The following is a 111,160-nucleotide window of genomic DNA, read 5'->3' on the forward strand; positions in this document are numbered from 1 at the left end:
GGAGGTCGGCCATGAAGGTCCTGCCTTTCCTTCCCCTACTGCTGCGCAAGCCGTCTCTACGCCCCGCCTGGCTGTCGTCCACGCTGGTCAGGGCCACCGCACTGGAGCTGGTGATCCTCGCAGGGCACGTGCTCATCTATCCGTCCGGCCTCACCCCGGAGCGCCGACAGCCCGTGCCCACGCCGACACCGACACCGACACCGACACCCGGACGGTTCACCCGTTCGGCGGACACACCGGATGCACTGAACGCACCGGACGCACCGGACGCACCGGATACGGCGGACGCACCAGACACGGCGGATACGGCGGATACGGCGGCGACCGCCCTGCCGGCCCCGAGCGACGACCACCCGCCCGTCGTGCTGCTGCACGGCTTCATCGACAACCGCTCCGTGTTCGTCCTGCTCCGCCGCTCCCTGAGCCGGCACGGCTGGCACCACCTGGAGTCACTCAACTACTCCCCCCTGACCTGCGACATCCGCACAGCGGCCGAACTGCTCGGCCGCCATGTGGAGGAGATCTGCGCCCGTACAGGCCACCGGGAGATCGACATCGTCGGCCACAGCCTCGGCGGCCTGATCGCGCGGTACTACGTGCAGCGGCTCGGCGGTGACCGCCGGGTGCGCACGCTCGTCACCCTCGGCACACCGCACGGCGGCACCGCCGCGGCCCCTCTGGCGGGCGCACACCCCATCGTCCGCCAGATGCGCGGCGGCTCGGATCTGATCGCGGAGCTGCGTCGGCCCGCCCCCGGGTGCCGCACCCGGTTCGTCAGCTTCTGGAGTGAGCTGGACAGGGTGATGCTCCCTGTCGAGACGGCCTGCGTCGATCACCCCGACCTCGACGCGGTGAACGTCCGCGTCACGGGTATCGGTCATCTCGCCCTGCCGGTCCACCCCGCGGTCGCTTCCGCGATCCGTCAGGCACTCGAGTCCGACGGCACGGCGATCGGCGCTCCGGGAGCCGCCTCCGTCGCCTGAATCTCCCACCCCAGGACCACCACACACCCCAGCGGAATAGAACTGACTTCGAACATAGTGCCAAGCCTGTCTCCACGGTCCACCGAAAGGCGGCCGATTGCCCGTTTCCTGAGGGGCAGAAAGCCGCCGAAGATTGTCGTCCTCACCTACCGCCGGGTACAGTCGCGGCCACTGTCACCCTGGGATCCCCCCACCGGACCCCGGAACAGGTCCTGCTGCCGAGGCGAGAGAGAAGTTGGTGAACGACCAGCACCCCCACGCCGGGCCTGCCGGATACGACAGCCATTCCACCGGCAGCTTCGACAGTGACCCGCTCTTCGGCACCCTGCCGGGTCAGCACGACAGCAGCCACGAGACGACGTACGGCGGCGGCTACGCCCCGGCGTACGACGGCGGCTACGGCAGCGGTTACGCCAACGACTCCTGGGACACCGGCGCGCATCAGCAGGCCTCGTACGCCGCCTATGACGCCCAGGTCCACCCGCAGGCACCCCAGGGGTACGACACAGGCGCCCAGGGTTACGACACCGGCGCCACCTGGATGCCCGAGGGCGGAATCCCCGCCCAGGCCGCCCCCCAGGCCCCCGACGCGACGGGCCAGTGGAACACCGCCGGCTGGGACCACACCGGCCAGGCGGACCAGTGGGCGGCGGGCGACACGGGCGCCTTCCCCACCACCACGTTCGACACCACGGTCTACGGGACGGGCACGTACACCGCCCCCACCTTCGAGACCGCGGGGTACGAGAGCTATACGTCCCCCGACACCGGCACCTACGACGCCACCGCCTGGAACACCGGCGCCACGCCCGAGAACGCCGCGTACGCCCCCGAACAGACTTCGTATCCCTCGTACGAACACCAGTCGGTGCCCTACGAGCCGTACGAGACCGCCGAGTTCGCCGCCCACGACGGCGCCCATGACAGTACCCAGGACGGGTTCCACGACCTCCACGGCCACCCGGACCCGGGCCCGGGCCTCGATGAGGCGCCGGACCTTCACGACGGCGCCCCCGGCGAAGCCGGGCCGGTGCAGGATCTCGCCGACGACATGAGCGCCGAATCCGCCTCCGTCGCGGCATCCGCCCGCCCCGTCGGCCGCTCCACCGCCCCGCGTAGCGGCGGCCGTGGCCGGCGCCGCACCCCCGCGAAGCGCTCCGCGCTCCTCACCGTCGCCGTCCCCTCCGCCTGCGTCATGAGCGTCGCGGGCATCGCCGCCGCTTCGGTGAGTGGAGTCGGCGGAGGCGAGGAGACCAAGGACGACACGACGTCCATGGCGGCCGCCGACACGGTCAAGCCGGTCGCGGCCAACAACAAGCTGGACGCCCAGCTCGCCAACCTCAACGCCGACGCCGAGAACTTCGCCGACCGCGCCAGCCGCACCCAGGAGCGCATCGACCTGAAGGAGCGTCAGGCCGCCGACAAGAAGAAGCGCGAGGAGGAGGCGGCGCGCAAAGAAGCAGCGCGCCCCAAGTTCATGCTGCCCGTGAAGCAGCACGGCCTCAGCGCCACCTACGGCCAGGCCGGCGTGAACTGGATGTCCGTGCACACGGGCATCGACTTCCCCGTCACCTACGGCACCTCCGTCATGGCGGCGACCGACGGCACCGTCCGCACCCAGTGGAACAGCGCCTACGGGAACATGGCCATCGTCACCGCGGCCGACGGCACCGAGACCTGGTACTGCCACCTCAGCAGCACCAAGATCCGCTCCGGCCCGGTCAAGGCCGGCGATGTCATCGCCTACTCGGGCAGCTCCGGCAACTCCACCGGCCCGCACCTGCACTTCGAGGTACGGCCCGGCGGCGGCTCGGCGATCGACCCGATGCCCTGGCTCAGCAGCCACGGGATCAACCCGAACTGACGCGGCCGGTCGCCCCAGCTCAGGCCAGGCCAGGCCAGACCGGAACCCGCCGGCCGGAGCTGGGGCTTCGGCCGGAGCTGGGGCTTCGGTCAGAGCGGGGCTTCGGTCAGAGCTTCTCGACCGGCGCGTAACGCAGGAGCAGCTTCTTGGGCCGCTCGTCGCCGAAATCGACCGTGGCCTTCGCCTGGTCGCCGAACCCCTCGACCGCCGTCACCGTGCCCAGACCGAACTGGTCGTGCGTGACCCGGTCCCCTGCCACCAGCGTGACCACCGGCTTGTCGGAGGTGCGCCGGGTCGCGAATCCCGACGGCCCGGACTTCGAGCGCGACGAGGACAACGACGACGTGATGCCGGACGTCGGTCCCGCCGAAGCGGCCATCGGCCCCTTGCGCTTCCACTCCAGGTGCTGGTCCGGGATCTCCTCCAGGAACCGCGACGGCGGGTTGTACGAGGGCTGTCCCCACGCACTCCGCATCGACGCCCGGGTCAGATACAGGCGCTCACGGGCACGCGTGATGCCCACGTAGGCGAGCCTGCGCTCCTCCTCGAGCTCCTTCACCTGGCCCAGCGCCCTCATGTGCGGGAAGACGCCGTCCTCCATGCCGGTCAGGAACACCACCGGGAATTCGAGGCCCTTGGCCGTGTGCAGCGTCATCAGCGTGACGACACCTGAGCCGTCCTCGTCCTCGTCGGGGATCTGGTCGGCGTCGGCGACGAGCGCGACCTTCTCCAGGAACTCGGCGAGCGTCCCGGTGCCTTCCTCCTCCGCACGCTCCTGCTCGAACTCAAGGGCGACGGCGGCGAGTTCCTGGAGGTTCTCGATACGGGTCTCGTCCTGCGGGTCGGTGGAGGCCTGGAGCTCGGCGAGGTAGCCCGTACGCTCCATCACCGCCTCCAGCACGACGGCCGGTCCCGCACCGGACTCCACGATCGTGCGGAGCTCCTCCATGAGCGTGTTGAAGCGCTTCACCGCGTTGGCCGAGCGGGCCGCCATCCCGTACGCCTCGTCGACACGGCGCAGCGCCTGCGGGAAGGAGATCTTCTCGCGCATCGACAGGGCGTCGATCATCGCCTCGGCCCGGTCGCCGATACCGCGCTTGGGGACATTGAGGACGCGGCGCAGCGGGACGGTGTCCTCGGGGTTGGAGAGGACCCTGAGGTAGGCCAGGACGTCCCTGACCTCCTTGCGCTCGTAGAAGCGCACCCCGCCGACGACCTTGTAGGGCAGTCCGACGCGGATGAAGATCTCTTCGAAGACACGGGACTGGGCGTTGGTCCGGTAGAAGACGGCCACATCGCCCGCCTTCGCGTCCCCCGCGTCCGTCAGCCGGTCGATCTCGTCGGCGACGAACTGCGCCTCGTCGTGCTCGGTGTCCGCGACGTAGCCCGTGATCCGGGTGCCGGTGCCCGCGTTCGTCCAGAGGTTCTTGGGGCGACGGCTCTCGTTGCGCTCGATGACGGCGTTGGCCGCGGAGAGGATCGTCTGGGTGGAGCGGTAGTTCTGCTCCAGCATGATCGTGGTCGCGTCCGGATAGTCCTCCTCGAACTGGAGGATGTTGCGGATGGTCGCACCACGGAAGGCGTAGATCGACTGGTCCGCGTCACCGACGACGCACAGCTCGCCCGGGGCGTCGCCCTCGCCGGCCGGACCCACCAGCTCACGCACCAGGGTGTACTGGGCGTGGTTGGTGTCCTGGTACTCGTCGACGAGGACGTGCCGGAAGCGGCGGCGGTAGTGCTCGGCGACGTCCGGGAAGGCCTGGAGCAGGTGCACCGCCGTCATGATGATGTCGTCGAAGTCCAGGGCGTTCGCCTCGCGCAGCCGCGCCTGGTAGAGCGCGTACGCCTGGGCCAGCGTCTTCTCGAAACCGTCAGCCGCCTGACCTGCGAAGGTCTCCTCGTCGATCAGCTCGTTCTTCAGGTTCGAGACCTTCGCCGTGAACGACTTCGGCGGGAAGCGCTTCGGGTCGAGGTCCAGATCGCGGCAGACCAGCGCCATCAGTCGCTTGGAGTCGGCGGCGTCGTAGATCGAGAACGACGAGGTGAAGCCGAGGCGCTTGGACTCGCGGCGCAGGATCCGCACGCAGGCGCTGTGGAACGTCATGACCCACATGGCGTTGGCGCGGGGCCCGACGAGGTCCTCGACGCGCTCCTTCATCTCGCCGGCGGCCTTGTTGGTGAAGGTGATCGCGAGGATCTGCCCCGGGTGCACCCCGCGCTCGGCCAGGAGATGGGCGATCCGGTGCGTGAGCACCCTGGTCTTGCCCGAGCCGGCCCCGGCGACGATGAGCAGCGGCGATCCGGCGTGCACGACGGCGGCGCGCTGCTCGGTGTTCAGCCCGTCGAGCAGCGCGGCGGAGTCGATGACGGGGCGCGGGGCACCGTCGCGGTAGTGGGTGTCGCGCGGGGGCGGAGGCGCGTCGAAGACGTCCTCGAAGAGGCCCTCCGGCACCGCCTCGGGCGCGTGCTCCTCAGGGGGCGGCGGGGGGCCGTCCTGCGCTTGCTGGAGGCCGGTCAGGAAACTGTCGTCAAAGAGGCTGCTCATCGCCTCACGAGTCTAGGCGTCCGCACCGACAACCCGGGGCGGCATTGATGAGACGGTCCCGACACTATGTGCGCTGCGGGACGGTTCGCCCACGTTCCGTGAGATTCCGGTGCCGAATCCGCCGTCGTGGACCGCCGTCCGGAAAAGGTCACGAAAATGTATCGGGCATATCGAACATCAACCTTCACAGGGACACCACGGGTTGGCTAGCGTGCTCCGACGGGTGTCCCGTATCCCCTGAGGCGAACCACGCCCCACGGGCACCCCCGCCGAATCCGTACTCCCCCGAAGGGGACGCGGAACCGGGGACCCACACGCAGCACCGGGGTGAATCGGTCCGTCTCCACCGGACCGTAGGGCAGCCTTCCGTTCCGCCCGAACCCTCCCCCAGTGCCTGAACGGCCTGGGGGTGCCCCCACCGCAAACCCGGTAGGCGGTCCACGGAAGGAGATGCCGGCCTTGGCGTCGCATCGCAAGCCGCGCACCCGCGTGCGCACCACCACGCCCGCCGTCGGTCTCACGACCGCGGCTCTCGCCTCCGTCACCCTGCTCTCCACGCAGAGCGCGACGGCCGCCCCCACCGAGCCCAAGCCCGGCATCGAGGAAGTCCAGAAGAAGGTCGACGCCCTCTACCGGCAGGCCGGCACCTCGACGCAGCAGTACAACAAGGCGAAGACCGCCTCGGCCGAACAGCGCGCCAAGGTCGACGCACTCCTCGACGCCGCGGCGAAGCGGGCCGACAAGCTCAACGACACGCGCCGGGAGCTGGGCAGCTACGCCGCCGCGCAGTACCGCAGCGGCTCGATCGCCCCGACGGCGACGTTCTTCCTCGCGGACGACCCGCAGTCGTATTTCGACCAGGACCAGCTGATGGCCAGGATGACCAGCCAGCAGCAGAAGGCGGTCGCCGACTTCCGTACGCAGCAGAAGGAGGCGGCGGCGAAGCGGGCCGAGGCGACGAAGAGCCTGGAGACGCTCACCGAGTCGCAGGAAACGCTGCGCACCAGCAAGCAGCAGGTGCAGACGAAGCTCACCGAGGCCCGCTCGCTGCTGTCCAAGCTGACCGCCGAGGAGAAGGCGCGGCTCGCGGAGCTGGAGCGCAAGAAGGAAGCCGAGGCCAAGCGCAAGGCCGAGGAGCTCGCCGAGCAGCAGGCCGCTGCGAAGGAGAAGGCCGAGAAGGCAGCCGACAAGGAGGCCGAGAAGGAGGACTCCGGCACGGGGACCGGCGGCACGGGCTCCGACAGCGGCTACGCCACGAAGGCCGAGAAGGTCCTGGCCTTCGCACGCGCCCAGATCGGCAAGCCGTACGTCTGGGGGGCGACGGGCCCGTCCTCGTACGACTGCTCCGGGCTCACCCAGGCCGCCTGGAAGGCGGCGGGCGTCGACCTGCCCCGCACCACCTGGGACCAGGTCGAGGTCGGCACCCGGGTGGCCACGGCGGATCTGCAGCCGGGCGACCTGGTCTTCTTCTACGACGACATCAGCCACGTCGGCATCTACAAGGGCGACGGCATGATGATCCACGCGCCGAAGCCGGGTGCGAACGTCCGCGAGGAGTCCATCTACTACATGCCGATCTACGGCAGCGTGCGCCCGGCGTAACGCGTGTGCGGGCGGGTCGCGGAAGTCCGGGCGGCCCGCTCAGGTCCAGAGCGTGGCGATGAAGATGTTGACGACCGTCAGCCCTCCGACGGCCGCGAACGCGCCCTTGCTCACCTTCTCCTCGTCCCGCTTCACATAGACGAGCGCCAGGACCACTATCAGGACCAGCAGCTTGACGCCGATCTTGATGTTGTTGACGCTCTGGTCGTCGGCCTGGTTCAGCCCGACCAGCGCGACGCCCGTGACGAGCATGGTGAGCGCGCCGTGCAGCATGGCCGGTACGAAGCGGGCCGTGCCCGCCCCCATGGCCTTCATCTGGGTCAGGAAGCCGCCCAGCAGGGAGGCGATACCGATGATGTGCAGGGCCACGAAGACATTGATGAGTACGTCCATGGCCGCAGCCTAACCATGTGTTTTCACCACTCTTCGGCCAGGTAGGACTTACTGATGAGCGCACCCGTAGTGCGCACGAATTGCCGGACTCCGGTTGATTTTTCCAGTCATTCGACATCATTCGCCGTAAACGAAACAACTTATGAGAGCAATACCTGTCATTACACCTCTTACCGGTGTGCCGGGCTTAGCGTCCCTCCCAGGTGACCGGTTCTGCACCACCGCCCCCGTACCGGGCGGCTCCCCGGTCGCCCCGCCAGGAATCCGGTGGCGGGCCACTCCCCCTGTGGTGGCCCTCCGCCGGGCCCGGCGGGCCCGCGGCACCCACCGACGGGCAGTCGAACGGAAGGACGCACCACCCCCGTGGCCGCCGATCGGAAAGCCGCTCATCGCAAACCCAAGCAGCGTCTGTTCACCGGACCTGCTGCACGCACCGCAGCCACCCTCGCCCTCGCGGGGGTCGCCACCGCGACCGCCCTCGACGGCGCCGCCCAGGCCGATCCCCAGCCCACCCCGGCCCAGGTCGAGGCCAAGGCCGACCGGCTCTACCACGACGCCGAGGTCGCCACCGAGAAGTACAACGGCGCGAAGGAGGAGGCGGCCGCCTCCGAGAAGTCCCTCGACACCCTGCGCGACGAGGCCGCCCGCAGGACCGAGCGCCTCAACACCGCGCGCGACGCCCTCGGGTCGTTCGCGACCGCCCAGTACCGCAGCGCCGGCGTCGACCCCGCCGTCCGGCTGGCCCTGTCGTCCGACCCTGACCAGTATCTGGAGCGCGCCGCCTACGAGGACCGGGCGGGCGACCGCCAGGCCGGCGCGGTCAACGGCGTACGCCGGCAGATCAGCGACATCGCCCAGCTGCGGGCCCGGGCGCAGGACGAGCTCGCGGTCCTCGCCTCCCGCCGGGCCGACCTGAAGAAGCACAAGGACGCGGTCCGCACCAAGCTCGCCGACGCCCGCAAGCTCCTGGCCACGCTCACCGCCGAGCAGCGCGCCGACTACGAGCGCTCGGCCGACGCCACGCACGGCGGCAGCGCCCTCCGCGCCGACCGGGGCCTGGCACGCGGTTCGGTGGCCGCCCCCAACCCCCGTGCGGCGCAGGCCGTCGACTTCGCGTACGGGGCGCTCGGCAAGCCGTACGTCTGGGGCGCCACCGGGCCCGCCTCCTTCGACTGCTCCGGCCTCACCCAGGCCGCCTGGCGCGCGGCAGGAATCTCCCTGCCCCGCACGACCTACACCCAGATCAACGCCGGCCGGCGCGTCTCCCAGTCCGAACTCGCCCCTGGGGACCTGGTGTTCTTCTACTCCGGGGTCACCCACGTCGGCCTCTACATCGGCGGCGGCCAGATGATCCACGCCCCGCGCCCCGGCGCCCCGGTCCGCATCGCACCTATCGACGAAATGCCTTTCGCGGGGGCGACCCGCGTCGCATAGGCTCCCGGCCTCATGGACACCGCCATTCAGAACTACGCCCGCACGCTCGCCCTCCGGTCCCCGGACCACTACCGGTCCGGGCCGTTCACGGTGCGCCACAATCCGGACTGGGAGCTGAAGTTCGCCAATTACGCCATCCCCGACCGGGGCGCCGAACCCACCACGCAGGACATCGCGGACCTGGTCACGGCGTTCCGTGAGCACGACCGGCTGCCCCGGCTCGAGTTCCTGCCCGCCTGGGCACCCGCCGTCGAACCGGCCCTGCTGGCAGCCGGTTTCACGGTGGAGGACCGCGCGCCCGTCATGGCCTGCACGGCCGACGGCCTCCTCACACCGAAGCCGGTGGACGGCCTGCGCATCGCCGAGCCCGTCACCGACACGGAGTTCACCGACGCCGCAGCCGTCCAGCACACCGGTTTCGGCTCGGACGGCGGACCCGACGACGGCGAGATCGCCTGGCTGCGCACAGCGGCGGCGGGCGGCGGTGTCGCGGCCCTAGCCACCGTGGACGGCCGGCCCGCGGGCGCGGGCGGCTGCTCGGCCCCGGCCGACGGGATCGGCGAGCTGGCCGGCCTGGCCGTCGCCGCCCCCTTCCGCCGCCGGGGCGTGGGCGCGGCGCTCTCCGCCTGGCTGACCCGTACCGCCTTCGAGCGCGGCTACCGCACCGTGTGGCTGGAGCCGGGCGGCCCCGACGTCGAGCGGATCTACGCGAGCATCGGCTACCGCAGGGCGGGCGAGAAGCTCAACATCTCACTGAGCGCTGTCCCCGCCTGAACACGGGCCGGGCTCAGACCAGCCGCCGTGCCGTCGCCCACCGCGTCAGCTCGTGCCGGTTGGACAGCTGGAGCTTGCGCAGCACGGCCGAGACATGGGACTCGACCGTCTTGACCGAGATGAACAGCTGCTTGGCGATCTCCTTGTACGCGTACCCCCGGGCGATCAGCCGCAGCACCTCACGCTCGCGCTGCGTCAGCCGGTCCAGATCCTCGTCGACCGGCGGGGCGTCCGTCGAGGCGAAGGCGTCCAGGACGAACCCCGCCAGCCTCGGCGAGAACACCGCGTCGCCCTCCTGGACCCGGAAGACGGAGTTGACCAGGTCCGTGCCGGTGATGGTCTTGGTGACGTAGCCACGGGCGCCGCCACGGATGACCCCGATGACGTCCTCGGCGGCATCCGAGACCGACAGCGCCAGGAAGCGCACCGGGTTCTCCACCTGACCCATCATCGGGGCGCAGCGCCGCAGCACCTCGACACCGCCGCCTCCCGGGAGGTGGACATCGAGGAGGACGACCTCGGGGCGGGTCGCGGTGATCACGGTGACCGCCTGGTCGACGTCGGCGGCCTCACCGACGACCTCGACCCCGGTCTCCTCGGTACGGCCGATCTCGGCCTGGACCCCGGTGCGGAACATCCGGTGGTCATCGACGAGCACGACCCGTACCCGGCGCTCCGGGCCCCCGGTCGCTTCGGTGTTCTCGGTCATTCGCTCGTCCTCTCCATCTCCAGCTCGACTTCCGTGCCCCCGCCGGGCACGGAACGCAGCCGCGCCGTGCCGCCGTTGCGCTGCATCCGGCCGATGATTGATTCTCGTACGCCCATCCTGTCGCCCGGAACCGCGTCCAGGTCGAACCCCGGCCCCCGGTCCCGTACGGAGACGAAGACCGTGGTGCCCTCGACCTCCGCGAAGACCTGGACGGCGCCGCCCTCGCCACCGTACTTGGCGGCGTTGACCATCGCCTCGCGTGCGGCCTGCATCTGTGCCGCCAGCCTCTCGTCGAGCGGGCAGTCGCCGACGACGACGACCTCCAACGGGACTCCGTGCTTGTCCTCGACCTCGGCGGCGGCGCGCTTGACCGCCTCGGCGAGAGTCGTCGGCTCCTCGGCCTCCTCCTTGCCGGTGCCCTCCGGGTTGTACAGCCAGTTGCGCAGCTCGCGCTCCTGGGCACGGGCGAGCCTGCGGACCTCGCCGCCGTCGTCCGCGTTGCGCTGGATCAGCGTGAGCGTGTGCAGGACCGAGTCATGGACATGGGCGGCGACCTCGGCGCGCTCCTGGGCCCTGATACGCATCAGGCGTTCCTCGGAGAGGTCCTGTGCCATCCGTACGAGATAGGGGCCCGCGAGCAGCGCGATACCGGTGAACACGGCGATGGCGGCGGTCAGCGCGGTGCCGAGCTGGGCGGCCGAGCCCCGCACCACCAGGAAGGCGGCGAGGCCGAGGCCGACGAGCGCGACTCCGGCCAGGCCGCGGGCCAGGTGCAGCACCCGGCGGCGGCGGCCGACCTCGATCCAGCGGGCGCGGCGCGCGTTGTCCGCCTGGCGCCAGACCAGGATCGAGCCCGCGCCGATCAGCAGCGCCGGCCAGATGTAACGGTCCGCCTTGCTGCCCATGTCGACGTTGCCGACGAAGGTCCCGGCGCCGATGAGCAGCGCGACCAGGGCGAAGACCTGGCCGCGGTCGGGTTTGCGGAGTCTGCGGCGGCCGTCGGGGGCGGTCTCGAACAGGGACCGCTCCCCGCCGCCCGCACCTCCGACACCGCCCACCCCGAGGGGCACGACGATCCAGAACACGGCGTAGAGCAGGGCGCCGAGGCCGTCCGCGAAGAACAGCCCGAGGAAGACGAACCGGACCCAGGCGACCGGCAGCCCCAGATGCCCGGCGAGCCCGCGCGCGACGCCACCGAGCATCCGTCCGTCGGCGCTGCGGTACAGCTTGCGCGGCGCGGGCTCCTCCGGATCCGGGGCGTGGGAGCTCGGAGCTCGGGTCGTGGCTGCTGGCATGCACCGATCGTCACACGTCCCGGGGGCCCGTGGCATCAGGGTCTGCCCGGACTCGACCCTGAGGAGACCCGAGTCCCGGGGCCGGCCACGGGAGTCAGCGGACGGCCCGAGCCCGCGGACAACCTGTGCCCCCAGTCATCTCCGGGACGCAAAATCAGGGATCGGCCAGGGTCGTCACGGTCCCCACGCGGGGGTACGGGCCGTCACCATGGAGTCATGACCGTTCCCCAGGACGCCTCCCCCGGCGTCACGCCGCCCCCCGAGCCGACACCGCGGCTGCAGCGCAGCCCGCGGCAGAAAGTGGTCGCCGGGGTGTGCGGCGGGCTCGGGCGGTACTGCGACGTGGACCCGGTGATCTTCCGGATCGTGCTCGGGGTCCTCTCGGCGACGGGCGGCATCGGCCTGATCTTCTACGGCTTCGCGTGGCTGCTGCTGCCGTTGGAGGGTGAGGACGAGAACGAGGCGCGCCGGCTGCTGTCCGGCCGGGTCGAGGGCCCCTCGCTGGTCGCGCTGCTGCTGGCCCTGGTGGGGTGCGGGCTGCTGCTGACGATGCTGCACAACGGCGGCATGCTCGCCTTCGCCGCGATGCTGTCGCTGACCGTGATCGGCTTCTCGGTCTGGACCCAGCACCGCAGGACGGCCCCGCCCGATGACAAGCCGGGCACGACCGCGCACACCCCTGGAACGGCCGCGCACCCTCCCGGCCACGGGGCGCCGCCCGAGGTGAAGGCACCGCCCACACCGGGCAGCCCGTCCTGGTGGCGGGACCCGATCGTCAAGGACGGTACGACAGGGCCTGCGGGGACCGGCTATCTCTGGGGCCCGGCGAACGCGGCGTTCGAGGCGGCCGGCACCAGCGGGGGCGGGGGCCGGACGGCGGAGGACGCTCCGCACCGCCCGCCCGACCGCACGCCGGGCACCCGGGGGCCCAGGCCGATCGGCGGCCTCGTCTTCCTGCTCGCCCTGGCCGCGGGCAGCCTCGGCACGGGGATGACCTGGGACAGCCATCCGCTGGGGACCAGCCTGCAGACCGGGTTCGCCGCGGCGCTCGGCATGTTCGGCCTCGGCCTGCTGTTCGCCTCCGTCCTCGGCAGGACGGGCTTCGGCACGATCGTGCTGGCCGTGATCACGGCGGGGCTGCTCGCGGGGGCCTCCGCCCTCCCGGACAACATCACCACGGACTGGGTCCGCAAGGAGTGGCGTCCCACGTCGGTGGCCACGGTCCAGCCGAAGTACGAGCTGGGCACCGGGGACGCGAAGCTCGACCTCTCCGGGATCACCGTCCCGAAGGGACAGACACTGCGGACCCGCGTCGAACTCGGGGCGGGCCGCGCGCTCGTCGTCGTACCGGACGGGGTGACGGTCAAGGTGGACGCCGAAGCGGGCCTCGGCGACATCCAGTTCCCGTCCGACGCGCGCCAGGACGTGGACATCGCCCCGGACCGGCGCGCGCACCGGACCATCGAGCCGCCCGAGGGCAGCAAGCCGGCCGGCACCGTTGAGCTGGACCTGGAAATCGCAATCGGACAACTGGAGGTCGCCCGTGCTGCGTCATGAGATCCGCCCGGGCCGCGCGGTGGCGGGCCTCGTCGCACTGACCCTGGCGGCCGGCTACGGGGCGGACGCGGCGGGGGTGTGGAACGCGCCGTGGACGTTCTTCCTCCCCGTGTTCTTCGGCGGCCTGTGGCTGGCGGCCACGGTGACATGGGTGAGCTACGGGGTGCGGCGACGGCGGAACGCCCGGAGGGCGACGGCGGAGGCGGTGCGCGGGGGCTCCGGCGCGCATGTGGGCTGATCAGTAGTGGTCGACGGTTTGGCCTTCGGGGACCTGGTAGCAGGCTGACCTGACGTTGATACCAATGCTTGGGACAGTGTTCTTGCTGTACCCGACAATCCAGACGCTCACCTTCTTGGAGTCGTTGTCCGCGATGAGGTTGAGGTTCCTGTTCGGGCTGTTGTCGATATAGGAGTCCTTGAGGACCCATCCCCCGCCGACCAGCTTCTTCCTGAAGTTCTCCATGGCGATGTCATTGTCGGCTCCGGACTTCGGCATAAAATTCCACGGGTGGTAGACCTGGTAATGCGTGTCCGGGTCCCTTCCCTCGCATTCCGATACGCCCGGCCCCGGTTCGGATGCCTTGCCGGGCACACCCGCAAAGTCGTGGATCTGGCTGGAGACGTTCTTCACCGCGGCGACCACCTCGCTGGTGGGTGCGATCCCCGCGTAGGGAGTCCCCGCAGTCGATTCCTCCGCCGCTCCGCCCTTGGTGCTGGAAGGATCGGTGGTGTCCTTGTCAGCCATTCCACACCCACTGAGGAGAAGTCCGGTCAGTACGAGAGTCAGGGAGAAGCCGCCCCGGCGCCGCTTCCGAGTAGTAAGCCGTGGTACGCAGAGCATGCGAGTCCTATCCTGCAGGTGGAGTTGGCGACTGAGGAGCGGTGACATTGCCGTATTCGCCAACCACGACCAGTGCTTGGTTCTTCAACGCAGTAGTACCTCTGTTCCAATATTCGCTGTGACCTTCTGATCCAGTAGTGGCGTCCGGCCCGCTTCCCTCAGCTTGCGTGTTCATCTGGTTCGCACCGAATTTCTCGTCGCTGGGGAGGATGAACGTGCCACCGCCGAGTTTCCACTGGCTGCCGCCATGACCCCAGCGACCGATTTCCGGAACGGCGTCGCCGTCCGCCTCCTCGTTCCACACATGTCCCCTGGGAACATCCATCTCGTCGGCAGAACCAACCTTGACCCCGGGACTTCCGGCAAGAATCACGTCATCGGCATGGAGATCACCGGTCTCTGCCGCAGCCCCGATGAGAGTCGTCCCGTACGAGTGCCCGATAGCCGTTCGGTGCGGCTCGCCCGGACCGCTGTGTGAGGCGTCGAGCCCGTCCATGAACTGCCGGTACACAGGCGCCCCGTCGTAGGCGTAGTGCTCGAAGGGCGAGTCCTTGACGATGTCCTGCGGGGCGTCGTAACCGAGCCAGGTGACAGTCGACACGGAAGCGTTGGGAGAACCGTGGTTCGTCTGGCGCCACAGCTCGTTCATCCGATTGATGTCGCCTCCGATGCTTCCGAGGTTCGCCGTCGTACCGGGCACGAACACGGCCTGGTGCTGGGCCGTGTCGGGGTTGCCGTTCGCGATGACGGCGCGGCCGGTCCCTTCCGGGCTGAAGCCGAGAAGGTACGCCTCGGGCAGGCCTTCCTTCCCGGTGTCCGCGAAGCGGGTCTCGATGGCTTCCATGCCGTTGAGCGAGGAGGTGAGGTGGCGGTACTCATCGCCGTACTTCTTGTCCCACTCCATCCAGGCGTCCGTGTGGACCTTGGAGACGTGTCCCCCCGCGTTGATCCATGTCCACTCGTCCGCGGGCGGTCCAGGGATCGGGCCGAGCCGGATCTCGTACTCGGCCTTCTTCTCCGCGAGCACGATCCGGTTGGCCTCGTCCCTCGCGTCGGCGGGCAGGCCGTCCAGGCTTCCGACGAGGTCGGGGCGGGTGGAGAGGTACGCCCCCTGCTCCTCCGGCGTGAGCCCGTTCCACCACTCCGCGTTCTGCTGAGGGGTGGCGTCCTTCGGTGGCCCGCCGATGGAGTCGAGATACGCCTTTCCCGCGTCCAGCACACCGCGCATGTCCGACTGGGCGTCCTTCATGTCCTGGTTGGACACCGTGAGATCGTCGTCCGCTGCCAGCGCCCGGATCTTGGGCGCCCATTTCGTGTCGGCCTCCGTCGCCTCCTTGAGGGCGGCAGCAACCCGGTCCGCGATACCGAGTGCTTCCGCATGGTGGGGGTTGGCGTCGAAACCGGCGGACTGACGGCCGATGGCCTGCGCCGTCGGGTCGGTGGTCCCGCCGACCGTGCCGCCCTTGGCCGGTGGCCCGATGGCGTCCTTCGGCGGGCCCTCGGGGTAGGTGACGCTGCCGTCGGCGTTCACCGTGACCTTGAGCGCCGCCGCGTCATCGAGCGCGGACAGGAGCTTGTTCCGGGCCGCGCCCATGTCGTGGGCGAGACCGTTGAGCGCCGTACTGACCAGGCCGCATTCGATCTGCGTGTAATGGAAGTTGGCCGAGAGGAGGCTCAGCTCCTTGATCGCGGAGTCGAGGGCAAGCCCGTCCAACGACTTCCGCATGCCGGCCGCGACGACGTTCTCCACGTGCTCCTTGGCCGTGCCGGCCATGTCACTCGTCGACCGGTAGCCGTCAGCCGCTTGCGTGAACTCGGAGGGCTTCAGCGCCCTGAGGGTGGTGAGGTCCATGCCGGGCCCGTCACCGCCCCGAGTTCCGGCCGCCGATGACGGGCGTGTCGGCGTACCCGGCATCGATGACGGTGAAGGAGGGCCTGGCTGCTTCGTCCGTCGTGAGGAGGTCGCGGCCGGCCTTCTCAAGCGCCTTCTTCACGCCGCCGCAGCGCTCGTTGACCGCCTTGACGTAGCGCACCCAGGATTCGTACACATCCTTCTGGGCTCCTGCCGCCAGGCACCCCGTTTCACCGGCGAGCCCGTGCTGCCCGTCCTCCAGCCGGTTCAGGGCCTTGCCGATTCCCTCCCGCAGGCTGCCGACGCCCTCGCCGGCCCTGTTCCAGGCCTGCCGGCTGGACTTCAGGCCGCCGGTGCCACCGGCGGCCGGTGTGGCGCCCGGCCCCTCACCGGCCGGATGCTGAGCGAGCTGTGTCGGCACCGAACTCTGCCGGCCCGCGCCCTGCTTCAGCTGTTCCCATTCGTCCCACGCCACGCGTACCCCATCCCCGTGACCCGGGCCGCACCCAGGTGAGTACCTTTCCAACGGGTTCGTGGCCAGGGAGGTTGTTCCCACGGACGGGTGGCGACGCGGTCGGCCGATGGACAGCTACCGGCTCAGCGGGTGCGGGTCAGCCGATCTTCGGGGCATCATCGGGCAGCTCCACCGCCGTGCAGTACTCCACCCGGGCGGTCATGAAGCGGGTGAGGTCCGCTGCGAGGGCCGTGACCTCTTCCTGGGCGGCCGGGTCCTTGAGGTGGTCCTCGTCGCCCCCGACGCTGGTGTGCGTCTCCAGCAGGATGGGGCCACCTTTGCTGCCCTTGCATCCGACGTAGAGGGAAACGGTGTTCCCCTCGATGAAGCCCTTCTCGGTCCCCCAGGACAGGGGCGTGTTGCCGGGCTTGGCGGCGTCCTGGGAGACGTCATCGGAGCTGTAGTCGTCTTCGCTCAGGATGAGGAATTTCTCGAAGTGGAGGGAGTGTCCCCCGGCGCTCAGGCTGCACTTCCAGGTCGTGGACACGGAGGTGGCCGAGTAGGAGCCCCACAGATAATCCTCCTTGTAGGCCTCTCCGCGTTCAGGCAGCAGATCTCGCACCGCGCCCCCAGGAAGCGCGTCGGCACAGACGCGGTCCGGGACGGTGACCGTTGGTTCCCCCGGCCACAGGGCCCAGGCACCGAGTCCGATCAGGACAACCGCGCCGACGCTCACCGGGGCGACCAGTCGCTTGCGCACCGCTCGCCCTCAGCCGATCTTCGGCGCACTGTCGGGCAGGTCGGCGTCGCCGGCCGCCGCGCCCGAGGGGACGGAGACGATCGCGCTGCCGCTGCCGTTGATGAGGATGTTGTGCTTGGCGACGTCGTCGATGACGGTCTGCAGCGCTTCCTTGTGCTTCTTGAAGTCGGCGCTCGCGTCCCGCAGGATTCCGTGCACGCTCTTCGCCTGGCCGGCGACGTCCTGGAACTCGGCTGCGATCTTGGTGACGAACTGCTTGGAGACCGTGGCGTTCTCGCCCTTCCAGTCCGCCGCGTTCGCCTGTGTCTCCAGGGCCTTGGCGCTCGTACCGCCACCACCCGTGGCCAGGGTGCTGAGCTTCGTGTGCATGGTCGACCAGTCGGACACCGCGGTGTCCAAGGTGCCCAGACGCAGATCGGTGAGTTCCTGCGCCGTCATCGCTTCTGCTGCCATAACGCTGCCCAGCCCCGTAGCTATCGGTGGTGATCAGTGCGTGCGAGCTATTTGATGTACTCGTCGATCTTCGACGCGGAGATCGAGGTATCGATGTGGACATCGTCCTTGGAGTGCTGTGCGCGCGTGAAGTCGAAGTGGTTCGAGATGTGCGCGCACCCCTCCTTCAGGGTGCTGGTCTGGCTGTTCCACGCGTCGTGCAGTTCGGTCAGCGCGGAGCCCATGTCGAGACCGTCGTTGAAGAGGTCGATCGACGCGGTGAACGTACTGGCGCGGGCGAAGTCGCTGTCCGTGCTGAACTGCTGACGCAGTTCGTACGCCGTGTTGCCCAGCTTCCCCAACTGGTCGTCGTGCACGACCAGGTCACCCGCTGGAGCTGCCGCCCCCGCCTGGCGCGGGGGCCTCGTTGAGCTGCATGCGCGCGGAGTTCCTCTCCGCGACATCGCCCTTGAGCTGTTCCCATTCGTCCCATGCCATGCGCCGGCCCCTTCCCCGTACGTCGGCAGGCCTGTGTGGCCGCCGCCGCTCCGATCACGTTAACAACTTGCGTGTGAGGCACACCCTCCGGCGGCGTACTGATACCAATTACTCACGATCGAAGGGCCTCTCCCACATACGCCAGGCCCGGCAGGCCCTCAGGCCGGTCGTCGCTGCACGGCGTCGGCGATGACCGCTGTCACGAGCTTGCCGACGACATCCGTGGTCGGCGGACCGGGATCACGGTCACGTTCGCGGTCCCGTTCACGGTCACGGTCCGCGAACGCGAGATGCCCGCCACCGACCAGGGAGAGCGTGAGGGAGTCGATGTCGGCGTCGGCCGCGAGGCGCCCCAGCTCGCGCTCGTCGGCCAGATAGGCGGAGATCGCGGCCGTGGCCTCGGCGAGGATCGCGATGCCGCCTCCGGGCCTGGCCTGCCGCAGCCGCGCGCGCAGCTCGTCCCGGAAGGTGATGAGCGGGATGATCGCCACCGGGATCGGTCCGAACAGGGTGGTCAGCGCCTCGGTGAGATTGTCGGCCACCGTGCCGGCGCCCACGGACTCGCGCAGCGCGCCCGCCTGGAGCTCCAGTTGGGCGGCCCGGTCGAGCACGAGGTCGGCGAGGAAGGCGTCGAAGTCGGCGAAGTGCCGGTGGAGGACGCCTTTGGCGCAGCCCGCCTCGTCGGTCACCGCCCGGCTGGTCAGCCCGTTGGGGCCGTCCCGCAGAAGCACGCGTTCGGCAGCGTCGAACAGCTGCTGTCGTGCGTCGCGTAGGTGCACCCCGGTCGGCATCCACAGATCCTCTCCGTATCGGCGCCCATTGCCCAGTGGGCATGTGCCCACTAAAGTGGGCGCATGCCCACACTACCGCGAGAGCAACCGGAACCACCGCCCTCGAAGCCGTACGAGGCCCGGCGGACAGCCGAGTCGTTCGGCGTGGACGCACCACGCTACGACCGGGTCAGGCCCGGCTATCCCGACGCGCTGGTGGCCCGGATCATCGCCGGGAGTCCAGGACCCGACGTGCTCGACATCGGCACCGGCACCGGCATCGCGGCCCGCCAGTTCCAGGCCGCCGGCCGCACCGTGCTGGGCGTCGAGCCCGACGCGCGGATGGCCGGCTTCGCGCGGGCCCGCGGCCTGGAGGTCGAGGTGGCGGCCTTCGAGGACTGGCAGCCCGCCGGCCGGACCTTCGACACGGTCGTCGCCGCCCAGTCGTGGCACTGGGTGGATCCGGTCGTCGGCGCAGCGAAGGCCGCACAGGTGCTGCGCCCAGAGGGACGGCTGGCGATCTTCGGCCATGTGTACGAGCCACCCGCCGAGGTGGCCGAGCCGTTCGCCGCCGCGTACCGGCGGGCGGCACCCGACTCCCTGCTCAGCGGCCAGCCGGCCCGGCGACCGCTCGACCTCTACCGGTCGGGGTACGAGCGGTTCGCCGACACGATCCGCGAGACCGGGCAGTTCGAGGAGCCCGAGCAGTGGCGATTCGACTGGGAGCGGCCCTACACCCGCGACGAGTGGCTGGACCTGCTGCCCAGCACCGGCGGACTCACCCGGCTCCGCCCCGATCAGCTGGCGGAGATCCTGGACGCGGTCGGGGCCGCCATCGACGCGCTGGGCGGCAGCTTCACGATGAGCTACACCACCCTGGCCGCGACCGCGGTACGCGCCGGCTAGCGGCCCCACGCCCCTCGCCGGCGGCGCCCGAACAGCGCGTCCAGTGACCAGTAGGGCGCGCCCGCGAGCAGGAGAGGCACCCAGCAGAACAGATACGGGAGGTCGTTGCCGTAGTAGTACGGCGTGCTCTGCCAGCTCACGGTCAGCCACAGGCTCAGCGAGATCAGCACCCCGCCGAGCGCCGCCACCCGCGCCCGGAGGCCGGCCAGGGTGCCGAGGCCGACGAGGAGTTCGCCGATCGCGATGGCGTAGCCGAAGCCCTCGGGGCTCTTCAGGGCCAGATCGACGAGGCCCGGGATCGCCGCGCTGTCGCGTACGGCGTGCATCATCTCGCCGATGGACCCGGCCCCGCTCGCCGACAGGAACGCGCTGTCGGTCAGCTTGTCGAGGCCCGCGTAGACGAACGTGACGCCGAGGAAGATCCGCAGGGGAAGGAGCGCGTACTGCCCCGCCTGGTCCCGGAGACTTCTCGGCTCGTCCAGCCCGTAGGAACCGCCCCTGTACCCCTGCATCACTGCCCCTCTTTCCGTTGGCCTTTCAACAGACCATACGTACGCCCGTGGGGCCCGGGTCACCAGGAGTACGGCTCGGTCGTGCGGCTCAGTCCGTGACATCGATACGGCAGGAGTTCGTCTCCACTCCCGCCGCCGTGACGACCTGTACCTCCACGACGCCGGGTTCCACCTCGACGGGCACCGGAACGGTGAGCACGGTGTCCGCGGGGTTGGCGAACCCCCCGGTGACCGGGATCAGCGGCACATGCACATGCACCCGCCCGATCCTGACGACCACCCGCGCCAGCCGGTCGGGGGTCCCCGAGCCCGGAGGCACGAATCCGGCGCCGCGGATCTCGATGTCGTCGCCCGTACGGATCGGGGCGTCGAGGTCCCCCGCCTCCCTGGAACGGACGACCGACAGGATGACCGGCCGGCCGCCCTCCGCGTACTTCCCCGCGAAGTACGTCGCCGCCGATACGGCCACCAGGACCGCCAGGCCCCACGGCAGATCCGGCAGTTGCTCGGGGCGGCGCGCCAGGCGGACCACGGCGAACAGCACGGCGACGGTGCTGACCAGCACGTACTGCACGTCCGTGAAGCTGCCGCGCCCGGAGTCGTCGGTCAGCAGATCGGAGGCCCGCGGGCGGTCGGCCCGCAGCTTCTGCAGCCGCTGCCCCAGCACGCGTACGGTGACCACCCGGCGTACGACGACGGCGACCGCACACACCAACGCGAGCACGGCCAGCACACCGGCGGACCGGACCAGGTCCAGGCCCTCGATCAGCGCGTCCCGGTCCGCGTGGGCGGATGCCCCGGCCAGTTGCAGCGCGAGGACGAGGACGGCGAAGACGGCGAGCAGCACCCAGGAGGCGGCGACCGTACGGGAGGTGGAGAGCCGGTTGTCCTCGCCGATCAGCGGGGCAAGGAGGCCGCCGCGGCCCCGGTGCACGCGGGCGGCGCCGGTCAGCAGGCCGGCGGTGACGAGTGCGGCGAGCAGGCCCGCCGTGCGGGCGGTGGACCAGCCGGCGCCGATGGCGGTGGCCGCCTCTCCGATGGCCAGCAGGGCGACGCCGCCCCAGACCACGGCAAGGGTGCGCCGCCAGAGGGCGTGGAGCCAGGCGTCACCGGCCTCACGGCTGCGGTCGGCGACCGTACGGGCCGACTCGGTCAACTCGTCCGACACCCACTGCCGCGACGCGGACACCGACTGGGCGACGCCGCCTGGCAGGCCCTGACCTGCGGCGAGTTCGTCCCGCTTGGTGAGGAAGGCCGCCACGGCCCGCCGGTGGCCTTCGCGTGCTCCGTGCGGGCAGTCGCCGCACGTACAGCCACCGCCGTGCGCACTGTGCGCCCTCGCCTCGTCCAACGCCACGGAGAACGCCGCCCTTTCCCGCCCTGGTAGAACCAACTCGCCTGTGATTACCGCGAATTGTGCCGTACGGAGCGGTCTCGTCCCGCATCGGGGCGGGCCTGGGGCGGGTGTCGTAGAAATGTGCGAATTTCAGGCGCTGAGCACGAGGTAGGCGAGGCCGAGCGTTCCGCGGTATCCCCCGTAGTACCCGGTGCGGCGGGCGTCGACGGCCTCGGTCACCTCGGCGTGCAGCGGGTGCCCGGGATGGGCCAGCGCCCAGCGCTCGCCGCGCCCGATGTTGGCGGCGGACTCGAAGAGGTCCCACTCACGCTGGTCGGCGACAGTCGCCTGGAGCACCCGCAGCCCGGCCGCCTCCGCCTGCCGGACCAGGCCCAGGAGCGATTCGAAGTCGTCCGGCACCGCGTCGAGGCCCTCCAGCGCGGCGGGCGAGGGCTCCCGCTCCCAGAACCCGTCGCCGAACAGCACCCTGCCGCCGGGGCGCACGGCTGCCCGCAGGGCCTTCAGCGCATCGGGGGTGCCGCCGGGCCAGGCGTGCGCGGCGCCGATGGAGACGGCGAGGTCATAGCCGTCCCCCTCCGGGTCGCCCCGGTATTCGGCGGCCGGCACCTCGTGGAACCGCACCCGGTCGGTGAGGCCTCGCTCCTGCGCCAGGCGCAGACCCCGCGCGACGGCGTCCGGGTCGGTCTCGATGCCGTCGCCGGTGGAGCCGGGCGCGGCCTCGACCAGACGCATCAGCAGCTCGCCCCAGCCGCTGCCGAAGTCGGCGATCCGGGCGCCGGGAGCCGGGGCGCAGGCCGAGATCAGCTGGGCGGCGTGCTCCTCGGACAGCGGGGTGTTCCACGTGAGGCGGTGGTTGCCGGGGGCGGACATGAGGGCGCGGACTTCTTCGGCGGACATGGGAATGCACCATGCCACCGGCGGAGGAGCGCTGCCATCGATTTAGCGGGTGCGCCGCCGGTGGACCGCGGTGAGGTCGATGTCGAGGGGAATGGGCACGTCGAGTTTGAGGGTGTTGTGATAGATCCCCGTCGCGGTGTACGCCCTGAGAGTGGGATCGAGTTCGTAGACGTATACGACGGGCAGACCGTCGCTACCCTGCTCGACCCGCCAGAAGTGCACGACACCGGCGGCGGCGTATTTCCGGGGTTTGACATCCCTGTCCCTGACCGCGGACTCCTCCGAGACGACCTCCACCGCCAGAAGGACGTCCTCCGGTCGGAGACACGTCTCCTTGGGGCCCGTATCCGCGTCCAACGAGACCACGAGCACGTCCGGCTCGGGCCGGTTCCGGCTGTCCAGCTTGACGCTGAACTCACGAAATACATCGAGTTCGTCCGGTGCCTGGTCAAGGAGGGAATTCTCCAGCAGACGCATGGTCCGCATGTGAAACCTGGTCTGCGGACTCATGAAGATAAGACCCCCGTCGATCAGCTCCGTGTGCCGCGGCAGGTCCGGAAGCCGATCGAGGTCCTCCGCCACCCAGCCCTGGGGCGGGGGCACGGGGTAGTGGTAGTGCTCGGCCACTTCATCGTCGGGTGCGGCACTCATGATTGCTCCCATGGGGCAGAGTCTCGTCTCCTCGGCCAGCGTACCCACCCGATACGCGGATGCCGCCGCCCAGACGAATGAGCGACGGCATCGGCGTTGACCTCAGAGGGCGGGGATCACTCCCACTCGATCGTCCCCGGCGGCTTGCTCGTCACGTCGAGCACCACGCGGTTGACGTCGGCGACCTCGTTGGTGATGCGGGTGGAGATCTTCGCCAGCGTCTCGTACGGCAGGCGCGACCAGTCGGCCGTCATGGCGTCCTCGGAGGAGACCGGGCGCAGCACGATCGGGTGGCCGTAGGTGCGGCCGTCGCCCTGGACGCCGACGCTGCGGACATCCGCGAGCAGGACCACGGGGCACTGCCAGATGTCACGGTCCAGGCCGGCCGCCGTCAGCTCCTCGCGGGCGATGGCGTCGGCCTCGCGCAGCAGGTCGAGCCGCTCCTTGGTGACGTCGCCGACGATACGGATCCCGAGGCCGGGGCCGGGGAACGGCTGGCGCTGCACGATCTCGTCCGGCAGGCCGAGCTCCTGGCCGACCATCCGGACCTCGTCCTTGAACAGCTGGCGCAGCGGCTCGACGAGCTGGAACTCGATGTCGTCGGGAAGCCCGCCCACGTTGTGGTGGGACTTGATGTTGGCGGTGCCGGTGCCGCCGCCGGACTCGACGACGTCCGGGTAGAGGGTGCCCTGGACGAGGAAGGCGACCTCGGGGCCGTCCTCCTGGAGGATCTCCAGCTGGGCCTGCTCGAAGACGCGGATGAACTCGCGGCCGATGATCTTCCGCTTCTGCTCCGGGTCGGACACATCGGCCAGGGCGTCGAGGAAGCGCTTCTCCGCGTCGACGACCTTCAGCTTCGCGCCGGTCGCGGCGACGAAGTCCTTCTCGACCTGCTCGGTCTCGCCCTTGCGCATCAGACCGTGGTCGACGTACACGCAGGTCAGCTGGGAGCCGATGGCCTTCTGCACGAGGGCGGCGGCGACCGCGGAGTCCACGCCGCCGGAGAGGCCGCAGATGGCGCGCTTGGTGCCGACCTGCTCGCGGATCAGGGCGACCTGCTCCTCCACGACGTTGGTGGTCGTCCAGGTGGGCTCGATGCCCGCGCCCCGGTAGAGGAAGTGCTCCAGGACCTGCTGGCCGTAGGTCGAGTGCATGACCTCCGGGTGGTACTGGACGCCGTAGAGCTTCTTCTCGTCGTTCTCGAAGGCCGCGACCGGGACGACGTCCGTGGACGCGGTCACGGTGAAGCCCTCGGGGGCGGCGGAGCAGGCGTCGCCGTGCGACATCCAGACCGGCTGCTCGGAGGGGGTGCCCTCGAAGAGGGTGGAGCCGGCCTTGGAGACGGCGAGCGAGGTGCGGCCGTACTCACGAGCGCCGTTGTCGTCGACCGTGCCGCCGAGGGTGGTGGCCATGAGCTGGAAGCCGTAGCACATGCCGAAGACCGGGACGCCGGCCTCGAACAGCGCACGGTCGAGGCTGGGCGCGCCCTCCGCGTACACCGAGGACGGTCCGCCGGAGAGGATGATCGCCCGGGGGTTCTTGGCCAGCATCTCGGCCACCGGCATCGTGGACGGGACGATCTCGCTGTAGACCCGGGCCTCACGGACGCGTCGGGCGATGAGCTGGGCGTACTGCGCGCCGAAGTCGACAACCAGGACGACGTCGGTCGTGGTGTCGGGGGCGGCGGGGGGTGCTGCGGGCACGGGGCGGCCTTCCGGCGGTGGAGAGGGGGTCGGTCCTCCCAATTCTACCGGCCGTGGAGCAGCGCCCCGCCGGGCTCCCGTCTCACCATCCGGGCCCGGCGTGGACCCCGCCGGTGAGCGGGTCCATACTTGCCCCATGCATCAGCACACGACCTTCGTCTTTACCTATGGCACCCGGCCCGCCGGCTGCCATGGTCGTGCTGCTTGAGCAACTGACAAGCAACTTTTCCAGGCGCCCCGGGCCACAGGCCCGGGGCGTTCTGGCGTTCCGGACCCGTCGCTCCGGGGGCCTTCGGCCCACCAGGAGTCACAGATGACCAGCACCGCACCCACGAAGACCGCCGCCGAGCGGACCGGCGCGCACACCGACGAGGCCGCGTCCCTGATCGGGGGCGCCCGGGCGCGCATCGACGCGCTGGACGACCGGATCATCGGCCTCGTCCAGGAACGGATGGCCGTATCGGCGGTGATCCAGGAGGCCAGGATCACGTCCGGGGGCCGCCGGGTGAACCTCTCCCGGGAGATGGACGTCCTCAACCACTACAGCGACGCCCTGGGCAAGCCGGGCACGGCACTCGCCATGACGCTGCTGGAGCTGTGCCGCGGCCGGGTGTGACCGTAGGGGCGGGACGGTGCGCTTCCGGCCGGGACGTGCACGGGCGGACGGTTCACGGCCGGGAAGGCTGTACGGCCGCACCCGCGTTCGGGCGCGGTCTCACCCGTACGGCGCGTGACCGCGCCCCGCACGGCTTCGTTGGTCCTGGTGTCCGTGCCAGCCAGGGGCGGCATCGGTTGGGATCCACGCGTGGCTCCGCCGGGACGTGTGACGTACCTCAGGTACGTCGTGGGACCACGGCCCGGCGCGTGTGACCGGTCGGCAGGGGACAGCGGACCGGTCACCCAAGAGCGGCTGGTTCCGGGGACGCCCGGGACCGGCCGCCTACGGACCGGACGTCACACCGGCCGCCTACGGACCGGACGTCGCAGTCGGGCCGGTCACGGTCGGGCCGGTCACGGACCGGCCGCCCACGGGGCGCCAGGACCGGGCTCAGGTGTCCGACGCCGCCGTCCTCGGTGGCACCGCCGGCATCCCCAGGAACGGCAGCTTCAGCGCCCCGAACGCCTCCTCAGGCACTGCGGGCGCCTTCGGCTCCACCGCTGCGAGCCGCTCGTACGCCGCGTCCTGCGCGGGGCGCGGGTCCGCCTCTCCCTTGTTGGGCCAGAAGGACATCGCGCGCTCCGCCTGCGCCGTGATGGTCAGCGACGGGTTGACTCCCAGGTTGGCGGAGACCGCGGCGCCGTCGACCACGGAGATGCCCGGGTGTCCGTACAGCCGGTGGTACGGGTCGATGACGCCCTCGTCCGGGCTCGCCCCGATCGGGCAGCCGCCGAGGAAGTGCGCGGTGAGCGGGGTGCCCATCAGCTCCCCGATGTTCGACCCCGGGAAGCCGTTGATCTCCTCTGCGAGCAGTGTCGCGCCCTGGGTGGCCTCCGCTATCTGCGTCGGGTTGGGCGAGCCGTGGCCCTGCCGGGCGGTGAGCAGGCCCTTGCCCACACCGCCGGGCTTGCGGTACGCGGTCAGCGAGTTGTCCAGCGACTGCATGACGAGCCCGATGATGGTCCGCTCCGACCAGCGCCGGTTGGACAGCGAGCGCACCAGGAGCAGCGGATGCTTGGCCACGTTGCCGAACCAGCTCAGTACTCGGTGGGTGCTGTAGGGCACCTGGAGGATGGTCATCGCGCCCATCGCGTTGGACCCCTTGCCGTAACGCACCGGCTCGATGTGGGTGTTCGCGTCCGGGTGGATCGACGAGGTGATGGCGACGCCCCGGGTGAAGTCGGCCTTGGCGGTGCCGTGCTTCTTGCGGTAGCGGCGGTCGCTGGTCTGCGCCCCCACGAGGCCTTCGGAGTTGGTGCGGGTCAGCTCGCCGAGGCGGGACGACAGCCGGGGCAGCAGCCCTTCGTCCTTCATCGTGTGCAGCAGGGTCTGGGTGCCGTAGGTACCGGCCGCGATGACCACCTTCCGGGCCCGCAGCACGGACGGTGCGGCCTTACGGCGCCGGTGCGTGGGCACGGTCGACACGCGGTAGCCGCCGTCCTGGCCGTCCGTGACCGCGACGACGGACGTCATCGGGTGGATGACGGCACCGGCCTTCTCCGCCAGGTACAGGTAGTTCTCGTTGAGCGTGTTCTTCGCGCCGTGCCGGCAGCCCGTCATGCACTCCCCGCACTGGGAGCAGGCCTTGCGTGCGGGGCCCGCGCCACCGAAGTAGGGGTCGGGGGTCTCGACGCCCGGCTTCGTACGCGCCGTGCCGTCGGCGTCCCGGCCGTCGCCGAAGAACACACCGACCGGGGCGAGGTGGAAGGTGTCACCGACGCCCATGGCCTCGGCCACGGACTTGAGATGGACGTCCGCCGGGGTCTCGGTCGGGTTGAGCCGCACCCCGAGCATCCGCTTCGCCTGGTCGTAGTACGGCGCCAGTTCGTCCTTCCAGTCGGTGATGTCCGCCCACTGGCGGTCCTCGAAGAAGGGGGTGGGCGGCACGTACAGGGTGTTGGCGTAGTTGAGGGAGCCGCCACCGACGCCCGCGCCGGCCAGCACCATCACCTTGCCCAGCAGATGCACCCGCTGGATGCCGAACAGGCCGAGCGCGGGGGCCCACAGGTAGTTCTTGATGTCCCAGGAGTTCTTGGGCAGCGTCGCGCGGGTGAAGCGGCGGCCCGCCTCCAGGACACCGACCCGGTATCCCTTCTCGCTCAGCCGAAGGGCCGAGACCGCGCCACCGAAGCCCGAGCCGACGACGATGACGTCGTAGTCGTACGCGTCGTCGTTCGTGTCGTCGTCCGCCTGAGCGGACAGGTCGGCCTGTTTCTGGGCAGGGCTGTCCTGGGACATGGCTCTCCTCGGTACGAAAAGGGCAGGTAGGGGTGGGGGTGGGGTCAGCGCAGCCGGAAGGCCTTCATCGCCTTGAGACTGCGGTTCATGAAGGCGGCGTACTTCTCGTCGTCCATCCCGAAGGCCGGCGCGAGGGGGATCAGCCGCTGCTGGGCGACCGTCTGGGCCTCGGTGAACTTCAGGATGCCCTCGGAGCCGTGCCGCCGGCCGAGTCCGGAGTCCTTCATGCCGCCCATGGGCGACTGGACGCTGCCGTACGCGGGTGCGTATCCCTCGTTGATGTTGACGGTGCCGGTCCGCAGCCGGGCGGCGACGCGGTGGCCGCGCCCGGCGTTCTTCGTCCAGACGCTGGAGTTGAGACCGTAGGGGGTGGCGTTGGCGAGGGACACGGCCTCGTCGTCGTCGCCGAAGCGGTAGACGGAGACGACCGGGCCGAAGGTCTCCTCGCCGCAGACGGCCATGGGTGCCTCGACGCCGTCGAGGATCGTCGGCTCGTAGAACAGCGGGCCGATGTCGGGGCGGGCGACGCCGCCCGCGACGAGCGTCGCACCCTTCTCGACGGCTTCCGCCACGTGCCGGCTGACGGTCTCCAGCTGCCGCTCGCCGACGAGTGACCCCATGTCGGCGCCGTACGCGAGGGAGTTGCCGAGCCGCATGGCCTTCGTGCGGGCGGCGAAGCGCTCCAGGAAGGCGTCGGCCACCGACTCGTGGACGTACAGCCGCTCGATGGAGATGCAGAGCTGCCCCGCGGAGGAGAAGCAGGCGCGGACGGCGCCCGCCGCGGCCTTCTCCACGTCGGCGTCCTCCAGGACGAGCATGGCGTTCTTGCCGCCGAGTTCGAGGGACACGCCGACGAGCCGGGCGGCAGCTCCTTGGGCGACCTCGCGGCCGGTCCTGGTGGAGCCGGTGAAGGAGACGTAGTCCGCGCGGCTGACGACCTCCGGGCCGACGACGGGGCCCTCGCCGATGACGACCTGGAACACCTCGGCGGGCAGTCCGGCCTCGATGAGGAGGTCACGGGCCCACAGGGCGGTCAGCGCGGTCTCCGTGTCGGGCTTCATCACGACGGCGTTGCCGGAGACGAAGGCGGGGAGCGCGTCGCCGACGGAGAGTTCGAGCGGGTAGTTCCAGGGGGCGATCTGGCCGATGACCCCGCGCGGCTGGCGCAGCTCGGTGACCTTGGTGAGGGTCGGGACGACCCCGGTGTGCCGCTTCGGCTTGAGGTACGAGGTGGCCCTGCGCCCGTAGTGCCTGGCCGCGACGGTGACGGCCTGCACCTCCTCGTGGGCGTGCAGCCGGGCCTTGCCCGTCTCCAGCTGGATGAGGTCGAGGACCTCGGACTGGCGACGCAGGACCAGGTCGTGGAAGCGGAGCAGCACGGCGGCCCTGGCCCGGACGGGGGTCGCGGCCCAGGCGGGCTGGGCCGCACGGGCGCGGTCGAAGGCGGCTGCGACGTCCTCGGGAGTGGACTCGGGCAGGTCGGCCAGCTTCTCCCCCGTGAAGGGGCTGTGGTTGGCCGTGCGGCCGGAGCCGGCGACGTCACGTGTCAGCCGGGCGATCACCTCGGGTGTGACCACATCGGCGGCGGTGCGCGCGCCCGCCGGGGCGGCGGCCACCGGATTGGTGCCGACGCGCGTGCCGGAGGCGGCGGAGGTGGGCGTGGAGGCCTGCGAGTCCGTCATGAGGGCGAGAGTATGTCGGCCCGCCCACTTTGGGTACCCGTGGGTAACAGTTTTCACAGACCCTGCCAAAGACTCCACGCCGCACCCCGCCATACAGCCAGTGATCACTGGCGGCATAACCGCTGATCAGGGGCGATCCCCCGACCCTCAGCCCGTCTGCTCCGGCGGTTCCCAGCCGCGCAGCACCGTCTCGAACAGCTTCTCGGTCTCGTCCCAGTCGTCCTCGGGGCCCGTCATGAAGAACGCGTACTCCGGACCGCCCGCCTCGGCGAAGTACATCTGGTCGATGCCGTGGCGCGGTCCTGGGAAGTCCTTGGACTCGACCCAGGTGAACTCCCAGAAAGAGCCTGGGCGGTCGCGGAAGATGTTCTCCTCCAGCGTCAGCCGCTGGTAGTCGGGCAGCCGCACGGCCAGGTCCTTCTCGATGCCCTGCATGTGCGCGTACGAGTCGGCGTAGTCGGGCTGCGGATCGAGGCTGATCCGGATGCGGTGCGCTCCGCCGTCCGGGGTGTAGTCGATCTGGCCCTCGTTCAGCTGCCGCTCCCAGCCGTCGGGCACGACGAGGCTGAAGCCCTCGGGGTCGGTGACCTTCTTCCAGCCGTCGGGGACCTTCTTCGTGCCCTGCTTGTCCTTCTCCTTGCCAAATGGATCGTCCGCGGCCCCGGTGGAGGACGCCTCGGGGGGCGGGCCCGCCGTGCTCTGCTCCTTCGCCCCTGCGGAGGCGTTCCCCGTCTTCATCGCGACCAGGCCCACAGCCCCGCCGATCAGGGCGGCGGCCAGGACGACCAGCAGCGCGGTGCGCCAGGGTCGCCGGGCCCGCCGGACGGGGGTGGACGCCGTGGTGTGCGGAGGCACCGTGGTGTGCGGGGGCGCCGGCTGCTCGGGCAGGGGCTGGGGCAGGTGCGTGGTGGAGCCGTCCGGGGCGGAGAAGGCCCGCATGTCGTCCTCGGAGACCCGCTGCGTCGGCACGTGCGCCTGCGCGGCCCGGGGCTTCCGCCCCTCCATCGCGTCCAGCAGCATGCGCTCCGCCTCCTCGGCCGTCGGCCGGTCCGCGGGGTCCTTGCGCAGCAGCGCGGTGATCACGGGCGCCAGCGCGCCCCCGCGCAGCGGCGGGGGCGGCTCCTCCGTCACGACCGCCTGCATGGTGGAGATGGGGGACGAACGGCGGAAGGGCGAGGCGCCCTCGACGGCCGTGTAGAGCGTGGCACCCAGCGACCACAGGTCGGACGCGGGGCCCGGATCGCCGCCGCGCACCCGCTCGGGTGCCAGATAGTCGATGGAGCCCACCAGCTCACCGGTCCTGGTGATGGTGGAGTCGCCCTCGATCGCGGCGATACCGAAGTCGGTCAGCAGGACCTGGCCGTCCCGCGCGAGCAGGACATTGCCCGGCTTCACGTCCCGGTGCAGGACACCCGCAGCGTGGGCGGCCCGCAGCGCGCCCAGCACATGGAGCCCGATCCTGGCCGCCTCACGCGGGACGACCTCGCCCGAATCCTTGGTCGCGTCGGCGAGGGAGGGCCCGTCGACGTACTGCATGACGATCCAGGGGCGGTCGTCGTACTCGATGACGTCATGGACGGTGACGACTCCCGGGTGCGTGATCCGGGCCGCGGCGCGCGCCTCCTTCTGCGTACGCGCGTGCAGCACGGCACGGTCGGCCTCGGCGACATAGAGCCCGGCGGTCAACTCCTTGACCGCGACGGTCCGGTGGAGCACCTCGTCCTGGGCACGCCACACCTTGCCCATGCCGCCCCGGCCCAGTACGTCACCCAGCCGGTACCGTCCGGCCAGCAGGATTCCCGAGTTCGTGCCCTGCGCGTGTTCCACGTGTGTCCTCGCCCCGTTCCTTGGGACGACAGGGTACGGAGGGGAGACCGTACGACGTAACCTCCCCTCCCCCACGAAACCTCACTGTGATGCTTGTCGCGTTCCGCTGTCGCCCTGTCAGGAGTCCACGCGGTACGAAGACATCGCCTGTTCGTAGATCTCGGAGACCTTGTCCCGCTCGTTCTCCGGGCCGATGACCTGGATGACGTGGTACCTGCCGTCCACGATCATGACCAGGTTACGGACGTACACCTGACGGCCGCCGCTCTCCTGCCAGGTGAACTGACCCTCCGCCATGGCCTGGCGCCCGACGTCGACACGGCGCAGACCGGTGGAGGTGGCCCAGCTGGACTCCCGGAAGGCCTTCAACTCGGGTTCCGCGGTGCGCTGGTAGTCCAGCGGGTCGCTCCCGTTGGCCTTGACGGTGTCCCGGCCGGGCACGACGAGCACGGTGAAACCGTCGCTGCCGTAGTGGACCTGACGGTCCGAACCCGCCGGACTGCGCTGCCAGTCCTCCGGCACACCGATCTCGAAGCCCTCGGCGTCCTTGCGCAGCTTGTAGCCCTTCGCGAGGGCTACGGCGGAGCGGCTGGTCTGCGGCTTCTCCGACCCGGTGGAGCCCGACGACCCCGACGACCCGCCGGCCTTCGTCGCACCGGCGGACGGGCTGCTGCCGTCACCCGGGTCGGCCGGCGCGCCGGAGCCCGAGGGCGCGGCCCCCGACTCCGCACCGGATCCCGACCTGGGCATGAACAACACGGCGTAGGCGATGGCTGCCACGATCAGCAGAAGGATCAGCACCAGCAGCAGCCGGCCGAGCCGGCGCGGCGCCCGGCCACCCGGCGGCGGCTGGCGCAGCACCTTGGGGCCCTTGGGCTCACGCGGGGCGCGCGCCGGCTTCTCGTACGGCGGCGGCTCCTGCACCTGCTGCTGCTCGTACGGCTGTGGCTTCTCGCGGCGCTGCGCCTTTCCCTGACGGTGCCGGCCTTGCGCCGCGCCACCGCGTCCCCAGCGGCGGCGCACCAGCTCGCCCCGACGGCGTACGACCGGGAGGCGGGTGGCGTCGGCGGGCGGCAGCGTGACGATGTCGGCCCCCGCCTCCGGCTCGGGGGCCGAGCGCACGAGGGAACGCAGCCAGCCGCTCAGCTCCTCGACATCGGGGCGCTCCGTGGGGTCCTGACGCAGCAGCGACTCGACGACGGGCCGCAGCGCACCGCACTCCTCCGCGAAGGCGGGTGGCTCACCGCAGACCATCTGGACGAGCTCCGCTGCGCTCTCCTCCGGATAGGGCGCGTGGCCCTGCACGGCGCGGTACAGCAGCGCGCCGAGCGCCCACAGGTCGGTGGAGGGGCCGATGGGCGGGGCGAGCTGCCAGTTGTCATGGACCGGTCCCGCCTGCTCGGGCGCCCACCGCTCGGTGACGGCACCGACCACGGCGATACGGGCCTGCCGGGCGCGTTCGGCGGCGAGGGGGGTCGCCGGGCCGCGATAGGCGGGGGTGCTGCCGCTTCCCGCGACGACCTCGTCCCACCCCCCGGCGGGCGCGGTACGGGCGGCCACCGGCTGCGGCAGCCGGTCCTGGCGCTCCACGGGCCCGGCGCCGAGGCGCCGGGAGTCGGCGCGCAGCGCGTCCTCGCCGGAACCGCCCGGCGCTCCGGAGCCGCCCGCGGGCACGGGGCGGCCCGAGCCGGGGCCGTCGTCCCAGGTGCCGGCGAGGTGGACGCGCCGGCCGGGGGGCGTGGGCCCGGGGCCCTCGTCGTCGTCATCCTCGTCGTCATCGTCGTCGTACGCATACGGGTACGGGTCGTCGGCCGCCCTGCCCCAGGTACCGGTCAGCTGCGGCCGTCCAGGAGCGGGAGGGACGGCGGGGGGTGCGGTGGACCCCTCCGCGCCCTCGGGCTCCGCGGGCTCCTCCGCGCCGGGGGCGTCGGCGCGGTCGTGTTCCGCGCGCCTGCGGTCCTCGCCGGCGCGCGCCGCGGCGCGGGCCCCCGCGCGATAGGCGGCGATGGCTCCGGCCCGGGCTGCGCGCAGCTGCGCGGCACTGCCCTCCCCGGGCTCCGCGACCGGCAGGGCGTGAGGCGGGGCGTGGGGCGGCGCGTGGGCCGGGGCCACCTCGATCTCGGCGCGGGGTCCGGGGGCCGGCACTCCGTCGCTGGACGCCCTGGGGGCGGGCAGGGCCTCCGGCGCGGGCGGGCTGTCGGACTCGGGCAGGACGTCGGCCCAGGGCAGGGCGGAGTCCGGCTCGTCGGGCGCGGGGGCCTCGTACGGACCGGACTCCACCGCGGGGGCCTCGTACGGCCCGGACTCCACGGCCGGGGGCTCGTACGGCCCGGTGGGGCCCGATTCGACCGCCGGCGGACCGTAGGCGTTCTCCTCGTCAGGATCCGTACGGGGCCCCGGAACATAGCCGCACAGCGCCTCCTCGGCCGCGCCCGCCGCAAGACCCGTCAGCACCACGCGGCCGTCGTCGCAGACCAGCACCGTGCGGACCGTGATGTTGCGGTGCGTCCAGCCGTGCGCGTGCAGCACCCGCAGCGCCGTGAGCACGTCGGAGCCGATCTCGGCGGCCCGGTAGGGGTTGAGGGGCCGCTCCGCGAGGAGCGCGGCGAGCGGCCTGGCCGCGACCAGTTCGCTCACTATCCAGAGCGATCCCGCCTCGGCGAACACGTCGAAGACCTGGTCCAGACGCGGATGGTCGGGCACCTGGGCAGCCGCCTGCGCGGCCTCGATCGCCCGCCGGACCGCGGGATCCGTGGACCGCCGCACCGTACGCCCGGTGGCGCGCCTGGCCGATGGCAGACCGTCGGCGTCCAGCACCTCCGCGTCCACGACCTCCGGTAACGGCACCTGCCGCACCAGGACTTCCTGTCCGCTGTAGGTGTCGAAGGCCCGCGTCTCGACCAGTTCGAAGGCATCGGACGGGGGCAGCGGAAGGCGGTAGCGGTCGGCAAGTACCCGACCCGCGTAGTCGTCCACGACGCCTCCCCAGAGCGCGCTGTCCCCCGGTCACCGAGACCGCATCAATCCGTCAATCGCGGTCACTTGCTGTGCAATTGACCCATCACTTCGGCTGCGTACGGTCCTCGGCCTCTCACAATACGTGGCAAGCCGCAGCCGCGCGGCCGGTCACCGCAACCCGACCGGTCAGCTGGTCGGCTCGAACGTGGCGAACGCCGTCTCGCGCAGCGTCCGGCACTCGTCGTCCTTCCACGCGTCGGCCTTGCAGCTGACCATGATCGAGTAGCCGTGGGTGGCGTCGACCTTGAAGCCCCTGTTGAGGACACGGACCCGCATGCCCTGCTGGTTCCGGGTGAACTCCCAGTCGGCGACGGTCGGGTAGCCGTTGTAGTCGACCTTCTTTATCCGGATGTGCTTGTAGCCGTTGCTCAGGCTCTTGGTGGCCGCGACCGCCCCGGCCCAGGCAGCGGCGGCGTCGTCCTTCGGGGAGGAGTTGTAGTCGATCTGGACGCGGGGGAAGCCGCCGTCGGCGTTGTAGATGGCACCCGAGTTCTGTCCCGCTATGCCGTCGAACTTGAAGTTCTCGGGCATCGCCATGGAGAAGTGGAACTGCTTGTTGGTGACCTTCTTGTACCCGTCGGGCAGCGCGTCCGGGTCCGGAGTCGCCTCGTCGGTGTCCGACGAGGCGGAGGCGTCGCCGGACGCCTCGCCCGCACCCTGGCCGTCCTTGCCGCCGTCCTCGGCGCTGTCCTCGTCCTCGTCCTTGCCCGAGCCTCCGCCGGTGGCGGGCTCGGCGTCGCCGTCGGCCGTCGCACCCGAGGAGGCGGCGGTGCCGTCCTTGGAGCCACCGCCCTCGTTGCCCTTGTCGTCGTCGCCGAGGGTGAGCGCCAGGACCGTAGCGAGGACGGCGAGCACGACGACACCGGCGATGACCGCCAGCGTGCGGCGCGGCACGACATCGGTGATGGACGCCCGCGTCACGGCCTGACGCCCGGATCCCCCGGCGGGGCCGGAGGCCGATGCCGTGGCGGCCGGGGTACCCGGCGCCTGCGGAGGCACCGGGGGAACAGCGGCGGCCGACGGGGACTTCGCGTTGCGTACGGACCGCAGCGCACCGCGCAGCCGGTCCCCCGCGCTCTCCGTGGTCCCGGACGCGCCGACCGGGGCGGTCGCGGCGGAGGAGGCGGCGCCGGAGGCCTGGCCCGCGGGGGCCGGACCACCGGTGTCCGGTCTTCCTGAGCCCGCCGCTGCTCCGGCGGCAGCGGCGGCAGCCGCCGCCTTCTTGCCGCCGCTCCTGCTGCTCCTGCCGTTCTTGCTGCCCTTGTCGTTCTTGCTGCCCGTGTCGTCACCGATCTTGGGCAGCGCCATGATCTGGGTGGAGTCGGCGGGCGGCGCGACCGGCTGTTCCGGAGCGTTGATCACCGCGTTGAGCAGGACACGCACCCCTGCGTCGTCGAGCCGCTCGTCGGGGTCCCTGGCCAGCAGACCGTAGATGGCCTCCTCCAGCATGCCCGCGTTCGCCGGGGGTTCGACCGGTTCCGTCATCACCGCCGTCAGCGTGGCGATGGCCGAGCCCTTGTCGTACGGCGGGCGGCCCTCGACGCTCGCGTACAGCAGCCCGCCCAGCGACCACAGGTCGGCGGGCGGCCCCGGCTTGTGGCCACGGGCCCGCTCCGGCGAGATGTAGGAAGGGGCACCGACGAGCATGCCCGTCGAGGTGACGGAGGGGTCACCCTCGACCTGGGCGATCCCGAAGTCGGTCAGGACGACCCGGCCGTCCTCCGAGATCAGCACGTTGGACGGCTTCACATCGCGGTGCAGGATGCCCTCACGGTGCGCCGAGCGCAGCACGTCGAGGATGGCGAGGCCGACCTCCGCAGCGCGCCTCGGCGTCAGCGTCCCGTCCTCACGGATCACCTCGGCGAGGGACTTGCCCTCGATGAGCTCCATGACGATCCACGGCCGGTCGTCCTCGTCGACCACGTCGTAGACCGTCACCGCGCTGGTGTTGCGGATCCTCGCGATCGCTTTCGCCTCACGCAGGGTTCGCGTGATGAGGCGCCGCTTCTCGTCCTCGTCGATGGACGACGGGAACCGCAGTTCCTTGACCGCGACCGTGCGTCCCAACGTCTCGTCGGCAGCACGCCAGACCGTGCCCATGCCGCCCCGGCCGAGCACCTCCCCGAGGCGGTAACGCCCCGCGAGGAGACGTCCGTCCTTGTCCCCTTGGGGCTCCCGCGCCTGCTCCGCCTCCGACATGCGTCCCCTCTGCGATCAACCCGCCCTGGCAGAGCGTTCATTGTCCCTCACCCCGGGACCGGTCATGGTGCCGGGTCCGGGGTCGGTCGTCGCCCGCCAAGCGAACCACACCTCACGACCGCATCGTCCTACCTCCCCCGGCTCGGCGTCGAGGGCAGGGCCCCCCGGTCCGCCTCACCGGCACGCCACGAGGCCCCCGGCGGCGAGGAGATGTACCGCCAGGGGGCCCGCTCCGGCGCCGCTCGGTGAAAGGACCTCAGCGCGGCAGGATGTCCGGCGCCCCCAGCCGTGCCGCGTCCGCCGTCAGGTCGTCAGGCTGCCGCTGGGACTCCCGCTCCGCCTCCACCCGCTTGCGGTAGTGCTCCACCTCCCGCTCGACCCTGCCCTCGTCCCAGCCGAGCACCGGCGCCATCAGGTCCGCGCACTCGCGGGCACAGCGGGTGCCCCGGTCGAAGGTCTCGATGGAGATCCGGGTGCGCCGGGTGAGGACGTCGTCGAGGTGCCCGGCGCCCTCGTGCGAAGCCGCGTAGACGACCTCGGCGCGCAGGTAGTCCTCGGCGCCGGCCAGCGGCTCGCCCAGCGAGGAGTCGGCCGCCACGAGCTCCAGGAGCTCCTCCGTCATCGAGCCGTACCTGTTGAGCAGGTGTTCCACCCGGACGACGTGCAGCCCGGTGCGGGCGGCGATCCTCGCGCGGGCGTTCCACAGGGCGTGGTAGCCCTCGGCGCCGAGCAGCGGGATGTCCTCGGTGACACAGTCCGCCACCCGCTGGTCGAGGCCGTGCACCGCCTCGTCGACGGCGTCCTTCGCCATCACCCGGTACGTCGTGTACTTGCCGCCGGCGACGACGACGAGGCCGGGCGCCGGGTGGGCCACGGTGTGCTCGCGGGAGAGCTTGCTCGTGGCGTCCGACTCGCCTGCCAGCAGGGGGCGGAGCCCTGCGTAGACACCCTCGACGTCGTCCCTGCCCAGCGGGGTGTTCAGCACCGAGTTCACGTGTTCGAGCAGATAGTCGATGTCGGCGCTGGACGCGGCCGGGTGAGCCTTGTCCAGGTCCCAGTCGGTGTCGGTCGTACCGATGATCCAGTGCCTGCCCCAGGGGATCACGAAGAGCACCGACTTCTCGGTCCGCAGGATGAGTCCGGTCGAGGAGTGGATGCGGTCCTTGGGCACCACGAGGTGGATGCCCTTCGACGCCCTGACGTGGAACTGTCCGCGCTCGCCGATCAGCGCCTGGGTGTCGTCCGTCCACACCCCGGTGGCGTTGACCACCTGCTTGGCCCTGATCTCGTACTCGTCGCCGCCCTCGATGTCCTGCACCCGCGCGCCGACGACCCGCTCACCCTCACGGAGGAAGCCGGTCACCCGCGCACGGTTCGCCACATGCGCGCCGTATCCCGCGGCCGTGCGCACCAGGGTCGCCACATAGCGTGCGTCGTCCATCTGGGCGTCGTAGTACTGCAGGGCTCCGACCAGCGCGTCCTTCTTGAGGGCGGGGGCGATCCGCAGGGCGTGGCGCCGGGTGAGGTGGCGGTGCACGGGCAGGCCGCGGCCGTGGCCCGATGACACCGACATCGCGTCGTAGAGCGCGACGCCCGAGCCCGCGTACAGCCGCTCCCACCCCTTGTGCTGCAAGGGGTAGAGGAAGGGCACGGGTTTCACCAGATGGGGTGCCAGCCGTCCCAGCAGGAGCCCGCGCTCCTTCAGCGCCTCCCGTACGAGCGCGAAGTCCAGCATCTCCAGATAGCGCAGCCCGCCGTGGATCAGCTTGCTCGACCTGCTCGATGTGCCCGCCGCCCAGTCGCGCGCCTCGACCAGGCCGGTCGAAAGGCCTCTGGTCGCCGCGTCCAGCACGGTCCCGGCGCCGACCACGCCTGCTCCCACGACCAGCACGTCCAGTTCGCGCTCGGCCATCGCGGTCAGCGCTTCGGTGCGCTCCGCGGGTCCCAGTGTCGCTGTCCTCACTGCTGCCTCCCGGTAATCCCGGTGCATCGGGGGTACGGCACGGGAGCGGAGACCGGCCGGGGGGCCGGGCGCTCGTGCCCACCCCTCGATTCTGTCCGCGGTCCGCGACTTCAGCCACCGCCTGTGGACAACACCAGCCCCACATGAGTCACGGAATGCGACATATAGGTCATATTTACGCCTAGTCTGACATTGCGCTGTCTCCAGCAGTTGCGCTTTCTGTCTCTTGGCCTTACGGAAAGGACGACCCACATGCCCGCAGACCTCGCCGTCATCGGACTCGGTCACCTCGGCCTGCCCCTCGCCCAGGCAGCCGTCGGCATGGGAATCCACACCGTCGGCTACGACACCGACCCACGCCCCTTCGGGGAACTCTCCGCGGGCCGTAGCCCGGTCGAGGGATCCCTCAGCGCCTCCGACATCCGCCGGATGGTCTCGGGCGGCTTCCGGCCCACCGCCGACCCGGCCGAACTCGGCCGGGTGCGCACCGCCGCGATCTGCGCTCCCACCCCCCTCGGGCCGGACCGCACCCTCGACCTCCGCGCGGTCACCGACGCGACCCGGGCACTCGCCGCCCGGCTCCGGCCGCACACCACCGTCCTGGTGGAATCGGCCGTGCCGCCCGGCACCACCGAGAACGTCGTACGCCATCTGCTGGAGGAGGGCTCAGGGCTGCGCGCCGGACGGGACTTCCACCTCGCTCACTCCCCCGGCCGCCTCGACCCCGGCAACCGCACCCATGTCTACGGCAACACCCCGAAGGTCATCGGCGGCCTCACCCCCGCGTGCACCGAATCGGCCGCCGCCTTCTACGGCCGGCTCACCGACAAGGTCGTCCGGGCGCGCGGACCGCGCGAGGCGGAGATGACGAAGGTCCTCGAAACCAACTTCCGGCACGTCAACATCGCGCTGGTCAACGAGATGGCGGTGCTCTGCCACGACCTCGGTGTCGACCTCTGGGACGTCATCAGGTGCGCCGAGACCAAGCCGTTCGGCTTCGAGCCGTTCCGCCCGGGCCCCGGTGTCGGCGGCCACGGCGCCCCGGTGGACCCCGGCTACTTCCCGTACAACAGCCGTACGCCCGGCCACCCGTTGCGCATGGTCTCGCTGGCCAAGGAGATCAACGACCGGATGCCGAGCTATGTGATCCAGCGCTGCGCGACCCTGCTGAACGAGCACGGCAAGTCCGTGCGCGGGGCCCGCGTCCTGCTGCTCGGCGTCACCTACAAGCCGGACCTCGCCGACCAGGAGGCGTCACCCGCCCGCGAGATCGCGACCCGACTGATGGACATGGGCGCCCAGATCGGCTACCACGACCCGCATGTCCTCGACTGGCGGGTGCGCGACGTGCCCGTCCCGCGCGCCGACTCGCTCTACGAGGCCGCCGCCGGGGCCGATCTGACGGTGCTGCTCCAGCACCACCGCACGTACGACCTCCAGGGCCTCGCCGTGAAGGCCCAACTCCTCCTGGACACCCGGGGGGCGACGCCGGCGGGCGCCGCGCACCGCCTCTAGGGCGCGTTTCGAAACGCGCCCTAGACCCGCCCCATGCCCAAGTCCCGCAAGGGATTCACGGTGTCCTGTGTCAGTACGGACTGCTAGCCTGCGGCGTCACTTCTCGCACTGTAGTGCGTGTAACCGTCCCAGGGGGAAGATCTACCATGAGCCAGCCCGTGCAGCCGCCGAACCCGCCTCAGCCGCCCTACGGCGGCGGGCAGCCGACCGACGGAAACCCGTACGGGGCCCAGCAGCCGAACACCCCGTACCCGGGCCAGCAGGCAGGGCCGCCGGCCGGGAGCCCGTACCCGCCGCACCAGGCCGCTGCGCCGGCCGGTAACCCGTTCGGCCAGCAGGGCCAGCAGCCCGGCCAGTTCGGCGGCGGCCAGTTCCCGCCCGCCCCGCCGGCCGCCGGCAACAAGGCCGGCCTCGGGGTGCTCGTCGCCCTGGGCGTGGCGATCGTGGCCGCCATCCTCTACGGCGTCCTCGCCGGCTCCATCGAGCGTGAGGTCGGCTACGCGGCCGTCGCCGTCGGCTTCCTGGTCGGCTTCGCCGCGAGCAAGGTCGGCGGCGTCAACCCCGCCGTCCTCGGCGCCAGTGCCGTCTTCTCCCTGGCCGCCGTCTTCCTCGGCCAGCTCATCGGCATGTCGATGATCCTCGCGGACTTCAACGGCGTCGGCTTCTCCGAGGTGTTCTTCGACCGCTTCGGTGACGTCTTCGACATCTGGAAGGAGGAGGCCGACTTCATGACGTACCTCTTCCTGCTCCTGGGCCCGGTGGCCGCCTTCGGTGGCGCCAAGCGCGCCGGCTGACGCACAGCAGGCACGACGGCCCGGACCAAGTGAATGGTCCGGGCCGTCGTGCGTGCTACGCGTCAGGTCAGCGGCGGTGCTGCGAGTCCGCGACCGTCACCTCGACGCGCTGGAACTCCTTGAGGTCGCTGTAGCCCGTGGTGGCCATCGCCCGGCGCAGCGCGCCGAAGATGTTCATCGAGCCGTCGGGGTTGTGCGACGGGCCGGTGAGGACCTCCTCGGTCGTACCGACCGAGCCCAGGTCGACCAGCTTGCCGCGCGGCACGTCCTCGTGGACGGCCTCCATGCCCCAGTGACGGCCACGGCCGGGGGCGTCCGTGGCGCGGGCCAGCGGGGAGCCCATCATCACGGCGTCCGCGCCGCAGGCGACGGCCTTCGGGATGTCGCCGGACCAGCCGACGCCGCCGTCCGCGATGACGTGCACGTACCGGCCGCCGGACTCGTCCATGTAGTCACGGCGGGCGCCGGCCACATCGGCGACCGCGGTCGCCATCGGGACCTGGATGCCGAAGACGTTGCGCGTGGTGTGCGCCGCGCCGCCGCCGAAGCCGACGAGGACACCGGCCGCGCCGGTACGCATCAGGTGCAGGGCGGCGGTGTAGGTGGCGCAGCCGCCGACGATGACCGGGACGTCCAGCTCGTAGATGAACTGCTTCAGGTTGAGCGGCTCGGCCGCACCGGAGACATGCTCGGCCGAGACCGTCGTACCGCGGATGACGAAGATGTCCACGCCCGCGTCGACGACGGCCTTGGAGAACTGCGCGGTGCGCTGCGGCGAGAGCGCGGCGGCCGTGACGACACCGGAGTCACGGACCTCCTTGATGCGCTGCCCGATCAGCTCCTCCTGGATGGGGGCGGAGTAGATCTCCTGGAGCCGCGGGGTGGCGGTCTCGACGGGCATCTCGGCGATCTCGTCGAGGAGCGCCTGCGGATCGGCGTGCCGGGTCCACAGGCCTTCCAGGTTGAGCACGCCGAGGCCGCCGAGCTCGCCGATGCGGATGGCGTGCTGCGGGGAGACGACGGAGTCCATGGGCGCGGCCAGGAAGGGCAGCTCGAAGCGGTAGGCGTCGATCTGCCAGGCGATCGAGACCTCCTTCGGGTCGCGGGTCCGGCGGCTCGGTACGACAGCGATGTCGTCGAATGCGTAAGCCCGGCGGCCGCGCTTGCCGCGCCCGATCTCGATCTCAGTCACGATGTGTGGCCTTTCCCTCTACGTCTGCGCTGACCAGTATCCCCGACACACGGGTGAGCCCGCCCGTCGCATGGGGGGTGGGTCAAGGAGCGGGGCTGGGTGCGTACAGCCGCAAGGCGGAGGATTGAGGCAAAGCGGAGCGTTGTTGATTGACGACAACGCCGCAGATGCGCGTGCCCGGCCCCGCGACGCCACCCCCCGTGCGACGGGCGGGCCAAGGGCGGTCCGGGAAACCCGGTCCGCCCCTCACCTGGGCTGATGCCTTACTTCCTGCTGTAGTTCGGTGCCTCGACCGTCATCTGGATGTCGTGCGGGTGGCTCTCCTTGAGACCCGCCGAAGTGATCCGGACGAAGCGGCCCTTGCTCTCCATCTCGTCGACGCCGGCGGCGCCTACGTAGCCCATGGTCTGGCGGAGGCCGCCGACGAGCTGATGCAGCACGTTGGCCAGCGGGCCACGATAGGGAACCTGGCCCTCGATGCCCTCGGGGACGAGCTTGTCGTCGGAGGACACCTCCGCCTGGAAGTAGCGGTCCTTCGAGTACGAGCGGCCCTGCCCACGGGACTGCATCGCGCCCAGCGAACCCATGCCGCGGTACGACTTGAACTGCTTGCCGTTGATGAACATCAGCTCACCGGGGGACTCCTCGCAGCCGGCGAGCAGCGAACCGAGCATCACCGTGTCCGCGCCGGCCACCAGGGCCTTGCCGATGTCGCCCGAATACTGCAGGCCACCGTCGCCGATGACCGGGACACCCGCGGCACGGGCGGCCAGCGCGGCCTCGTAGATCGCGGTGACCTGCGGGACGCCGATGCCGGCGACCACACGGGTCGTACAGATCGAACCGGGCCCGACACCCACCTTGACGCCGTCCACGCCGGCGTCGATCAGGGCCTGGGCACCGTCACGCGTCGCGACGTTGCCGCCGATCACGTCCACGTCCACGGCCGACTTGATCTTCGCCATCCAGTTGAGGGCGTTGCTGTTGTGGCCGTGCGAGGTGTCGACGATCAGGAAGTCCGCACCAGCCCCGGCCAGCGCCTGTGCGCGGTCCAGCGCCTCCGGGCTGGCACCGACGGCCGCGCCGACGAGCAGCCGGCCCTCGGCGTCCTTGGCCGCGTTCGGGTACTGCTCGGCCTTCTTGAAGTCCTTGACCGTGATCAGGCCCTTGAGGATGCCCGCCTCGTCGACCAGCGGAAGCTTCTCGATCTTGTGGCGGTGCAGCAGCGCCATGGCGTCCACGCCGGAGATGCCGACCCTGCCGGTGACCAGCGGCATCGGGGTCATGACCTCACGCACCTGGCGCGAGCGGTCCGACTCGAAGGCCATGTCGCGGTTGGTGACGATGCCGAGCAGCTTGCCCGCGGGGTCGGTGACCGGGACACCGCTGATGCGGAACTTGGCACACAGCGCGTCGGCCTCGCCGAGCGTCGCGTCCGGGCCCACGGTGATCGGGTCGGTGACCATGCCCGACTCGGACCGCTTCACCAGGTCGACCTGGTTGACCTGGTCCTCGACCGAGAGATTGCGGTGCAGCACGCCGACGCCGCCCTGCCGGGCCATGGCGATGGCCATGCGGGCCTCGGTCACCTTGTCCATCGCGGCGGAGAGCAGCGGAATGTTCACGCGTACGTTCCGGGAGATGAGCGACGAGGTGTCGACCGCGTTGGGCAGCACGTCAGATGCGCCCGGCAGCAGCAGTACGTCGTCGTATGTCAGCCCGAGCGTCGCGAATTTCTCGGGCACTCCGTCGACGTTTGCAGTCATGACACCTTCCCCAAATGGCCTTGATCGGTGCGGATGTCCATGCTAACGGCCCCGCGGGGTGTCTCATTCCACGGGCAAGATCACCCAGCGGTTCTGTGGCATCCTCCACACGCGGGAACCGCTGGAACCCGCCCGCGCTACTGACCTGCGAGCGCCCGCAGCCTGCTCAGCGCGCGGTGCTGCGCGACGCGGACCGCGCCGGGGGACATCCCGAGCATCTGCCCGGTCTCCTCGGCGGTCAGCCCGACCGCTACCCGGAGGACCAGCAGCTCGCGCTGATTCTCCGGCAGATTGGCGAGAAGCTTCTTCGCCCAGGCCGCGTCGCTGCTGAGCAGCGCGCGCTCCTCGGGACCGAGCGAGTCGTCGGGGCGCTCCGGCATCTCGTCGGAGGGCACGGCCGTCGATCCGGGGTAGCGCATCGCGGCGCGCTGGAGGTCGGCGACCTTGTGGCCCGCGATGGCGAAGACGAAGGCCTCGAAGGGTCTTCCGGTGTCCTTGTAGCGCGGCAGCGCCATCAGCACCGCCACGCAGACCTCCTGCGCGAGATCCTCAACGAAGTGACGGGCATCACCGGGCAGCCGGTTCAGCCGGGACCTGCAGTAGCGCAGGGCGAGCGGGTGGACATGGGCCAGCAGATCATGGGTGGCCCGCGCGTCACCGTCGACGGCACGGTGCACCAGAGCACCGATCACCGTCGTCCCGTCCTCGCGCATCGGACCATGGTGCCTCGGCGCCGTCCTGTCCGAGTCATCGCGTCCCGAGTTGTGCACCGAAGCGTTATCAGCGGGTGCCCCGGATCGCGCGTCGCGCGCTTCCGCGTGCGCCCCCGCGGGTGCGTCGGTCTGTACGTCGTCGGTGTTGTGAGCCAGTGCTCCAGCGTTCTGAGCGGGTGCGCCGGATGTCATGTCCTGCGCCCTCCCCTTCCGCTCGACCGAATGTCCCCTGAGGAACTCCACACCCCCAAGGATGCGGCATCGGCCGGGAAGCGTCACACAGCGCTGGTGGGGACGGCCCGGCCGCGGGTCCGCCGCCACCGTCGCCCCGTCCGCCGGCGTGCGGACGGGATCGCACGGCTATCGGCCGCGCCGCGGCATCAGCGGACCAGACCCCAGCGGAACCCGAGCGCCACGGCGTGCGCACGGTCCGATGCTCCGAGCTTCTTGAACAGGCGTCGCGCGTGCGTCTTCACCGTGTCCTCGGAGAGGAACAGCTCGCGGCCGATCTCCGCGTTGGAGCGGCCGTGGCTCATGCCTTCGAGCACCTGGATCTCCCGCGCGGTGAGGGTCGGCGCCGCCCCCATCTCGGCGGATCGCAGCCGGCGCGGGGCGAGCCGCCACGTCGGATCGGCGAGCGCCTGGGTCACCGTCGCGCGCAGCTCGGCGCGCGAGGCGTCCTTGTGCAGATAGCCGCGGGCACCCGCGGCGACCGCGAGCGCGACGCCGTCCAGATCCTCGGCGACGGTCAGCATGATGATCCTGGCCCCGGGATCCGCGGAGAGCAGCCGCCGGACCGTCTCCACACCCCCCAGACCGGGCATGCGTACGTCCATCAGAATCAAATCCGAACGGTCGGCCCCCCAGCGGCGGAGGACTTCCTCGCCGTTGGCCGCCGTCGTCACACGCTCGACGCCGGGAACGGTCGCAACCGCCCGGCGCAGCGCTTCTCGGGCAAGCGGGGAGTCGTCGCAGACGAGGACGGATGTCATGACCGTCCTCCGCAGCTGATGCGCGTCACCTTGAGCCTCCAGGCTGATACAAGTCGTCACCTGTGCGGTTGACCCCCTCGGACATCTGCCCGAGCTCGTTCTCCGTCAACCGCCTCTCCCCCATCAACGACGGTCACTCGAAAGAGTTACGGGCCAAAGCATCCGGTTCGGCACTCTAAGTGAGGGGGCGCACACGGAGGAGAACGACACGGGGTCATTCACCCGTCAACCGAATTCCTCACTCGGCACTCTGCCCCATTTAGCGGGTTTTCTTCCCTTTTGCTGGAGTCTGTGGCTAGATTTCCAATCAGTCATATTTACATCTACTAACACCGTGGATGTACCGTCGGGACTCCGGCCACCAAGACTCCGGTCACCGACGAGCCACAACGGTCGAGGAAGCCGTTTCCGAACCAGCAAGGTTTCGAGGGGACACGCAATGGCAGATTTCTCCCGCCTTCCCGGACCCAACGCGGACCTGTGGGACTGGCAGCTGCTGGCCGCCTGCCGCGGGGTCGACAGTTCGCTTTTCTTCCACCCCGAAGGGGAACGCGGAGCAGCCCGTAGCGCCCGTGAGGCCTCGGCGAAGGAGGTCTGCATGCGCTGCCCCGTACGCGCCGAGTGCGCCGCGCACGCGCTCGCCGTACGGGAGCCCTACGGCGTATGGGGCGGCCTGACCGAGGACGAGCGCGAGGAGCTCATGGGACGCGCCCGCAACCGGCTGATCTCCGCCCATTCAGGAGCCCATTCAGAAGCCCGTTCGGGACCGCCCCCGGAGGCCGGCAACACCTGACACCCGGCACGACCCGCCGAATGCAGAAACGTTTCCTCTCACCTGGCGTGCCCGCCGCGGGACCCGCACCCACGGCTGCGGCAGGCCGGGCGGGTCAGCGTGCGGCAGCCCGGGACAGCTCGTCCAGGGTCGCCGCGACAGCCGGCACCCGGGCCAGGTCGGGCAGGGTGAGGGCGACGATCTCCCGCTCCACGGCCGGCTCCACCGACACGGCACGCGCGCCCTTGGGCCGTACGGAGTCGAGGGCGAGCTGGGGCAGGACGGCGACCCCGAGACCCGCTCCGACCAGGCCGATCACCGCCGGGTAGTCGTCCGTGGCGAAGTCGATCCGAGGCGTGAAGCCGGAGTCCTCACAGACCTCCACCAGCTGCCGCCTGCAGCGCGGGCAGCCGGCGATCCACGGCTCGTCGGCCAGCTCCCCGATGCCCACCGCGTCGGCTCCGGCCAGCCGGTGCCCCTCGGGGACCAGGCCGATCAGCCGGTCCCTGAGCAGCGGGCGCACCACCAGGTCGTCCCATTCGCCGCCGGTCGTCCCGTAGCGGAAGGCCAGCGCGATGTCGCAGTCACCGTCGCGCAGCATCTCCACGGAGCGCGGCGGTTCCGCCTCGACGAGCGACACCTGGGTGCCGGGGTGCGCGGCGCGCAGCGCGGCGAGTGCGCCGGGGACCAGGGTGGAGCTCCCGCTCGGGAACGACACGAGCCTGACCCGGCCCGCCCGCAGTCCGGCGATGGCGGCGATCTCCTCCTCGGCGGCGGTCAGCCCCGCGAGGATGCCGGACGCGTGCCGCACCAGCGCCTCACCCGCCTGGGTGAGGCGCATCTCGCGCCCCGTACGGATCAGCAGCGGGGTGCCGGCAGAGCCCTCCAGGGCCTTCATCTGCTGGCTGACGGCGGGCTGGGTGCAGCCCAGCTCCCGCGCGGCGGCGGAGAACGAACCGGTGGTGGACACGGCGCGCAGGACACGGAGATGACGAGCTTCAATCACCCTTCAACCATAAGCGACTCTTGCAGCATTGCCCCATTAATCGTGAGCGGCTTTGGGTGGTCTCCGATTAGCCTGTGCGGTTATGAAGGTCCTCACCGTGAATCTCGGCCGCCCCACGCCCTCTGCCCACACCGACGGCGCCTCGGGACTCACCGGTATCGGCAAGCACCCTTCCGAAGGGCCCGTGCGGGTCGACGACCCCGGCCCCAAGGGCAGCGGCGGCAGCGGTCTGACGGGCGATTCGGTGTGCGATCTCCGGCACCACGGCGGATCGGACCAGGCCGTGTACGCGTACGCACGCGAGGAGCTCGACGTCTGGGAGGAACAACTGGGCCGCCCCCTGCCCAACGGCTCCTTCGGTGAGAATCTGACGACCTCCGGCATCGACGTGAGCCACGCGCGGATCGGTGAGCGCTGGCGGATCGGCGACGAGCTGGTCCTCGAGGTGACGTCGGGCCGCATCCCGTGCCGCACGTTCGCGGGCCACATGGGCGAGCGGGGCTGGGTGAAGCGGTTCACGCGTGAGGGTGCCACCGGCGCGTACCTCCGGGTGATCGTGCCGGGGACGATCCGTTCCGGTGACGCGATCGAGGTGGTGCACGTCCCCGCCCACGGGATCACCGCCGCCCTGGAGTTCCGGGCGACGACCACCGAGCGGGAGCTGCTGCCGCGCATGCTCGAAGCCGGTGACGCGCTGCACTCGGAGACCCTGCTCGCGGCGCAGGCGTACCTGGCGAAGCAGGCCGCCGCCTCCTGAGCCTTCCAGGGAGCGGACGCGGGTCGGGCACCCCCGCACCCGGAAGCTAACGTGCCGCTATGACGACTGCACTGATTACGGGCGCGACGGCGGGGATCGGGGCCGCCTTCGCACGGCGGCTCGCGGCTGACGGGCACAATCTGGTGCTGGTGGCCCGTGACACGGAGCGGCTGCGCGCGCAGGCGACCGAGCTGCACGACGGCCACGGCATCGAGGCCGAGGTGCTGACGGCCGACCTGTCCACGGATGCCGGGATCGAGGCGGTCGCGGCACGGCTGACGGACCGGGTGAGCCCCGTGGATCTGCTGGTCAACAACGCGGGCTTCGGCAACAAGGGGCGCTATCTGGACGTCCCGGTGGCCGATGAGCTGACGATGCTGAAGGTCCACTGCGAGGCGGTGCTGCGGCTGACCTCGGCCGCCGCAGGCTCGATGCGGGAGCGCGGGCGCGGCGGGGTGGTCAATGTGGCCTCGGTCGCCGCCTTCCTGCCGCGGGGGACGTACGGGGCGTCGAAGGCCTGGGTCGTCCAGTTCACCCAGGGCGCGGCGAAGGATCTCGCGGGTTCGGGGGTGCGGCTGATGGCGCTGTGCCCGGGCTTCGTGCGGACCGAGTTCCATGAGCGGGCCGGGATGGGGACGGGCAGCATCCCGGACTGGATGTGGCTCGACGCGGACAAGCTGGTGACCGCGGCCCTGGCGGACCTGGCCCGCGGCAGGTCGGTGTCCATCCCCGACCCGCGCTACAAGGCGCTGATGAGCCTGGTGAAGCTGACGCCCCGCAGCGTCCTGGGCGGAGTCACCTCCCGCGCGGGCCGGACGTACGGACCGCAGTAGGCGGAAGGTTCCAGGACAGCACCGAGGCCCGGTGCCCCCGCGACGGGGGTACCGGGCCTCGGTGTCGTACGGAGCCGTACTAGTGGCTGTGGCCGTGGCCGTGACCGGCCTCGTCCTCTTCCTCGGCCGGCTTCTCGACGACCAGGGTCTCGGTCGTGAGCAGCAGCGACGCGATGGACGCGGCGTTCTCCAGGGCGGAGCGGGTGACCTTGACCGGGTCGATGACGCCGGCCTTCACCAGGTCGCCGTACTCGCCGGTCGCGGCGTTGAAGCCCTGACCCTTGTCGAGCTCGGAGACCTTCGAGGTGATGACGTAGCCCTCGAGGCCCGCGTTCTCCGCGATCCAGCGGAGCGGCTCGACGGCGGCGCGGCGCACGACCGCGACACCCGTGGCCTCGTCGCCGGCCTTGCCGAGGTTGCCCTCCAGGACCTTGACGGCGTGGACCAGAGCGGAGCCACCACCGGAGACGATGCCCTCCTCGACCGCGGCGCGGGTCGCGGAGATGGCGTCCTCCAGACGGTGCTTCTTCTCCTTGAGCTCCACCTCGGTGGCGGCACCGACACGGATCACGCACACGCCGCCGGCCAGCTTCGCGAGGCGCTCCTGGAGCTTCTCGCGGTCCCAGTCGGAGTCCGTGGACTCGATCTCGGCCTTGATCTGGTTGACGCGGCCCTTGACGTCGGCGGAGTCGCCGCCGCCGTCGACGATGGTCGTGTCGTCCTTCGAGACAGTGACGCGGCGGGCGGTGCCCAGCACGTCCAGACCGGCCTGGTCGAGCTTGAGGCCGACCTCCTCGGCGATGACGGTCGCACCGGTGAGGGTGGCGATGTCACCGAGCATGGCCTTGCGGCGGTCGCCGAAGCCCGGGGCCTTCACCGCGACGGCGTTGAAGGTGCCACGGATCTTGTTGACGACGAGGGTGGAGAGCGCCTCGCCCTCGACGTCCTCGGCGATGATCAGCAGCGGCTTGGAGGCACCGGCCTGGATGACCTTCTCCAGCAGCGGGAGCAGCTCCTGGATGGAGCCGATCTTGCCCTGGTGGATCAGGATGTACGGGTCGTCGAGGACGGCCTCCATACGCTCCTGGTCGGTCACCATGTACGGGGAGAGGTACCCCTTGTCGAAGGCCATGCCCTCGGTGAACTCGAGGTCGAGACCGAAGGTGTTGGACTCCTCGACGGTGATGACACCGTCCTTGCCGACCTTGTCCATCGCGTCCGCGATGAGCTCGCCGACCTGCGGGTCCTGCGCGGAGAGCGCGGCCACGGCGGCGATGTCGGCCTTGTCGTCGATCGGGCGCGCGGTCGCGAGGAGGTCCTCGGACACGGCCTTGACGGCGGCGTCGATGCCCTTCTTCAGGGCGGCCGGGGACGCACCCGCGGCTACGTTGCGCAGGCCCTCGCGGACGAGCGCCTGGGCCAGGACGGTGGCGGTGGTGGTGCCGTCACCGGCCACGTCGTTGGTCTTGGTCGCCACCTCCTTCACCAGCTGGGCGCCGAGGTTCTCGTACGGGTCGTCGAGCTCGACCTCGCGCGCGATGGTGACACCGTCGTTGGTGATGGTGGGGGCGCCGAACTTCTTGTCGATGACGACGTTGCGGCCCTTGGGGCCGATCGTCACCTTCACCGTGTCGGCAAGCTTGTTGACGCCGCGCTCAAGGGCGCGACGGGCGTCCTCGTCGAACTTCAGGATCTTCGCCATGGGCTGAGCTGTCCTCTCAAACGAACTGCGCCCCTCGCCGCCCGGCTAGTTATTTCGCAGGGGGCCAGGGGCGCAGAACAGAAGCAAACGTTAAGTGAATTACTTCTCGACGATCGCGAGAACGTCGCGCGCCGAGAGGACGAGGTACTCCTCGCCGTTGTACTTCACCTCGGTGCCGCCGTACTTGCTGTACAGGACGACGTCGCCGGTCTTGACGTCGAGCGGCAGGCGCTCGCCGTTCTCGAAGCGGCCCGGGCCCACGGCCAGGACGACGCCCTCCTGGGGCTTCTCCTTGGCGGTGTCGGGAATGACCAGGCCGGAAGCCGTGGTCTGCTCGGCGTCGAGCGGCTGGACCACAATGCGGTCCTCAAGCGGCTTGATCGCAACCTTGGAGCTGGTGGTCGACACGATCCGGTCTCCCCCTTCGGAGATCTCACGGGGTTTAACAGTCTGTGGGGTGGCTTCAAGGTCGATCCGTCGTCGCGGGTGCCGGACCTGCCCTGTCGCGCGGTTGTGCTGGCACTCTCCATCGGGGAGTGCCAGCACTGAGACTATGACCGCGATTAGCACTCGGTCAAGCGGAGTGCCAATTGACCACCCTCGCGTGGCGCCGCGTCACCGGCGTACGCCCGGACAACGCGGGAGATCTCCACAGCGTTCCGTCGTCCGTCGTCCGTCATCCGGCATCCGGCGCCCGGCGCCCGGCGCCCGGCGCCCATCAGACATAGTCCTCCAGCCTGGCCACGGCGTACCCCTTGTCCGTGACCGTCTTCATGACGTTGCGGATCATGTCCGCCATGGAGGCGTCCCAGTCCTCGCGGCCCCGGAAGTGGGTGAGGATGATGTCGCCGGGGTGCAGGTCCTGGTCCTCCTCGCGCCAGTCCATGTGGTCGGGGAACGCTTCGGCGCTCCACAGGGGCACGGCCTTGATGCCGCAGGACTTGGCGATGCGCAGGGTGTCGCCGTTGTAGTTGCCGTAGGGCGGGCGGAAGAGGACGGGGCGCTTCCCCAGGTTCTTCTCGATCTTGTCCTGCGAGCCGCAGATCTCCTCGCGCTGCTCGTCATCGGAGAGCCCCGGGAGATAACGGTGGTTGAGCGTGTGGTTGTTGAGCGTGACTCCCCTGGCCTGCATGTCCTTGAAGTAGCCGTAGTCGTCGTTGATCTCGTAGTCGCTGAGGAAGGCGCTGTACGGGATCTTCAGCTCCGACATCATCCGGAGCAGCTCGGGGTCCTTCTCGGAGCCGTCGTCCATGGTCAGGAAGACGACCCGCTCCGTGGTCGGCACGCTGGTGAAGACCGGCGGCAGCCCCTTCCCGCCGCCCTCGACCTCGAACCCCTTACGGGTGGTGATGTGCGGCTTCACCGCGGGCGCCACGGGCGCGACGAGCGGAGGCTCGGCCAGGCCCCACTTCTTCGCGACGGCGACCCGGGCGGCCTGCTCCCGCTTCAGCCGCGCCGCCTTGGCCTCGACCCCGGCGGGCCCTGCCTGCGGCGGAACCGCGACCTCCGACTGCCCGGCGGTGGCTTCGGGCCCCGCGGCCGGATTCTGCCGCCCGGCCGCCCCTTCGTCCGTGGCGTCGGCACACCCGGACGCGGCGGCACCGAGGAGCAGGGCCACCAGGACCGCGCAGGTCGATCTGTGGCGTTTCATGACGAATTTGTCTTTTTGTCGTACTAGTTGCATGGCGCCGCATCCTGCCACCGGGGCACCGGCCGCCCCATGCGACACATCCGGGCGGCCCGCGAGGTCCCCCGGCTGGCTCACAATGGACCCCGTGAACGCCCTTCCCCCTGCCGATCAGACCGACCCGGCCGACCCGCTCGCGGCCTTCGCCGCCCTGCGCACCCCCGAGGGCGCGGCCCTCCTGGACGAGCTGCGCGACCACGACCCCGCCCGGGAACTGGCGACCGCGACCCGGCTGCGCCGCACGCATCCCGCCGCCCTCGTGTCGGCGGCGCTCGGCCAGGCGCGGCTGCGGCAGCGGGCGGTGGCGAAGTTCGGGGCGGCGGACGCGTACCGCATGTTCTTCACCCCCGACGGCGTGGAACAGGCGACCCGCACCTCGGTCGCCGGCTACCGCGCGGAGCGGTTCGCGGAGCTCGGCGTACGGAGCGTGGCCGACCTGTGCTGCGGCATCGGCGGCGACGCCATCGCCCTGGCCCGTGCGGGCGTCTCGGTCCTGGCGGTGGACCGCGATCCGCTCACCGCCCGGGTCGCCCGCGCCAACGCCGAGGCGCTCGGCCTCCAGGACCTCGTCGAGGTCCGGTGCGCCGACGTCGCCGAGGTCGACACCTCCCCGTACGACGCGGTCTTCGTCGACCCGGCGAGGCGCGGCGGGCGGGGCCGGATCTTCGACCCCGAGGCCTATTCGCCGCCGCTCTCCTGGGCGACCGGGGCCGCACTGAAGGCCCCGCGCGCCGCGCTGAAGATCGCGCCCGGCGTCCCGCACGAGGCCATCGAACCTGGGGCCGAGGCCGAGTGGATCTCGGACGGCGGCGATGTGAAGGAGGCCGTGCTCTGGTTCGGCGACGGCTTCACCCCCGGCGCCTTCCGGGCCACGCTGCTCCCGTCGCGCACGACACTCGTCTCCGAAGGCCCGCTCCCCGCACCGCCGGTCGGCCCGGTCGGCCGGTATCTGTACGAGCCGGACGGCGCCGTCATCCGCGCCCACCTGGTGGCCGACATCGTGGAGCGGTGCGAGGGCAGGCTGATCGACGAGACGATCGCGTACGTCACGAGCGACAGGCCGTACGCCTCCGAGGCCACCGCCGCCTACGAGATCACCGATCAGCTGCCCTTCAACATGAAGAAGCTGAAGGCTCTGCTGAGGGAGCGCCAGGTGGGCGTCCTGACCGTCAAGAAGCGCGGCTCACCGGTCGAACCCGAGGAGCTGCGACGCAAGATGAAGCTTCAGGGCCCGCACGCCGCCACCGTCTTCCTGACCCGGGTGGCCGGGGCCCCGACGATGCTGATCGGGCAGCCGGTGCGGCAGGCCTGATCAGCCGCGCACCGTGACCAGCGGGTCCGCCGGCACCCCGGCGAGCACCCGCAGCACCCAGCGGCGGTGGGCGATCGCCTTGACGATGCCGGTCAGCCCGGTCAGCCAGCCGATGAACCCGAGCCCCACCAGCCAGGCCACCAGCCCGTACGTCTCCTCACCGGCCCTGGCGGTCGCGGGGACGGCGACGCAGCCGAACAGACCGACGGCGCAGAGCGCGAACGACATCAGCAGCCACATGAGACTCGCGCGGGGCCGGCGCAGGGCCATGTCACCCCGCGGGTCACGGTCGAGCCCGCCCCACTCCACGAGGAGGCGGTGGACCCGCAGGTCCCTGGCAACTCCGACGGCCATGAGGACGCCCGAGGGGACCAGCACGGCGGCCCCGATGGCGAGGCAGATGACCCCGGGTACGACACCGAGGGCGTCGTCGGCGTCCTCGAACATGAGGAACGCCGATCCCGCCAGGGACCAGCCCAGCGCCGCGGTCCCCGCCCACATCCACAGGATCCCGAGCCTGCCGGGTCCGATGAACATCTTCACCAGCTCACCGAGGATCAGCGCCCGGTCCCTCAGCAGCGCGTCACGGTCGGGCCACGTACGTATCTCCACGGGCGGGGGTGGCGGCGGAAGCGGTGAACTGCGAGGCATGGCCCAGACTTTACCGAGTGCGCCGGGGTCATCAGGCCGGCCGACCGGATCCCCAGGCCGACCGGATCCTCAGGCCAGCCACATCCCCAGGCCGGCCGGATCCTCAGGCCAGCGGGTACGACGCCCGGCCCGATGCCTCGTCGATCTCGTCGTGCGCCTTGGTGAGCAGCTTCATCGCCAGCTCGTTCAGCGCGCGGGCGCCGGCGATCTCCTCGCCGACCCTCGGCTGTTCGGCGTCGACGGGGTGACGGCTGGCGTATCCGTGGGCCCGCACCTCGGTCCCGTCACTCAGCCGCACCATCGCGGCCGCGCGGGTCCTGTGGGTGTCCTCCTCGAATTCCAGCTCTATGTGCCAGCCGACCATGGTCTCCATCATGTCGGTCACCTCCCTGGATACCTGCTTCCAGGGTGCGCCCGATCCCCGGCGGGCGCACGGTGTGCGCCGCCGGGCCTCAGGCGTCCCGCAGGGCCTGGACGTCGAGCTTCCGCATGCCCAGCATCGCCTTCATCACGCGGTCGGCCCTCGCACGGTCGGGGTCGCCGAGCAACTCGGGCAGCGCACGCGGGACGATCTGCCAGGACAGGCCGTACTTGTCCTTCAGCCACCCGCAGTCACTCTCCTCGCCGCCCTCGGTGAGCTTCGCCCACAGGGTGTCGACCTCCTCCTGGTCCGCACAGTCCACGCTGAGCGAGATGGCCTCGCTGAACCGGAAGTGCGGGCCGCCGTTGAGACCGAGGTACTCCTGGCCGGCGAGCACGAAGTCCACCGTGAGGACCTTGCCGGTGTCGCCCGGCGCCGCGTCGGAGTTGTAGCTGACGTCGGTGATGCGGGAGTCCCCGCCGAAGACCGAGACGTAGAACTCCGCGGCGTCCTTCGCCTGGTTGTCGAACCACAGACAGGGCTTGATCTTCTGCATGGTCTTCTCCTCGCCTCGGCGGACGTCATCGTTCGCTGTGCAAGGTAGACCGGTCCCGCACCCCGAACTCATCGGTCGGGCCCTCCACGGACGTCGCCCCGCGCTCCGCCGGCAGCAGGACGTACGCCGCCGGCCCGGCGGCCGCCAGGAGACCCGCCGCGACCCGGAACGCCGCCGCGTATCCCGAGGACAGCTCGGTGAGCCCGTGCCGCCGCCGGTGACCCGGGCGGCGGTCGGGCCGAACCCGAGGACCAGCCGCATGTACAGCGAGACGAAGTAGAACGCCCCGAACTGGGCCGAGGCCAGCAGCAGACAGAACAGGTTCGCGGTGAGCACCGGACGCCCCTTCAGCAGGACGGGCCTGATCCGGCGAGGGACGCGGGACGCTGACGCTCTTCCACTCCCGCTGACGTCCTTCCGTTCAGTCCACCGACTCGAAGCGCCAGCGGTGCACCGGGCGGGTGACCAGGGCGGCTTCGGGCTCCGGGAGCTCGGGGAGGTCGTCGTCGTACGACGCGTCCCGCCACCACGTCATCACCAGGACCCGGTCCTGCGGGGCGCGCAGCAGTTCGCTGCGGTGCGGCTCGCGGGCCATTTCGGCGGAGCGGGCCCGCGCCCACTCCAGCAGCTCGCCGCCGCGGCCCTCGGCGGCGCGGGCCTCCCACATCAGGACGACGGTCGTGGGGCTCATGAGTACAGGTTGTCCTTGCTGACCTCGTGCACATGGTCATGGCTGTGTGCGTCGTGGCCGTGTGCGTGATGGCCGTGCGCGTCGTGGCCGTGCGCGTGCACGCCCGGCACATGGGTCTCGGTGACCGGCAGCGAGGAGTCCGCCGAGAGGTCCAGGTCCGACACCGGGCGGTTGCGCGCCACCATCTCCGCGCCCAGCGCCGCGACCATGGCCCCGTTGTCCGTGCAGAGCCCCGGCCTGGGGACGCGCAGCCGGATCCCCGCCTTCTCGCACCGCTCCTCGGCGAGCGCCCGCAGCCGTGAGTTGGCCGCGACGCCGCCGCCGATCATCAGGTGGTCGACGCCCTCGTCCTTGCAGGCCCGGACGGCCTTGCGGGTGAGGACGTCCACCACGGCCTCCTGGAAGGACGCCGCCACGTCCCGTACGGGAACGTCCTCGCCGGCCGCGCGCTTCGTCTCGATCCAGCGCGCCACGGACGTCTTGAGGCCGGAGAACGAGAAGTCGTACGCGGGATCGCGCGAGCCGCTCAGTCCGCGCGGGAAAGCGATCGCCTTCGGGTCACCCTCCCTGGCCAGCCGGTCGATGACGGGGCCGCCGGGGAAGCCGAGGTCCAGCACCCGGGCGATCTTGTCGAACGCCTCGCCCGCCGCGTCGTCGATGGTCGCGCCGAGCGGCCGTACGTCGCTGGTGATGTCCGGGGCCAGCAGCAGCGAGGAGTGCCCGCCGCTCACCAGCAGCGCCATGGTCGGCTCGGGCAGCGGGCCGTGCTCCAGCTGGTCGACGCAGATGTGCGAGGCCAGGTGGTTCACCCCGTACAGCGGCTTGTTCAGCGCGTACGCGTACGCCTTGGCGGCCGACACCCCGACGAGCAGCGCCCCGGCGAGCCCGGGGCCTGCCGTGACGGCGATGCCGTCGAGGTCACGGGCGCTGATCCCGGCGTCCTTCAGCGCGCGCTCGATGGTCGGCACCATCGATTCCAGATGGGCGCGGGAGGCGATCTCCGGGACGACACCGCCGAAGCGGGCGTGCGTCTCGACGCTGGAGGCGACGGCGTCGGCGAGGAGCGTCGTGCCCCGCACGATGCCGACACCGGTCTCGTCGCAGGAGGTCTCGATGCCGAGTACGAGCGGTTCGTCAGCCATCAGTCTCTGTTCCTTGTACGGTCAGGCGCATGACGAGTGCGTCGATGTTCCCCGGCTGGTAGTAGCCACGGCGGAAGCCGATGGGTTCGAAGCCGAAGCGTTCGTAGAGTTTCTGCGCGCGGGTGTTGTCGACACGGACCTCCAGGAGCACGGCGGTGCACTCGAAGGCCGTTGCGTGCCGGAGCAGATCGGTCAGCAGCTCCGATCCGAGGCCGCCGCCCCACTGACCGCGGCTGACCGCGATCGTCTGGACGTCGGCGAGGTCGCCGGCCGAGGCGAGGCCCGCGTAGCCGACGAGCCGGCCTTCGGGATCCTCGGCGACGACATAGCGGTGGGTGGACCCCGGCCCGCGCGCACGGGCCAGCTCGGACCAGAACATGCCGGCCGACCAGGCGTCGTCGGGGAACAGCTCGTGTTCCAGCTCCAGCACCGGCTCGATGTCCCACCAGCGCATCTCGCGGAGCACAGCGGTCGCGGTGGTCACTGGGGGGTGACCACCTTGTAGTTCTTCGGGACCTGGGCGTCGGGCCTGCGCAGATAGAGCGGCTGCGGTGGCAGTAGCGCGGCGCCGGCGGTCAGCCGCTCGGCGGCCAGGGCGGCGAGCGCTCCGGCGCGGACGTGTTCCGGGCCGCGGGCCTCGGTGAAGGCCTCGGGGTAGAGCAGCGCGCCCGCACCGGCGACGGGCAGTCCGGCGAGCCGGTCCGCGATGTCGCCGGGCCGGTCGACGGCGGGTTCACCGTCCCGGGTGCGGAAGTCCTCGTACCGCGCCCAGTAGACCTCCTTGCGGCGCGCGTCGGTCGCGACGGCGAAGGGACCTTCGAGGCCGTCCAGGCCTGCGGCGTACGCGAGGGCGTCGAGCGTGCACAGCCCGTGCACCGGCACCGAGAGGGCGGAACCGAAGGTCGCGGCGGTGACCAGGCCGACACGCAGCCCGGTGTAGGGGCCGGGGCCGACCCCGACGGCCACATCGGTCACGGCGTCGAGCGTCACTCCGGCCTCGGCGAGGACCCGGTCGACGGCGGGCAGCAGCAGCTCCCCGTGCCTCCGGGCGTCGACCTGGCCGGTCTCGGCCACGACGGATGCCCCGTCGTGGAGGGCGACGGTGACGGCGGGGGTGGCGGTATCCATGGCGAGCAGCAGCACACAAACAGCCTACGGCTCCGCCGACTCGGCCATGGCAGCCCGTGCATCGTCCCGGTCTCCCCTTCCGCTGCTGGTACCGTCGCCGGGTATACGCGTGTACGACGTAAATGCTTGTACGACATATGGCGCACGGCAGGTGAAAGGGGACCTCACGGTGGCAAGGGGCAGCTCGGGAATCGTGGCCGGGCTCACTGCCGCGGCGCTGGCCGCGGTCTGTTTCCTCGCCTACCAGGCGTCGGCGAACGCACCCGATTCGGTCGCCGCACCCTCGGCCGCCCCCTCAGGGGCCACGCCCGCGCCCTCGGAGAAGCCGAAGAAGGCTCCGAAGCAGCCGCTCGCGATCCCCGAGGACTCCGACACGGGGACCCGCGTCGTGTACGCGCTGAAGGACCGCCGGGTGTGGATCGTGAACGACAAGGAGAAGCCTCTCCGGACGTTCACCGTCATGCCGAGCTCCGTGAGCCCGCTGCCCGGCGTGTACCCGGTCACCTCGCGCTCCGGCAGCATCAAGGGCTCGGACGGCGTCATGATCGAACACGTGGTGCGTTTCGCGAACGTCGGCGATGTGGCGGTCGGCTTCAGCGCCGCGCAGGACGACTCGATGGCGAGCCCCGACCCCACGATCAAGACCGGCGGGGTGCGGATGAAGCGGGCCGACGGCAACGCGCTCTGGACCTTCGCCACGGTCGGCGTGAAGGTCGTCGTCGTCCCGTAGCAGCACCCGCTACCAGCAGGGCGGCCGGCTCAGGCCGCGTCGCGCCCCACGTCTTCGGCCTCGTCCTCGTCGGCGTGCTCGTCGTCGCGGGGCGGCGTCGAGACCGCCGTCGCGGCCGCACAGGAGGCCAGCAGGTCCTTCATCGACACCGCGGACACCGACGGCTGCTCCGCCTGCGATGGCCGCGGCCGCACTTCACGCTCGGGTACCGGCATGGATGCCTCCTCGGGCTTCGGCGCGAGACCTGGTTAGGTAGACCTAACCCGTCTCCGTATCCCATGTGACCACGACGGGCCTCCCCCGCGCAACATTTTACCGACAGACCGTCGGAAAGGGTGGACCGTGGGCGTCCTCAGAACACCGGCAGCGCGCTCAGCGAGTCACCGTCCACGACGAAGACCCGGTTGCCGTCGGCAGCCAGCCAGTACTGATCGGTGTTCTTGATGATGCGGAACACCCACGGCCGGCGGTCCTCGGCCAGATCGATCACGTTGATCCCTCCCCCCGTGTCGTTCACCGCGATCGACCAGAAGCCGTCGCCCTGGACGACGAGCGGGCTCTGCGCAGCGCACTGGACCAGGCCCTGGTGGACCCAGTCGGTGGGGCCTCCGTCCTTGGCGGCCAGACGCAAGGGGTATCCCAGGAAGGCCGCGTAGACGTGGGTGCCGTGCACCGTGGGCGGGCCCCAGTAGGGATCCACCCCCGGTTGCTTCGGGTTCTCCGCGACCCAGCGCTCCTCGCCGTCCCTGGCATTCACGGCCCGCAGATGCGTCCCGGTCACGAAGACGGTGTCCGCGGCGGCCGCGATCCCGGGCCTCCCCTCGGCCTGGTCGCGCAGCTGCCAGGCCGCGCCGCCGTCATCGGTCCGCACCGCGACGACGGCACCGCCCGCCCCGGCGACGACCAGCCGCCCCGCCACCACGACGCCACGCGGCCCGGGCTTCGCGCCGAGGTCCGCGCCGGCCTCGACCGACCAGCGCACCTCGGCGTCCGCCCGCCCGACGCTGCGCAGGTGCCCGTCGCCCGTGACCACGTACACCGCCTCGTCGTCCGCCGCCAGTACCCAGGCGGCATCGACGTCAACGGTCCACTTCGGTTCACCCGTCGACGCCACGAAGGTGCGCAGGACGCCTTTGCCGTCCGCCGCGGCCACCAGCTGCCCGGAGAGCGAGACGTACCGGCGCACGGCCTTGGTACCCGGTGCCGACCAGCGGAGTTCACCGTCGGTGACACCGCGAGCCGCGATGCCTCCGCCGGGGGCGCCCACCACGACGACGTCACGCACCGGCAGCGGGGCGGGGGTGCCGTCGCCGAACACCGAGGCGTGGCTCCATATCGGTTCGGGTGTCTCGCCGTACACGTAGTCGCCCTTCTCCGCGGACAGCACACGGGCCTTCGGCGTCTTCACGGCCGGCGGGATGCTGAACGGGTCCTGACGGCCACGGCCGTTCAGCCACACGGCCGTTCCCCCTCCCACGGCGAGGACAGCCCCGCCGACGGCCAGCGCGGTCAGCAGCCGGCGCCTCGGCACGGAACGGCCCGGGCTCACGGCCACCGCCGTGGTGAGCTCGTGCAGACTGCGGCGGCGCGCCGAGACGTCCCGCGCGAGGGGACCGTGACGCCAGGCGCGGTCGGCCCCACGCGGCGGGTCGAAGGCCGTGGCCATCGCCTCCGTGGAGGGGCGCCACGCGGGATCCTTGGCGAAGCAGGGCGCGATCAGCTGCCGGAGCGCGGCCGGCACCCCGCCCAGACTCGGCTCGCCATGGACGACTTCGTACTGCACGGCGGCGGCGTGCGGGCCGTCGTACGCGCGCCTGCCGCTCGCCGCGTACACGAGCACCGCGCCCAGGGAGAAGACATCCGCCGCCGGACCCACCCGGTGCCCGAGCACCTGCTCGGGGGCGCCGTACCCCGGCGTCACCGGAACCTCTCCGGTGGCCGTGAGGGTGAGGCCGTGCTCGGGGCGCGCGATGCCGAAGTCGATGATCCGCGGGCCGGTGGCCGTGAGCACGATGTTGCCGGGCTTCACGTCACGGTGCACGAGCCCCGCGGCATGGATGTCCCGGAGTCCGCGCGCCACAGCCACGGCGAGAGCCCGTACGGCGGGTTCGTCGAGCGGACCGTGGGCGGCGACCGCCTCGTCGAGCGTCGGCCCGACCAGGAACTCGGTCGCGATCCAGGGCCGCCCACCCTCGGTCCTGCTGTCGATGACCCTGGCCACCCCGTCGCTGCTGACCGCCTGCGCCATCTCGGCCTCGCGGACGAAGCGCCGGGCGAGATCGGGATCGTGGGCGAGATGGTGGTGCAGGACCTTCACGGCGGCGACGCTTCCTCCGCCGTCCAGACCGACGTACACCTTGCCCATGCCGCCCTCGCCGAGGATCCCGAGGATGCGGTAGGGGCCGAGCCTGAGCGGATCTCCGGTGGTCAGGGGTTTCATGTTCCGAGACGCTTCCCGTGCAGTCAGAGGAGTGGGTATCCGGCGGTGTAGGCCTCGCCCTGGGCGATGAGCCGCCCGGTGGGCCCATGGACGAAGTACCGGCCGCGAGCGGCCTCGAACGGCTGGGCGGCCGCACCTGTACGGAGGTCGGCGGCGACGAGGCCGGTGGCGGACTCGCTGTACACGTAGGCGGTTCCCACCGTGGGCGGCGCGTCGGCCACGGCGTCCGCCCGGCCCGTCTGCGCCCACACGACCTTGCCGGTCCCGGCACGCACCGCGACGAGGCCTTGCCCCTTCACCGCCGCGTGGACGACGCCGTCCTTGACCGCCGGCGGCCCGTGGACCGCGCCCGGCCGGTCCTCTTCGTGGTGCCAGGCGACGACGCCGTCCGCCAGACGCCGTGCGACGAGTCCGTCCGCCGCGAGGTACACGTGCTGTGCGTCGACCGCGACCCTGGCACGGTCCAGGACCGGACCGTCCCCGTCGAGCGCGGTGTCCCACAACGGTGCGCCGGTCCTGGCGCCGAGGACGGTGAGGCGCAGCCCGCCGTCCTCGGCCTGCTGGACCAGGACCAGGTGGTCCCCCTCGACCCGGCCGGACAGGAAGTGGAGGCGTTCCGACCCGTCCGGCCTGGCGGGGAGCGCGCGGGTCCACAGCCTCTCGCCGGTCCCGGGGTCGAGCGCGAAGAGGAACCAGGACTGGTCCTCGCGGAACCCGTCGGTCGAATCGCGTCCTGCCCCGCCCACCCCGTGGAGGACCGTGTCCGTGGCACAGAGCAGCTGACCCTCGAACAGGCGGCCCCGCAGGTCCGTGAGACGCGCGACCGTCCCACCGGCCTTGCCCGTGGCCGGGTCGACGGTACGGACGACGTAGGGGGCGTCGTCGTCCAGCGAGTAGTCGACGGCGTACACGCGCTTGCCGTCCGTGACCATCTGGTGGAAGAGGAACACGTCCTCGTCGGACCAGAGGGACCGGCCCGTGCGCGGGTCCAGTGCCTGCGGCATGACGGTCTTGAGTGCGACGAGGATCCGGTCCTCCAGCATGAGCGGGGCCGACGGCCTGTCCTGGTCGGACCCGAAGTCGGACTGGACCTGCCAGAGCATGTCCGTCGCGGGAGTCTTCCGCGTGGTGGAAGCGCCCTTCCCGTCCGGGCTCCGCCGGTCGTGCCGTGCCCAGGCCCCCGTCCCCGCCAGGGCCAGCAGCGAGGCTCCGCCCACGGCCAGGACCCCGCGCCGGGAAGGCCGGACGACGGTCCCGACAGACAGGTCCGGGTGCGTGTCCGCTTCGCCGGGTGGCATACGGCGCGGCATCACGGCGAAGACCGCCGCGGCGCGCCGGACGATGTCGGTGAGGACGGCATCGGGCAGGTGCTCCGAGAAACTCCCCCTGGGTGGTTCGAGCCAGGCCGCGAGATCGGCGGCACAGGGCCGGTCCGCCGGGACCTTGCTGAGGGCCCTGGCCAGGACCGGCAGCAGTGCCGGGGGCACGCCGGTGAGGTCGGGCTCGGCGTAGCGGACCCGGTAGAGGAGGTCGGCGGGCTGCCCGGCTCCGAAGGGCCCACGGCCCGTGGCGGCGTAGGTGAGGAGACCGGCGAGAGCGAACACGTCACCGGCCGTCGTGTGTTCCTGGCCGGTCGCCTGCTCCGGGGACATGAAGGCCGGCGTGCCCGCGGCCGCTCCCGCCCGTGTGAGGTGGTCGTCCCCGTCGGCACGGGCGATGCCGAAGTCGATGACCTTGGGGCCGTCGACGGTGATCATGATGTTGGACGGCTTGAGGTCCCGGTGGACGACGTCGGAGCGGTGAAGCTGGGTCAGCGCCGCGCAGAGCAGAGCTCCGAGTGCCCGCACCGTGGGCTCGGGGAAGGCCCCGTGCGCGGAGACCGCATCGTCGAGCCCCGGCCCCAGCACGTACTCGGTCGCCAGCCACGGGATGTCGGCGGCCGGATCGGCGTCGAAGACCCGGGCCCCGTGGACCGGACCGATGATCCGGGCCGCGTCGGTCTCCAGCCGGAAGCGGCTGCGGAACGCGGGGTCGGCGGCCAGGCGGGCGTGCATCGTCTTGAGGGCCGCGGTCCGGCCGTCCGCCGCACGGGCCAGGTAGACCGTGCCCATGCCTCCGCCCCCGAGGCGGGCCACCGGGCGGTAACCGCCGAATCGGGAGGGGTCGTCGTGCGTGAGTGGGAAGAACATGGCCCTCAGTCCAGGGTGCCGGTGACGCGCGACGGGTGGGTCTCCAGGAGCTGCGCGGGCGTCCTCGGCGGCTCCGCCGCGAGCACGCCTGCCGCCACCCGGGCGAGGGCCACGGCCACCCTCGGGGGCAGGCGGGCGGCGAAGGGGGCGTCGAGCACCGTGGCCTGTGGTCCGGCCTGCGTGCGAGGGGCGCCCAGGTCAGCTTCCGGGCGACCCCCACCCGCCGCGAACATGGCCTCCAGCGCCGCCGCTTCCGGGCGCTGCGCCGGGTCCCGGGCCAGGCACGCGCTGATCACGCCACGCAGCCCTTCGGGGATCTCCTCGCGCTCGGGGGCGGTGTGGCCGGTGCTCGCGTACGAGAGGACCGCTCCGATCCCGTGGATGTCTCCGAGCGGTCGCGGCCGGCCGCCCGTCATCTGCTCCGGCGGCAGGCTGCCGTGGTCGAGGCCCGGGGTGTTCCCTCGGTGCTCCCCGTCCACACCCGTGGAGCGCACCGTCCCGAAACCGGCCAGCCGGATCCCGCCCGGGGTGACCAGCACCGCGGAGGGGGACAGCCCGGCGTGGATCACGCCCCCGGCGTGTGCGGCCCGCAGTGAAGAGGCCAGTGCCGCGCCCAGGGCGCGCACGAACGGCTCCGGCAGCGGGCCGCCCTGGGCCACCAGTGCGTCGGGGAGCGGGAGCGCCGCGACGTAGGGCGCCGCGTACCAGGGGGCCGCCGGCGTACCGCCCACCTCGTCCACCTGGAGGAAGCCCGGAACGGACAGGGCCCAGGCGTGCCGCGCCTCGGCCACCCACCGGGAAGGGTCAGCACCGGCGCGCGGAAGGCAGATGAACACGGTACGGTCCCCGTCGGCGCTCCGCGCGATGTACCGGGGCTCGGAGACGGTGCCCGTACCGCTTCCGGAGCCGAACCGGCCCAGGACCGTGTACGGACCGATCCGGACAGGATCGTCCCCTCGCAGGTGTTCCATGCGCCCGTCCCCCGTGATCGCCCCGGCCTGGGCCAACCCTACTCAGGCACCGCCGCACGGCCCCCGGCCCCCTGGGGAAGCGGGGTTTCAGGCCTCCGCCAGCTCCGCGCCCAGCCTCGCCCAGCGTGTGCCGATCCCCACCAGGGTCACCGTGCGGCGCTCGTCGTCCGTGTCGCCGACCGCGCGGTCGATCACCACCCGCAGCCGGTCGTCGGAGAGCTCCTCGACCTTGCCGTCACCCCACTCCACGACGACCACCGACTCCGGCAGCGACACATCGAGGTCCAGGTCCTCCATCTCGTCGAGGCCGCCGCCCAGGCGGTACGCGTCGACGTGGACCAGGGCGGGGCCCTCGCCCAGCGGCGGGTGGACCCGGGCGATCACGAAGGTCGGCGAGGTGACGGCGCCGCGCACCCCGAGGCCTTCGCCGAGGCCCCGGGTCAGGGTCGTCTTGCCCGCGCCGAGTTCGCCGGTGAGCATCACCAGGTCGCCGGGGGCCAGCACACCGGCGATGCGGCGGCCCAGCTCCTTCATCTCTTCGGGGGACTCGACGGCGACGTCCAGGGTGACGGTGTCCGGTGCGGCGGTGCCGGCCACCGAGCCGTTGTGCGCTGCTTCCATGCCGACCAACGGTAGAGGATCGGCGCGCCCCGGGGCCGTTCGCCCGGATCAGGCCTTGGCACGGATGCCAGGCCGGCACGGATGCCAGGCCGAACCGCCGCCGGGCCGCACCGCTGTCAGGCCGGAACCGCTCCGATCCGCACCAGCAGGTCCGCGAGCCGGTCGGTCACCGTCTCAGGGTGCTCCAGCATCACCAGATGACCGGCGTCCGGCACGATGACCAGCTCGGCGTCCGGGAGCTCGTCCGCGATGGCCTCGCTGTGCGAACTGGGCGTCACCAGGTCCTTGTCACCGGCCAGGATCAGGACCGGGATGTCGCGGAACGCCGGCAGCGCCCCGCTCTTGTCGTGCTCGGTGAAGGCCGGGTAGAACTCGGCGACCACATCGATCGGGGTGGACTCGATGAGCCGCTCCGCGAAGCGCGCGACCGCCGGGTCCACGTCCCGCGAGCCGAACGAGTACCGCTTGATCAGCCCCGCGAACAGGTCGGCGGTCGCCCGCCGGCCCCGCTCCACCAGCTCCGCCTGTGAGCCGAGCGCCTTCAGCACCCCGGGCAGCACCCGGCGCACCGCGTTCACCCCGGCCACCGGCAGCCCGAAATTCACCTCGCCGAGCTTGCCGCTCGACGTCCCGACGAACGCGACCGCGACCACCCGGTCGCGGATCAGCTCCGGACAGCGGTCGGCGAGCGCCATCATCGTCATGCCGCCCATGGAATGCCCGACCAGCACCAGCGGGCCCTCGGGCGCCGCCGCGTCGATGACCGCCTTGAGGTCGCGGCCGAGCTGGTCGATGCCCACCGGTACGCCGTCGGCCTGCGCCCTGCCCCGCTCGGAGCGGCCGTGGCTGCGCTGGTCCCAGTGGACCGTGCGGACCAGGCCGCGCAGCGCCGCGCGCTGGAAGTGCCAGGAGTCCTGGCCGAGGCAGTAGCCGTGGCTGAAGACGACGGTCAGCGGGGCGGGGTCCTTGCTGCCGAAGAGCCTGCGCCGGCGCGAGCCCGATCCCGCGGTTGCCCCGGCGCGCGTGGCCGCACGGCTCGGCCCGCCGCCCGGGTCGATCTCGTCGACCTCGTAGTACAGCTCGGTGCCGTCGTCCGCGACGGCACGTCCTGGCACCCCGCGCAGAGAGCCGTACGGACCTGAGGCGTCCAGGGCCAGGCGGGCCTTCTTGCGCATGCCCCGGCCCACGGTGAGCCGCTCGACGGCGACGCCCGCCGCCGCGCCCGCGGCGATGACGCCTATCGCCGCCCCGGCGAAGCCCGCCCGGCGCCAGCCGGCCGCCGCGACGGCCGCTGTCGCCGCCACGTCCTCCGCGCTGGTCTCGCTCACCGTGCCGTGCTCCTTCGTCGTCGTTGTGGCCTTCGTCGTCGGGCCATGATCCCCGCCGGGCCCGCGCCGGGGTCTCAGCCCCGGCCGGAGTCCTCGTGGAGATGGACGCGGGGGACGCGGGTTCCGATGCGTGTGACGATCTCGTACGCGATCGTGTCCGCCGCCCGCGCCCAGTCCTCGGCGCTCGGCTCGCCCCGGTCCCCGGGCCCGAACAGCACCGCTTCCGCACCCGCCTCCAGCCGGTCGCCCCCGAGGTCGACCACGAACTGGTCCATCGCCACCCGCCCCGCGACCCTGCGGACGGCGCCGCCGACGAGGACAGGGCCACGGCCCGAGGCATGGCGCGGGATGCCGTCCGCGTACCCGACGGGCACCAGGGCCAGCGTCGTCTCGGCGGGCGTCGTGTAGTGGTGCCCGTAGCTGATGCCGTGCCCCGGGGGCACCTGCTTGACCAGGGCGACGGACGCGGCGAGCGTCATGACGGGCCGCAGCCCGAAGTCGGCCGGGGTGCCGAGCTCGGGGCTGGGCGAGATGCCGTACATCGCGATACCGGTGCGTACGAGGTCGAAGTGGGACTCCGGCACCGTGAGCGTCGCCGGGGAGTTGGCGATGTGCCGCACCTCGGGCCTGACGCCCTCCTTCTCGGCGTAGGCCACCATGTCGCGGAAGACGTCCAGCTGGGCGGCGATCGACGGGTGGCCCGGCTCGTCGGCGCAGGCGAAGTGCGACCAGAGACCGGTGACGCGCAGGGTGCCCGCGTCCTCGGCCGCGCGGGCGGCCGAGACGAGCGCCGGCCAGTCGGCGGGCTGGCAGCCGTTGCGGCCGAGGCCCGTGTCGGCCTTGAGCTGGACCCGGGCCGGAATCCCGGCCTCCGTAGCGGCGGCGGCGACCTCGTCGAGCGCCCACATGCCGCTCACCGAGACATCGATGTCCGCCTCGACCGCCTCGCGCCAGGGGCCGCCCGGTGTCCACAGCCAGCACATCACCCGGCCGCCGATCCCGGCCTCCCGCAGCGCGAACGCCTCCTGCGGGGTGGCGGTGCCGAGCCAGGCCGCGCCGGCCTCCAGCGCCGCCCTGGCACAGGGCACCGCCCCGTGCCCGTACGCGTCGGACTTCACCACGGCCATGAGCTGCGCCCCGGACGCACGCGCACGCAGCACGCGCACATTGGCGCGCAACGCGGCGAGGTCGATCTCGGCACGGGCTCTCAGGGTCGCTGTCTCGTTCATCGCGCCCAGTGTCTCAGAGCCTGTCGGGGGTCCCGATCGGAGAGCGGACGCGTTCCGGTGCGTGGTGAGGCGGTCACCGGTGGTCGAGGGAGTGCTCCAGATGCTCGACGAGGACCGGGACCTGGCTGGTCGGTATGTCCTTCACGGCCGTGACGAGGGTGACCGCGCCGCCCCGGCGCAGCAGGGCGAGCAGCTCCTGGACGGCCTCGGTGTGCACGGGGTCGCCGAGCTCGGTGCGGTAGCGGTCCACGAAGTCGTCGTACCGGTTGCCGGGGTCCTCGTGGTACCAGGTGCGGAGTTCCTTCGAGGGCGTCACGTCCTTCGCCCACAGGTCGACCGCCGCGTGTTCCTTGGAGATCCCGCGCGGCCAGAGCCGGTCGACGAGCACCCGGGTGCCGTCGTCCTCCTCCGGTGGGTCGTACACCCTGCGTACGCGGATCTTGCTGCCGCTGCCCACGACCGATCACCTCCCGTTCCCGTACTTCCAGCGTGTCTCAGGCCCGTACGTCCCGCCAGGCGGACGGCACCGCGTCCGCGACGTCCTGCGCGGTGAGCGGCGCCCCGTCCGCGGCCCGGCGCGCCGCGAGCCCGTGCAGATAGGCGCCCACCGACGCGGCGTCGCGCGGCGCGAGACCCGCGGCCAGCAGCGAACCGGTCAGCCCGGAGAGCACGTCGCCGCTGCCCGCGGTGGCCAGCCAGGGCGTGCCGGTCGGATTGACCCGCACGGGCGGGTCCCCGGGCTCGGCGACAAGGGTCGTCGACCCCTTCAGGAGCACCGTGGCTCGGAAGCGCGCGGCCAGTTCCCGTACGGCGGCGAGCCGTCCCGCCTCGACCTCCTCGCGCGCCACGCCGAGCAGGGCCGCGGCCTCGCCCGCGTGCGGGGTGAGGACGGTGGCGGCGGTCCGCTCGCGTACGGCGCCCGCGTCCATCAGCCGGAGCCCGTCCGCGTCGACCAGTACGGGGACGTCCGCTGCCAGCGCGTCGGAGACCGCCGACGCGGCCTGCGTGCCGTCGCCGAGCCCGGGTCCCACCACCCAGGCCTGGACGCGCCCGGCCTTCGACGGCGGCCCGGGGTGCACCAGCGTCTCCGGGAAGCGGGCGATCACCGCGCCGGCGCCGGGGCCCGCGTAGCGCACGGCCCCGGCGCCGCCGCGCAGTGCCCCCGCGACCGCGAGGACGGCCGCGCCCGGGTAACGCTCGGATCCAGCGGCCACGCCGACGACCCCGCGCCGGTACTTGTCGCTCTCGGCGTCGGGCTGGGGCAGCAGGGCGGCCACATCGGCGTACTGAAGAGCCTCCAGGTCAGGGCGGTCCGGAAGTTCAGGGCCCAGGCCGATGTCGACGAGCCGGAGCGCGCCCGCGTGTTCGGCGGCCGGGTCGATGAGCAGCCCCGGCTTGTACGCACCGAAGGTGACCGTCGCGTGGGCGCGTACGGCCGGGCCGAGCACCTGGCCGGTGTCCGCCTCGACTCCGCTCGGAAGATCCACCGCCAGCACGGGCGCGTGGCCGGCGGTGACCTTGCGGACCAGGTCGGCCGCACCTGGCCGCAGGCCGCCACGCCCCCCGATCCCGGTGATGCCGTCCACGACGAGGTCGACGCGGCCCAGCCCGTCGGAGGTGTCCAGGACCTGTCCGCCCGCCGCAAGCAGGGCGTCCAGTGCGGCCCGGTGCACCTTGTCGGGCGAGGTGAGCACGGCCCTGACACCGGCTCCGCGCCTGGCCAGCCGGGCGCCCGCGTACAGCGCGTCGGCGCCGTTGTCGCCGCTGCCCACGAGGAGCAGCACCCGGGAGCCGTACACCCGGCCGCGCCGCCGGAGCAGGTCGCCGCAGGCCACCGCGAGCCCGGCGGCGGCGCGCTGCATCAGCGCGCCCTCCGGCAGCCGTGCCATGAGCGCCTTCTCGGCGGCCCTTACGCTCTCGACGCTGTACGCATGTCGCATGCCGTCAACCCTCCGCGATCACCACGGCGGACGCCACCCCCGCGTCGTGGCTCAGCGACACGTGCCAGCTCCGCACGCCCAGTTCGGCCGCCCGCGCCGCGACGGTGCCGCGGACCTCCAGGCGCGGCTTCCCGCTGTCCTCGACGCACACCTCGGCGTCGGTCCAGAGCAGCCCGCCCGGGGCCCCGAGCGCCTTGGCCAGGGCCTCCTTCGCGGCGAACCTGGCCGCGAGCGAGGCGATCCCCCGCCGTTCCCCGCCGGGCAGCAGCAACTCCCGCTCCACGAAGAGCCGCTCGGCCAGCTGCGGCGTGCGCCCCAGCGCGGCGCCGAAACGCTCGATCTCCGCCACATCGATCCCGACCCCAATGATCACGCGCTCACTCACTCATTCGACTGTCACGGACTTCGCCAGATTGCGCGGCTGGTCCACCTCGTTGCCCCGGGCTGTCGCCAGTTCGCAGGCGAAGACCTGCAACGGCACCGTGGCGACCAGCGGCTGAAGCAGCGTAGGCGTAGCAGGGATCCTGATGAGGTGATCGGCGTACGGGACGACCTCCTCGTCGCCCTCCTCCGCGATGACGACGGTACGGGCGCCGCGGGCCCTGATCTCCTGGATGTTCGACACGATCTTGTCGTGCAGCACCGAACGGCTTCGCGGTGAGGGCGCGATCACCACGACGGGCATTCCCTCCTCGATCAGGGCGATCGGCCCGTGTTTGAGCTCCCCGGCGGCGAAGCCCTCGGCGTGCATGTAGGCGAGCTCCTTGAGCTTCAGCGCACCTTCCAGAGCCACCGGGTAGCCCACGTGCCGGCCCACGAAGAGCACGGTGGGGCGGGTGGCCAGCGAGCGGGCCAGCTCGCGTACGGGCTCCATGGTGGCCAGGACACGGTCGACGGCGCCCGACATCTCGGAGAGCTGGCGCACGACGGTACGGATCTCGTCGCCCCACTTGGTGCCGCGCACCTGTCCGAGGTACAGCGCGACGAGGTAGCAGGCGACGAGCTGCGTCAGGAACGCCTTGGTGGAGGCGACGGCGACCTCCGGCCCCGCGTGCGTGTAGAGGACGGCGTCAGACTCCCTCGGGATGGTCGACCCGTTCGTGTTGCAGATGGCGAGGACCTTCGCCCCCTGCTCACGGGCGTGCCTGACCGCCATCAGGGTGTCCATCGTCTCGCCGGACTGCGAGATGGCGACGACGAGGGTGCGCTGGTCCAGGATCGGGTCGCGGTAGCGGAACTCGCTGGCCAGCTCCGTCTCGCAGGGCAGCCTGGTCCAGTGCTCGATGGCGTACTTCGCGATCATCCCGGCGTGGAAGGCGGTCCCGCAGGCGACGACGACGACCTTGTCGACCTCACGGAGCACGGCCGCCGGGATGCGCACCTCGTCGAGACGGAGCACCCCCTCCCCGTCGATCCGACCCAGCAGCGTGTCCGCGACGGCCTTGGGCTGGTCGGCGATCTCCTTGAGCATGAAGGAGGCGTAGCCGCCCTTCTCGGCTGCCGACGCGTCCCAGTCCACGTGGTACTCGCGTACGTCGGCGGGCAGACCGTCGAAGCCGGTGACCGTCACCCCGTCCCGGCGGAGCTCGACCACCTGGTCCTGGCCCAGCTCGACGGCGTCCCTGGTGTGCGCGATGAAGGCGGCCACATCGGAGGCGAGGAACATCTCCCCGTCGCCCACCCCGACGACCAGCGGCGAGTTCCGCCGGGCCCCGACCACCGTGCCCGGCTCGTCGGCGTGCACGGCGACCAGGGTAAACGCGCCCTCCAGCTGCCTGCATACCTGCCGCATGGCCTCCGCCGGATCGCCGCTCGACGAGTACGCCTCGGCGAGCAGATGGGCGACCACCTCGGTGTCGGTCTCGGAGGCCAGGTCATGACCGCGCCCGGCCAGCTCCTCCCGCAGCGCCGCGAAGTTCTCGATGATCCCGTTGTGCACGACGGCGACCCGGCCCGCGTTGTCGAGGTGCGGGTGGGCGTTGGCATCGGTGGGCGCGCCGTGCGTGGCCCAACGGGTGTGCCCGACCCCGGTGTTCGCGGCCGGCAGCGGCCGGTCCTTCAGCTCCTTCTCCAGATTGACGAGCTTCCCCGCCTTCTTCGCCGAGGCCAGCCCTCCGTCCGCGAGGACGGCGACCCCCGCGGAGTCGTACCCCCGGTACTCCAGCCGCTTGAGCCCCGCGACCACGACATCCTGCGCCGACTGCGCCCCGACGTAACCCACGATTCCGCACATATCGGCACCATAAGGCCGTACGGGGACGGGGGACAGCAGGGGTGGGCCGTCGTGGTCAGGCCGCGGTCGGGGCCGGGTCGTCCGCCGTCCCGTCCGCCCGCAAGGCGTTCACCGAGCCCCGTCGCTCGATCATGCCGAGCGCCACTCCGGCGACGATGATGACGCCGCCCGCCGCCTGGGCCGGGCGGATCGACTCGCCGTTGATCACGACGGCGCCGACGACGCCGAAGACCGGGACGAGGTTGAGGATGTTCACGGCGACGCTCGACGCCATCCTGCGCAGGCCGTAGTTGTAGAGCAGGAAGCCGCCGACCGAGCATGCGACGGCGAGGTAGACCAGCAGCGAGGCGGAGGCGGCGCCCGGCATCCGCCAGTCGCCGGCCTCCAGCAGCGAGGCCAGGAGGAATCCGGCGGCGCCCGCCAGGGTCTGGTAGTACGTGACACTCACGGCGCTCCGACCGGCGCTCGCGCGCTTGCCGAGCACGTTGTACCCGGCCCAGGCCAGACCGCCGAGCAGCAGCAGGACGTCTCCGGTCCACCGTGCGTTCCCGCCGACCTCCGCCCCGTTACGCACGACGAGGAAGGCGCCGACGGTGGCCAGCAGCACGCCCGCGACGCGCGACAGCGGCATCCGGCTGCGGAAGAGGGCCAGCTCCAGACCCATCGTCATCAGCGGATACGTGGCCACGATCAGGGACGCGTCGGACGCCGTGGACAGATCCACGCCGACGTTCTCCAGGATGAAGTAGACGGTGATACCGAGGAGTCCGCTCAGGTAGAGCTGCCGCCGCTGCCGTGCGTCCGGCCGGGACGGGCGGTTCCGGCCCAGCCGGACCATCACCGCCAGGAGTACGGCCGCCAGGGTGAACCTGATCGCGCCGATGCCGAGCGGGCCGACGTCCTCCAGCACCTCCTTGGTCACCGCGTACGAACTGCTCCAGAGCAGCGCTGCCGCCACCACCGCGCACACCGCCGACAAGCCGGGCCCTCGCTCCCGCATCCGAATCACACCTCTCCCGACCAAACAAACATCAGCCAACCCGGGAGAAGGTAACAACATCGACGGCTGTCACGAGTAGACTCCGAACTACCTTCGGAATCCGACAGAGCGAGGCATGCGTGGACGAACTAGATTCGGCGTTGGTGCGGATGCTCCAGGAGGATGGCCGGCGTACCAACCGGGACATGGCCCAGGAGCTCGGCATCGCCCCCTCCACCTGCCTGGAGCGGATCCGAGCACTGCGTGAGCGAGGCGTCCTGACGGGGTTCCACGCGCAGGCCGACCTCGCTTCGATCGGCCGGGGACTACAGGCCATGATCGCGGTCCGGGTCCGCCCTCCGACACGTTCGGTGATCGAGAATTTCCAGGCCTTCCTGGAGCAGATGCCCGAAGTGGTCTCGCTCTTCGTCCTCACCGGGAACGACGACTTCCTGGTGCACGTGGCCGTCCGCGACACCGAGCATCTGCACTCGGTGGTCCTGGACAAGCTGACGAAGCGCCGGGAGCTCGCCGACGTACGGACATCGGTGATCTACGCACACATGCGCAAGCCGGTCATCGAACCCACGTGACACCGGGCCGTACGCTCTGGGTTCATGACAACTTCCGAGTGCTACATATGCGTGAAGGAAGCGAAGTTCGACGATCTGCCGCCCAGGGAGTGCGTCGCTTTCGACGAGCACTGGCGGGTGGCCCATGCCTTCGACACCGCGCTTCCGGGCTGGCTGGTGCTCCTACCCCGTCGCCATGTCACGGCCGTCCACGACCTCACCGACGCGGAGGCCGCCGCCCTGGGAACGTGGCAGGTCGGCCTCTCCCGGGCGCTCCGCGGCGTGACCGGGTGCGACAAGACCTATGTCGTCCAGTTCGCCGAAGCTGAGGGCTTTGCCCACGTGCACTTCCACATCGTGCCGCGCACAGCGGATCTACCGCAGGAGCAACGCGGTCCGGGCGTCTTCGAGTTGCTGAGGCGCTCGGAGCCCGAACGGGTGACGGACGAGCAGGCGGACCGGATCGCCCTCTCGCTCCGAGCCCGGCTTCGCGAGCACCCGGATCTCGCGTAGCCCGCCGCAGGGCAGGGCCGCAACGGCCCGTAGTACGCGTCCGGGCCGCCGCGGACGGGTACCTCGGTCACCTCCAGGCGTCGACCACCCGATCCGGCCCCCGGTCAGCCGTCAGCCGACGTCGTGGATACGGTGCTCCCGCAGGTCGGGGGCATGTCGAGCGACAGTGCGGTAGTCCGCGTCGTCGTGGAGGACGGTCAGCCCGTGGTGCGCGGCGGTAGCAGCGATGATCAGATCCACGGCCGAGGCGCTCCGATGCTGTCCCGCCCTGGCCATGCGCTGTTGCACCGCCCCGATCCAGCGCCCCGCGTTCTTCGGCACCGAGACTTCGGGATACAGGTCGGTGAACATCTCCACGATCTCGTCGTACTCTCCGCCGGTAGGAGCGCTGAACAGGAACTCCGCGCGCTGCGGATAGCAGGAGCCCACCGCGCCGGCGCAGATGGTCTCGTACCAGGGCAATGTGGGCCATGTACAAAAGACTGTAGGCCATCCACATGCGCCGCTCCTCTGCCCGCAGAACCGCACCCACGTGACCGAGCCCACCCCCCACTGCGTCAAAACTCCCGCAACAATGAGTAGGTGATCACCTCACCCGCACGGAGCCCCCGCCGCACCGAGCACGCGCCGACGCCCTACGTCGACCTGACCAGGGACGAGTGGAGCGCTCTGCGTGACAAGACTCCGCTGCCGCTGACCGCCGACGAGGTCGAGAAGCTGAGAGGGCTCGGCGACGTCATCGATCTCGACGAGGTCCGGGACGTCTATCTGCCGCTCTCCCGGCTGCTCAACCTCTACGTCCAGGCCACATCGGGCCTGCGCGGCGCGCTGAACACCTTCCTCGGGGACGCGGGCAACGGGCACGGCGAGCAGCGCGGCACCCCGTTCGTCATAGGGGTCGCCGGAAGCGTCGCCGTCGGCAAGTCCACCACCGCCCGTATCCTCCAGGCGCTGCTCGCGCGCTGGCCGGAGCACCCCCGGGTGGAGCTGGTGACGACCGACGGGTTCCTGCTGCCGATGAAGGAGCTCCAGGCGCGCGGCCTGATGTCGAGGAAAGGTTTCCCCGAGTCGTACGACCGGCGGGCGCTGACCCGGTTCGTCGCCGACATCAAGGCCGGCAAGGACGAGGTGACGGCCCCCGTCTACTCGCACCTGATCTACGACATCGTGCCCGGCGAGCGGCTGACCGTACGCCGTCCCGACATCCTGATCGTCGAGGGGCTGAACGTCCTCCAGCCCGCGCTGCCCGGCAAGGACGGCCGGACCAGGGTCGGGCTCGCGGACTACTTCGACTTCAGCGTGTACGTGGACGCGAAGGCCGAGGACATCGAGACCTGGTACCTGCACCGCTTCCGCCGGCTGCGCGAGACGGCGTTCCAGAACCCGTTCTCGTACTTCCGCAAGTACACGCAGGTCTCCGAGGCCGAGGCGCTCGACTACGCGCGCACCATGTGGCGCACCATCAACAAGCCGAACCTGCTGGAGAACGTGGCGCCGACGCGCGGCCGTGCCACTCTGGTGCTGCGCAAGGGGCCGGACCACAAGGTCCAGCGTCTGTCACTGCGCAAGCTCTGACCAGGAAAGGTGCACCGTGCTGCATCTGCGCCTCATCGTGCCCGCCGACCGCACCGACGAGGTCGTGGAGCTGGTGGAGCGTACCGTCGGCGCCACGCATCTCGCGGTGCTGGCCGGTGCCGCCCGCAGCCCCGCAGGGGACGTGGTGGTGTGCGACGTGGCGCGACAGGCGGCCGACGAGCTGATCGACGCGCTGCGCGAGCTCGGCATCGACAGGTCCGGGGCGATCACCGCCGAGGAGATGGACCTGGCGCTGTCCGCCCGCGCCGAGGAGGCGGAGAGGCAGGCACCCGGCGACAGCGCGGACGCGGTGCTCTGGGAGGAGCTGACCGAGGTCACGCACGAGGAGTCCACCTTCAGCGCCACCTATGTGGCCTTCCTCGGCGTCGCGATGATGCTGGCCGCCTGCGGGGTGATGCTCGACAACGTGATCCTGATCGTCGGCGCGATGGCGGTCGGCCCGGAGTTCGGCCCGCTGGCCGGGGTCTCGACCGCCCTGGTGCAGCGTGCCCCGCGCCTGGTCGCCGCATCCCTGTGGGCCCTGATCGGCGGGTTCGCCGCCGCGATCGTGCTGACGATGGGGTTCGTGTGGCTGATGGACGCGCTCGGGTCCTTCGACGCCGGCATGCTCACGGCCGACCGGCCCAACACCAACTTCATCTGGCACCCGGACCAGGTCTCCTTCATGGTGGCGCTGCTCGCGGGCGTCGCAGGAACGCTCTCGCTGACCTCCGCGAAGTCGGGGGCGCTGATCGGCGTGGCGATCTCCGTGACGACGGTTCCGGCAGCCGCCAACGCCGCCATCGCCTTCAGCTACCAGGATCTCCAGCAGGCCTGGGGGTCCTCCCAGCAGTTGCTGGCCAACCTCGGCGGGATCGTCCTGGCAGGCACTCTGACGCTGCTGGTCCAGAAGGCGCTGTGGAGCCTGCAACGCAGGGCGGACCCGGCCGTGAAGCCGCCCGGGGAGTAGGGCGTGTTTCGAACCCACGGACCCGCTCGGCTCTCCGACGGCCCTCGTCTGGGCGGCCTCGGGCACCGTGACCACGCTGGGAATGCTCGCCTGGGCCTGGCACGCCACCCGCATCCGTACGCCTGGAGCCGCCGCGGTGCCCGAGGCCGGGGCGGCCGAGGAGAAGGAGGACCGGTTCCTCGCCGCCCGGTTCCTCGAACACACTGAATACAACCCGAACGGCTTCGGTACCCACATCGTCCTGGGTGGCGGCGTCCGCCCGTGGTGACGCCCCACCCCGGCCCCGGCAGGTTCGCCGCGAGACGCATCCCGGTGGAACGGCTCACCGTCACGAAGGTGCGGCGCGCGAGGGGAAGCGACGGCGACGCCGTCCCCCGCAGCTGGCACATCGCCGAACTCGACGACGCGGGCCGGCCGGTCCGTCTCGCGGCAGCCCCGGCCGACCTGATCCGCATAACCGCTGAGCTGGAGCGGGCCCGACGCACGAAGGACCCGGCCGTGGAGCCGGGTCCTTCCTGAAGGTGCCGGCAGGTCAGCCGAGCGCGGCCTTCACCACGTCGGCGAGCTGGCCCGCCACGGCGCGCGCCTGTTCGAGGTCGGCGGCCTCGACCATGACCCGTACGAGCGGCTCGGTGCCCGACTTGCGCAGGAGTACGCGCCCGGTGTCGCCCAGCGCGTGCTCGGCCTGGGCCACCGCGGTGGCCACCTCGGGCGAGGTGTCCACCCGGGACTTGTCGACGTCCGGCACGTTGACGAGGACCTGCGGGAGGCGCTGCATCACGCCCGCCAGGTCGGCGAGCGTACGTCCGGTGGCGGCGACCCTGGCCGCGACCATCAGCCCGGTCAGTGTGCCGTCACCGGTCGTGGCGTGGTCCAGGACGATGACGTGGCCCGACTGCTCGCCGCCCAGCGCGAAGCCTTCGGCTTTCATCGACTCCAGGACGTAACGGTCGCCGACGGCGGTCTGGACGAGCTGGATGCCCTCCCGCTCCATCGCCGTCTTGAAGCCGAGGTTCGACATGACCGTGCCGACGACGGTGTCCTTGCGCAGATGCCCGGACTCGCGCATGGCGACGGCGAGCACGGCCAGGATCTGGTCGCCGTCGACCTCCTCACCGGTGGCGTCCACGGCCAGGCAGCGGTCCGCGTCGCCGTCGTGCGCGATGCCGAGGTCGGCGCCGTGCTCGACGACGGCGGACCGCAGCAGCTCCAGGTGGGTGGAACCGCAGCCGTCGTTGATGTTCAGGCCGTCCGGCTCGGCGCCGATGGTGATGACCTCGGCCCCGGCCCTGGCGAACGCCTCGGGTGAGACACGGGCGGCGGCGCCGTGCGCCTCGTCGAGGACGACCTTCAACCCGTCGAGCCGGTTCGGGAGGACACCGATGAGATGGGCGACGTAACGGTCGAAGCCCTCGTTGTAGTCGGTGACACGGCCCACGCCGCCGCCGGTCGGGCGGCTCCACGGCTCACCGCCCCGGTGCTGCTCGTAGACCGTCTCGATGCGGTCCTCCAGCTCGTCGGCGAGCTTGTGCCCGCCCCGCGCGAAGAACTTGATGCCGTTGTCGGGCATGGCGTTGTGGCTGGCGGAGAGCATCACGCCGATGTCCGCGCCGAGCGCGCCGGTGAGGTACGCCACCGCAGGAGTGGGCAGCACCCCGACGCGCAGCACGTCCACGCCCGCGCTGGCCAGGCCCGCCACGACGGCGGCCTCCAGGAACTCCCCGGACGCGCGGGGGTCACGGCCCACCAGAGCGGTCGCCCGATGCCCTTCGAAGGTGCCCGCCTCGGCCAGTACGTGCGCCGCCGCGACCGAGAGTCCGAGCGCGAGCTCGGCTGTCAGGTCCGCGTTGGCGACGCCGCGCACGCCGTCCGTGCCGAAGAGTCGTCCCACTGGTGTCCTCCGAAGGTGCTCCGAAACCGCAAACCAAAGTAATCAAAACAGGGCAGAGCGAGGCAAGGCACAGCAAAGAGAGGGTGCGCTTGAGGCTTCCGACCCTATAAACGTGCAAACGTCTTAAGCCGTTATACGCCCGCGAGGGCTGATAGACGAACGCCCCAGCAGCACGGGGTGTGCCGCCGGGGCGAACGTGTAAAGCAGACGAGCAGGCGATTTAGCGCTTGCTGTACTGCGGGGCCTTACGGGCCTTCTTGAGACCGGCCTTCTTGCGCTCGACCGCACGGTCGTCGCGGGAGAGGAAGCCGGCCTTCTTCAGCGTGGCGCGGTTGTTGTCCGCGTCCGCCTCGTTCAGCGCACGGGCCACGCCGAGACGCAGGGCGCCGGCCTGACCGGAGACGCCGCCACCCGAGATGCGGGCGATGACGTCGTAGCGGCCGTCGAGCTCGAGCACCTTGAAGGGCTCGTTGACTTCCTGCTGGTGCACCTTGTTGGGGAAGTAGTCCTCAAGGGTGCGACCGTTGATCTTCCACTTGCCGGTGCCCGGGACGATCCGGACACGGGCGATGGCGTTCTTGCGACGGCCAAGGCCGGCGGCGGGCTGCGGGTCGCCGAAGCGGCCGGCGAGCGACTCGGAGGTGTACTCACCCTCGACGGGGACCTCCGACTCGAAGGTGGTCACCTCGGCGAAGGTCTCTTCGCCCTCGGTGCCCTCGACGGGCGTCTCAACAGTGGTCTCGGCCACGATTCTCCTCAGATCTTTCTTTAACGTCTTAGGGGGGAGGCCGGAACTACTGTGCGACCTGGGTGATCTCGAACGGGACCGGCTGCTGCGCAGCGTGCGGGTGCTGGTCGCCCGCGTAGACCTTGAGCTTCGAGAGCATCTGACGGCCCAGGGTGTTCTTGGGGATCATGCCCTTGATGGCCTTCTCGACGGCCTTCTCGGGGTTCTTCGAGAGCAGCTCGTCGTAACGCACGGAACGGAGACCGCCCGGGAAGCCCGAGTGGCGGTACGCCATCTTCTGGGTCTTCTTGTTACCCGAGAGGTGAACCTTCTCGGCGTTGATGATGATGACGAAATCGCCCATGTCCATGTGGGGGGCGTAGATCGCCTTGTGCTTGCCTCGCAGGAGGTTCGCAGCCGTGGTGGCAAGACGGCCCAGGACGATGTCCTCGGCGTCGATGATGTGCCACTGGCGAGTGACATCGCCGGGCTTGGGGCTGTACGTACGCACTTCGTAGCCTTCGCTTCTTCAGTGGATGGGGTGAAGACACACTGCACCTCTGAAGCGATCATGCAGCTGGGGCTCACAATGCCGGGACGCTGCCCGTATGCGAGCCACTGGTAACTGCTCCAGAGAACCTACGCAAGACCCTGCGCGTGAGAACGACCGAGCCAATGCGTATAACAACAGCCGAGAGTACCCGCCCCTCACCGGACGGGTCAAAACGCGCCGTCCCTACCGCGCGCGCTCCACCCTGCGCTCGTCCCAGACGGGCTCCGTGGACTCCCGCACCACCCCGTCCGAGCCGAAGACCAGGTAGCGGTCGAAGGACTTCGCGAACCAGCGGTCGTGCGTGACGGCCATGACCGTCCCGTCGTACACCTCGAGACCGTCCTGGAGGGCCTCGGCCGACTCCAGGTCCAGGTTGTCCGTCGGCTCGTCCAGCAGCAGCGCGGTCGTGCCGGCCAGCTCCAGGAGCAGGATCTGGAAGCGTGCCTGCTGCCCGCCGGACAGCCTCTCGAAGGCCTGGTCGCCCTGGCGCTCCAGCTCGTAGCGCCGCAGCACCGACATCGCTCCGCCGCGGTCCTTGGCGTGCTCCGTCCACAGGATCTCGACCAACGTCTTGCCGAGCAGCTCCGGATGGGCGTGCGTCTGCGCGAAGTGGCCGGGCACGACCCGTGCGCCGAGCTTCCACTCACCGGTGTGCGCCACGGGCTCCCCCGCCAGCAGCCGCAGGAAGTGCGACTTCCCCGACCCGTTGGAGCCGAGCACCGCGACCCGCTCGCCGTAGTAGATCTCCAGGTCGAACGGCTTCATCAGACCGGTCAGCTCCAGGCGCGTGCACGTCACCGCCCGCACTCCGGTCCTGCCGCCGCGCAGCCGCATCCTGATGTCCTGCTCGCGGGGCGGCTCCGGCGGCGGGCCCGCCTCCTCGAACTTCTTGAAGCGGGTCTGCATCGCGTGGTAGCGGTTCGCCATGTCGGGGCTGTTCGCCGCCTGCTGCCGCATCCGCAGGACGAGCGCCTTCAGCCGGGCGTGCTCCTCCTGCCAGCGCCTCAGCAGCTCCTCGAACCGCGCGAAGCGCTCCTTGCGCGCGTCGTGGTACGTGGCGAAGCCGCCACCGTGCACCCATACGTCGCTGCCCGCCGCGCTCGGCTCCACGCTGACGATCTTCTCGGCGGCGCGGGAGAGCAGCTCCCGGTCGTGGGAGACGAAGAGCACCGTCTTACGGGTCTCCTTGAGCTTCTCCTCCAGCCACCGCTTGCCGGGCACGTCCAGATAGTTGTCCGGCTCGTCGAGGAGCAGCACCTCGTCCGGGCCCCGCAGCAGCGCCTCCAGGACCAGACGCTTCTGCTCGCCCCCGCTGAGCGTGCGCACCTCACGCCACTGCGCCTTCTCGTACGGGACGCCGAGCGCGGCCGTCGTGCACATGTCCCACAGCGTCTCGGCCTCGTAGCCCCTGGCCTCCGCCCAGTCGCTCAGGGCCTGCGCGTACGCCATCTGCGCGGCCTCGTCGTCGACCGTGAGGATCTTCTCCTCGGCCGCGTCGACCGCCTTCGCGGCCTCCCTGATACGGGGCTGGGCCACGGACACCAGCAGGTCGCGGACGGTCCGCTCATCCCGTACGGAGCCCACGAACTGGGCCATGACCCCGAGCCCGCCGCTCACCGAGACCGAGCCGCCGTGCGGCTGGAGCTCCCCGGCGAGCAGTTTCAGGAGTGTCGTCTTCCCCGCCCCGTTCGCGCCGACGAGGGCGACGACGGCGCCGTCGGCCACCCGGAACGAAGCGTCGCCGAGCAGCACCCGTCCGTCCGGTAGGTAGTACTCCAGGTGGCCCGCTTCAAGATGTCCCATGCACAGCATTGTCACGGCATGCGAACCGTTCACCCAACCGGATTACGGTCCGGTGCCCCAGCGCTAGGATTCGCCGCATGAGCTACGGGCAAGGGGGGCCCTCCTGGGGGCCGGGAGGACCGGGAGAGAGCCGGACTCCGGACTGGGCGGCGCTGGCCGAAGCGTCCGCCACGCGCGGCAGACGCAGGAAGTGGCTGCTGGTCGGCGGTGGCGCACTGGCCACAGCCGCCGTGGCCGCGATCGTCGCCACCGCCGTCATCACGACCAACACGAGCAGCACCTCCGGGTCGGACAAGAAGGCGAGCGAGCTGCCGGCCCCCGCCGACCTGCCCTCGGAGTCCTCCGCGCCCGAGCCTTCCTTCTCCTCGGTCGCACCGCCGCCCCCGCCGGACCCGAAGGACTACATAGCCGACGAGAAGAAGGACAAGACCCCGGTCACCGTCGACGCCTTCTTCCCCGGCAAGAAGCTGACCATGGGCGACCGCGTCTACGCCAAGGGCGCCACCGCCCGCACCAGCAGCTGCGCCACGACGACCCAGGGCGCCCTCGGCTCGATCCTCGACAGCAACGGCTGCGACCAGGTCATCCGCGCGACGTACAGCAAGGGCGGCACGGCCGTCACCGTCGGACTCGCCGTCTTCGGTACCGAGGCCGAGGCCAAGAAGGCCGCCCAGCAGGCGTCCGGCGGCGTCGCCTCCCTCAGCGGTGCAGGAGTCCCCACCTTCTGCCGCGGCGGATCCGTCTGCCGGCGCACCGCCAACTCCTACGGCCGCTACGCCTACTTCACCGTCGGCGGCTACACCAGCGGCAAGAACGTCACCACGGCGGCCAAGGACGTGTACGCGGTCGGTGACGACCTGACCGACTTCACCTTCCGCCAGATCCGTCACCGCGGCGAGGTCCAGGCCTCGGCGGCCGCAGGAGCCCCCGCCGCCTGACCGGCCGTGCCCTCCCCCCACGCACAGTCCCAGTCCCTCCCCTCGACCGAGGACCCGTCGCCGTGCGTCTGACCACCCTCTTCAGCCTCCCCCGCGTGCTGCGCCACAGCCACGCGATGGGTGCCGGCCTGCCCCCGGACGAGGCCGTGGTCCTCGACGCCCCCGACCCCTCGCTGCGGGCGGCACTCGCCGCCGCCGCGACGGGGAACCACGCCCCGGCCGCCGAGCTGCTGGCCCTCACCAGGGAGCACGCCCAGTGGGAGCGCAGGGACACCTGCGTCTCCCGCCTGGCACGGGCCTCCCTGCACCACCCGGGCTGGCTGGACAGCTGGCTGGAGGACTCCCCGGAGAACCCGGACGCCGTACTGGTCAAGGCCGACCAGTACGTCTACGAGGCCTGGCAGATACGGACCGGGGCCCGTGCCAGCCATATCGAGGACGACCAGTTCCGGGCGTTCCACGCGGTGCTGCGGGACGCGGTGCCGGTGATCTCCACCGCCGCCGAGCTCAACCCCGACGACCCGGTCCCCTGGCGCGTCGCCCTGACCCAGGCCCGGGGCATCCAGGCACCCAGGACCGTCTTCGACACCTATCTCGCCGAGGCCAACGCCCGCGACCCGCACCACGAGGGCTGCCACGTCCAGGCGCTCCAGTACCTCTGCGCCAAGTGGTACGGCTCCCACGAGGAGATGTTCGCCTTCGCCGAGCGGGCCGCCGGCCAGGCACCCCCGGGCTCCAGGCTCCACGCACTGCCCCTCCAGGCCGTCGTGGAATACCTGATCTCCGAGGAGGAGACACCCGGCGCCGACCCGTACACCGAGCGGGCCGAAGCGGCGGTGGCGCGCGCACAGGCCCTGTCGGACAGCTACGCCCCCGGGGAGCGGGAGGCCGCCGGCTTCCGCAACCATCTGGCCCTCGTCCTGTGGTCGATGAACCGCTACGACGAGGCCCTCACCGTCTTCCGCACCATCGGCGTGCACGCCACGACGTTCCCCTGGACCTATTTCGGCGAGCCACGTGCCGAATTCCTCGAAGCCCGCTCCGACACCTGCGTGGAGCTGGCGATGAAGGTCCCCTTCTTCCGCGCGGCTCCCGAGCCCCCGGCCACCGACCTGCCCGACTGGGAGCGCGACCTGGCACCGCGGTCGGTCGCCATCGCGTCCACCGGCCCCACCGAGGTCGCCCAGGCCGCCCTGATCTGCGGCCAGAGCCTCAGGACCGCCCCGGCGGGCAACCACCACACATACGTCGAGATCGTCCCGGACCCCGTACGCGGCAAGCGCGCGGCCCTGCTCCCGGAGGACCCGCTCACCTCGGCAGCCGACAACTTCACCACGGCCGAGGAGTGGCCCACCCTGGTCCTGCACCGCACCCCGGAACGCGGCAGCTTCACCCTGCTGCACCGGGGCAAGCAGGTGGCGGACCACACCTGGGAGACCGCCGCGCCCGCCACCGACCACGCCGAGGCAACCAGGACGGCCGCCGCGCTCGCCCGGGTGTACGGGCTGCCCGACCCGCGCCCCCTGGCGCACATCCTGAGGGCCACGGGCGACCCCGCCCGCCACCAGAGCGAGCTCGTCGCCGCACTGGGCCTCCCGCCGCTGCCCGCCGGATACGGCGGCGAGCAGGAGATACTCGCCACGCTTCCGGGCGCCCGGCTGCTCGCCCGGCGGGGCTTCCTCGCGGGGATGCGGGACACCATGACGACGAAGGCCGGCGTCCACCCGGAGGCTCCCCCACCGGACGAACCGCACCCGGCCCGCTGGTGGGCGCTGCGCACCGCGGCCCTGCTGCTCTTCACCGCGGCGGCGGTCTACGCCTGGTGGACCCCGGACATCGGCTGGTTCCGCTCCACCGCGTCCAGCGCCCTCGCCCTGTACTTCGCGGCCGAGCTGTACCGCGCCGTGCGCCGCAGACCCCTCAGCAGCAGCCCGCCCCCGGAAGCGTCCTGACGTTCCGCGCCTCCAGAGCCCTGGCCGCCAGCAACTCATCGGCCGGGTACGCCACTTCCTCCAGCGTCAGCCCGTGCGGCCGCACCACGTGCACCGCCGGATCCCGCACCTTCGCGGCCAGCACCTCGGCCGGCCACCCGGCCGGCCTGCGCCCGTCCCCGACGAACAGCGCCGCACCGATCAGAGCCCGCACCATGTTGTGGCAGAACGCGTCGGCCTGCACGGTCGCCGTCAGCACACCGGACTCCCCGTCCCGTATCCAGTGCAGCTTCTGGAGCGTACGGATGGTCGTGGCGCCCTCACGCTTCTTGCAGTACGCGGCGAAGTCGTGCTCCCCCGTCATCAGGGCCGCCGCCTCGTTCATCGCGTCCACGTCCAGCGGCCGGTCGTGCCACAGCACATGCCCCCGGGTCAGCGGATCCACCCCGCCCGGCCGGTCCCCCACGCGGTAGGCGTAACGCCGCCACAGCGCGGAGAAGCGCGCGTTGAACCCGGCGGGTGCCGCGGCCGCCCGCCAGATCCGTACGTCCAGCGGCAGGCGCCCCGCCATCCGCCGCAGCAGCTTCTCCTCGTGCTCGGCCCACACCTCGGCCGGCAGGTCGACGTGCGCCACCTGCCCGCGCGCGTGCACCCCGGCGTCGGTGCGCCCGGCGACCGTCAGGTCGTACGTCACCGCCGACCGCGTCACGGTGCGCAGGGCGTCCTCGATCTCGCCCTGCACGGTGCGCCTGCTGGTCTGCTTCGCCCAGCCGGAGAAGTCCTTCCCGTCATAGGAAAGGTCCAGCCGTACCCGTACAAAGCCGGGCTCTGCCTCGTCACTCACCCGCAGATCCTCTCAAAACCGAACGGGCCCGCACCGCCCCGAAGGGTGATGCGGGCCCGTACCTGGGTCTCAGAACGCTCAGGCGTCCTTGGACTCCTCAGCGGCGTCGGCCGGCTTGGCGTCCTCGACGGTCTCGGCCGGAGCCTCGTCCTTCTTGAGGGCGTCTTCCTTGACGGCGCGCTTGGTGGCGGCCTCGGCCTCACCGGTGGCGGCCTGCGCCACGGTCAGTGCCTCGACCAGCTCGATGACAGCCATCGGGGCGTTGTCGCCACGACGGTTGCCGATCTTGGTGATGCGGGTGTAACCACCGGGGCGGTTCTCGTACCGCGGGGCGATCTCGGTGAAGAGCGTGTGCACGATGCTCTTGTCCGTGATCGACTGCAGCACCAGGCGACGGTTGTGGATGTCGCCCTTCTTGGCCTTGGTGATGAAACGCTCGGCGACCGGACGCAGGCGGCGGGCCTTGGCCTCGGTCGTGGTGATGCGGCCGTGCTCGAACAGCGACTTCGCGAGGTTGATGAGAAGAAGCTTCTCGTGCGCAGCGCTGCCGCCCAGACGGGCACCCTTGGCGGGCTGAGGCATGGTGTTTCTCCTTGTGTGCTGCACCGGCCGTATCAGGTACCGGTGTCAGTTCCCGCGAGGCGGCCGCCCCGCGGAAGTCTTCGTACGTCAGCCGGACATCAGCCAAGATTCAAGCCGGTCCGACTCACCGGACATCAGCCGATCTCAAGCCCGTCCGGCGTTTGAGGACAAAGCCTCAGCCCCGGCACGGGGCACCCTCGAATCCGGGCACCCCCAGCCGGGAGGCGACTAGTACTGCTCGGTCTCCACGAAACCGGCGTCCGCGTCGTCATCCGCACCGAACGCGTCCGCGGCGGCGGTCGGGTCGAAGCCGGGAGGCGAGTCCTTGAGCGCCAGGCCCATACCGGCCAGCTTCGCCTTGACCTCGTCGATCGACTTCGCACCGAAGTTACGGATGTCGAGCAGGTCCGCCTCGGAACGCGCCACGAGCTCACCCACCGAGTGGATGCCCTCGCGCTTGAGGCAGTTGTACGAACGGACCGTGAGCTCGAGCTCCTCGATCGGCAGCGCCAGATCGGCGGCGAGCGCGGCGTCCGTCGGGGAGGGGCCCATGTCGATGCCCTCGGCGTCGATGTTGAGCTCGCGCGCCAGACCGAACAGCTCGACCAGGGTCTTACCGGCCGACGCCATGGCGTCACGGGGACGCATGGCCTGCTTGGTCTCGACGTCGACGATCAGCTTGTCGAAGTCGGTGCGCTGCTCGACACGGGTCGCCTCGACCTTGTACGTGACCTTGAGCACCGGCGAGTAGATGGAGTCGACCGGAATACGGCCGATCTCCTGGCCCACCTGCTTGTTCTGGACGGCGGAGACGTAGCCGCGACCGCGCTCGACGGTCAGCTCCATCTCCAGCTTGCCCTTGCCGTTGAGCGTGGCCAGGACCAGGTCCGGGTTGTGGACCTCGACACCGGCCGGCGGGGCGATGTCAGCAGCGGTGACCAGGCCGGGGCCCTGCTTGCGCAGGTACATCACGACCGGCTCGTCGTGCTCCGAGGAGACGACCAGCTGCTTGATGTTGAGGATGAGGTCGGTCACGTCCTCCTTGACGCCCGGCACGGTGGTGAACTCGTGCAGGACACCATCGATCCGGATGCTGGTGACAGCGGCACCGGGGATCGAGGAGAGGAGCGTGCGACGCAGGGAGTTGCCGAGGGTGTAACCGAAGCCCGGCTCCAGCGGCTCGATCACGAACCGGGAGCGGAATTCGTCGACGACCTCTTCGGTCAGCGACGGACGCTGAGCGATAAGCATGTGGTGATCCTTCAGTCGTGGGCACCCGCTATTTGATGCCCGACAGATAAGACAAGGGTACGGGCGACACGCCCCCTAAGGGACATGCCGCCCGCAACCAGCGCTACTGACGCACGGCCGTCACCGACCGTAGCGGCTCAGACGCGGCGACGCTTCGGCGGACGGCAGCCGTTGTGCGGCGTCGGGGTGACGTCCTGGATCGAACCGACCTCGAGGCCCGTGGCCTGGAGGGAGCGGATCGCGGTCTCACGGCCGGAGCCGGGACCCTTGACGAAGACGTCAACCTTGCGCATGCCGTGCTCCTGCGCGCGGCGGGCGGCCGACTCGGCGGCCATCTGCGCGGCGAAGGGGGTGGACTTGCGCGAGCCCTTGAAGCCGACGTGGCCGGCGGAGGCCCAGGAGATCACGTTGCCCGAGGGGTCCGTGATCGAGACGATGGTGTTGTTGAACGTGCTCTTGATGTGCGCGTGGCCGTGAGCGACGTTCTTCTTTTCCTTGCGACGCACCTTCTTGGCTGCGCCCTGACGACCCTTGGGGGGCATGTCTTGACTCCAGATGGAGAGGGGAGGTGATCGGTCCTACAGCGAAGACCGCTGGTTTCCGCGAACGCCCGGTGACCCGGACCCTCGCGGTGCGTCCGCTGAGGACTACTTCTTGCCCGGCTTCTTCTTACCGGCGATGGCGCGACGCGGGCCCTTGCGGGTACGCGCGTTCGTGCTGGTGCGCTGACCGTGGACCGGCAGACCACGACGGTGCCGGATGCCCTGGTAGCAGCCGATCTCGACCTTGCGGCGGATGTCGGCCTGGATCTCGCGGCGAAGGTCACCCTCGGTACGGAGGTTGGCGTCCACGTACTCGCGGATCTTGACCAGGTCCTCTTCGGCCAGGTCACGAACGCGGGTGTTCGGGTTCACGCCGGCGCTGGCGAGGATCTCCTTGGACCGGGTACGCCCGATACCGAAGACGTAGGTGAGGGCAACCTCCACGCGCTTTTCGCGCGGGATGTCAACACCTGAAACGCGTGCCATTCAATGGCTCCAGTTGTTATTTCGGGGGTCTTCCGCAGTGCCACTCCCCGACGCCGACCTCGTCCGCGTGGGAGGAGGTGGTACGCCCAGGTCCCCGGCCCCCGCCGGAGGTGTCGTCAGCCGAAGCTTGGACGGGCTCTGCGTATGTACGTTTACGTGCGTCGCGCGAAGAACTGCGAGATGCAGGTGGTCGTGCGTCAGCCCTGGCGCTGCTTGTGGCGCAGGTTGTCGCAGATGACCATGACCCGGCCGTGACGGCGGATCACCTTGCACTTGTCGCAGATCTTCTTGACGCTCGGCTTGACCTTCATGGGATGTCAGGTTCTCCGGGTCAGTGCCCTCACCACGCCGAAGCGGGATGGCGGCAAGATCTACTTGTACCGGTAGACGATCCGGCCACGCGTCAGGTCGTACGGAGACAGCTCCACGACGACCCGGTCATCGGGAAGAATACGGATGTAGTGCATCCGCATCTTGCCGCTGATGTGCGCGAGGACCTTGTGACCGTTCTGGAGCTCCACCCTGAACATCGCGTTAGGGAGAGACTCGATCACGGTGCCCTCAATTTCGATGGCACCTTGCTTCTTGGCCACGCTTCGCCTTTCGAATCGGCTACCTTGATCGACTCACGTCCCGCCGCATGAGGACACACGGATGCACGAGAGCCGACGAGTCAGTCTACGTCAGCGGACTCCAAAAGACGAATCCGTCAAGTTTGCCCACTTCCGCTGATCCTTAGACACGGATCAGCCGGACAGTCCTGGTGAGCGGCTGCTTCAGCGGGTCGGGCGGGGTGAGCCTCAGCCCAGCGGGTCCGGCGCCGCCTCGATACCGTACTGGGCGAGCTTCGCCCGGCCGCAGTCCGGGGAGGTCAGGACCAGCGGGCCCTGCTCCGTGAGGGCGATCGAGTGCTCCCAGTGCGAGGACCAGGTGCCGTCGGTCGTCAGGACCGTCCAGTCGTCCGCCAGGACCTTCGTCTGCGCCGTGCCCAGCGACACCATCGGCTCGATGGCCAGGCAGACGCCGGGGACCAGCTTGATGCCCTTGCCGCGCTTGCGCGAGACGTAGTTCAGCAGGTGCGGGTCCATGTGCATCTCGGTGCCGATGCCATGGCCGCCGTAGTCCTCGATGATCCCGTACTTACCGGTCGCCGGACGGGGCTGGCGGCGGATGTAGGACTCGATGGACTTCGAGATGTCGACGAGCCGGTTGTTCACCTTCATCGCCGCGATCCCGGCCCACATGGACTCCTCGGTCACCCGGGAGAGCTCGATGAGCTCCGGCGCGTGACCGGTGCCCACGAAGGCGGTGTACGCAGCGTCCCCGTGCCATCCGTCGATGATCGCGCCGGCGTCGATCGAGATGATGTCGCCGTCCTTGAGGACGGTCTTCTCGTCCGGGATGCCGTGCACCACGACCTCGTTGACCGAGGTGCAGATCGTCGCGGGGAATCCGCCGTACCCCAGGAAGTTCGACGTGGCGCCGTGGTCGGCGATCACCTTGCGGGCGACCTCGTCCAGGTCCCTCGTGGTGGCGCCGGGCACGGCCGCCTCGCGGGTGGCGGCGTGAATGGCAGCGACCACGAGGCCCGCCTCGCGCATCTTCGCGATCTGCTCGGGGGTCTTGATCTGCACCATTGCGCGGCGCCTCTCTGCGTACGAAGGGGACGGTCTGAAGGGAGGGACGGTGGAGAAGAGGGACGGTGGAAAAGCCCGTACTCCACGATACGGCGCACACGCAGTCGGCCGCGACGCCCGAGGGGCGCCGCGGCCGGACGCGGTGACTGGGGACGAGAGGGTCAGACCTCGTCGGACTTCTTCAGGGCCTCCATGGCCCGCTCGGTCACCTCGGTGACCTTGCCGAGCGCGGAGATCGTCACGACCAGTCCCTGGGACCGGTAGTAGTCGATGATCGGCTCGGTCTGCGAGTGGTAGACCTCGAGACGGGTGCGGACCGTCTCCTCGGTGTCGTCGTCCCGCTGGTACAGCTCGCCGCCGCAGGTGTCACAGACACCCTCGGTCTTCGGCGGGTTGTACGTCGCGTGGAAGACATGCGCGCTGTCGTTACGGCAGATACGGCGGCCTGCGATGCGCTTGACCACCTCGTCCTCGGGGACCTCGAGGTCAAGAACCGCGTCGAGCTCGACGCCCTCGCTGTGCAGCATCTCGTCGAGTGCCGCGGCCTGCCCCACATTGCGGGGGAAGCCGTCCAGGAGAAAGCCGTTCTCGGCGTCCGACTGGGACATGCGGTCCTTGGCCATCGCGATGGTGACTTCGTCCGGCACCAGCTGCCCCGCGTCCATGTAGGAGCGGGCCTGCTTGCCAAGGTCGGTGCCCTGGCTGATGTTGGCGCGGAAGAGGTCGCCCGTGGAGATGTGCGGAATCGAGAGATTCTTGGCAAGAAACGCAGCTTGCGTTCCCTTGCCGGCACCGGGCGGCCCGACGAGGACGATTCGCATCAGCGGAGGAACCCTTCGTAATTGCGCTGCTGGAGCTGACTCTCGATCTGCTTCACGGTCTCCAGACCCACACCCACGATGATCAGGATGCTCGTCCCGCCGAACGGGAAGTTCTGGTTAGCGCCACCGAAGCCTGCCAACGCCATCGTCGGCACCAGAGCGATCAGACCCAGGTACAGCGAGCCCGGCCAAGTGATCCGGTTGAGCACGTAGCTCAGATACTCGGCGGTAGGTCGACCTGCCCGGATACCCGGGATGAAGCCACCATACTTCTTCATGTTGTCCGCGACTTCCTCGGGGTTGAACGAGATCGCCACATAGAAGAATGCGAAGAACACGATCAACAGGAAGTACGTCGCGATGTAGTACGGGTGGTCGCCCTTGACGAAGTGAGCCTGAATCCAGGTCGCCCAGCCCGCAGTGGAGTTGGAGAACTGAACAATTAGAGCAGGAATGTAGAGCAGCGAAGAAGCGAAGATGACGGGGATCACACCCGCCTGGTTCACCTTCAGCGGGATGTAAGTGGACGTACCACCGTAGGACCGGCGTCCGATCATCCGCTTCGCGTACTGCACCGGAATCCGGCGTTGGGCCTGTTCGACGAAGACGACGAGGCCGACCATCACGAATCCGATGAGGATGACGGTGATGAACTCGATCCAGCCGTCGGCCAGCTTGCCGCTCGTCCTGATGGCCCACAGTGCGCCGGGGAAGCTGGCGGCGATCGAGATGAACATGAGGATCGACATGCCGTTGCCGATGCCGCGGTCGGTGATGAGCTCACCGAGCCACATGACGGCCGCGGTGCCGGCGGTCATGGTGACCACCATGATGACGGTCGTGAAGATCGACTGGTTCGGGACGACCTGATCGGCCACGGAGCAACCGCTGAACAGCGCGCCGCTGCGAGCGGTGGCCACCAGACCGGTTCCCTGGAGGATGGCCAGCGCGATGGTCAGATAACGCGTGTACTGCGTGATCTTGGCCGTGCCCGACTGCCCCTCCTTCTTCAGGGCTTCGAGTCGTGGGATGACGACGGTCAGCAGCTGAAGAATGATGCTGGCCGTGATGTACGGCATGATGCCGAGCGCGAAGATCGTGATCTGCAGCAGTGCACCACCGCTGAACATGTTGACCAGGCCGAACAGGCTGTTGTTGCCCTGACTCGCCTGGTCGACACATGTCTGGACGTTCTCGTAGCTCACTCCCGGTACGGGAATGTGCGCCCCGAGCCGATAGAGCACGATGATGCCGAGCGTGAAGAGCAGCTTCTTGCGCAGGTCGGGCGTCTTGAACGCCCGGGCGAACGCGGTGAGCACGGTGCCTCCTGCGACCCCCGCGCAAAGCGTGAGGTGACGGTCTTGAGGATCGACGAATAGGTAACAGCCAAAGGTCCCCGGGCGGTTGCCCAAGGCGTACCACAGCTACAGTGCCCGCCACCTTACCGGCGGACATGCCCCCCTAGGAACGACCAACCGGGGATGCCCCAAATGAGAGGCATCCCCGGTCGGATGTTCAGTCCACCTGCTTGTCCGAGTTGTCTCAGACGAGTTCGGTGACGGTGCCACCGGCGGCGGCGATCTTCTCCTTGGCGGAGCCGGAGACGGCGTCAACCGAAACCTGCAGCGCAACGGAGATCTCGCCCTGTCCGAGGACCTTGACGAGGTGGTTGTTGCGGACGGCGCCCTTGGCGACCAGATCGGCCACCGTGACCTCTCCACCCTCGGGGTAGAGCGTCGCGAGCTTGTCCAGGTTCACGACCTGGTACTCCGTCTTGAACGGGTTCTTGAAGCCCTTGAGCTTCGGGAGACGCATGTGGAGGGGCATCTGGCCACCCTCGAAGCGCTCCGGAACCTGGTAACGGGCCTTCGTACCCTTGGTACCACGGCCTGCGGTCTTACCCTTGGACGCCTCACCACGACCCACACGGGTCTTGGCGGTCTTGGCGCCCGGGGCAGGCCGGAGGTTGTGGGCCTTCAGCGGGCTGTTCTCCGCCATGTCAGTCAACCTCCTCAACCGTCACGAGGTGGCGGACGGTGTGAACCATTCCGCGGAACTCGGGGCGGTCATCCTTGACAACCACGTCGTGCAGGCGCTTGAGCCCGAGCGAACGCAGGGTGTCGCGGTGGTTCTGCTTGCTGCCGATGTACGACTTCGTCTGCGTGATCTTGAGGCGAGCCATTACGCACCCGCTCCCGCACGTGCACGAAGCAGAGCCGCGGGGGCGACGTCCTCGAGGGGCAGACCGCGGCGGGCCGCGATCTCCTCGGGACGCTGCAGGCCCTGGAGGGCCGCCACGGTCGCGTGCACGATGTTGATCGGGTTCGAAGAACCGAGCGACTTCGACAGGATGTCGTGAACGCCGGCGCACTCCAGAACGGCGCGCACCGGGCCACCCGCGATCACACCGGTACCGGGGGAAGCAGGCTTGAGCAGGACGACGCCCGCGGCCTTCTCGCCCTGGATCGGGTGAGGAATGGTGCCCTGGATACGCGGGACCTTGAAGAAGCTCTTCTTGGCCTCTTCGACGCCCTTGGCGATGGCCGCGGGAACTTCCTTGGCCTTGCCGTATCCGACACCGACGGTGCCGTCACCATCGCCCACCACGACCAGCGCGGTGAAGCTGAAGCGACGACCACCCTTCACAACCTTGGCGACGCGGTTGATCGCGACGACACGCTCGACGTACGCGGTCTTCTCGGCCGCAGCACCGTCACGGCCCTTCCGGTCCCGCCGCTCGCCGCCACCGGCACCGCTTCCGCGGCGCTGGGGTCCAGCCATTGGATTTACCTCTCTCTGTTACGTCCGCTGTGCGTTGGAACCGGGGCTTAGAACTTCAGCCCGGCTTCACGGGCGGCGTCAGCCAGAGCGGCAATCCGCCCGGCGTACTGGTTACCACCGCGGTCAAACACGACGGCCTCGACGCCTGCAGCCTTCGCACGCTCGGCGACCAGGGCGCCGACCTGCTTGGCCTGGGCGCTCTTGTCACCCTCCGCACCGCGGATCGACGTGTCCAGGGTCGACGCGGACGCGAGCGTGTGGCCCGCGATGTCGTCGATGACCTGGGCGACGATGTGACGGTTGGAACGCGTCACGACCAAGCGGGGACGCTCCGGCGAACCGGAGATGTGCTTGCGGACGCGGATATGGCGCCGCTTGAGAGCGGCACGCTTGTACGCGTCGCCCTTGGCGATCTTCACACCGTATGCCATGGCTACTTACCAGCCTTTCCGACCTTGCGCCGGATGACCTCGCCGGCGTACTTGACGCCCTTGGCCTTGTACGGGTCGGGCTTCCGCAGCTTGCGGATGTTGGCGGCTACCTCGCCGACCTTCTGCTTGTCGATGCCCTCGACGCTGAGCTTCGTGGGCGACTCGACCTTGAAGGTGATGCCTTCCGGAGCCTCGATGAGGATCGGGTGGCTGTAGCCCAGGGCGAACTCCAGGTTGGAGCCCTTCGCCTGGACGCGGTAACCGACACCGCTGATCTCGAGCGCCTTGGTGTATCCCTGGGTCACACCGGTGATCATGTTCGCCACCAGCGTGCGGGACAGGCCGTGAAGGGCCTTGTTCTGACGCTCGTCGTTCGGGCGGACGACGCTGAGCACGCCGTCATCGCCCTTGGTGACCTCGATCGGCGCTGCGACGGTGTGGGAGAGGGAACCCTTGGGGCCCTTCACCGCGACCGTGCGGCCATCGATGGTGACGTCCACACCGGCGGGAACCTGGATGGGGAGCTTGCCGATTCGCGACATGAGCTTTCCTTCCTTTCCCGACTACCAGACGTAGGCGAGGACTTCCCCACCTACGCCCTTCTTGCCTGCCTGCTGGCCGGTCAGGAGACCGTGGGACGTGGAGATGATCGCCACGCCCAGGCCGCCGAGGACCTTCGGCAGACTGGTGGACTTTGCGTACACACGCAGACCCGGCTTCGAGATGCGCTTGATGCCGGCGATCGAACGCTCGCGGTTCGGCCCGAACTTCAGCTCGAGAACGAGGCTCTTGCCGACCTCGGCGTCCTCGACCTTCCAGCCGGTGATGAAGCCCTCCTGCTGGAGGATCTCCGCGATGTGCGACTTGATCTTGCTGTGCGGCATCGAAACATCGTCGTGATACGCCGAGTTCGCGTTACGCAGACGCGTGAGCATGTCTGCGATGGGATCAGTCATGGTCATGAGTTGGCCTTCGGCCTCTCTCGCCGGGGTTTCCTGTATGCGCCATCCCTCTCCCCACTCAGTGGCGGGACGGGTGCGGTGCGGGGACCTACGGCGTAGTAAGTCGGTCAGGGCGGCAGGCGCCCAACCCTTCAAGCCTACGGCATGAAGAGCGGGGCTCCTGCCGTCCGGATACTTACCGAGAGCCTCCTGGTCCTACGACGCCCGAGGGCGAAGGAGGATTACCAGGAGCTCTTGGTCACGCCCGGGAGCTCTCCACGGTGAGCCATCTCACGAAGGCACACGCGGCAGAGGCCGAACTTGCGGTAGACGGAGTGGGGCCGGCCGCAGCGCTGGCAGCGGGTGTAACCGCGCACGCCGAACTTCGGCTTACGGGCGGCCTTAGCGATCAGAGCCTTCTTCGCCACGGTCAGTTCTCCTTGAACGGGAAGCCGAGGTGACGAAGCAGGGCACGACCCTCGTCGTCGTTGGTCGCCGTGGTGACCACGGTGATGTCCATGCCCCGGACCCGGTCGATCTTGTCCTGGTCGATCTCGTGGAACATGACCTGCTCCGTGAGACCGAAGGTGTAGTTGCCACGGCCGTCGAACTGCTTCGGCGACAGACCACGGAAGTCACGGATACGCGGAAGCGCGAGCGACAGCGTACGGTCCAGGAACTCCCACATGCGGTCACCACGGAGGGTGACGTGGCAGCCGATCGGCTGCCCCTCGCGCAGCTTGAACTGCGCGATCGACTTGCGGGCCTTCGTGACGGCCGGCTTCTGGCCCGTGATCGTGGTGAGGTCCTTGACGGCACCGTCGATCAGCTTGGAGTCGCGGGCGGCGTCGCCCACACCCATGTTGACCACGATCTTGACCAGACCGGGGATCTGCATGACGTTCTCGTACGAGAACTCCTCACGCAGCTTGCCGGCGATTTCCTCGCGGTACCGCGTCTTGAGACGCGGCGAAGTGGTGGTCGTCATCAGATGTCCTCACCGTTCCGCTTGGCAACGCGGATCTTCTTGCCCTCGTCGTCAAAGCGGTAGCCGACGCGGGTGACGACCTTGTTGCCGTCCTTCTCCACGACCAGCTGTACGTTGCTGACGTGAATCGGGGCCTCGGTGGTGACAATGCCACCCGTCTGCGAACCGCGAGCCGTCTGACCGGCCTTGGTGTGCTTCTTGACCCGGTTGACACCCTCGACGAGAACACGGTCCTGCGTGGGGTAGGCCACAATGACCTTGCCCTGCTTGCCCTTGTCCTTACCGGTGATGACCTGAACCAGGTCGCCCTTCTTGATCTTCATGCTTACAGCACCTCCGGCGCGAGCGAGATGATCTTCATGAACTTCTTCTCGCGCAGCTCACGGCCCACCGGGCCGAAGATACGGGTGCCGCGGGGGTCGCCGTCGTTCTTGAGAATGACAGCGGCGTTCTCGTCGAAGCGGATGTACGAGCCATCCTGACGACGACGCTCCTTGACGGTGCGAACGATGACGGCCTTGACGACGTCACCCTTCTTCACGTTGCCACCGGGGATCGCGTCCTTGACGGTGGCGACGATGACGTCACCGATGCCCGCGTAGCGGCGACCCGAGCCACCGAGAACACGGATGGTGAGAATTTCCTTCGCACCCGTGTTGTCGGCGACGCGCAGTCGCGACTCCTGCTGGATCACGTCTATCTCCTGATCGTCTGCCGGTTCCCGGCGGGGGCTCCGGTGAAGGAGCCCCCGCCGAGCCTGGCGGAACTTACCTGCGGGGGATGCCCCTCAGGGATTACTTGGCCTTCTCGAGGATCTCGACGATGCGCCAGCGCTTCGTGGCGGACAGCGGACGCGTCTCCATGATGACAACGCGGTCGCCGACGCCTGCAGCGTTCTGCTCGTCGTGGGCCTTGAGCTTGTTCGTACGGCGGATGACCTTGCCGTACAGCGCGTGCTTGACGCGGTCCTCGACAGCGACGACGACGGTCTTGTCCATCGTGTCGCTGACGACCAGACCCTCACGGGTCTTACGGAAACCGCGGTCGGTCTTGGTGGTCTCAGTCACAGTCTTCTCGCTCATCAGACGCTCTCCACCGTCTCGATGCCGAGCTCGCGCTCGCGCATCAGGGTGTAGATCCGGGCGATGTCCTTACGGACGGACTTGAGCCGACCGTGGTTCTCGAGCTGGCCCGTCGCCGCCTGGAAGCGGAGGTTGAACAGCTCTTCCTTGGCCTCGCGGAGCTTGTTGAGAAGCTCCTCGTTGCCCAGCTCGCGCAGCTCGGACGCCTTGGTACCGGCCGACATCACGACTCACCTGCCTCGCGCCGAACGATCCGGCACTTCATCGGAAGCTTGTGAGCAGCGCGGGTGAGCGCCTCACGAGCAATCTTCTCGTTCGGGTAGGACAGCTCGAACATCACCCGGCCAGGCTTGACGTTCGCGATCCACCACTCGGGAGAACCCTTACCGGAACCCATGCGGGTCTCGGCAGGCTTCTTCGTCAGGGGGCGGTCCGGGTAGATGTTGATCCAGACCTTGCCGCCACGCTTGATGTGGCGGGTCATCGCGATACGAGCTGCCTCGATCTGGCGGTTCGTCACGTACGCCGGGGACAGCGCCTGGATGCCGTACTCGCCGAACGCAACCTGCGTGCCACCCTTGGACATACCGCTGCGCTTCGGGTGGTGCTGCTTGCGGTGCTTGACCCTACGGGGGATCAGCATTTCGGTCAGGCCTCCGTTCCGGTGCTCTCAGCCGGAGCAGCGGCGGCGGGAGCGTCGGCCTTGGGGGCCTCGGCTGCCGGCGCGGACTGCTGCGGCTTGCGGCCGCGACCGCCGCGCTCGCCACCACGGCCACCACGGCCGGCCGGGCGGTCAGCGCCGCCACGAGCCGGACGGTTGCCGGCGCGAGCCGCTGCGTTCTCGGCGCGGACCTCGGCGATGTTCTTGACGTCGCCCTTGTAGATCCAGACCTTCACACCGATACGGCCGAAGGTCGTCTTGGCCTCGAAGAAGCCGTAGTCGACGTTCGCACGGAGCGTGTGCAGGGGCACGCGGCCCTCGCGGTAGAACTCCGAGCGGGACATCTCGGCGCCGCCGAGGCGGCCACCGCACTGGATCTTGATGCCCTTGGCGCCCGCCTTCATCGTGCTCTGCATGCTCTTACGCATGGCACGACGGAAGGAGACACGGGAGGAGAGCTGCTCGGCGACGGCCTGGGCCACCAGCTGAGCGTCCACCTCGGGGTTCTTGACCTCGAGGATGTTCAGCTGGACCTGCTTGCCGGTCAGCTTCTCCAGCTCGCCACGGATGCGGTCGGCCTCGGCGCCGCGGCGGCCGATGACGATGCCCGGGCGGGCGGTGTGGATGTCAACGCGGACGCGGTCGCGGGTGCGCTCGATCTCGACCTTCGAGATGCCGGCCCGCTCCATGCCCTTCGTCATCATGCGACGAATGGCGACGTCTTCCTTGACGTAGTCCTTGTACAGCTTGTCGGCGTACCAACGGGACTTGAAGTCCGTGGTAATGCCGAGCCGGAACCCGTGCGGGTTTACCTTCTGGCCCATTACCGGGTTCCTTCCTTGCTGCTGACGACCACGGTGATGTGGCTGGTCCGCTTACGGATCCGGTAGGCACGGCCCTGAGCACGCGGACGGAACCGCTTCAGGGTCGGGCCCTCGTCCACGAACGCCTCGCTGATGACCAGCGAAGAAGCGTCAGGGTGGTCGTAGTTGTGTGCAGCGTTGGCGATGGCGCTGTCAAGCACCTTGCCAACCGGCACGCTCGCGGCCTGCGGGGCGAAACGCAGGACCGCCTGAGCCTCCGTGGCATCCATGCCACGGATGAGGTCCACCACGCGGCGGGCCTTCATGGGCGTGACGCGGATGTACCGCGCCTGGGCCCTGGCTTCCATGGTTGTCCCTTCGGTGTGAGTCATAGTCGTTTCCACCCCGCGCTAGCGGCGCTTCGACTTCCGGTCGTCCTTGACGTGGCCGCGGAAGGTGCGAGTCGGCGAGAACTCGCCGAGCTTGTGGCCGACCATCGACTCGGTGACGAACACCGGGACATGGATCTTGCCGTTGTGCACCGCGATGGTGTGACCCAGCATGGCCGGGATGATCATCGAGCGACGGGACCAGGTCTTGATGACGTTCTTGGTGCCTGCTTCGTTCTGGACGTCCACCTTCTTGACGAGGTGGCCGTCGACGAAGGGCCCCTTCTTGAGACTGCGCGGCATCTAAACCCGCTCCTAGCGCTTCTTGTTCGTCTTGCGGCGGCGGACGATGTACTTGCTCGATGCCTTCTTCGGCGAGCGAGTACGACCCTCCTTCTGACCCCACGGCGAGACCGGGTGACGTCCACCGGAGGTCTTGCCTTCACCACCACCGTGCGGGTGGTCAACCGGGTTCATCGCGACACCGCGGACGGTCGGGCGAACGCCCTTCCAGCGCATACGGCCGGCCTTGCCCCAGTTGATGTTCGACTGCTCGGCGTTGCCGACCTCACCGATCGTGGCGCGGCAGCGGGCGTCGACCAGCCGGATCTCTCCGGACGGCATACGAAGGTGGGCCATGGTGCCCTCCTTCGCCAGCAGCTGCACGGAGGCACCCGCGGAACGGGCGAACTTCGCGCCGCCGCCGGGCCGCAGCTCGATGGCGTGGAGCGTCGTACCGACCGGGATGTTGCGCAGCGCCAGGTTGTTGCCCGGCTTGATGTCAGCGCCCGGACCGTTCTCGACGCGGTCACCCTGCGACAGACCACGGGGGGCGACGATGTAACGCTTCTCGCCGTCCGCGTAGTGCAGCAGCGCGATGCGCGCGGTGCGGTTCGGGTCGTATTCGATGTGCGCGACCTTGGCCGGCACGCCGTCCTTGTCGTGACGACGGAAGTCGATCACTCGGTAGGCGCGCTTGTGGCCACCGCCCTGGTGGCGAACGGTCACACGACCGGCGTTGTTACGGCCGCCCTTGTTGTGCAGGGGGCGGACCAGCGACTTCTCCGGCGTGGACCGCGTGATCTCGACAAAGTCGGCGACGCTGGAGCCACGACGGCCCGGGGTCGTCGGCTTGTACTTGCGGATACCCATTTCTCAGTCCTCGTCCGATTCCGGACGACTCGACCTCACTAGGAGGTCGGGCCGCCGAAGATGTCGATACGGTCGCCCTCGGCGAGGGTCACGATGGCGCGCTTCGTGTCGGCGCGCTTGCCGAAGCCGGTCTTGGTGCGCTTGCGCTTACCCTGCCGGTTGATCGTGTTGACCCCGGTGACCTTGACCGAGAAGACCGCTTCCACGGCCTGCTTGATCTGGGTCTTGTTGGAGCCGGGCGCGACGATGAACGTGTACTTGTTCTCGTCGAGCAGCGCGTAGCTCTTCTCGGACACGACGGGCTTGACGAGAACGTCACGCGGGTCCGAGTAGGTCTTGCTGGTAACGGTCGCCTCACTCATCAGGCGGCGCTCCCTTCGGTCTCAGCGGTCTGGGGGCCAGACACGAAGGACTCGAAAGCGGCCTGGGTGAAGACCACGTCGTCAGAGACGATCACGTCGTACGTGTTCAGCTGGCCCGGCTCCAGGATGTGCACCTGGGGCAGGTTGCGAGCGGACAGCCACGCGGCCTCGTCGGCGCGGTCGACGACCAGGAGCAGGTTGCTGCGCTCCGAGATCTTGCCGAGCAGCGTCTTGGCGGCCTTGGTGGAGATCCCACTCTCGACCACGCCGGTGACGACGTGGATGCGGGAGTGACGCGCCCGGTCCGAGAGGGCACCGCGCAGGGCGGCGGCCTTCATCTTCTTCGGGGTGCGCTGCGAGTAGTCACGCGGCTGCGGGCCGTGGACGACGCCACCGCCGGCGAACTGCGGCGCACGGGTCGAACCCTGGCGCGCGCGGCCGGTGCCCTTCTGGCGGTACGGCTTGCGCCCACCACCGCGGACCTCGCCACGGGACTTGGTCTTGTGCGTGCCCTGACGGGCAGCTGCCAGCTGTGCGACGACGACCTGGTGGATCAGCGGAACGCTGGTCTTCGCGTCGAAGATCTCCGCGGGGAGCTCGACGGTACCGGCCTTGTCGCCTGCCGGCGAAAGGATGTCAATGGTGCTCATTACCTCAAGCCCCCTTGGCCGCGGTACGGACCAGGACGAGGCCGCCGTTCGGACCGGGGACCGCGCCCTTGATGAGCAGCAGACCCTTCTCCGCGTCAACCGCGTGGATGGTCAGGTTCTGGGTGGTGACGCGCTCGTTACCCATCCGACCGGCCATGCGCATGCCCTTGAAGACACGCCCAGGGGTGGCACAGCCACCGATCGAACCGGGGGAACGGTGCTTGCGCTGGACGCCGTGGCCGGCGCCGAGGCCCTTGAAGTTGTGACGCTTCATGACACCGGCGAAGCCCTTGCCCTTGCTCTTGCCCGTGACGTCAACCTTGACGCCGGACTCGAACACCTCGGCAGTGACCTCCTGGCCCAGCGTGTACTCGCTGGCGTCAGGGGTGCGGAGCTCCACCAGGTGGCGGCGCGGGGTCACGTCGGCCTTGGCGAAGTGGCCCTTGAGGGGCTTGTTCACCTTGCGCGGGTCGATCTCGCCGAAGGCGATCTGGACCGACTCGTAGCCGTCGCTGTCGTTCGTACGAACCTGCGTCACGACGCACGGCCCGGCCTTGACGACGGTCACCGGGACAACCCGGTTGTTCTCGTCCCAGACCTGGGTCATGCCGAGCTTCTCGCCCAGGACGCCCTTGATGTTCTTGCTCATCTCGGCCCGTCCCCTCAGAGCTTGATCTCGATGTCGACGCCCGCCGGCAGGTCGAGGCGCATCAGCGAGTCAACCGTCTTCGGCGTGGGGTCGAGAATGTCGATGAGGCGCTTGTGCGTGCGCATCTCGAAGTGCTCGCGAGAGTCCTTGTACTTGTGCGGCGACTTGATGACGCAGTACACGTTCTTCTCAGTGGGCAGCGGCACCGGGCCTGCGACCGACGCACCAGTGCGGGTCACCGTCTCGACGATCTTCTTCGCCGAGGAGTCGATGACCTCGTGGTCGTAGGCCTTGAGCCGGATGCGGATCTTCTGTCCCGCCATGGCTACTAGTAGTCCTGTCTCTCAATAACGCTCTGGAACCCGGGAGTTCTCGTAACTCCGCCTCCGACCCACGCGGTCGGGCGTGTCGCATCCCCTCTACGAAGATCTCCCGAAGGATTTCCCAACCAAGGGTGTGCGGGCCGAAACCGCGCTGCCGGGGGCGAAACCCCACCGGGTGCCTGGTCAGCGCCCCACTGACACTTCCCGGAAGATTCCCGTACGTCCGGCCCTGGGGGGCCGACGAGTACTGTGGGACTCGCTTCCGGTCCTCCCGGCGGGAGGCGCGCAGCATTGACACTCAACCGAGCAACCTGGCTAGTGTGACACACGGGCTATGGCACTGGCCAATCGGGGCGGGGATCTTACCCCCTGCGAGGGACCGGTCAAACGCGGGCACGCCCCGGGAGCCCCCACCTGCGGTCACTCATCCGCCCACCACCGGCCCGGCGCAGACGTCAGGCGCGGGTGACGTTCTCGGTCAGCAGCCGGAGCAACTGCTTGGCGGTCGCGTCCTGTTCGGGCGTCAGGCCCATCACGTCCCCGATGGCGAGCGGCACCGCGCGCGCCCGCTCCCGTAGGTCCGCGCCGGCCTCGGTGAGACGCACGGACACCGAGCGCTCGTCGTCAGCCCGCCGCTCGCGGCGGACCAGGGCGTTCGCCTCCAGGCGCTTGAGCAGCGGCGAGAGCGTGCTCGTCTCCAACTGCAGCGCGCCGAGATCACCGCGTTCGCCGCTGCGCGCCACCGTCGACCAGCTCACCGGGCTGCCCCCGGCCCTGGTCATCACGGGTGAGGCCGACGTCCTGCGCGACGAGGGCGAGGCCTACGCGGCGAAGCTCCGCGAGGGCGGGTGTGCCGGTGACCGCCGTCCGCTACCAGGGCGTCATCCATGACTTCGTGATGCTCAACGCCCTGCGTGAGACGCACGCCGCCGAGGCCGCCGTCGCCCGGGCCGTCGCCACCCCGCGCACGGCGCTCGCCACCTCCTGAGGCCCTGCGGTGGCCGCGGTGACCGCACGAAAGTGCGACGCACCACCAGTCCGGGTGAAGCTGTGGCCTCCGGCATATGCCGGAGGCCACAAGGCCTTAGCTTCCTGACCATGGTCAACTCATCGCACGAGGCGATGCACCGGATCTTCCAGGAAGATCCGGGCATCTTCACGAGGACGTTCAGGACTTTGGGCATCCCGTTCCCCGACACCACCGAGGTGTCGGTGCTCACCACTGATCTCACCGAGACCCAGCCCCTGGAGCGCCGTCTCGACACCCTGCTACAGGTGGGGACCGTCGACGGCAGGAGCTATCTGCTCGCCGTGGAGGCCCAGGGCCGGAAGGACCCGGCCAAACACAGCAGCTGGACGTACTACCTGGCGCACCTCCACGCGAAGTACGGCCTCGATCCCGTGCTGCTCGTCGTCTGCCAGGACGAGTCGACGGCACGGTGGGCCGCCCAGCCCATTCGCATCGGCCCACCGGAGTGGCCTTCCCTCACTGTCCGGCCTCTTGCGCTGGGCCCGCACAACGTGCCCGTGGTGACCGACCCCTCGGCCGCGGCACGTGATGTCCCGCTCGCCGCGTTTTCGGCGATTACGCATGGTAAGGATCCGAATGCGGCTGCCATACTCGAAGCGCTGGCCACCGCACTGAAGACCGTCGACGAAGAGACCGCCACCATCTTCGGCGAGCTCACCGAACTCGGGCTGGGCAACACCCCGGCCGCCCAGATCTGGAGGGACCTCATGGCCATCGACCTTTCCTTCTTCCGCTCGGAGTCCTCACAACGACTGCGCGCGGAAGGCAAGGCCGAAGGCAAGGCGGAGGGCAAGGCTGAAGCCGTGGTCACCGTTCTGGAGCGCCGCGGGATCGCCGTCGGGGACGACGTCCGCAGCCGCGTCCTCGACTGCGCCGACGTGGAGACGCTCGACCTCTGGCTGAGCAGGGCGCTCACGGCAACCACTGCCGAGGAGCTCTTCAGCCAGGCCTGAAGCCGTTGGCCGTGCCGGGCCGCACCTCAGCCGGACCGGTGCGGCCCCTTCTGCTTCAATCCGGCTATGTCTACGAGCACCATCCAGGCCTGGAGCCTGCGCCCGGCCACACCCGAGGACGTCGAGGCCATAGCCGAGCTCCGGGCCGTCGTCATGCGTCCCGATCTGGAGCGCCTCGGCAGGTACGACGAGCACCGCGTCCGGCAGCGCCTGCGGGACAGCTACGTCCCCGAGCACACCTCAATCGTGGAGGCGGACGGGGCCTTCGCCGGCAGTGTCACCCTGCGCCCCGCCGAGGTCGGCCGGGTTCTGGAGAGCTTCTACCTGGACCCGGCACTCCAGGGCAGGGGCATCGGCGGCGCCGTCCTGGCCGGACTCCTGGCCTGCACGGACGCCGAAGGCGTGCCGGTCCGCCTACAGGTCCTCCAGGGCAGCGCGGCTCGGAGGCTGTACGCGCGGCACGGGTTCGTCCCGGAGCGCGAGTACGCGGTGGACATATATATGGTGCGGGCACCCCGAGACCGCGGGAATCCCTTGGCCCTTTAGGACCACGGGCGCCCCCGCCCGGAGCGGTCAGCTTGCGGACGCGTGCGTCACGAAGGCCGTCCATACGTCGGGCGTGAAGCCGAGCTGCGGGCCCGGCACGTTCTTGGAGTCGCGCACGTGCACCGTGGCTGCGGTTGCTGCGACCTCTATGCAGTCCGGGCCGTCGTTCGTGCTGTAACTACTCTTGAACCACAGAAGCGTGGAACCGTCGGTAGCAGAGGGCTTGAGGTTCACGTCTCTCCTCGTAGTTTCTCGATGAAGGCCAGCGAGTGGCTCGGGGTGAGCGCTTGCGCCCTGATCATGCCGTAGCGCATCTCCAGGATCTGAACCTCCTTGGGGTCGGAAACAAGACGACTGGTGAGCTGTACTTCGTCGTGTCCCACAGCCGTGCCGTCCCGGAGTTTCAGTACGCGCAGTGACCCGGCCAGCCCCGCATGCTCCCCGCTCTCCGTTGGCATTACCTGAATCGCGACCTATCCCAATTGGGCGACTTCCAGAAGGTGTTCGAGCTGGCGCCGCAGCACCATTCTGCCCCCGACCAGCCGCCGCAGCGTCGCCTCTTCCTGAACGAAGGTCAGTAGAGGCGCGGGCCGCCGCTCGAAGATCCTCTGCCGGGCCATGCGTGCGGCCAGCAGCCGCTCCACCTCATCCGTCTCGTACGCGGGCTGCCGCTGCTGGAACAAAGCGCGTGCGTAGTCCTCGGTCTGCAAGAGCCCCTGCACACCGGTGTTGACGTACGCACCCAGCTCGATCGCGTCGGCCTCCAGCTTCGCGAGGTCCCGCACCTTTTTCGGGTACCGCGCCTCCGCGACATCCCCCTGCATCGCCGCGATCTTGCCGCCCGCCCCCAGGGCCCGGTCCGCGTTGTCCAGGAACTCGGGCTTCGGGGCGCGACGGCCGCGTTCGACGCAGGAGACCATCTCCTCGCTGTACCCGATGGCCTCGCCCAGCTCCGCCTGGCGGAGGCCCGCCGACTCCCGCCAGAGCTTGATCTGCCGGCCGACCGCCTTCATCACCGCTCCGGAGTCGTCCTCCAGCCCCGCACCGGCACCACCCATGCGTCCACCTCCGTCGTGCCCTCGTGTGCAACCGGATCCGTCGCCGTGCGTCACGGCGTACAGGCCGGACCGATCCGGGCCGTAGCCGGACAAGAAGCCTCCGCACGGGCTTCGCTTCTTCCGAGAGTAGCTACGAATGGCCACTCTGAGTGACGTGAGCAGAGAAATCACCCGAACCGGAAATTCCGCTCCCACCAGGGAGTTCACCGTGCTGCTGTCCCCCACCCGCCGCGGAGCGCGTCTGGCCCGGTTTCTGGCCGTAGCCCAACTGGCCGACTGGGGCGTCTTCTCCGACGCGGCGGCGCACATCGTCGCCGAGCTGGCCGCCAACGCCGCCGTCCACGGCCGGGTACCGGGCCGGGACTTCCGGCTGAGCGTCGCGGTCCGCGGGGACGGGGTGCTACGGATCGAGGTCACCGACACCCGGGGCGATCAGTCGCCCGCACCGATGGCGCCCACCGGCGACGCGGAGACCGGGCGCGGCCTGCTGATCGTCGAAGCCCTCGCCGACCGCTGGGGCATGGATCGGGGCCTCGTACCCCGCAAGACCGTCTGGGCCGAGATCGATCTCGCGCCATGACCCGTCGCCACCGGGTCGCGGGATTCGCGACCCGGTGAAGCGCGACCCGGTGCGCAGCGACCCCGTGAACCGCGTCCCGGCGGCCCGCGACGCATAAAGCTTTTGAGTATGTGGAGAAATGACTTTCCCCACCCAACCCACCCCATTACGGTCTCGTCACTCACTCGGGTGACATAGGGCAACTGGGCTGGATTAGGGACGGGTTGCCGTGCATATGCTCGGCTCGACAACCACAGACATGAGACGGCCCCCGACGGGACAGGAATCCCGGCCGAGGGCCTGACCACCGAGGAAGTGAGGCTTCCCGATGGGTACCCAGCAGGTTAGCGCGCCTCCGTGCGCCCCACCCGGCCCGGCCGGGGTTTCAGCGCCCATTTCGCGCACTTCCGGCGTCATCCACGTCAACGTCCGGCACACGGCTGGTTTCACCGTGATCGGTAACCACCTCAGCCAGCACCGAGGGCTGTCCCTGGTCGCCGTCGGGCTCGCCGTGCACATCCAGTCGCTGCCCGCCGGGGCCAAGATCGGCATCAAGCGGCTCGCCGAGCGCTTCCCCGAGAGCGAGACCCGCATCGCCGCCGCCCTGCGGGAGCTGGAGGCCGCCGGTTACCTGCACCGCAGCCGCGTGCGCCTCACCGACGGCCGTGTCGTCACCCGTACCGTCTCGTACAACCAGCCCGGCGCCGAGGCCCCTGTCACACCTGTACCTCAACAACGGCAGCGGACCGGGCAACAGGCAGCGACGCCGGCACCCGCATCGCCCCCGCCTCCCCCTCCGCCGAGCGCGCCGCTGCCCACCCATGGGCCGGTTCCCACCGCCCGTACCGTGCCGCCCCCGCCGCTCCCCCGGCCGATGGAGGCCACCCCCGAGCTGCACCGGGCCGCTGCCGCTCTTCTCGCCGATCTGCGCCGCCACGCACCGCAGTTGGTCCTCTCGGAGCGCGACGTCCAGGCGCTCGCTCCCGGTGTCGCGGCCTGGCTCGAACGTGAGGCCCGCCCCGAGGACGTACGTCGTGCCCTCACCGCCGACCTGCCGGTGCCGCTGAAACACCCGGCCAAGCTCCTGCGGCACCGGATCACGGCTCTCCTGCCGCCTCCACTGCCGGGCGCCAACGAACTCGCGCCCGTACGCCGGGGTGTCATCGTGATCCCGCTCCAGAACTGCGACCACTGCGACCGCGCCTTCCGCTCCCGACACCCCGGGCCCTGCCGCGACTGCCGCGCCGACGCGGGCGTCACACCGGTCGTGATCGCCTCCACAGCAGCGTGACCGCCACGAGCGCGGCCAGACTCGGGGCCGTGCCGGCCAGGCCCAGTACCGTGGGCAGGCCGGTATCGCCCGAGGTGTCCCTGGTGAGCAGTCCGGTCAGTGCGATGCCCGTGCCGATCACGAACAGCGCGGTCGCGACCGGGCGCGCCCACCGCTTCCGTCCCTTGACCGCCCGGATCGTCCAGAGCCAGGCGAGGACGCCCAGCGCTCCGGCTACGGACAGCAGGACCAGATAGGTGGTGACGGCCGAATCGACCCGCGCATCGGTGTACGAGGGGTAGCCGGCCCGGATGTGGTCGGCCAGCAGATGGGTGGTGACGCGGTCGACGTACGGCAGGATCGTCGCGACGACGGTGAGCCCCAGCCCTGTGTACATCGCTCCGAGGGTCATTCGCCCATGACCGGTCTTCGTCATCGGTGCTTCCTTTCGTGCCAAAGAAGGGTCATGCCACGAGAGAGGCCCTCAGGAACGCCAGGATCTCCGCCCGCGCGGGCTCGGCCTGTTCCGCCAGGCCCGGCATGCTGAGGAACCCGTGCCCCGCTCCCGGGTATTCGGCGAGCCGCGCGCTCGTGCCCGCCGCTCTCAGCCGCTCGACGTAGCGACGGCCGTGATCGGCGATGGGGTCATGGGTCGGCACCACCACGAGCGCCGGGGCCAGCCCGCCCAAGTCATCGGCGTACAGCGGTGAGAGCGGGCGAGGGTCGGCGCCCGCGGGGACGGCGAGCCTCTGGAACACCCGCAGTTGCTCCACGGCGAGGGTCGGGGTCTGCGCGTGCTCGGTGATGGAGGGGTGGTCGAGCATCGTCCCGGAGACGTCGACGGCCGGGTTGACCAGCACCTGTGCCCGAAGGGACAGACCGGCCTCGCCGGCCCGGATCGACGTCAGGGCGGCGATCAGCGCTCCGCAGCTCTCACCGAACACGGCCGTACGCGACGGGTCGACGCCCCACTCCTCCGCGTGCCGCACCAGGTGCTGGAGCACGTCCCAGGCGTCGTCGACCGCGTCCGACAGCGGGCTGTCCGGGGCGAGCAGGCGATGCTCCACCGAGACGACGACCGCGGGCAGGTGGGCGGCTATGTGGCTGGCGACCCAGTCGCACTGCGCCGCCGTCCCGACGAACCCGCCTCCGTGCACATGGACCACCAGGGGCAGGCTGCCGGCACTGCCGTGCGCCGGCCGGTACACCCGGACCGGGAGATCGCGGCCTGGCAGCGCCACCTCCTGCCAGGCGATCACGGCGCCGGGGTCCGGGTGCCCGGTCATCGCCCGCGCCCCTTCGGACGCCCGGAAGCGGTTCTCCGCGTCGCGGTAGGCGAACAGTTCCTCGGTCGTCGCCGTCTGCCAGTCCGGTTGGGCCGGCCGTGCCGCAGTGCCCTCACTCATGCCTGCTCCTCACGCAGAAGGTTTCGCTACCTTAGGTATCGAAACCAAGAGTAGCGAAAAGGTACCGTGGGGGTCATGCCTTCGCACACATCCGCCCGACCGCCGTCCGCCCGACCCCCGTCCGCCAGACCGCCCGGCCGTCCGCGTGCCGGCGTCCACACGGCGGTCTTCGCCGCGACGCTGAGTACGGTCCAGGAGCTCGGCTACGCACGCGCCACCGTCGAGCGGATCGCCGCCGCGGCCGGCGTCGCGAAGTCGACGGTCTACCGGCGCTGGCCGTCCAAGGGCGAACTGATCGTGGACTGCCTCCTCGACGCGTTCGGCCCGGCGCCGCTGGTGGGCGCGGGCCGGGCGGAGCTCATGTCCTCGACCATCCACTGGATCGCGGCGAAGATCGGGGAGCCCGGAGTGGGCGACGCGTTCGCCGGCGTGTTCAGCGACGCCGTCAGCGATCCGGCCCTGCGCACGATCCTGGCCGCGCGGCTCCAGGACCCGTACCGGATCGCGCTCCAGGACGCACTCGACGAGCCGGAGGACCGGGTCCTGTTCTTCATCGACACCGTGGTCGGAACGTTGCTCCACCGGATGGGCATGACCGGTGAGCCGATGGTCGAGGCCGACGTAACCGCGCTCGTCAAGATGGTCCTGCCGCACTTCGCCGACGGACCCGGCCGACCGTAAGGCCTCGCGGCGTGCCCCCGGCCGACCGTAAGTCCTCGCGGCGTGCCCCGGCCGGCCGTAGGGCCTCGCCGGCACACCCCCGGCCGGCCGCAGGGCGTCGTCGGCGTACCCGGCCGGCCGACAGGGCCTCGCGGCGTACCGCGGCTGCGTCAGGTACGCGTGACCGTGCCGCAGGAACCGTCGCTCTGCCACGCGTCGCGGTCGTACGGGTCCACGTCGTCGCCGCCGGCCCCCGGGGCGGGGGTGTCACTCGGGAAGGAAGGGTGCAGGAAGCCGTCGTTCACCTCGCAGGCGCTGTTGCCGAAGTTCTGGTCCGACGTACGGATGGAAAGCTTGCCGCCCGTCGCCTCGAACCGCTTCGGATCGTGCAGCACCGTGGTCAGCCGCCGCCGCACGATGGTGCGCGCCACCTCGTCGCCTCCCGGCTTCACCAGCGGGTACACGAAGGTGTAGTCGGCATGCACCTCCACCGAGCCCGGGTCGCCCGCCTCGAACGTCATCACCCCGCGAGTCTTGACCACATCCCCCGCCAACTGCGCCTCGTCCGGGTCGAACCGGCTGAACATCATCAGCGGGTCCTGCTCTTCGGTGGGCTCCGCGAGCGACCGCTCCAGTCGCTTGCGTTCCCCCTTCTGGAGAGGGTCGAGCAGATCCAGTGCCGCGCCGGGCCTCTCCCCCCGCAGGGTGGCCGGATCGAGGTTGGCGGCGATGAGCAGCTGCCGGGTCGACCGCAGGGCCCGCTCGACCTCGGCCCGGCTCATCCCGCCGGCCGCCTCCGCCTCGGGCAGCTCGATGCCCTCCGCCCCGTCCGCCCAGCTCAGCGCGGGTGAGCCCTCGAAGGGCCGCGCCGGGGTCGGCCGGTCCTCATCGAACTCGGCGACCCCTCCGGCTCCTCCGGCCCCTCCGGGAAGGTGGTCGGTCACCAGGCTCGGCCGCATGGTGACCACGAAGATCCCCAGGATCGCGCAGAACCCCAGGACCGCCGCGAGCCGCCTCCCCTTCCGGGGCCGGCCGGCCCCGGCCTGCGGGCCGGGTCCTGTCCGCCAGCCCTCGGGCTGCCACGGTTCGGCCGGCTTCCTGCGCCAGGGCCGCCCCGCGCCCCTGGCCTGCGCGGCCTCCTCGTCCAACGCCCGCAGGCGTGCGGTGACCATCCGCGCGCGGGCGGAAGGCTCCTTCGGCGCCCCGGCCCCACCGCTCTCGGCCTGCCGGATGAAATCCGCCCACTGTTCGTCCGGGACGGAGCCCCCCTGGTCCGGATGCTCGGACGACTCCCCCGGTGGCGTACTGGTGCTCACTGTTCTGTTCAACTCCCCCACACCGCTCTGGCGTCATTACTCCAATGCGTCGCGCCGGTCCGGACAAGAGTGTGGAAGAAACTGTGACGAGCACGTGACGATCACGTGCCGCTCCCCGCGCCGCGAGGGGCCGCGCCACAGAAGAGGCACCCGTACACACAGAAGAGGGGCCCCGGCCCACCGCTTGCGCGGCGGGCCGGGGCCCCTCTCGGTGCTCTGTGCGGAGCAACCAGGTCAGACGATCAAGTAATTACTTGATGATCTTGGTGACCTGGCCGGCGCCCACGGTCCGGCCACCCTCACGGATGGCGAACTTCAGGCCCTCTTCCATGGCGACCGGCTGGATCAGCGCGACGTCCATGAGGGTGTTGTCACCCGGCATGACCATCTCGGTGCCCTCGGGAAGGGTCACAACGCCCGTCACGTCCGTGGTACGGAAGTAGAACTGCGGGCGGTAGTTGTTGAAGAACGGGGTGTGACGGCCACCCTCGTCCTTCGACAGGATGTAGGCCTGGGCCTGGAAGTCGGTGTGCGGCGTGACCGAACCCGGCTTGATGATGACCTGGCCGCGCTCGACGTCCTCGCGCTTGATGCCACGGAGGAGCAGACCGACGTTCTCACCGGCCTGGCCCTCGTCGAGCAGCTTGCGGAACATCTCGATACCGGTGACCGTGGTGGTGGTCTTCTCCTGCTTGATGCCCACGATGTCAACGGTCTCGTTGACCTTCAGGACACCACGCTCGATGCGGCCGGTGACGACCGTACCGCGACCCGTGATCGTGAAGACGTCCTCGATCGGCATGAGGAACGGCTTCTCGACGTCACGCTCGGGCTGCGGGATGGCCTCGTCGACAGCCTTCATCAGGTTGAGGACGGACTCACCCCACTCCTTGTCGCCCTCGAGCGCCTT

116 protein-coding genes and 6 pseudogenes (1 of these 122 cut by a window edge) are annotated in these 111,160 nt (G+C 70.3%); 29 read left to right on the forward strand and 93 right to left on the reverse strand.

The genetic code is table 11. The features are described from left to right. The first annotated feature begins 11 nt into the window (after nt 1-11). Both AB0C75_RS08540 and AB0C75_RS08545 read left to right on the forward strand, forming a co-directional pair. The gene (locus tag AB0C75_RS08540) at nt 12-983 is read left to right on the forward strand and encodes an alpha/beta fold hydrolase (protein ID WP_362888401.1); all 972 of its coding nucleotides are present in this window, start codon (nt 12-14) and stop codon (nt 981-983) included. A 238-nt stretch (nt 984-1,221) separates the two neighbouring features. Next, a complete protein-coding gene (locus AB0C75_RS08545; RefSeq protein WP_362888403.1) occupies nt 1,222-2,847 on the forward strand; it encodes a M23 family metallopeptidase in 1,626 nt (541 codons plus the stop codon). Nucleotides 2,848-2,953: 106 nt separating this feature from the next. Here AB0C75_RS08545 and pcrA read toward each other — a convergent pair whose 3' ends face one another. Further along, nucleotides 2,954-5,392: a DNA helicase PcrA gene (pcrA, locus tag AB0C75_RS08550; protein WP_362888405.1), complete on the reverse strand. Its 2,439-nt coding sequence runs from the start codon at nt 5,390-5,392 to the stop codon at nt 2,954-2,956. A 450-nt stretch (nt 5,393-5,842) separates the two neighbouring features. Here pcrA and AB0C75_RS08555 point away from each other — a divergent pair, with 450 nt between their 5' ends. After that, nucleotides 5,843-6,994, forward strand: coding sequence for an NlpC/P60 family protein (locus AB0C75_RS08555; protein WP_362888407.1), 1,152 nt, complete (start codon nt 5,843-5,845; stop codon nt 6,992-6,994). Between the two features lie 39 nt (nt 6,995-7,033). Here AB0C75_RS08555 and AB0C75_RS08560 read toward each other — a convergent pair whose 3' ends face one another. Continuing rightward, a complete protein-coding gene (locus AB0C75_RS08560) occupies nt 7,034-7,387 on the reverse strand; it encodes a hypothetical protein (RefSeq protein ID WP_362888409.1) in 354 nt (117 codons plus the stop codon). Nucleotides 7,388-7,750: 363 nt separating this feature from the next. On the opposite strand from AB0C75_RS08560, the gene AB0C75_RS08565 reads away from it, so the two are divergent. Beyond that, complete coding sequence (locus tag AB0C75_RS08565; RefSeq protein ID WP_362888411.1) at nt 7,751-8,821, forward strand: C40 family peptidase; 1,071 nt, start codon at nt 7,751-7,753, stop codon at nt 8,819-8,821. Between the two features lie 12 nt (nt 8,822-8,833). After that, on the forward strand, nt 8,834-9,595 hold the full coding sequence (locus AB0C75_RS08570) for a GNAT family N-acetyltransferase (protein WP_362888413.1): 762 nt from the start codon (nt 8,834-8,836) through the stop codon (nt 9,593-9,595). A gap of 13 nt (nt 9,596-9,608) precedes the next feature. Here the strand turns inward: AB0C75_RS08570 and AB0C75_RS08575 are convergent, their stop codons facing one another. Next, nucleotides 9,609-10,304 (reverse strand): response regulator transcription factor, encoded by a 696-nt coding sequence (locus AB0C75_RS08575; protein WP_362888415.1) that lies wholly within the window; start codon nt 10,302-10,304, stop codon nt 9,609-9,611. Continuing rightward, nucleotides 10,301-11,599 (reverse strand): PspC domain-containing protein, encoded by a 1,299-nt coding sequence (locus tag AB0C75_RS08580; protein WP_362888417.1) that lies wholly within the window; start codon nt 11,597-11,599, stop codon nt 10,301-10,303. Before AB0C75_RS08580 ends, AB0C75_RS08575 begins: the two co-directional genes overlap by 4 nt. 216 nt (nt 11,600-11,815) lie before the next feature. Here AB0C75_RS08580 and AB0C75_RS08585 point away from each other — a divergent pair, with 216 nt between their 5' ends. Together AB0C75_RS08585 and AB0C75_RS08590 are read left to right on the forward strand one after the other, a co-directional pair. Beyond that, nucleotides 11,816-13,156, forward strand: a complete 1,341-nt coding sequence (locus AB0C75_RS08585; protein WP_362888419.1) for a PspC domain-containing protein — start codon at nt 11,816-11,818, stop codon at nt 13,154-13,156. Beyond that, entirely contained in the window at nt 13,143-13,394 is a 252-nt protein-coding gene (locus AB0C75_RS08590) for a hypothetical protein (protein WP_362888421.1), read from the forward strand. The genes AB0C75_RS08585 and AB0C75_RS08590 overlap by 14 nt, the downstream gene beginning before the upstream one ends. On the opposite strand, the gene AB0C75_RS08595 is transcribed toward AB0C75_RS08590, so the two are convergent. The 7 genes and pseudogenes from AB0C75_RS08595 to AB0C75_RS08625 form a co-directional block, all read right to left on the reverse strand. Next, nucleotides 13,395-13,901 (reverse strand): hypothetical protein, encoded by a 507-nt coding sequence (locus AB0C75_RS08595; RefSeq protein WP_362888423.1) that lies wholly within the window; start codon nt 13,899-13,901, stop codon nt 13,395-13,397. 103 nt (nt 13,902-14,004) lie between these two features. Beyond that, nucleotides 14,005-15,849, reverse strand: a complete 1,845-nt coding sequence (locus AB0C75_RS08600; RefSeq protein ID WP_362888424.1) for an alpha/beta hydrolase — start codon at nt 15,847-15,849, stop codon at nt 14,005-14,007. 10 nt (nt 15,850-15,859) lie between these two features. Continuing rightward, nucleotides 15,860-16,324 (reverse strand): hypothetical protein, encoded by a 465-nt coding sequence (locus tag AB0C75_RS08605; RefSeq protein WP_362888426.1) that lies wholly within the window; start codon nt 16,322-16,324, stop codon nt 15,860-15,862. 136 nt (nt 16,325-16,460) lie between these two features. Next, complete coding sequence (locus tag AB0C75_RS08610) at nt 16,461-17,063, reverse strand: hypothetical protein (RefSeq protein WP_362888428.1); 603 nt, start codon at nt 17,061-17,063, stop codon at nt 16,461-16,463. 9 nt (nt 17,064-17,072) lie between these two features. Then, nucleotides 17,073-17,516 (reverse strand): hypothetical protein, encoded by a 444-nt coding sequence (locus AB0C75_RS08615; protein ID WP_362888430.1) that lies wholly within the window; start codon nt 17,514-17,516, stop codon nt 17,073-17,075. Nucleotides 17,517-17,563: 47 nt separating this feature from the next. After that, nucleotides 17,564-17,993 (reverse strand): annotated as a pseudogene (locus AB0C75_RS08620) (hypothetical protein). Between the two features lie 158 nt (nt 17,994-18,151). Then, nucleotides 18,152-18,784, reverse strand: a complete 633-nt coding sequence (locus tag AB0C75_RS08625; RefSeq protein WP_362888432.1) for a TetR/AcrR family transcriptional regulator — start codon at nt 18,782-18,784, stop codon at nt 18,152-18,154. A 63-nt stretch (nt 18,785-18,847) separates the two neighbouring features. Between AB0C75_RS08625 and AB0C75_RS08630 the strand changes: the two genes are divergently transcribed. Then, nucleotides 18,848-19,669, forward strand: coding sequence for a class I SAM-dependent methyltransferase (locus AB0C75_RS08630; protein ID WP_362888434.1), 822 nt, complete (start codon nt 18,848-18,850; stop codon nt 19,667-19,669). On the opposite strand, the gene AB0C75_RS08635 is transcribed toward AB0C75_RS08630, so the two are convergent. From AB0C75_RS08635 to guaA, 5 genes are all read right to left on the reverse strand, one after another. Beyond that, complete coding sequence (locus AB0C75_RS08635; protein ID WP_362888436.1) at nt 19,666-20,181, reverse strand: DoxX family protein; 516 nt, start codon at nt 20,179-20,181, stop codon at nt 19,666-19,668. The genes AB0C75_RS08630 and AB0C75_RS08635 overlap by 4 nt on opposite strands. An 88-nt stretch (nt 20,182-20,269) precedes the next feature. After that, a complete protein-coding gene (locus tag AB0C75_RS08640) occupies nt 20,270-21,538 on the reverse strand; it encodes a hypothetical protein (protein ID WP_362888438.1) in 1,269 nt (422 codons plus the stop codon). 129 nt (nt 21,539-21,667) lie between these two features. Continuing rightward, on the reverse strand, nt 21,668-22,435 hold the full coding sequence (locus AB0C75_RS08645) for a class I SAM-dependent methyltransferase (RefSeq protein ID WP_362888440.1): 768 nt from the start codon (nt 22,433-22,435) through the stop codon (nt 21,668-21,670). 42 nt (nt 22,436-22,477) lie between these two features. Next, nucleotides 22,478-23,086, reverse strand: coding sequence for a Uma2 family endonuclease (locus tag AB0C75_RS08650; protein ID WP_362888441.1), 609 nt, complete (start codon nt 23,084-23,086; stop codon nt 22,478-22,480). Nucleotides 23,087-23,202: 116 nt separating this feature from the next. Then, nucleotides 23,203-24,789, reverse strand: a complete 1,587-nt coding sequence (guaA, locus tag AB0C75_RS08655; RefSeq protein ID WP_362888443.1) for a glutamine-hydrolyzing GMP synthase — start codon at nt 24,787-24,789, stop codon at nt 23,203-23,205. A gap of 313 nt (nt 24,790-25,102) precedes the next feature. Between guaA and AB0C75_RS08660 the strand changes: the two genes are divergently transcribed. Further along, on the forward strand, nt 25,103-25,405 hold the full coding sequence (locus tag AB0C75_RS08660; RefSeq protein ID WP_362888445.1) for a chorismate mutase: 303 nt from the start codon (nt 25,103-25,105) through the stop codon (nt 25,403-25,405). A gap of 432 nt (nt 25,406-25,837) precedes the next feature. Here AB0C75_RS08660 and AB0C75_RS08665 read toward each other — a convergent pair whose 3' ends face one another. From AB0C75_RS08665 to AB0C75_RS08690, 6 genes are all read right to left on the reverse strand, one after another. Then, nucleotides 25,838-27,685: a GMC family oxidoreductase gene (locus AB0C75_RS08665; RefSeq protein WP_362888447.1), complete on the reverse strand. Its 1,848-nt coding sequence runs from the start codon at nt 27,683-27,685 to the stop codon at nt 25,838-25,840. A 44-nt stretch (nt 27,686-27,729) separates the two neighbouring features. Then, nucleotides 27,730-29,367, reverse strand: coding sequence for a succinic semialdehyde dehydrogenase (locus AB0C75_RS08670; protein ID WP_362888449.1), 1,638 nt, complete (start codon nt 29,365-29,367; stop codon nt 27,730-27,732). A 147-nt stretch (nt 29,368-29,514) separates the two neighbouring features. Continuing rightward, a complete protein-coding gene (locus tag AB0C75_RS08675; protein WP_362888451.1) occupies nt 29,515-31,194 on the reverse strand; it encodes a protein kinase in 1,680 nt (559 codons plus the stop codon). Nucleotides 31,195-31,311: 117 nt separating this feature from the next. Continuing rightward, nucleotides 31,312-34,170 carry a protein kinase gene (locus tag AB0C75_RS08680; protein WP_362888453.1) on the reverse strand — a complete coding sequence of 953 codons (2,859 nt, stop codon included), beginning with the start codon at nt 34,168-34,170 and terminating at the stop codon, nt 31,312-31,314. A 168-nt stretch (nt 34,171-34,338) separates the two neighbouring features. After that, entirely contained in the window at nt 34,339-36,411 is a 2,073-nt protein-coding gene (locus AB0C75_RS08685; RefSeq protein WP_362888455.1) for a protein kinase, read from the reverse strand. A 256-nt stretch (nt 36,412-36,667) separates the two neighbouring features. Continuing rightward, nucleotides 36,668-38,374 carry a glycerol-3-phosphate dehydrogenase/oxidase gene (locus AB0C75_RS08690; RefSeq protein ID WP_362888457.1) on the reverse strand — a complete coding sequence of 569 codons (1,707 nt, stop codon included), beginning with the start codon at nt 38,372-38,374 and terminating at the stop codon, nt 36,668-36,670. A gap of 252 nt (nt 38,375-38,626) precedes the next feature. Between AB0C75_RS08690 and AB0C75_RS08695 the strand changes: the two genes are divergently transcribed. Both AB0C75_RS08695 and AB0C75_RS08700 read left to right on the forward strand, forming a co-directional pair. Continuing rightward, entirely contained in the window at nt 38,627-39,889 is a 1,263-nt protein-coding gene (locus AB0C75_RS08695; RefSeq protein ID WP_362888459.1) for a nucleotide sugar dehydrogenase, read from the forward strand. A 146-nt stretch (nt 39,890-40,035) separates the two neighbouring features. Then, nucleotides 40,036-40,683 carry a hypothetical protein gene (locus AB0C75_RS08700; protein ID WP_362888461.1) on the forward strand — a complete coding sequence of 216 codons (648 nt, stop codon included), beginning with the start codon at nt 40,036-40,038 and terminating at the stop codon, nt 40,681-40,683. Between the two features lie 67 nt (nt 40,684-40,750). On the opposite strand, the gene AB0C75_RS08705 is transcribed toward AB0C75_RS08700, so the two are convergent. The 4 genes from AB0C75_RS08705 to AB0C75_RS08720 all read right to left on the reverse strand — a co-directional run bounded on the left by AB0C75_RS08705 (nt 40,751) and on the right by AB0C75_RS08720 (nt 45,346). After that, the gene (locus AB0C75_RS08705; RefSeq protein WP_362888463.1) at nt 40,751-41,875 is read right to left on the reverse strand and encodes a GuaB3 family IMP dehydrogenase-related protein; all 1,125 of its coding nucleotides are present in this window, start codon (nt 41,873-41,875) and stop codon (nt 40,751-40,753) included. A gap of 263 nt (nt 41,876-42,138) precedes the next feature. After that, nucleotides 42,139-43,641, reverse strand: a complete 1,503-nt coding sequence (gene guaB, locus AB0C75_RS08710; RefSeq protein ID WP_362888464.1) for an IMP dehydrogenase — start codon at nt 43,639-43,641, stop codon at nt 42,139-42,141. Nucleotides 43,642-43,778: 137 nt separating this feature from the next. Then, nucleotides 43,779-44,354 (reverse strand): sigma-70 family RNA polymerase sigma factor, encoded by a 576-nt coding sequence (locus AB0C75_RS08715; RefSeq protein WP_362888466.1) that lies wholly within the window; start codon nt 44,352-44,354, stop codon nt 43,779-43,781. Between the two features lie 380 nt (nt 44,355-44,734). Continuing rightward, nucleotides 44,735-45,346: a response regulator transcription factor gene (locus AB0C75_RS08720; RefSeq protein WP_003948568.1), complete on the reverse strand. Its 612-nt coding sequence runs from the start codon at nt 45,344-45,346 to the stop codon at nt 44,735-44,737. Between the two features lie 439 nt (nt 45,347-45,785). Between AB0C75_RS08720 and AB0C75_RS08725 the strand changes: the two genes are divergently transcribed. Beyond that, nucleotides 45,786-46,139: a WhiB family transcriptional regulator gene (locus AB0C75_RS08725; RefSeq protein ID WP_362888468.1), complete on the forward strand. Its 354-nt coding sequence runs from the start codon at nt 45,786-45,788 to the stop codon at nt 46,137-46,139. Nucleotides 46,140-46,233: 94 nt separating this feature from the next. Here AB0C75_RS08725 and AB0C75_RS08730 read toward each other — a convergent pair whose 3' ends face one another. Beyond that, nucleotides 46,234-47,124: a LysR family transcriptional regulator gene (locus tag AB0C75_RS08730; RefSeq protein WP_362888470.1), complete on the reverse strand. Its 891-nt coding sequence runs from the start codon at nt 47,122-47,124 to the stop codon at nt 46,234-46,236. Nucleotides 47,125-47,206: 82 nt separating this feature from the next. On the opposite strand from AB0C75_RS08730, the gene AB0C75_RS08735 reads away from it, so the two are divergent. After that, nucleotides 47,207-47,881, forward strand: a complete 675-nt coding sequence (locus AB0C75_RS08735) for an MOSC domain-containing protein (RefSeq protein ID WP_362888472.1) — start codon at nt 47,207-47,209, stop codon at nt 47,879-47,881. Between the two features lie 59 nt (nt 47,882-47,940). Then, nucleotides 47,941-48,714, forward strand: a complete 774-nt coding sequence (locus AB0C75_RS08740) for an SDR family oxidoreductase (protein ID WP_362888474.1) — start codon at nt 47,941-47,943, stop codon at nt 48,712-48,714. A gap of 79 nt (nt 48,715-48,793) precedes the next feature. Here AB0C75_RS08740 and groL read toward each other — a convergent pair whose 3' ends face one another. From groL to AB0C75_RS08755, 3 genes are all read right to left on the reverse strand, one after another. Then, nucleotides 48,794-50,416, reverse strand: a complete 1,623-nt coding sequence (gene groL / locus AB0C75_RS08745; protein ID WP_362888476.1) for a chaperonin GroEL — start codon at nt 50,414-50,416, stop codon at nt 48,794-48,796. 99 nt (nt 50,417-50,515) lie between these two features. Then, complete coding sequence (gene groES / locus AB0C75_RS08750) at nt 50,516-50,824, reverse strand: co-chaperone GroES (RefSeq protein WP_003966899.1); 309 nt, start codon at nt 50,822-50,824, stop codon at nt 50,516-50,518. A gap of 310 nt (nt 50,825-51,134) precedes the next feature. Then, nucleotides 51,135-52,067 carry a polysaccharide deacetylase family protein gene (locus tag AB0C75_RS08755; RefSeq protein ID WP_362888478.1) on the reverse strand — a complete coding sequence of 311 codons (933 nt, stop codon included), beginning with the start codon at nt 52,065-52,067 and terminating at the stop codon, nt 51,135-51,137. Between the two features lie 115 nt (nt 52,068-52,182). Here AB0C75_RS08755 and AB0C75_RS08760 point away from each other — a divergent pair, with 115 nt between their 5' ends. Beyond that, nucleotides 52,183-53,415 carry a methyltransferase domain-containing protein gene (locus AB0C75_RS08760; protein WP_362888480.1) on the forward strand — a complete coding sequence of 411 codons (1,233 nt, stop codon included), beginning with the start codon at nt 52,183-52,185 and terminating at the stop codon, nt 53,413-53,415. Here AB0C75_RS08760 and AB0C75_RS08765 read toward each other — a convergent pair whose 3' ends face one another. The 8 genes and pseudogenes from AB0C75_RS08765 to tsaB all read right to left on the reverse strand — a co-directional run bounded on the left by AB0C75_RS08765 (nt 53,416) and on the right by tsaB (nt 57,944). Then, on the reverse strand, nt 53,416-54,066 hold the full coding sequence (locus tag AB0C75_RS08765) for a hypothetical protein (RefSeq protein ID WP_362888482.1): 651 nt from the start codon (nt 54,064-54,066) through the stop codon (nt 53,416-53,418). Nucleotides 54,067-54,169: 103 nt separating this feature from the next. Then, nucleotides 54,170-54,442 carry a DUF1876 domain-containing protein gene (locus tag AB0C75_RS08770; RefSeq protein ID WP_362888484.1) on the reverse strand — a complete coding sequence of 91 codons (273 nt, stop codon included), beginning with the start codon at nt 54,440-54,442 and terminating at the stop codon, nt 54,170-54,172. A gap of 76 nt (nt 54,443-54,518) precedes the next feature. Next, nucleotides 54,519-54,983, reverse strand: coding sequence for a VOC family protein (locus AB0C75_RS08775; protein WP_362888486.1), 465 nt, complete (start codon nt 54,981-54,983; stop codon nt 54,519-54,521). A 25-nt stretch (nt 54,984-55,008) separates the two neighbouring features. Beyond that, nucleotides 55,009-55,349: pseudogene (locus AB0C75_RS08780) on the reverse strand (hypothetical protein); the annotation flags it as partial. A 55-nt stretch (nt 55,350-55,404) separates the two neighbouring features. Further along, on the reverse strand, nt 55,405-55,674 hold the full coding sequence (locus AB0C75_RS08785) for a hypothetical protein (RefSeq protein ID WP_362888489.1): 270 nt from the start codon (nt 55,672-55,674) through the stop codon (nt 55,405-55,407). Next, nucleotides 55,671-56,816, reverse strand: coding sequence for a tRNA (adenosine(37)-N6)-threonylcarbamoyltransferase complex transferase subunit TsaD (gene tsaD / locus AB0C75_RS08790; protein WP_362888491.1), 1,146 nt, complete (start codon nt 56,814-56,816; stop codon nt 55,671-55,673). The genes AB0C75_RS08785 and tsaD overlap by 4 nt, the downstream gene beginning before the upstream one ends. Then, complete coding sequence (rimI, locus tag AB0C75_RS08795; RefSeq protein ID WP_362888493.1) at nt 56,809-57,300, reverse strand: ribosomal protein S18-alanine N-acetyltransferase; 492 nt, start codon at nt 57,298-57,300, stop codon at nt 56,809-56,811. The genes tsaD and rimI overlap by 8 nt, the downstream gene beginning before the upstream one ends. Beyond that, the gene (tsaB, locus tag AB0C75_RS08800) at nt 57,297-57,944 is read right to left on the reverse strand and encodes a tRNA (adenosine(37)-N6)-threonylcarbamoyltransferase complex dimerization subunit type 1 TsaB (protein WP_362888672.1); all 648 of its coding nucleotides are present in this window, start codon (nt 57,942-57,944) and stop codon (nt 57,297-57,299) included. The genes rimI and tsaB overlap by 4 nt, the downstream gene beginning before the upstream one ends. Before the next feature lie 169 nt (nt 57,945-58,113). On the opposite strand from tsaB, the gene AB0C75_RS08805 reads away from it, so the two are divergent. Then, nucleotides 58,114-58,674 (forward strand): hypothetical protein, encoded by a 561-nt coding sequence (locus tag AB0C75_RS08805; protein ID WP_362888495.1) that lies wholly within the window; start codon nt 58,114-58,116, stop codon nt 58,672-58,674. A gap of 29 nt (nt 58,675-58,703) precedes the next feature. Here the strand turns inward: AB0C75_RS08805 and AB0C75_RS08810 are convergent, their stop codons facing one another. From AB0C75_RS08810 to AB0C75_RS08865, 12 genes are all read right to left on the reverse strand, one after another. Beyond that, nucleotides 58,704-58,889 carry a hypothetical protein gene (locus tag AB0C75_RS08810; protein WP_362888496.1) on the reverse strand — a complete coding sequence of 62 codons (186 nt, stop codon included), beginning with the start codon at nt 58,887-58,889 and terminating at the stop codon, nt 58,704-58,706. Between the two features lie 137 nt (nt 58,890-59,026). Beyond that, complete coding sequence (locus AB0C75_RS08815) at nt 59,027-61,114, reverse strand: protein kinase (RefSeq protein WP_362888498.1); 2,088 nt, start codon at nt 61,112-61,114, stop codon at nt 59,027-59,029. Between the two features lie 23 nt (nt 61,115-61,137). Further along, nucleotides 61,138-63,303 carry a PQQ-binding-like beta-propeller repeat protein gene (locus tag AB0C75_RS08820; protein ID WP_362888500.1) on the reverse strand — a complete coding sequence of 722 codons (2,166 nt, stop codon included), beginning with the start codon at nt 63,301-63,303 and terminating at the stop codon, nt 61,138-61,140. Nucleotides 63,304-63,308: 5 nt separating this feature from the next. Next, nucleotides 63,309-64,274 carry a serine/threonine protein kinase gene (locus AB0C75_RS08825; protein WP_362888502.1) on the reverse strand — a complete coding sequence of 322 codons (966 nt, stop codon included), beginning with the start codon at nt 64,272-64,274 and terminating at the stop codon, nt 63,309-63,311. 87 nt (nt 64,275-64,361) lie between these two features. After that, nucleotides 64,362-64,895 carry a tRNA (adenosine(37)-N6)-threonylcarbamoyltransferase complex ATPase subunit type 1 TsaE gene (tsaE, locus tag AB0C75_RS08830; RefSeq protein WP_362888504.1) on the reverse strand — a complete coding sequence of 178 codons (534 nt, stop codon included), beginning with the start codon at nt 64,893-64,895 and terminating at the stop codon, nt 64,362-64,364. 116 nt (nt 64,896-65,011) lie between these two features. Continuing rightward, nucleotides 65,012-66,223, reverse strand: coding sequence for an alpha/beta hydrolase (locus tag AB0C75_RS08835; RefSeq protein WP_362888506.1), 1,212 nt, complete (start codon nt 66,221-66,223; stop codon nt 65,012-65,014). 74 nt (nt 66,224-66,297) lie between these two features. Further along, nucleotides 66,298-67,452, reverse strand: coding sequence for an alanine racemase (alr, locus tag AB0C75_RS08840; RefSeq protein ID WP_362888508.1), 1,155 nt, complete (start codon nt 67,450-67,452; stop codon nt 66,298-66,300). Nucleotides 67,453-67,525: 73 nt separating this feature from the next. Next, nucleotides 67,526-67,909, reverse strand: a complete 384-nt coding sequence (locus AB0C75_RS08845) for a DUF488 family protein (RefSeq protein ID WP_362888510.1) — start codon at nt 67,907-67,909, stop codon at nt 67,526-67,528. A gap of 37 nt (nt 67,910-67,946) precedes the next feature. Further along, on the reverse strand, nt 67,947-69,392 hold the full coding sequence (locus tag AB0C75_RS08850; RefSeq protein WP_362888512.1) for an NAD(P)H-hydrate dehydratase: 1,446 nt from the start codon (nt 69,390-69,392) through the stop codon (nt 67,947-67,949). A 4-nt stretch (nt 69,393-69,396) separates the two neighbouring features. Further along, nucleotides 69,397-69,765, reverse strand: a complete 369-nt coding sequence (locus AB0C75_RS08855; protein WP_362888514.1) for a holo-ACP synthase — start codon at nt 69,763-69,765, stop codon at nt 69,397-69,399. A 12-nt stretch (nt 69,766-69,777) separates the two neighbouring features. Next, entirely contained in the window at nt 69,778-71,625 is a 1,848-nt protein-coding gene (gene glmS / locus AB0C75_RS08860; protein ID WP_362888516.1) for a glutamine--fructose-6-phosphate transaminase (isomerizing), read from the reverse strand. A 55-nt stretch (nt 71,626-71,680) separates the two neighbouring features. Then, entirely contained in the window at nt 71,681-72,625 is a 945-nt protein-coding gene (locus AB0C75_RS08865; RefSeq protein WP_362888518.1) for a DMT family transporter, read from the reverse strand. A 119-nt stretch (nt 72,626-72,744) separates the two neighbouring features. Between AB0C75_RS08865 and AB0C75_RS08870 the strand changes: the two genes are divergently transcribed. Continuing rightward, a complete protein-coding gene (locus tag AB0C75_RS08870; protein WP_362888520.1) occupies nt 72,745-73,197 on the forward strand; it encodes an Lrp/AsnC family transcriptional regulator in 453 nt (150 codons plus the stop codon). 24 nt (nt 73,198-73,221) lie between these two features. Next, nucleotides 73,222-73,689 (forward strand): HIT family protein, encoded by a 468-nt coding sequence (locus AB0C75_RS08875; RefSeq protein WP_362888522.1) that lies wholly within the window; start codon nt 73,222-73,224, stop codon nt 73,687-73,689. A 111-nt stretch (nt 73,690-73,800) separates the two neighbouring features. Here AB0C75_RS08875 and AB0C75_RS08880 read toward each other — a convergent pair whose 3' ends face one another. Beyond that, a complete protein-coding gene (locus tag AB0C75_RS08880) occupies nt 73,801-74,151 on the reverse strand; it encodes a PIN domain-containing protein (protein ID WP_362888524.1) in 351 nt (116 codons plus the stop codon). 120 nt (nt 74,152-74,271) lie between these two features. On the opposite strand from AB0C75_RS08880, the gene coaA reads away from it, so the two are divergent. From coaA to AB0C75_RS08895, 3 genes and pseudogenes are all read left to right on the forward strand, one after another. After that, a complete protein-coding gene (coaA, locus tag AB0C75_RS08885) occupies nt 74,272-75,264 on the forward strand; it encodes a type I pantothenate kinase (protein WP_362888526.1) in 993 nt (330 codons plus the stop codon). Nucleotides 75,265-75,280: 16 nt separating this feature from the next. Then, a complete protein-coding gene (locus AB0C75_RS08890) occupies nt 75,281-76,234 on the forward strand; it encodes a DUF389 domain-containing protein (protein ID WP_362888528.1) in 954 nt (317 codons plus the stop codon). A gap of 13 nt (nt 76,235-76,247) precedes the next feature. Beyond that, nucleotides 76,248-76,753, forward strand: a pseudogene (locus AB0C75_RS08895) (PH domain-containing protein); the annotation flags it as partial. 13 nt (nt 76,754-76,766) lie between these two features. On the opposite strand, the gene glmM reads toward AB0C75_RS08895, so the two are convergent. From glmM to AB0C75_RS08915, 4 genes are all read right to left on the reverse strand, one after another. After that, nucleotides 76,767-78,125 (reverse strand): phosphoglucosamine mutase, encoded by a 1,359-nt coding sequence (gene glmM, locus AB0C75_RS08900; protein WP_362888530.1) that lies wholly within the window; start codon nt 78,123-78,125, stop codon nt 76,767-76,769. A gap of 220 nt (nt 78,126-78,345) precedes the next feature. Next, a complete protein-coding gene (gene rpsI / locus AB0C75_RS08905; RefSeq protein ID WP_362888532.1) occupies nt 78,346-78,873 on the reverse strand; it encodes a 30S ribosomal protein S9 in 528 nt (175 codons plus the stop codon). Nucleotides 78,874-78,919: 46 nt separating this feature from the next. After that, a complete protein-coding gene (gene rplM / locus AB0C75_RS08910) occupies nt 78,920-79,363 on the reverse strand; it encodes a 50S ribosomal protein L13 (protein WP_030914195.1) in 444 nt (147 codons plus the stop codon). A gap of 225 nt (nt 79,364-79,588) precedes the next feature. After that, nucleotides 79,589-81,208 carry an ATP-binding cassette domain-containing protein gene (locus tag AB0C75_RS08915; RefSeq protein WP_362888535.1) on the reverse strand — a complete coding sequence of 540 codons (1,620 nt, stop codon included), beginning with the start codon at nt 81,206-81,208 and terminating at the stop codon, nt 79,589-79,591. Nucleotides 81,209-81,285: 77 nt separating this feature from the next. On the opposite strand from AB0C75_RS08915, the gene AB0C75_RS08920 reads away from it, so the two are divergent. Further along, the gene (locus AB0C75_RS08920; protein ID WP_362888537.1) at nt 81,286-82,146 is read left to right on the forward strand and encodes a hypothetical protein; all 861 of its coding nucleotides are present in this window, start codon (nt 81,286-81,288) and stop codon (nt 82,144-82,146) included. A 62-nt stretch (nt 82,147-82,208) separates the two neighbouring features. Further along, entirely contained in the window at nt 82,209-84,098 is a 1,890-nt protein-coding gene (locus AB0C75_RS08925; protein WP_362888539.1) for a hypothetical protein, read from the forward strand. Here the strand turns inward: AB0C75_RS08925 and truA are convergent. The 32 genes and pseudogenes from truA to AB0C75_RS09085 all read right to left on the reverse strand — a co-directional run. Next, on the reverse strand, nt 84,067-84,921 hold the full coding sequence (gene truA, locus AB0C75_RS08930; protein WP_362888541.1) for a tRNA pseudouridine(38-40) synthase TruA: 855 nt from the start codon (nt 84,919-84,921) through the stop codon (nt 84,067-84,069). The two genes, AB0C75_RS08925 and truA, sit on opposite strands and share 32 nt — an antisense overlap. Before the next feature lie 78 nt (nt 84,922-84,999). Further along, nucleotides 85,000-85,503 carry a 50S ribosomal protein L17 gene (gene rplQ, locus AB0C75_RS08935; RefSeq protein WP_362888543.1) on the reverse strand — a complete coding sequence of 168 codons (504 nt, stop codon included), beginning with the start codon at nt 85,501-85,503 and terminating at the stop codon, nt 85,000-85,002. A 228-nt stretch (nt 85,504-85,731) separates the two neighbouring features. Then, on the reverse strand, nt 85,732-86,754 hold the full coding sequence (locus AB0C75_RS08940; RefSeq protein WP_003966937.1) for a DNA-directed RNA polymerase subunit alpha: 1,023 nt from the start codon (nt 86,752-86,754) through the stop codon (nt 85,732-85,734). Between the two features lie 137 nt (nt 86,755-86,891). Further along, entirely contained in the window at nt 86,892-87,296 is a 405-nt protein-coding gene (gene rpsK / locus AB0C75_RS08945) for a 30S ribosomal protein S11 (protein ID WP_003956432.1), read from the reverse strand. A gap of 105 nt (nt 87,297-87,401) precedes the next feature. Continuing rightward, nucleotides 87,402-87,782: a 30S ribosomal protein S13 gene (gene rpsM / locus AB0C75_RS08950; protein WP_362888545.1), complete on the reverse strand. Its 381-nt coding sequence runs from the start codon at nt 87,780-87,782 to the stop codon at nt 87,402-87,404. Between the two features lie 197 nt (nt 87,783-87,979). Further along, nucleotides 87,980-88,093: a 50S ribosomal protein L36 gene (rpmJ, locus tag AB0C75_RS08955; protein ID WP_003956441.1), complete on the reverse strand. Its 114-nt coding sequence runs from the start codon at nt 88,091-88,093 to the stop codon at nt 87,980-87,982. A 60-nt stretch (nt 88,094-88,153) separates the two neighbouring features. Then, on the reverse strand, nt 88,154-88,375 hold the full coding sequence (infA, locus tag AB0C75_RS08960) for a translation initiation factor IF-1 (protein ID WP_014047798.1): 222 nt from the start codon (nt 88,373-88,375) through the stop codon (nt 88,154-88,156). Nucleotides 88,376-88,582: 207 nt separating this feature from the next. Further along, nucleotides 88,583-89,419: a type I methionyl aminopeptidase gene (gene map, locus AB0C75_RS08965; protein WP_362888546.1), complete on the reverse strand. Its 837-nt coding sequence runs from the start codon at nt 89,417-89,419 to the stop codon at nt 88,583-88,585. Between the two features lie 161 nt (nt 89,420-89,580). Further along, nucleotides 89,581-90,240 (reverse strand): adenylate kinase, encoded by a 660-nt coding sequence (locus tag AB0C75_RS08970; protein ID WP_362888547.1) that lies wholly within the window; start codon nt 90,238-90,240, stop codon nt 89,581-89,583. Next, nucleotides 90,240-91,559: a preprotein translocase subunit SecY gene (secY, locus tag AB0C75_RS08975; RefSeq protein ID WP_362888548.1), complete on the reverse strand. Its 1,320-nt coding sequence runs from the start codon at nt 91,557-91,559 to the stop codon at nt 90,240-90,242. Before secY ends, AB0C75_RS08970 begins: the two co-directional genes overlap by 1 nt. Nucleotides 91,560-91,782: 223 nt before the next feature. Then, nucleotides 91,783-92,238 carry a 50S ribosomal protein L15 gene (rplO, locus tag AB0C75_RS08980; RefSeq protein ID WP_362888549.1) on the reverse strand — a complete coding sequence of 152 codons (456 nt, stop codon included), beginning with the start codon at nt 92,236-92,238 and terminating at the stop codon, nt 91,783-91,785. Between the two features lies 1 nt (nt 92,239). Continuing rightward, entirely contained in the window at nt 92,240-92,422 is a 183-nt protein-coding gene (rpmD, locus tag AB0C75_RS08985; protein WP_093594204.1) for a 50S ribosomal protein L30, read from the reverse strand. Next, nucleotides 92,422-93,021, reverse strand: a complete 600-nt coding sequence (rpsE, locus tag AB0C75_RS08990) for a 30S ribosomal protein S5 (protein ID WP_103514101.1) — start codon at nt 93,019-93,021, stop codon at nt 92,422-92,424. Before rpsE ends, rpmD begins: the two co-directional genes overlap by 1 nt. A 47-nt stretch (nt 93,022-93,068) precedes the next feature. Next, a complete protein-coding gene (gene rplR, locus AB0C75_RS08995) occupies nt 93,069-93,452 on the reverse strand; it encodes a 50S ribosomal protein L18 (RefSeq protein ID WP_033297607.1) in 384 nt (127 codons plus the stop codon). A gap of 2 nt (nt 93,453-93,454) precedes the next feature. Further along, entirely contained in the window at nt 93,455-93,994 is a 540-nt protein-coding gene (gene rplF, locus AB0C75_RS09000) for a 50S ribosomal protein L6 (RefSeq protein ID WP_362888550.1), read from the reverse strand. 21 nt (nt 93,995-94,015) lie between these two features. Beyond that, nucleotides 94,016-94,414, reverse strand: coding sequence for a 30S ribosomal protein S8 (gene rpsH, locus AB0C75_RS09005; protein WP_362888552.1), 399 nt, complete (start codon nt 94,412-94,414; stop codon nt 94,016-94,018). A 221-nt stretch (nt 94,415-94,635) separates the two neighbouring features. Beyond that, the gene (locus AB0C75_RS09010; RefSeq protein ID WP_003948630.1) at nt 94,636-94,821 is read right to left on the reverse strand and encodes a type Z 30S ribosomal protein S14; all 186 of its coding nucleotides are present in this window, start codon (nt 94,819-94,821) and stop codon (nt 94,636-94,638) included. 2 nt (nt 94,822-94,823) lie between these two features. Beyond that, nucleotides 94,824-95,381: a 50S ribosomal protein L5 gene (gene rplE / locus AB0C75_RS09015; protein ID WP_362888554.1), complete on the reverse strand. Its 558-nt coding sequence runs from the start codon at nt 95,379-95,381 to the stop codon at nt 94,824-94,826. Next, a complete protein-coding gene (gene rplX, locus AB0C75_RS09020) occupies nt 95,381-95,704 on the reverse strand; it encodes a 50S ribosomal protein L24 (protein ID WP_362888556.1) in 324 nt (107 codons plus the stop codon). Before rplX ends, rplE begins: the two co-directional genes overlap by 1 nt. Nucleotides 95,705-95,706: 2 nt before the next feature. Beyond that, nucleotides 95,707-96,075 carry a 50S ribosomal protein L14 gene (rplN, locus tag AB0C75_RS09025; RefSeq protein WP_003966950.1) on the reverse strand — a complete coding sequence of 123 codons (369 nt, stop codon included), beginning with the start codon at nt 96,073-96,075 and terminating at the stop codon, nt 95,707-95,709. A gap of 100 nt (nt 96,076-96,175) precedes the next feature. Beyond that, nucleotides 96,176-96,463: a 30S ribosomal protein S17 gene (rpsQ, locus tag AB0C75_RS09030; RefSeq protein ID WP_362888558.1), complete on the reverse strand. Its 288-nt coding sequence runs from the start codon at nt 96,461-96,463 to the stop codon at nt 96,176-96,178. Continuing rightward, the gene (gene rpmC, locus AB0C75_RS09035; RefSeq protein WP_014047786.1) at nt 96,463-96,687 is read right to left on the reverse strand and encodes a 50S ribosomal protein L29; all 225 of its coding nucleotides are present in this window, start codon (nt 96,685-96,687) and stop codon (nt 96,463-96,465) included. The genes rpsQ and rpmC overlap by 1 nt, the downstream gene beginning before the upstream one ends. Next, nucleotides 96,687-97,106, reverse strand: a complete 420-nt coding sequence (rplP, locus tag AB0C75_RS09040) for a 50S ribosomal protein L16 (protein ID WP_014154587.1) — start codon at nt 97,104-97,106, stop codon at nt 96,687-96,689. Before rplP ends, rpmC begins: the two co-directional genes overlap by 1 nt. 5 nt (nt 97,107-97,111) lie before the next feature. Then, the gene (rpsC, locus tag AB0C75_RS09045) at nt 97,112-97,948 is read right to left on the reverse strand and encodes a 30S ribosomal protein S3 (protein WP_014047784.1); all 837 of its coding nucleotides are present in this window, start codon (nt 97,946-97,948) and stop codon (nt 97,112-97,114) included. Next, a complete protein-coding gene (gene rplV / locus AB0C75_RS09050) occupies nt 97,948-98,295 on the reverse strand; it encodes a 50S ribosomal protein L22 (protein ID WP_073733141.1) in 348 nt (115 codons plus the stop codon). The genes rpsC and rplV overlap by 1 nt, the downstream gene beginning before the upstream one ends. Nucleotides 98,296-98,337: 42 nt before the next feature. Next, a complete protein-coding gene (gene rpsS, locus AB0C75_RS09055; protein WP_015610726.1) occupies nt 98,338-98,619 on the reverse strand; it encodes a 30S ribosomal protein S19 in 282 nt (93 codons plus the stop codon). Between the two features lie 12 nt (nt 98,620-98,631). Beyond that, on the reverse strand, nt 98,632-99,468 hold the full coding sequence (rplB, locus tag AB0C75_RS09060) for a 50S ribosomal protein L2 (protein WP_362888560.1): 837 nt from the start codon (nt 99,466-99,468) through the stop codon (nt 98,632-98,634). Nucleotides 99,469-99,506: 38 nt separating this feature from the next. After that, complete coding sequence (rplW, locus tag AB0C75_RS09065) at nt 99,507-99,830, reverse strand: 50S ribosomal protein L23 (RefSeq protein WP_014154589.1); 324 nt, start codon at nt 99,828-99,830, stop codon at nt 99,507-99,509. Then, nucleotides 99,830-100,480 (reverse strand): 50S ribosomal protein L4, encoded by a 651-nt coding sequence (gene rplD, locus AB0C75_RS09070; RefSeq protein WP_362888562.1) that lies wholly within the window; start codon nt 100,478-100,480, stop codon nt 99,830-99,832. Before rplD ends, rplW begins: the two co-directional genes overlap by 1 nt. Before the next feature lie 4 nt (nt 100,481-100,484). Next, nucleotides 100,485-101,129 carry a 50S ribosomal protein L3 gene (gene rplC / locus AB0C75_RS09075; RefSeq protein WP_014154591.1) on the reverse strand — a complete coding sequence of 215 codons (645 nt, stop codon included), beginning with the start codon at nt 101,127-101,129 and terminating at the stop codon, nt 100,485-100,487. 14 nt (nt 101,130-101,143) lie between these two features. Further along, entirely contained in the window at nt 101,144-101,452 is a 309-nt protein-coding gene (rpsJ, locus tag AB0C75_RS09080; RefSeq protein WP_003948644.1) for a 30S ribosomal protein S10, read from the reverse strand. Between the two features lie 455 nt (nt 101,453-101,907). Next, nucleotides 101,908-102,171: pseudogene (locus AB0C75_RS09085) on the reverse strand (MarR family transcriptional regulator); the annotation flags it as partial. Here AB0C75_RS09085 and AB0C75_RS09090 point away from each other — a divergent pair. The 3 genes and pseudogenes from AB0C75_RS09090 to AB0C75_RS09100 all read left to right on the forward strand — a co-directional run bounded on the left by AB0C75_RS09090 (nt 102,140) and on the right by AB0C75_RS09100 (nt 103,981). After that, a pseudogene (locus AB0C75_RS09090) lies at nt 102,140-102,440 on the forward strand (alpha/beta hydrolase fold domain-containing protein). The pseudogenes AB0C75_RS09085 and AB0C75_RS09090 sit on opposite strands and share 32 nt — an antisense overlap. Nucleotides 102,441-102,550: 110 nt before the next feature. Then, the gene (locus AB0C75_RS09095; RefSeq protein WP_362888564.1) at nt 102,551-103,435 is read left to right on the forward strand and encodes a hypothetical protein; all 885 of its coding nucleotides are present in this window, start codon (nt 102,551-102,553) and stop codon (nt 103,433-103,435) included. Between the two features lie 66 nt (nt 103,436-103,501). After that, complete coding sequence (locus tag AB0C75_RS09100; RefSeq protein WP_362888565.1) at nt 103,502-103,981, forward strand: GNAT family N-acetyltransferase; 480 nt, start codon at nt 103,502-103,504, stop codon at nt 103,979-103,981. Between the two features lie 27 nt (nt 103,982-104,008). Here the strand turns inward: AB0C75_RS09100 and AB0C75_RS09105 are convergent, their stop codons facing one another. After that, nucleotides 104,009-104,215, reverse strand: a complete 207-nt coding sequence (locus AB0C75_RS09105; protein WP_362888567.1) for a DUF397 domain-containing protein — start codon at nt 104,213-104,215, stop codon at nt 104,009-104,011. Next, nucleotides 104,212-105,039, reverse strand: a pseudogene (locus AB0C75_RS09110) (helix-turn-helix transcriptional regulator). The gene AB0C75_RS09105 and the pseudogene AB0C75_RS09110 overlap by 4 nt, the downstream one beginning before the upstream one ends. 154 nt (nt 105,040-105,193) lie before the next feature. On the opposite strand from AB0C75_RS09110, the gene AB0C75_RS09115 reads away from it, so the two are divergent. After that, nucleotides 105,194-105,619: an ATP-binding protein gene (locus tag AB0C75_RS09115; RefSeq protein ID WP_362888569.1), complete on the forward strand. Its 426-nt coding sequence runs from the start codon at nt 105,194-105,196 to the stop codon at nt 105,617-105,619. 307 nt (nt 105,620-105,926) lie between these two features. Continuing rightward, nucleotides 105,927-106,889 (forward strand): helix-turn-helix domain-containing protein, encoded by a 963-nt coding sequence (locus AB0C75_RS09120; protein WP_362888571.1) that lies wholly within the window; start codon nt 105,927-105,929, stop codon nt 106,887-106,889. On the opposite strand, the gene AB0C75_RS09125 is transcribed toward AB0C75_RS09120, so the two are convergent. Both AB0C75_RS09125 and AB0C75_RS09130 read right to left on the reverse strand, forming a co-directional pair. Next, a complete protein-coding gene (locus AB0C75_RS09125; RefSeq protein ID WP_362888573.1) occupies nt 106,855-107,304 on the reverse strand; it encodes a hypothetical protein in 450 nt (149 codons plus the stop codon). The two genes, AB0C75_RS09120 and AB0C75_RS09125, sit on opposite strands and share 35 nt — an antisense overlap. A gap of 28 nt (nt 107,305-107,332) precedes the next feature. After that, nucleotides 107,333-108,274: an alpha/beta hydrolase gene (locus tag AB0C75_RS09130; RefSeq protein WP_362888574.1), complete on the reverse strand. Its 942-nt coding sequence runs from the start codon at nt 108,272-108,274 to the stop codon at nt 107,333-107,335. 75 nt (nt 108,275-108,349) lie between these two features. Between AB0C75_RS09130 and AB0C75_RS09135 the strand changes: the two genes are divergently transcribed. Beyond that, nucleotides 108,350-108,955: a TetR/AcrR family transcriptional regulator gene (locus tag AB0C75_RS09135; RefSeq protein WP_362888576.1), complete on the forward strand. Its 606-nt coding sequence runs from the start codon at nt 108,350-108,352 to the stop codon at nt 108,953-108,955. A 149-nt stretch (nt 108,956-109,104) separates the two neighbouring features. Here the strand turns inward: AB0C75_RS09135 and AB0C75_RS09140 are convergent, their stop codons facing one another. Next, nucleotides 109,105-110,250: a hypothetical protein gene (locus AB0C75_RS09140; RefSeq protein ID WP_362888578.1), complete on the reverse strand. Its 1,146-nt coding sequence runs from the start codon at nt 110,248-110,250 to the stop codon at nt 109,105-109,107. Nucleotides 110,251-110,500: 250 nt separating this feature from the next. Then, nucleotides 110,501-111,160: the 3' portion of an elongation factor Tu gene (gene tuf, locus AB0C75_RS09145; RefSeq protein ID WP_362888580.1), read on the reverse strand. The gene runs 534 nt beyond the window's last position; only the last 660 of its 1,194 coding nucleotides appear in the window; the start codon falls outside the window, past its right edge; it ends in the stop codon at nt 110,501-110,503.

The organism is Streptomyces sp. NPDC048565, assembly GCF_040650935.1.
Classification (GTDB): Bacteria; Actinomycetota; Actinomycetes; order Streptomycetales; family Streptomycetaceae; genus Streptomyces.

Bases quoted from the DNA above. Each gene is read 5' to 3' on its own strand.
- AB0C75_RS08540 (WP_362888401.1), top strand. From the start codon at position 12: ATGAAGGTCCTGCCTTTCCTTCCCCTACTGCTGCGCAAGCCGTCTCTA.
- pcrA (WP_362888405.1), bottom strand. From the start codon at position 5,392: ATGAGCAGCCTCTTTGACGACAGTTTCCTGACCGGCCTCCAGCAAGCG.
- AB0C75_RS08555 (WP_362888407.1), top strand. From the start codon at position 5,843: ATGCCGGCCTTGGCGTCGCATCGCAAGCCGCGCACCCGCGTGCGCACC.
- AB0C75_RS08560 (WP_362888409.1), bottom strand. From the start codon at position 7,387: ATGGACGTACTCATCAATGTCTTCGTGGCCCTGCACATCATCGGTATC.
- AB0C75_RS08570 (WP_362888413.1), top strand. From the start codon at position 8,834: ATGGACACCGCCATTCAGAACTACGCCCGCACGCTCGCCCTCCGGTCC.
- AB0C75_RS08575 (WP_362888415.1), bottom strand. From the start codon at position 10,304: ATGACCGAGAACACCGAAGCGACCGGGGGCCCGGAGCGCCGGGTACGG.
- AB0C75_RS08580 (WP_362888417.1), bottom strand. From the start codon at position 11,599: ATGCCAGCAGCCACGACCCGAGCTCCGAGCTCCCACGCCCCGGATCCG.
- AB0C75_RS08585 (WP_362888419.1), top strand. From the start codon at position 11,816: ATGACCGTTCCCCAGGACGCCTCCCCCGGCGTCACGCCGCCCCCCGAG.
- AB0C75_RS08595 (WP_362888423.1), bottom strand. From the start codon at position 13,901: ATGGCTGACAAGGACACCACCGATCCTTCCAGCACCAAGGGCGGAGCG.
- AB0C75_RS08600 (WP_362888424.1), bottom strand. From the start codon at position 15,849: ATGGACCTCACCACCCTCAGGGCGCTGAAGCCCTCCGAGTTCACGCAA.
- AB0C75_RS08615 (WP_362888430.1), bottom strand. From the start codon at position 17,516: ATGGCAGCAGAAGCGATGACGGCGCAGGAACTCACCGATCTGCGTCTG.
- AB0C75_RS08625 (WP_362888432.1), bottom strand. From the start codon at position 18,784: ATGCCGACCGGGGTGCACCTACGCGACGCACGACAGCAGCTGTTCGAC.
- AB0C75_RS08630 (WP_362888434.1), top strand. From the start codon at position 18,848: ATGCCCACACTACCGCGAGAGCAACCGGAACCACCGCCCTCGAAGCCG.
- AB0C75_RS08635 (WP_362888436.1), bottom strand. From the start codon at position 20,181: ATGCAGGGGTACAGGGGCGGTTCCTACGGGCTGGACGAGCCGAGAAGT.
- AB0C75_RS08645 (WP_362888440.1), bottom strand. From the start codon at position 22,435: ATGTCCGCCGAAGAAGTCCGCGCCCTCATGTCCGCCCCCGGCAACCAC.
- AB0C75_RS08650 (WP_362888441.1), bottom strand. From the start codon at position 23,086: ATGAGTGCCGCACCCGACGATGAAGTGGCCGAGCACTACCACTACCCC.
- AB0C75_RS08660 (WP_362888445.1), top strand. From the start codon at position 25,103: ATGACCAGCACCGCACCCACGAAGACCGCCGCCGAGCGGACCGGCGCG.
- AB0C75_RS08665 (WP_362888447.1), bottom strand. From the start codon at position 27,685: ATGTCCCAGGACAGCCCTGCCCAGAAACAGGCCGACCTGTCCGCTCAG.
- AB0C75_RS08670 (WP_362888449.1), bottom strand. From the start codon at position 29,367: ATGACGGACTCGCAGGCCTCCACGCCCACCTCCGCCGCCTCCGGCACG.
- AB0C75_RS08685 (WP_362888455.1), bottom strand. From the start codon at position 36,411: ATGTCGGAGGCGGAGCAGGCGCGGGAGCCCCAAGGGGACAAGGACGGA.
- AB0C75_RS08695 (WP_362888459.1), top strand. From the start codon at position 38,627: ATGCCCGCAGACCTCGCCGTCATCGGACTCGGTCACCTCGGCCTGCCC.
- AB0C75_RS08700 (WP_362888461.1), top strand. From the start codon at position 40,036: ATGAGCCAGCCCGTGCAGCCGCCGAACCCGCCTCAGCCGCCCTACGGC.
- guaB (WP_362888464.1), bottom strand. From the start codon at position 43,641: ATGACTGCAAACGTCGACGGAGTGCCCGAGAAATTCGCGACGCTCGGG.
- AB0C75_RS08715 (WP_362888466.1), bottom strand. From the start codon at position 44,354: ATGCGCGAGGACGGGACGACGGTGATCGGTGCTCTGGTGCACCGTGCC.
- AB0C75_RS08720 (WP_003948568.1), bottom strand. From the start codon at position 45,346: ATGACATCCGTCCTCGTCTGCGACGACTCCCCGCTTGCCCGAGAAGCG.
- AB0C75_RS08725 (WP_362888468.1), top strand. From the start codon at position 45,786: ATGGCAGATTTCTCCCGCCTTCCCGGACCCAACGCGGACCTGTGGGAC.
- AB0C75_RS08735 (WP_362888472.1), top strand. From the start codon at position 47,207: ATGAAGGTCCTCACCGTGAATCTCGGCCGCCCCACGCCCTCTGCCCAC.
- AB0C75_RS08740 (WP_362888474.1), top strand. From the start codon at position 47,941: ATGACGACTGCACTGATTACGGGCGCGACGGCGGGGATCGGGGCCGCC.
- groL (WP_362888476.1), bottom strand. From the start codon at position 50,416: ATGGCGAAGATCCTGAAGTTCGACGAGGACGCCCGTCGCGCCCTTGAG.
- AB0C75_RS08755 (WP_362888478.1), bottom strand. From the start codon at position 52,067: ATGAAACGCCACAGATCGACCTGCGCGGTCCTGGTGGCCCTGCTCCTC.
- AB0C75_RS08760 (WP_362888480.1), top strand. From the start codon at position 52,183: ATGGACCCCGTGAACGCCCTTCCCCCTGCCGATCAGACCGACCCGGCC.
- AB0C75_RS08765 (WP_362888482.1), bottom strand. From the start codon at position 54,066: ATGCCTCGCAGTTCACCGCTTCCGCCGCCACCCCCGCCCGTGGAGATA.
- AB0C75_RS08770 (WP_362888484.1), bottom strand. From the start codon at position 54,442: ATGATGGAGACCATGGTCGGCTGGCACATAGAGCTGGAATTCGAGGAG.
- AB0C75_RS08775 (WP_362888486.1), bottom strand. From the start codon at position 54,983: ATGCAGAAGATCAAGCCCTGTCTGTGGTTCGACAACCAGGCGAAGGAC.
- AB0C75_RS08785 (WP_362888489.1), bottom strand. From the start codon at position 55,674: ATGAGCCCCACGACCGTCGTCCTGATGTGGGAGGCCCGCGCCGCCGAG.
- tsaD (WP_362888491.1), bottom strand. From the start codon at position 56,816: ATGGCTGACGAACCGCTCGTACTCGGCATCGAGACCTCCTGCGACGAG.
- tsaB (WP_362888672.1), bottom strand. From the start codon at position 57,944: ATGGATACCGCCACCCCCGCCGTCACCGTCGCCCTCCACGACGGGGCA.
- AB0C75_RS08810 (WP_362888496.1), bottom strand. From the start codon at position 58,889: ATGCCGGTACCCGAGCGTGAAGTGCGGCCGCGGCCATCGCAGGCGGAG.
- AB0C75_RS08815 (WP_362888498.1), bottom strand. From the start codon at position 61,114: ATGAAACCCCTGACCACCGGAGATCCGCTCAGGCTCGGCCCCTACCGC.
- AB0C75_RS08820 (WP_362888500.1), bottom strand. From the start codon at position 63,303: ATGTTCTTCCCACTCACGCACGACGACCCCTCCCGATTCGGCGGTTAC.
- AB0C75_RS08825 (WP_362888502.1), bottom strand. From the start codon at position 64,274: ATGGAACACCTGCGAGGGGACGATCCTGTCCGGATCGGTCCGTACACG.
- tsaE (WP_362888504.1), bottom strand. From the start codon at position 64,895: ATGGAAGCAGCGCACAACGGCTCGGTGGCCGGCACCGCCGCACCGGAC.
- alr (WP_362888508.1), bottom strand. From the start codon at position 67,452: ATGAACGAGACAGCGACCCTGAGAGCCCGTGCCGAGATCGACCTCGCC.
- AB0C75_RS08850 (WP_362888512.1), bottom strand. From the start codon at position 69,392: ATGCGACATGCGTACAGCGTCGAGAGCGTAAGGGCCGCCGAGAAGGCG.
- glmS (WP_362888516.1), bottom strand. From the start codon at position 71,625: ATGTGCGGAATCGTGGGTTACGTCGGGGCGCAGTCGGCGCAGGATGTC.
- AB0C75_RS08865 (WP_362888518.1), bottom strand. From the start codon at position 72,625: ATGCGGGAGCGAGGGCCCGGCTTGTCGGCGGTGTGCGCGGTGGTGGCG.
- AB0C75_RS08875 (WP_362888522.1), top strand. From the start codon at position 73,222: ATGACAACTTCCGAGTGCTACATATGCGTGAAGGAAGCGAAGTTCGAC.
- AB0C75_RS08915 (WP_362888535.1), bottom strand. From the start codon at position 81,208: ATGGGACATCTTGAAGCGGGCCACCTGGAGTACTACCTACCGGACGGA.
- AB0C75_RS08920 (WP_362888537.1), top strand. From the start codon at position 81,286: ATGAGCTACGGGCAAGGGGGGCCCTCCTGGGGGCCGGGAGGACCGGGA.
- rplQ (WP_362888543.1), bottom strand. From the start codon at position 85,503: ATGCCTCAGCCCGCCAAGGGTGCCCGTCTGGGCGGCAGCGCTGCGCAC.
- AB0C75_RS08940 (WP_003966937.1), bottom strand. From the start codon at position 86,754: ATGCTTATCGCTCAGCGTCCGTCGCTGACCGAAGAGGTCGTCGACGAA.
- rpsK (WP_003956432.1), bottom strand. From the start codon at position 87,296: ATGCCCCCCAAGGGTCGTCAGGGCGCAGCCAAGAAGGTGCGTCGCAAG.
- rpsM (WP_362888545.1), bottom strand. From the start codon at position 87,782: ATGGCACGCGTTTCAGGTGTTGACATCCCGCGCGAAAAGCGCGTGGAG.
- rpmJ (WP_003956441.1), bottom strand. From the start codon at position 88,093: ATGAAGGTCAAGCCGAGCGTCAAGAAGATCTGCGACAAGTGCAAGGTG.
- map (WP_362888546.1), bottom strand. From the start codon at position 89,419: ATGGTGCAGATCAAGACCCCCGAGCAGATCGCGAAGATGCGCGAGGCG.
- AB0C75_RS08970 (WP_362888547.1), bottom strand. From the start codon at position 90,240: ATGCGAATCGTCCTCGTCGGGCCGCCCGGTGCCGGCAAGGGAACGCAA.
- rplO (WP_362888549.1), bottom strand. From the start codon at position 92,238: ATGGCGGAGAACAGCCCGCTGAAGGCCCACAACCTCCGGCCTGCCCCG.
- rpmD (WP_093594204.1), bottom strand. From the start codon at position 92,422: ATGGCTCGCCTCAAGATCACGCAGACGAAGTCGTACATCGGCAGCAAG.
- rpsE (WP_103514101.1), bottom strand. From the start codon at position 93,021: ATGGCTGGACCCCAGCGCCGCGGAAGCGGTGCCGGTGGCGGCGAGCGG.
- rplR (WP_033297607.1), bottom strand. From the start codon at position 93,452: ATGGCATACGGTGTGAAGATCGCCAAGGGCGACGCGTACAAGCGTGCC.
- rplF (WP_362888550.1), bottom strand. From the start codon at position 93,994: ATGTCGCGAATCGGCAAGCTCCCCATCCAGGTTCCCGCCGGTGTGGAC.
- rpsH (WP_362888552.1), bottom strand. From the start codon at position 94,414: ATGACCATGACTGATCCCATCGCAGACATGCTCACGCGTCTGCGTAAC.
- rplE (WP_362888554.1), bottom strand. From the start codon at position 95,381: ATGACGACCACCACTTCGCCGCGTCTCAAGACGCGGTACCGCGAGGAA.
- rplX (WP_362888556.1), bottom strand. From the start codon at position 95,704: ATGAAGATCAAGAAGGGCGACCTGGTTCAGGTCATCACCGGTAAGGAC.
- rpsQ (WP_362888558.1), bottom strand. From the start codon at position 96,463: ATGAGCGAGAAGACTGTGACTGAGACCACCAAGACCGACCGCGGTTTC.
- rpmC (WP_014047786.1), bottom strand. From the start codon at position 96,687: ATGTCGGCCGGTACCAAGGCGTCCGAGCTGCGCGAGCTGGGCAACGAG.
- rplP (WP_014154587.1), bottom strand. From the start codon at position 97,106: ATGCTGATCCCCCGTAGGGTCAAGCACCGCAAGCAGCACCACCCGAAG.
- rpsC (WP_014047784.1), bottom strand. From the start codon at position 97,948: ATGGGCCAGAAGGTAAACCCGCACGGGTTCCGGCTCGGCATTACCACG.
- rplV (WP_073733141.1), bottom strand. From the start codon at position 98,295: ATGGAAGCCAGGGCCCAGGCGCGGTACATCCGCGTCACGCCCATGAAG.
- rpsS (WP_015610726.1), bottom strand. From the start codon at position 98,619: ATGCCGCGCAGTCTCAAGAAGGGGCCCTTCGTCGACGGCCACCTCGTC.
- rplB (WP_362888560.1), bottom strand. From the start codon at position 99,468: ATGGGTATCCGCAAGTACAAGCCGACGACCCCGGGCCGTCGTGGCTCC.
- rplW (WP_014154589.1), bottom strand. From the start codon at position 99,830: ATGAGTGAGGCGACCGTTACCAGCAAGACCTACTCGGACCCGCGTGAC.
- rplD (WP_362888562.1), bottom strand. From the start codon at position 100,480: ATGAGCACCATTGACATCCTTTCGCCGGCAGGCGACAAGGCCGGTACC.
- rplC (WP_014154591.1), bottom strand. From the start codon at position 101,129: ATGAGCAAGAACATCAAGGGCGTCCTGGGCGAGAAGCTCGGCATGACC.
- rpsJ (WP_003948644.1), bottom strand. From the start codon at position 101,452: ATGGCGGGACAGAAGATCCGCATCCGGCTCAAGGCCTACGACCACGAG.
- AB0C75_RS09095 (WP_362888564.1), top strand. From the start codon at position 102,551: ATGGTCAACTCATCGCACGAGGCGATGCACCGGATCTTCCAGGAAGAT.
- AB0C75_RS09100 (WP_362888565.1), top strand. From the start codon at position 103,502: ATGTCTACGAGCACCATCCAGGCCTGGAGCCTGCGCCCGGCCACACCC.
- AB0C75_RS09120 (WP_362888571.1), top strand. From the start codon at position 105,927: ATGGGTACCCAGCAGGTTAGCGCGCCTCCGTGCGCCCCACCCGGCCCG.
- AB0C75_RS09125 (WP_362888573.1), bottom strand. From the start codon at position 107,304: ATGACGAAGACCGGTCATGGGCGAATGACCCTCGGAGCGATGTACACA.
- AB0C75_RS09130 (WP_362888574.1), bottom strand. From the start codon at position 108,274: ATGAGTGAGGGCACTGCGGCACGGCCGGCCCAACCGGACTGGCAGACG.
- AB0C75_RS09135 (WP_362888576.1), top strand. From the start codon at position 108,350: ATGCCTTCGCACACATCCGCCCGACCGCCGTCCGCCCGACCCCCGTCC.